Below are 115,343 nucleotides of genomic sequence, written 5' to 3' on the forward strand. Positions count from 1 at the left end.
CGGATCTGCTACGCGCACAAGGTGAATCGCAGTGCGGCGTTCGTCCGGGCGGCCGAATCGGCCGGGCTGGGTATCGACGTGTGCTCGGCACCGGAGCTCGACTCGGCGCTGGCCGCCGGATTCGCGGCCGACCGGATCGAGGCTACCGGCCCCAAAGGTGAAGGCCTGCTGCGCACGCTCACCGCTGCCGGAGCAACCGTCAATGTCGACAATCTGTGGGAGCTCACCACGGTGTCCGGATACGCCACCCACCGACACCCGGTGCCGGTGTTGCTGCGGGTCTCCGGTTTCGCGGGCTCGGCGCCCAGCCGTTTCGGCATCGATCCGGCCGACATCGAATCCGCAATGCGCATCGTTGCCGCGGCTCGGGACCGGCTTCGGTTCCTCGGCTTCGCCTTCCACCTGGACACCGCCGACTCCGCCGAACGGCTTCGGGCGGCCGCGAGCTGCCTGGAACTGATCGAGCGAGGGGCCGGGCATGATCTGTACCCCACCGTGCTCGATATCGGCGGCGGACTGCGACAGGTATTCCTCGCCGATCCGGAGGCCTACGACCGGTATCTCGGGGAGGTCCGGGCCGGTCTGGCCGGTATCGGGCCGGCGCGTACCTGGGCCGGGCAGACCCTCGGGCTGCACGCCGACGGAACGACGGTGCACGGCATTCCCGTGGTGCACCGATACGCCAACCCGGTCACCGCCCCCGGTCTGCTCGCCGAGCTCCTCGATGCGGCGTTGCCGGGGCACGGCGGGCATTCCATGGCCCGGGTACTCACCGACAATCTCCTGGAGCTGTGGCTGGAGCCCGGCAAGGCGCTGGTGGATCGAGCCGGGATCACCTTGGCCCAGGTCGAGTTCGTGAAGCCGCATCGCGACGGTGTACCGCTGGTCCACCTGAATCTGAGCCGCGATCAGGTCACACCCGCCGATCAGGAAACGCTGGTGGATCCGGTGCTCGTCCCGGCACATTCCGACGACGGCGGGCCGGTCGGCGTGTTCTTCGCCGGCCGGCTGTGCCTGGAGCGGGATCTGATCACCACCCGGCAGGTCCGGCTGCCCCGTCTCCCCGGCCCGGGGGACATCGTGGCGTTCACCAACACCGCCGCGTACCACATGGACCTCTCGGCGGCCGGGGCCGCACTGCATCCGGTGCCGGCGAAAGTCGCTGCGGTTCGGCACGGCACCACGTTCACCCTGTGTTCCGACGCCGACTTCCGGCCCGGGGCGCCCGGACCGGAGGGATCGTGTTGACCTACCACCACATCACCGAACTGATCGGCAACACACCGCTGCTGCGTCTGGATCCGGCCGTGCACGGCCTCGCGGGGGTGCAGTTGTACGCGAAACTGGAGTCGCACAACCCGTTCGGTTCGGTGAAGGACCGGGTCGCCTGGGCACTCATCCGCGACGAGCTACCCGAATTACGCCGCCGGGGCCGTTCTCTGATCGAGGCATCCAGCGGCAACACCGCCAAGGCACTGCGGATCCTCGGGGCTGTCCACGGTGTCGGCCTGCGGGCGGTCACCAACCGGATCCGGGTCCAGGAGGTGCGGGAGCTGCTGCAACTGCTCGGAACCGACATCGTGGAACTGCCGGGTCTGTCCGAGTGCCCCGACCCCACGGCGCCCAACGATGTGGCAGCGGTGATCGAGCAGACCCTCGCCGCCGATCCGGACCGATACTTCCATCCGTCCCAGTACACCAACGAGAAGAATCCCGAGGTGCATCACCACGGCACCGGCCGGGAGATCCACGAGGACCTGGCGGCCGACGGGATCGACCGGATCGACTATCTCGTCGGTGGTCTCGGCACCACCGGATCGACCCGCGGCGCGGCCGGGTACCTGCGCAAACAGCATCCCGAACTGCGCACGGTGGCCGTGGTGTCCGGCCGGGACGACTTCATCCCGGGAATCCGGTCCGAACACGAGATGTGGGAGGTGGGTCTGTTCCGGCCACAGCTCTACGACCATATCGTCACCGTCGATTCCGCCCGCGCGATCGAGGCGACGCTGGCCCTGGTGACCGGCTTCGGCGTGCTCGCGGGACCCACCAGCGGCGCCGGTTATGCAGCCGCACTGGATCTGCTCGCCGCGGCGCCCCGCCCGAACGGCCGGCCACTGGTCGCCGTGCTGATCGTCTGTGACCGGCTGGAACCGTACCTGTCCTATCTGCGCAAGCGGCGGCCCGAGCTGTTCGGCCGGCCGGCCGAGCCGGCGGCCCCGGTCGGTACCGCACCGGCCCTCGCGCCGGCGGAGCTGGCCGAACTCGACCGGCGGGCTCGGCCCACCGTGGTGGACATCCGTGGTGCGATGGCCTATCGGATGGGGCACGTCCCGGGGTCGTCCAACCTGCGCGACGACGTTCTCGACGAGCTGTTCGAGCACGGCATCCCGTTTCCGCGGTCCCGCCCGCTGGTGTTCGTCTGCCCGGTGGGCGAGGCGTCGGTGCGCTTCGCCGACCGTGCGGCGGACGCGGGCTACGACGCGTACAGCTTGTCGGGCGGAATCGTCGCCTGGCGCGATGCGGGGTTGCCGCTGGAACGGGACCGCTGAGCCGGCCGCAGCACCCCCGGCGTCGCACGCTCGGTCAACAGGGCCACCGGGCCTCGGTAGCCACCGGCCAGCAACCGCACCACCGCATCGAACCCGGCGACGAATTCCTCGGCGGTGCCGCGCTCGAAGCGCGCCACCGGGTACCGGAAGGTACCGCTGATCCCGGCGGGCAGCCCGGCGCTGTCGTAGTGTTCGGTGAGTCCGAACTCGAGGTCGTGTTTGGCCACGACCACCCCGGTCGGCAGGCCCGTGATCTCGGCTGCGGGCCCGGCGACGGACGGAGCCGCGGCGGCATCGGCTCGCTGCAGGATCAGGGTCGCCTGGAACAGCGGCAGCCGGGGATCCTCCAGCAGACAGCGTTTCAGCCGGGGATTCGGGGTGTCGGGATGTGTGAACGCCGCCAGCGCCGTCCGGCGCACCTGATCGAACAGTTCCGGCACATCCGCCGCACGGTCCAGCCGCACCCGCAGCAGCACATCGTCGGCGAAGTTGCCGACCAGGTCGGCCAGCTCGGGCCGATCACGCCCGGAGACCGCGGTGGCCACGGTCACATCGGAACTGCCGCCGAACGCGCCCACGCACACCGCGAAGGCCGCCTGCAGGATCATGAACAGGCTCGCACCCGCGTGCCCCGCCCGGGTGGCCAGGCCCGCGTGCACGGCGGACCCGAAACGGATCTCGACGGTGTCACCGGCCACCGGATCGAGTACCGCCACCGTGCCGGCGGGCCGGACCGGGAATCCCAGGGCCGCGGGCCGCCCGGCAAGCGCATCGGCCCAGTAGCGCAGCTGCTGCGTGGCCCGGCTCCACTCGTCGCGGTAGTCGCCCAGCTGGGCATGCTTCCAGGTGGTGTAGTCGAGGTAGTCGACGGGCAGCGGGGTCCACGCCGGTGCCCGGCCGGCGCAGCGGGCCGCGTACGCCGCACCCAGGTCCCGCCGCAACGGCGCCATCGACTGCCCGTCCACGCAGATGTGGTGCATCCCCAGCACCAGGACGACATCGCCGGCGCCGAGTACGAAGATTCGGGCCAGCAGTGCCGGTGCGGCGGCCAGGTCGAACCGGTGCCGTGCCACCTCGGCCACAGCAGCCGGCAGCCGATCCGGCTCGATCGTGAAGGTCCGGATGTCCGGCGCCGCTGCTTCGGCCGGGATCACGACCTGCGCGGGGCCTCGGTCCGTGTCCGGGAACCGGGTCCGCAACGGCGCATGCCGGGCGACGACATCACCGACGGCCGCAGCCAGCGCCTCGGCGTGCACGACCGGACCCCGGACCCGTACCGCCTCGGTGACATTCCAGTCCGCGGACCGGCCCCGCGCCGCGGCATGCCAAATCCGTTCCTGGGCGGGCGCCAACGGCACGAAGTCCGGGCGGCGGCACCGGGTGAGCGGTACCCGCGGCGGCGCCGGTAGCCGGAACGGCACCCGGCCCGCCCTCGGCTCGGCACTGCCCGCCGGCACGGCGGCACGTCCCCCCGACAACATCCCCGCCTCGGGGTAGAACACTCGCCCTGGACCTCCATCCGCACCGTTTGTGGCGCGAAACGTACCCAGGTCGAGTTAACGGACAGTTTCCGGGCAATGACGACCGGTCGTCGCACTGCGCACGCCCCAGCCACCCCACCCCGGCGCCGATCACCGACTTCCAGCAAATCGAACGGGCACAAACGAATTGGGGTATACGCCACAAATCCGTGACTTCCCTACGCGGTGCCGAGTCACCGGGTTACAGTGAGCGCGGCAACACAGCGGCGAGGAGCGGTCAGGTGTCCATCGGGAAATTGGTGTCCTTCGACAGCTCACGCGGCTTCGGATTCATCCGGCCCGAGGACGGCGGACCCGATGTGTTCGTCCACGTCAACGATATCGGGCTCGACGAGGAACAGCTGCGGCAGGGCCGGGTGTTCGAATTCGATATCGCCGACGGGGAACGCGGCCCCAAAGCCATCAATCTGACCCTGTCGGCCCACCGCAACGGCCGGGAGAACGCCGCCCTGACCGTCGCCGAGCACCGCCGGTTGATCACCGAACTCCTCCTCGATGCCGGCCCCTCCCTGACCGCGGGCGAGATCGTCGCGCTGCGCGATCGGCTCACCGTTTTCGCCGACGAACAGGGCTGGCTGGACGTCCCCTGAGCGGCACCGGCGAGCGGCGCGGTGCCGCCCCCGCGGCCCGGTGAGCGCCTACGATGGCGGGCGCAGACGATGAATTCACCGCGCCCGCGCCGTCGGCACAGGTGTCGTGAAGCCAACCCAGGGAGGGTCCGTGGATCTGCCGGTATCTCCGCCCGTCCGTCCGATGCTCGCCAAGACCGCAGCATCGGTTCCCCGCGATCAGGGACTCAGCTACGAACCGAAATGGGACGGATTCCGTTGCATCGTGTTCCGCGACGGCGACCGGATCGAACTCGGCTCCCGCAACGACCGCCCGCTGACCCGGTACTTCCCGGAACTGGCGGAACTGCTGTTGCAGGCGCTGCCGCCGCGCTGTGTGGTGGACGGCGAGATCGTCGTGGTGACCGAGCACGGCCTGAATTTCGACGCCCTGCAGAACCGGCTGCACCCGGCGGCGTCCCGGGTGCGGCTGCTCGCCGAGCAGACACCGGCCGGCTTCGTCGCCTTCGATCTGCTGGCACTGGGCGATCGCGATCTCACCGGCGAGCCGTTCGCCGAACGCCGGCGGCACTTGGAATCGATCCTGGACGCCGCACCGGGCCGGGTGCACCTGACGCCGATCAGCCACGACCCCGATGTCGCCGAGGACTGGTTCACCCGCTTCGAGGGCGCCGGTTTCGACGGTGTCATGGTCAAGGCCGACGATCAGCCCTATCAGCAGGACAAGCGGGTGATGCTCAAGGTCAAGCACGCCCGGACCGCCGACTGTGTCGTCGCCGGATTCCGCTGGCACAAGGACGGCGCCGGGGTCGGCTCCCTGCTGCTGGGACTGTACGACGAGGACGGCACGCTGCATCACGTCGGCGTGGCCAGCAGCTTCACCGCCGCCCGGCGCCGCGAACTGGTCGACGAGCTGGCCCCGCTGCGCACCGACGCGCTCACCGGGCATCCGTGGCGCGAGTGGGCCGACGCCGCCGCGCAGGAGAGCGCCGGTGGCCGGATGCCGGGCGGGGTGAGTCGCTGGACCGGCGGTAAGGACCTGTCCTGGGAACCGCTGCGCATCGAGACGGTTGCCGAGGTCCGCTACGAACATGTGCAGGCCGGCCGGTTCCGGCACGGCGGCCAGCTGGTCCGGTTCCGGCCCGACCGGACGCCGGAATCGTGCACCTATGCCCAGCTCGACGAGATCGCTCCGGCCGAGCTCACCGAGATCTTCGGGGTGACCCGATGAGCGCGGGCGTGGCGATCGAGGCCGCCGGGCGCACCGTCACCATCACCAACCCGGACAAGATCTACTTCAGCCGGCGCGGCGAGACCAAACTCGACCTGGTGCACTACTACCAGGCCGTCGCCGGGCCGTTGCTCGAGGTGATCGGTGACCGGCCGGTGCTGCTGGAACGCTATCCGGACGGCGCCTCCGGCAAGTCGTGGTTCCAGAAGCGGGTGCCGAAATCGGCGCCGGACTGGTTGCACACCGTGGAGGTCGCCACCCCGAACGGGACCACCAGCCAGGCCTTGGTCGCACACGACCTGGCCCATGTGCTGTGGGCGGTGAATCAGGGATGCCTGGGCTTCCATGTCTGGCCCAACCGAGTCCCCGATCTGACCATCGCCGACGAGCTGCGCATCGATCTGGATCCCTCACCCGGGATCGGGTTCGACGATCTGCGGGCCGCCGCACGATTCACCCGTGACCTGTGCACGGAGTTGGGCATCGAAACCCGGATCAAGACCTCCGGCTCCCGCGGGCTGCATATATACGCGGCCCTGGAACCGCGCTGGGACGGCTACCGGGTCCGGGCCGCCGCGGTCGCGCTGGCCCGCGAGCTGGAACGCCGCCATCCGGACCGGATCACGGCCCAGTGGTGGAAGGAGGAACGTGGCCGGCGGGTCTTCGTCGACTACAACCAGAACGCGCCGCACAAGACGGTGTTCGGGGCCTGGTGTGTGCGGCCGAAGGTCGGAGCCCAGGTCTCCACGCCGATCGACTGGGACGAGCTCGACGAGGTGGTCCCGGACGACCTCACCCTCGCCACCGTGCCGCTGCGGGTCGCCGAGCTGGGTGATCCGTGGGCGGACCGCGCCCCGCAGTCCATCGAACCGCTGCTGCAGATGTCGGAACGCGATCTGGCGAGCGGGATGATGGATGCCCCGTGGCCGCCGCAGTACCCGAAGATGCCCGGCGAACCGCCCCGGGTCCAACCCAGCCGTGCCCGGGCCGGTGGTGCGGCGGACGCCGGGTAGCGGCTACTCGGTCCAGTACACCCAGCTGCTGGTGCCGCCCGACGTCTCGCAGACCAGAGCTCGATTGTCGCCGGTGCGGGCGGTCCGCTCCGCCGACGGATCGCATTCCCCGCCCGCGCTCCGGGCCGTCTCCGCCACGTCGTATGGGCCGGACCAGCGTTGTTCCCCGGTTCCGGTGTTGAGGCACAGCACCGTGCCGTCCGTACCGGTACCGATCGCACCTACCCCCGCCGAAGTGCAGTCCGTGCCGTTTTGCACCGACTGCCATTCTGGTGCGGGTCGTTCCGACACGGCCGGGGCCGGGGCGGCCGATTCACCGGCCGGCGCCACCGGCGCACCGGCGGGAGCCGTCGGCGTGGCCGGAACCGTCACCGTTGTCGTCGCATCCGCCTGGGGCAGCACATCGCGCAACTCGCCGCGTGCCGTATACACCGCGGCCACCAGCAGAGCCACCTCGCCGAGCCCCAGCAGCAGCGCCAGCAACCCCATCACCCGGCCGCGCGGGTGCCCGAACGACAGCAGGGCGAACACGATCGCCACCGGAAACAGCAACAGCAGACCGGCAGCCAGTGCCACCATGGCGTAGGGATTCACGATCGGGGTCCGGTACCGTTCCGCCAACGGCTGGGCATGCGGCCAGAGCTCGCCGTCCCAGTCCCGTTCGCCGGCGCCCGCCGGGGCCTCGTCCCAATCCTCGTACCGTGCCATCCGCGGCCCCTCTGTCGATCCTCCCCGCAGCACCGGCACAGCGGCCGCCCGGGTCAACCGAAGACAATAGGGACCGGCTGCACCCCTCCGCAGCGCAATGCCCGATATGGTCACGATTCGATCACAGCACGGTCGGCCGGTAACGAACCGGCAACCACCCCTGTCGCCCGCGCCGCCGGCGGTTCATGCTGGTCATCACCAGGCGTCACCCGCATCCGGCCACGGCGCAAGGAGGATTCATGACCGACAGCAGCACATCAGCAGACCGGACCGACCGTCCCTGGCACGCACAGGCCGGCGACCTGCTCGCCGACGACTACAACGTTCCGGGCATCGTCCTGTGTGCGCTCGGCGTGATCGCGCTGGCCTGCACGCTCACCGCCGCCGGATCCGACTATGCGGGCTGGGCGGCGCTCGGTGCCGCCGCCACCGCGCTGCTGCTCACCGTCGGTGTCGGTGCCCTGCTGTTCGAACATCGCCGCGAAGAGGTCATCGAACGCCGTTACGGACGGCACGGCCACGCGCCGGGACATCTGGGTTCGGTGCGCTACAGCGCGGAACTCGCACACCGCCCGGTCGGCCGCCTGCCCGGCTGACCGGCTACGGAATCCGCCCCTCGGCCACCGCGGGAATCGTCTCGGTGAGCAAGGTCAGCAGGGTGTCGGCGAGCAGCCGGTGCACCTGCGCGCGGGTCAGCGTCCCGCGGGTCAGCCATTCCCGGCCGGCGACCTTGACCAGCCCCGCATAGGCGAGTATCAGCGCGCGCAATTGCGCATTCTCTGCCAGATCGGCACGGCTCAGCATCAGCAGCATCCGCTCCGCCGCCGCGTTGTCGGCCTGATCGAGGATCTGCTGTACCTCGGGGTCGTCGCCGACACCCTCGTGGCTGGTCACCTTCACCCAGGTGGTGCCGTGTTCGGCGATCGTGTCGAGCAGCCAGCCGACGATCGCGTCCACCCGTTCCCGGGGGGCGCCGGTGGGCACCGACATACTGTCCATCCGGGGCAGCGTCACCATCCGCCGGACCACGGCCAGATACAGATCACGCTTGTTGCCGAAATAGTGGTTGATCAGACCGCGCGCCACCCCGGCCCGCTGCGCCAGTTCCGCGGTGGATACGGCCGCATACGGCCGTTCCCCGAACATATCGATGGCGCATGCCAGGATCTGCGCGCGGCGTTCGTCGGGCTCGAGCCGGCGGCGGCGCGGCGCCTCGGCTGCCTCGGTTTCGAGCTGCGAAATCGTCGGACTCCGTCGGTGTACCAGGACCACCACGGTGTGCGGCGGCGGTCCATCACCATACCCAGCGGGTGGGCCGGCAGGCGAATGCGACAATGGAACGCGTCACCCGCCCCCGCACGAAGGACCACCCCGCTTTCCGATGGCCGAGAACACGATCGATCCGGATGAGCTCGCCACCTGCCTCCGGGTGCTCGACCACGCGGGGCAACTCGACAAGGACCATCCCGACTCGATCGCGGTGCAGCGGGCGGTCGGACACATGTTCAAGAAGCTCAAGCAGCGTCGTCGCACCGAAGCGCGCCGGCGGGTCGCCGACGCCGATCGTGCGGTGATCGCGGCGACCGCGACCGGTTCCCCGCAGCGGATCGACGACGAGACCGCCGGGATCCCGATCAGTTCCGGTACCACCGGCTCCTCGGCCGGCACCCTGATCCGTCCGCGGCCCTGCTATATCTGCAAACAGGACTACACCCGCGTCGACGCCTTCTACCACCAGCTGTGCCCGGACTGCGCCGCGGCGAGCCATGCCAAACGCGACGCCCGCACCGATCTGACCGGCCGGCGCGCCCTACTCACCGGCGGCCGGGCCAAGATCGGCATGTACATCGCATTGCGGCTGCTGCGCGACGGGGCCCACACGACGATCACCACCCGCTTCCCGAACGACGCGATCCGCCGGTTCGCCGCCATGCCGGACAGCGCCGACTGGCTGCACCGGCTCCGCATCGTCGGCATCGACCTCCGCGATCCCGCTCAGGTGATCGCCCTCGCCGACGACGTCGCCGCACAGGGCCCGCTGGACATCCTGATCAACAATGCCGCGCAGACGGTGCGCCGCTCCCCGGGTGCCTACAGTGCCCTCGTCGACGCGGAGTCCGCACCGTTGCCGGCCGGGGCCCTGCCCGAATCGGTCACCTTCGGCAAGACGATGCAGGCCCATCCCACGGCCCTCACCGCCTCGCTGGCCCCGGCGCTGTCCGCCGACGAGGTCGCCGAACTGGCGCTGGTGGCCGGATCCGCCACCCCGGACCGGATCTCGCGCGGAGTGGCCATCGATGCCGGCGGCCTGGTCCCGGATCTCGCGCACACCAACAGCTGGGTGCAGACGGTGGCCGAGGTCGACGCCGGCGAACTGCTCGAGGTGCAGCTGTGCAACTCGGTGGCGCCGTTCATCCTGGTGTCCCGGCTACGTCCGGCCATGGCGGCCGCCGCGGCGCGGCGCAAGTACATCGTCAACGTCTCCGCCATGGAGGGGCAGTTCTCCCGCGGCTACAAGGGGCCGGGGCATCCGCATACGAACATGGCCAAGGCCGCGCTGAACATGCTCACCCGCACCAGTGCCCGCGAACTGTACGAGGCCGATTCGATTCTGATGACCGCCGTCGACACCGGCTGGATCACCGACGAGCGCCCGCACTACACCAAGATCCGGCTCGCCGACGAGGGCTTCCATGCACCCCTGGACCTGGTCGACGGTGCGGCCCGGGTGTACGACCCGATCGTGCAGGGTGAGAACGGTGTCGACCTGTTCGGCTGCTTCCTCAAGGACTACCGGCCTTCCGCCTGGTGACTGCAGCTCGGTGACGGCAGCCGGATGGCGACAGCCCGGTCACCGGTCGGTGTCGGCCGGACCGCGCGGCCGGGTTGCCGACCTATCCTGAACAGGTGCTGTTCCGGGTGCTCGCCGACGTGGTCGCCGTCACGCACTTCGCATTCATCGCGTACGTGGTGCTCGGCGGTTTCCTGGCGTGGCGGTGGCCCCGGACCGTCACGCTGCACCTGGCGGCCGTCGCCTGGGGATTCGGCACCGTACTGGTCGGGTTCGACTGTCCGCTGACCCACCTGGAGAACTGGGCCCGCGACCGGGCGGGCGCCGCCGCGCTGCCCCCGAGCGGATTCATCGACCATTATCTGACCGGGGTGATCTACCCGGACAACGCCCTCGGCCTGGTACGGACGCTGGCCGGTGTGGTCGTGGTGTTCTCCTGGGCCGGTTTCGTCCTGCTGCGGCACCGCCCCGCGCAGCCGACCCGAAGCCGGACACCGTAATTCGGTGCGGACCACCATCCACCGCACCGGCCGCCCGGGTCTACCCTCGGGCGTGTGAACCCGCGCGCAGATCTCCTCCACGACTACGAAACCGGCCTCGGTCTCGATCCGCAGCCGCCTGCCGAACTCCCCGATCCCGGCCTGGCCCTGGCCGCGACGCTGCCGGTGTGGCAGCTGGCCGCGGGGTCGGTACAGGCCGTGGCCGCGGCGGCGAACCGCCTCAGGGCCGGGCAGGGACTGGATTCGGTCGACGCACACATCGACCCGACCCGGATCGTTGCGGCGTTCACGAGTGAGCGGCTGCATTCGGTGGCCGGTGCCGCCCCCGAAGTGTTCGCCGAACTGTCCGGGTTCTTCCCCACCTTCGACGGCTGGGTGCGCACCCACGCCAACTATCCGCACCATCGCGCGCGCCTGCTCACCGCCCTCGGCCTACCGGTGGACGCCTCGGCCGACCACGCCTTCGCGCAACTGGCCATGCTGCCCGCCGCCGAGGTGGAACGCCGGGCGGCGGCGGCCGGTGCCGTCGCGGTGCGCGTACGTGGCGAACCCGAATGGGCCGACAGCGCAGCCGGCCGGGCCGCTGCCGACGGGCCCCTGGTCGCCGTCGAGCGAGACGAGACCGCCGCTACCGCGGCCCGGCAGCCGGTGGGTACCGTCGAGGAGCCCCTACGCGGCCTGCGGGTGCTCGATCTGACCCGGGTGCTGGCCGGACCCGTCGCCACCCGTACCCTGGCCCTGCTGGGCGCCGACGTCCTGCGGATCGATCCGCCGCAGCTGCCCGAGATCGACTGGCAGTTCCGGGATACCGGCCAGGGCAAACGTTCGGCCCTGCTGGATCTGCGCGCCGATCCGGACCGGTTCGCCGCCCTGCTCGACGATGCCGACGTACTGGTCACCGGTTATCGTCCGGGTGCGCTCGAAGCCATCGGCTGCACCGCCGACCGGCCCGGCCTGATCCACGCCCGGATCAGCGCCTGGGGAGAATCGGGGCCGTGGGCGCAGCGCCGTGGGTTCGACAGCATCGTCCAGGCCGCCACCGGGATCGCACTCGCCGAGGGCACCCCGGGGATGCCCGGCGCACTGCCCGCCCAGGCGCTGGATCATGCCTCCGGCTATCTGCTCGCCGCCGGGATCATCGATGCGCTCGCCGCCCGCGCCGCCGACGGTCACGGCCGGACCGTCCGGGCCGCGCTGGCCCGGACCGCCACCTGGCTGCTCGCCGCCGGGCCCCGCACTCCCGACCATCTGACCGCCGCCACCCCGGACCCACGCGCCACGGTCACCCACGGACAGGTGACCACCGCCGCACCGGCCCTGGCCGAATATCCGGACTACCCGGCACCCGCCCCGGTCTACGGCACCGGCACCTCCACCTGGGCGGTCCCCGCGCTGTGATCCACCGGCCCGGCGATCGCCTCCGGCCCGGCGCCGTATGCCCGGCCACAGCCCGCCGCCGGCCGCCGGGCGGCGGGAACTAGGCTCGGATCCGTGGGCCAGAAGATCATCGCCGACGTCGACACCGGGATCGACGACTCGCTGGCGCTGCTGTACCTGCTCGCCGAACCCGCCGCCGAGATCGTCGGGATCGCATCGACCGCGGGGAACGTACCGGCCGAACAGGTTGCGGCCAACAATCTGGCACTGCTCGACCTGTGCCGGGCACCGGCCGTGGAGGTGGCCCTCGGCGCGGAACAGCCGCTGGCCGTTCCCCTGCGCACCACCGAGGACACGCACGGACCGCAGGGGATCGGGTACGCCGAACTTCCGGCGTCCGGGCGCAGTCGGTCGCCCCGGTCCGCGGCCCGGATGTGGGTGGAGCAGGTGCAGGCGGCGCCCGGCGAGATCATCGGCCTGTGCACCGGACCGCTGACCAACCTCGCGCTCGCACTGCGGATGGAACCGGAACTCCCGCAGCTGCTGCAGCGGCTGGTGATCATGGGCGGAGCCTTCCAGCATCCCGGCAACACCACACCGACCAGCGAATGGAACATCCACGTCGACCCGGAAGCCGCCGCCGAGGTCTTCGCCGGTTTCTCGGCCGCTCCGCCGGATCGGCGGCCGGTGGTGTGTGCACTCGACATCACCGAAACCATCGAGATGTTCCCACACCATCTCACCCGCCTCGCCGAACGGGCCGGGTGCCCGCCGCTGCCGCCGGTCTCGCCCGCCGACCCGCCTTCCGCCCGGTGCACGGCGCCGAACCCGGTCATCCGCTTCCTCACCGACGCGATCCGCTTCTACTTCGACTTCCACCACGGCTACGACCTCGGCTATCTCGCGCATATGCACGACCCGTTCGCTGCCGCGGTGGCCCTGGACCCCGCCCTCGCCCGCACGCACCCCGCCACCGTCGACGTCGAACTGACCGGCACCCTGACCCGGGCCACCACGGTTGCCGACCGGACCGGGATGTGGGGCCGCAAACCGAACGCCGACATCGTGATCGGGACCGATCCGGCGGTCTTCTTCGACCGCCTGATCGCCCGCGTCGGCGATTTCGCCCGCACCGTCCACCACTCGGAGCAGCCATGAGCCACGACGACACCGCAGTCCACCTCGCCCGGTTACGCGACCGTCTCGGGCTGTCCGGAATCGTCGATGTGCATACCCATTTCATGCCCGAACCGGTGATGCGCAAGGTGTGGGCGTACTTCGACCAGGCGGGCCCGCTCACCGGCCGCACCTGGCCGATCACGTACCGGGAGGACGAGCAGGTACGCCTGAAGACACTGCGCGACTTCGGGGTCCGCGCGTTCACTTCGCTCGTGTACCCGCACAAGCCGGCGATGGCGGACTGGCTCAACGGCTGGGCCGCAGAATTCGCCGACCGCACCCCGGACTGCCTGTCCACCGCTACGTTCTTCCCGGAGCCGGAGGCCGTCCGATACGTGCGTGCCGCACTGGACCGGGGTGCCCGGGTCTTCAAGGTACATATCCAGGTCGGCGCGTTCTCACCGCTGGACCCGCTCCTGGACGGAGTGTGGCAGCTGCTCGCCGAGACCGGCACTCCGGTGATCATCCACTGCGGCTCCGGCCCGGCGCCCGGCGAGTTCACCGGCCCCGCACCGATCGCGGAAATGCTGCGCCGCCACCCTGAGCTGCGGCTGATCATCGCGCATATGGGCACGCCCGAGTACACCGAATTCCTCGATCTCGCCGAAGAGTTCGCCGGTGTGTATTTCGACACGACGATGATCTGGACGGATTTCAGCGAAGCCGGGGCGCCGTTCCCGGCCGACTCCTACGACCGCCTCGACGACTTCGGCGACCGGATCCTGTTCGGCAGCGACTTCCCCAACATTCCCTACGACTACGCGCACGCCGTCGCGGCGCTGGAGCGGCCGGGCCGGGGTGACGCCTGGTTGCGGGCGGTCCTGCACGACAACGCCGCCCGGTTGTTCGCGCTCGATCGGCCGAACTGAACCGGTCTGCACGGCCGTCCCCCGCTGGTCTGCACACAGCCGTCCCCGGCCATCTGCTCAGCCGTCCCCGGCGAGGCCGCGCCGACAGGCGTACACGGCCAGCCGCACCCGGTTGTCACAGCCGGTCTTGTCCATCAGGTTGGCGACGTGGGTCTTCACCGTCGTCACCCCGAGATGCAGACGCGCAGCGATGTCCTGATTCGTGAGTCCCGCCCCGACCCCGGCCAGCACATCCAGTTCGCGGGCCGACAGGTCGACGCGGGGCATCGGGGCATCGGCCCGGCGCCCGGCCAGGGCCTGCTCGACGAGCCGCCGCAGTACGGCCGGGGAGAACGGGGTATCGCCGGCGACGGTCCGGCGCACCGCGTGCAGCAGTTCCGCCGGTTCGGTGTCCTTGACCAGGTAGCCGTCCGCCCCGGCGGCCAGGGCCGGGTACAGGTGTTCGTCGTCGTCGAAGGTGGTGAGTACCAGCACCTTGGCACCGGATCCGGAGGCGCGGATCCGCTCGGTGGCCGCCACCCCGTCCATACCCGGCATCCGCAGATCCATCAGGATCAGTTCCGGAGCCAGTTCGGCGTGCAGCCGTAATGCCGCGGCACCGTCGGCCGCCTCACCGACCACGGTCAGATCGTCGGCGGCATCGATGAGCATGCGCAACCCGGCCCGGACCAGCCGCTGGTCGTCCACGATCAGCACCCTGGTCATCGGACCGGCTCCGCTTCCCCCGCACCGGCCGGCCAGGGCAGCCAGGCGGATACGGTCCACCGCGGTCCCTCCGTGTCGACCGTGAGGCGGCCGCCCGCGAGTTCGATCCGTTCCCGCATACCGACCAGTCCGTGCCCGTCGGAGGGTGGCCGCCCGGATCCGCCGCCGCTGACGACTTCCACGGTGCAGCCACCCGCCGTGCGCCGCACGGTCAGGTGCACCGGGGTGTCCCGATCGGCGTGTTTCATCACGTTCGTCAGCGATTCCTGTATCGAGCGCAGCAGGGTGAGGCGGCCGACGGCGTCCAGGCGGTCCAGCCCCGGTGCGATATCGGCATGCACCCGGAACCCGCCGGCGCGGACCCGCTCGACCGCCGCCGTCAGTTCGCTCTGCACCGCTGCCGATTCCACCAGCACCGTTTCGCCGAGGGCCGGGTCGCGCAGCGCGGCCAGCAACCGCCGGATATCCGACAAGGCATCCGCGGCGATCCCGTGCACATCGTCGAGGACGGCCCGGACCCGAGAATCCGTATCCGGCAGGACATGCCGGGCAGCCCCGATCCGCAGCACGATCGACGACATATGGTGGGCGACCAGATCGTGCAGTTCCCGGGCCAGCGCGGCACGTTCGGTCATCCGGGTGCGCAACTGGGCCTCGGCCCGCCGGAGCTCGGCATCGGCGGCCCGGGCCCGCAGCGTGGCGGCCAGCTCCCGCTGACCGCGCAGGTACAGGCCGAGCAGCAACGGCAACCCCACGTAGGCACCGATCTCCACCACGGTCGCCGCACGCCAGATCGATCCGTCGTGCCTGTCGATCCGGCCCGCCACGACGGCGGCCGCCCAGCACACGGTCACGGCCACGATCGGCGGCCGGCGATTGCTGCGCATCACTGCATCCACCAGGGCGACCGCGCCCAGCAACGGCACCAGGTCCGATACGCCCCAGGCCGGGGTGCGGAACAGCGGGACCGCCAGTGCCGACAGTGCGACCGAGACCGGTACCGGCCATCGACGGCCCAGGACGAACAGGCCACCGGCAGCCAGGGCCGGCACCCAGTAACTCCAGGGCACCCGGTACTCCCCCGGATAGGTGCTCGCCGCCAGCAACAGCGGAATCAGCAGCAACGGCAACCACCGCAGGAGCCGCTGCCGGCCGGGTCCGGTGCGGATTTCGGACATCGCACCACCGTATGCCACCTGCCGGGACGCGGAGTAGCCGGACCGGCCGAGCCCGCCCTAACAGATCGGACCGGTTTCGACAAGGCCTGGGAGGCCGGTTCCGGACCGGCCGGATCCGGCCGGACGGACGAGTTCGGCAACCGGGCGGCAATCCAGAATCGACCTCGATCCGCCGACGAACGAGGAGTATTCGTGATCCCGAGACGAACGGTGCTGGCCGGGCTCGCCGGCCTGCCGGCCGTGCTGGCGGCCGGCTGTGCCACCCGCGGCACCACCACCCCCGGCTTCGCCGCCGCCGGAGTGACCGGCGCCCGGCCGCTGCCGATCCCGCCGATCGCCCCGTCGTCGGTCGATGCCGCCGGGGTCCGCCGGTTCGATCTCGAGGTACGAACCGGCGCCACCGAGATCCTGCCCGGCCGACGCACCCCCACCTGGGGGTACAGCGGGACGATTCTCGGGCCGACGGTGCGGGCCCGGCGTGGTGAGCGAGTCGCCTTCACGGTGACCAACCGGCTCCCGGAGCCCACCACCGTGCACTGGCACGGTATGCATCTACCGGCCCGTTTCGACGGTGGACCGCATCAGACCATCGCCCCGGGCGGCATCTGGACCCCGAGCTGGACCGTCGATCAACCGGCGGCGACGCTCTGGTACCACCCGCATCCGCACGGGGCCACCGAGAAGCATGTGTACCGGGGACTGGCCGGGCTGTTCCTCGTCGACGACGACATCGCGACGGCACTGCCGCTCCCCCACGACTACGGCGTGGACGATTTCCCGCTCGTCGTCCAGGATCGCCGGTTCACCACCGCCGGGACGCTGGACGAAACAGATGCCACCGATATCGGGCTGCTGGGCGACACCATCGTCACCAATGGGCTGGCCGGTGCCTATCTGCCCGTTCGGACCGAACGAATCCGGTTGCGGATCCTCAACGGATCCGCGGGCCGACTGTACAACTTCGGGTTCGCCGACGATCGGGTGTTCCAGGTGGTCGGGAGCGACGGCGGGCTGCTGCCCGAACCGGTCCCGCGTACCCGGCTCCAGTTGAGCCCGGGCGAACGCGCCGAGATCGTGGTGCCGATATCCGCCGGGGAGACGACGATGCTGCGTTCCACCCCGATCGCGGGGCATCGTGATGTCGATCGTGCCGCGTTCGGGTTCGACGATTCCTTCGACATCCTGGAGATACGGGCGTCCGGCAGCCTCGACCCGCGCCCTGCCGTTCCGGCAGCCCTCGTCGATATCCCGCCGCTGGTACCGGCCGGGACTCCCGCCGACCGGTCCTTCGACCTGCAGTGGTTCATGATCAACGGGCTGCGGATGGATATGAACCGGATCGACCTGACCGTCCCGGTGGACACCACCGAGGTGTGGGAGGTGCACAACCGGGACAACTGGCCGCACAACTTCCACATCCACGATGTGCAGTTCCGGATTCTCGACCTCGACGGGGCGGCGCCGCCGCCGGAACTGGCCGGCTGGAAGGACACCCTCTACCTCGCTCCGGGTTCCGGTGCCCGGCTGGCGATGCGGTTCACCGATCATACGGACCCGGTGAACCCGTACATGTACCACTGCCACCTGCTGTACCACGAGGATCAGGGCATGATGGGCCAGTTCCTGGTGCTCGGACCGGGTGATACCCCGGTGCCACGGGCACCGGTCCCCGGCCACGGCGGTCACTGACGGGCCCGCGGGGCGCTCACTTCGCCGCGGTCAGCTGTCGAATGCGTCGAGCAGTTCCTGGGCGGCCAGCGCCGGGGTCAGCGCCCCGGTACGAACGTCGCGTTCCACCCGGCCCCGCACCGATTGCACGGCCGGGTTGTCCGCGAGCCGGCGCAGCAGCTGATCGTGCACCATGGTCCAGGTCCAGTCCACCTGCTGGCGGCGGCGCTTCTCGTCGAACTCCCCGGCGTCGGTGAGCACCCGGCGGTGTTCGAGCACCGTGTTCCAGAACGTGTCCAGGCCCAGCCCCTCGAGTCCGCTCATGGTCAGCACCGGTGGCCGCCAGAGCGCATCGTGCGGATGGATCAGCCGCATCGCACCGGTCAGCTCCCGAGCCGCAGCCTTGGCCTCGATCTCGTGTTTACCGTCGGCCTTGTTCACCGCCACCAGATCGGCCAGTTCCAGCACGCCCTTCTTGATGCCCTGCAACTGATCACCGGTGCGGGCCAGGGTGAGGAAGCAGAACACATCGACCATGTTCGCGACCGTCACCTCGGACTGGCCGACGCCCACGGTCTCCACCAGGATCACGTCGTAACCGGACGCCTCCAGCAGCACCATCGTCTCCCGGGTCGCCTTGGCGACACCGCCCAGGGTGCCGGCGGTCGGCGAGGGCCGGATGAAGGCGTCCCGCTCCAGCGACAGCCGGGCCATCCGCGTCTTGTCGCCGAGAATCGAGCCACCGGTCCGGGTCGACGACGGGTCGACCGCGAGCACCGCCACCCGATGCCCCTTGTCCAGCAGATACATGCCGAGCGCATCGATGAAGGTCGACTTGCCCACCCCGGGCACCCCGGTGATACCGACCCGGTTCGATGCCGGGGCAGCAGTGTCGGGGGTCACCCGCAGCAGCAGTTGCTGAGCGAGATCCCGGTGATCGGCGCGGGTCGACTCGACCAGCGTGATCGCGCGGGCCAGCGCCGCCCGATCGCCGGCCCGCACCGCCGACGCGAGCGCCGCGACATCGATCGACCGGCCCCGCCCGGCCGACCGCGTACCGGCGGTCGGGCCGGAGCCCGGCACGACGTCCGCAGGTTCACCGGATCCGTGCACGTTCGTCCTCATATCTCCCTCGGTTCGCCCCGGGTCCGGATCGCCCACCACACCGGGTCACGGATCGCCTCGACACACGGCACTCGTCGTCACACCACCGAGCCGGACAACCGGAGCAGCCGCGCGCCGCGGCCGAGGCCCGGCGACGCCGCCGCGACGGAACCCGGCTCGGCGCGGCTGCGGAGCCCGGGCGGATACCCGCACCGGTGGGGCGGGCACCGTGGGCTCCGCAGCGCTCATTCGGCAGCGGCACCGCCGAGTTCGTGGCCCAGTTCGGCCCCGAGCTTGCGCAGCAGATCGATGGCGGCATCGGCGATCACGGTGCCCGGCGGGAAGATCGCCGCCGCACCCGCCGCATACAGCTCCTCGAAGTCGTCCGGCGGGATGACGCCACCGACGATCACCATGATGTCCGGGCGGCCGACCTCGGCCAAGGCGGCACGCAGCGCGGGCACCAGGGTGAGGTGGCCGGCGGCCAGCGACGACACCCCGACGACGTGCACGTCGTTGTCGGCAGCCTGCTGCGCGACCTCTTCCGGGGTCTGGAACAGCGGGCCCACGTCCACATCGAAGCCGAGGTCGGCGAACGCGGTGGCGATCACCTTCTGGCCGCGGTCGTGGCCGTCCTGGCCCATCTTCGCCACCAGGATGCGAGGGCGGCGGCCCTCCGCCTCGGCGAACTCCTCGACCAGCGCGCCGGCTGCGGAGATGTTGGTGACCTTGCCTGCTTCGTCGCGGTACACACCGGAGAGGGTACGGATCTCGGCCTGGTGCCGGCCGTACACCGCTTCCAGGGCATCCGAGATCTCGCCGACGGTGGCCTTGGCGCGGGCGGCGTCGATGGCCAGCGCGAGCAGATTGTTCGCCATACCGCCTTCGGCCGACCCCGCGGCCCGGGTCAGTTCGGCCAGGGCGCGGTCCACGGCCGCCTGATCGCGGTCGGCGCGCAGCTGCCGCAGCTTCTCCACCTGTTCGGCGCGCACCGACGTGTTGTCGACCTTGAGTACCTCGACCTGCTGGTCCTCTTCGACCTGGTATTTGTTGACCCCGATCAGCGGCTGCTGGCCGGTGTCGATCCGAGCTTGGGTGCGGGCCGCGGCTTCCTCGATACGCAGCTTCGGAATGCCCTCCGAGATGGCCTGCGCCATGCCGCCGTGCGCCTCCACCTCGGCGATATGGGCGCGGGCCCGCTCGGCGAGCTGGTGGGTCAGCCACTCCACGTAGTAGGAGCCACCCCACGGATCGATGGGCCGGGTGGTGCCCGACTCCTGCTGGATCAGCAACTGCGTGTTGCGGGCGATTCGGGCGGAGAAATCGGTCGGCAGCGCGAGCGCCTCGTCGAGCGCGTTGGTATGCAGCGACTGGGTGTGTCCCTGGGTCGCCGCCATCGCCTCGATACAGGTGCGGGCCACGTTGTTGTACGCATCCTGGGCGGTCAGCGACCAGCCCGAGGTTTGCGAATGGGTGCGCAGCGACAGCGATTTCGGGCTCTTCGGGTCGAACTTCGACACCAGCTCGCTCCACAGCAGCCGGCCGGCCCGCAGCTTGGCGACCTCCATGAAGAAGTTCATGCCGATCGCCCAGAAGAACGACAGTCGCGGCGCGAACTTGTCGATGTCCATCCCGGCATCGATTCCGGCCCGGATGTATTCGACACCGTCGGCCAGGGTGTAGGCCAGCTCCAGGTCGGCGGTCGCGCCGGCTTCCTGGATGTGGTAGCCGGAGATCGAGATCGAGTTGAACTTCGGCATCTTCGCGCTGGTGTAGGCGAAGATGTCGGAGATGATCCGCATCGAGGGCTTCGGCGGGTAGATGTAGGTGTTGCGGACCATGAACTCCTTCAGAATATCGTTCTGAATGGTTCCGGCCAGCTGTTCGGGCGCCACGCCCTGTTCTTCGGCGGCGACGACGTAGAGCGCCAGGATCGGCAGCACCGCGCCGTTCATGGTCATCGACACCGACACCTGGTCCAGGGGAATGTGGTCGAACAGCTGGCGCATGTCCAGGATCGAGTCGATGGCGACACCGGCCATCCCGACGTCACCCTGCACCCGCGGATGGTCCGAGTCGTAGCCGCGGTGGGTGGCCAGGTCGAAGGCCACAGACAGGCCCTTCTGCCCGGCCTGCAGGTTGCGCCGGTAGAAGGCGTTCGAATCGGCGGCAGTGGAGAAGCCCGCGTACTGGCGGATCGTCCACGGCTGGTTCACGTACATGGTCGGGTACGGGCCGCGGACGTACGGTGCGATACCCGGCACGCTGTCCAGCGGGTAGCCGGCCGCCACGACCGCGTCCCGGTCGGCGGCCGTGTACACCGGGGCGACGTCGATGCCTTCGGGTGTGGACCAGGTCGGTTCGGTCGGCACGGCCGGTGCGGTACCGCCGTCCACCGGCTCGCCGGGACCGCCGGTCAGCGGAATGTCGGCGAAGCTGCCGATTTCGTCCGTACGGACAGTCCCCGGGGCGGTACTCGCCCGGGTCTCGGATGTCGTCATCAGGCTCCCACCTTCTCCAGCAGCTCCGACAGGACCGCGGCCGCATCGATGCGCGCGGTGAGGAACCCGTCGGGGCGCTCCTGCTCGCTGAGCTCGGCCGCCGATTCTCCGGCGCCCTGCACCGCCTTCGCCGGACCGGCCAGCAGCACTGTGCCCACACCGGCCGTGCGCAGGGCGGCCGCCGCGGCCGGCGCCTCCGTGCCGTAGCGCGCGTCCGAACCGCACAGCACGGCGATCGGGGCACCGGATTCGGTGGCGGCACCGCCGATCTCGTCGAGGGTCAGCGGGCCCGGGTTGGTGGTGTCGATACCGCCGGAGGCCAGCAGGTTCGCCACGAAGATCGTCCGGGCATTGTGCTCGGCCACCGGCCCCAGCGGCACCAGCAGCGCCTGCGGGCGCGCGCCGTGCGCGGCCAGATAGGCATCAGAACGGTTCCGCAGCGCCTCGAATGCGGCGCCGTATCGTCCGTCCGTGCCGAGGGCGCGGGCCTGCTCGGACAGCGGCTTCTCGGTGGCGTCCGGGAACTCGTTCACCCCTGTCACCGCGGTGCGACGGTGCGCCACATCGGCGCCGCGGGCCGCGGCCGTCGCCGCGATCCGCTCGGCCAGCAGGCCGGAGTTCAACGCGGCGCGGTAGCCGCCGGCGGCCTCGATCTCCTGCATGAACTGCCAGGCGACTGCGGCGAGATCGTCGGTGTGCTGCTCCACATACCAGGAACCGGCGGCCGGATCCTGGACGTGCCCGAGGTGGGATTCCTCCAGCAGCAGCAGTTGGGTGTTGCGGGCCATCCGGTCCGCGAAGGACCGTGATACCCCGAGTTCGTCCGGCGGCAGCGCCGAATCGAAGGGGGCCACGGTGACCGAGTCCGCGCCACCGACTCCGGCACCGAAGGCGGCGAGGGTGGTGCGCAGCAGGTTCACCCACGGATCCCGCTGGGTCATCATGGCCGCCGAGGTGTCCGCATGCTGCGGTGCCGCACCGGCTGCCGGGGCGCCGCACACCTGGGCGACCCGCGCCCACAGCTGCCGGGCGGCGCGGAACTTGGCGATGGTGGCGAACTGGTCGTCGGTGGCGGCGAACCGGAACTCGAGCTGCCCCAGGGCGGTGGCGGTGTCCAGACCGGCAGCGGTCAGGGCGCGCAGGTATTCCAGACCGGCGGCGACGGCGGCACCCAGTTCCTGTCCGTCGGCGGCACCGGCGCGGTGGAACACCGTGCCGTCGACGGTGATCGTGCGCACCTTCTCGGCCCGTTCCGCCGCCCGGCAGGCCAGTTCCACCGCAGTGTCCGGATCCACGTCCTCGGTACCCGCGAAAGCTGCCGACAGCGGTGCGGCGCCGAGCCCGATCCGGATCTCGGCACGGTCTCCGGAGGGGTCGTAGTCGTCGAGGAGCCGGAAGATCTCCGCGGCGGCCGCCGGAGTCTGTGCGCCGGCTTCCAGGGTGAGCGGCGCCAGCTCGTACAGCAGGCCCGACAGCACCTCGCCGAGGTCCGGCACCGGCACGGCGCCGGCACCGACCACCAGCCGGACGGCGCTGACCCCGTTGTTCAACCCGTCGAGGAGCTGCCGGTTGAGCTCGGCGGCAGCGGCGGGCGATGCGCCGTAGCGAGCCGCGACACACCAGCCGCGCAGCGCGCCCTGTGCGGTGGCGCCGCGGACGAAGGGGAAGGCACCGGGCAACGGACGTTCCGGCACCTCGTCGCGCCGGGTGTAGAGCGGCGCGACGGTCAGCCCGTCGTAGGTGGTCTGTTCGAGCAGACGCTCGGGCTCGGCAGGCGGATTCTCGGGGTCGACCTTCCTGGTCTTCGCCAGCACCCCTGCCACGCCCTTACGCCATCCCGCGTATTCGGGCACCGGATCCGGCGCGACCGAGGCGCCGGATTCTGAACCATTCGGCATCGCTGCTGTTCTCTCTTCCCCTCGACGACGACACCATCGTGTGCTGCCGTCCTCCGAAAAGTCCGCCACCTCAGGTGCAAGGTCGGCGACAATTTTCGGCGCACGAGTTCTTCTCTTGTCACAACGATGCTAACTGGGACGCCGTGTACAACCTTCGGCCGATCCCCTACTCGCCGGTACACTCGCGCGGTGCACAGTGAGCGGCCCCGCCTCGGCCCTGCAGCGACAGCGGGAGGGAGCGAAGCGACCGACCGGCGGAGTGAAGGCCCGAGGCACCCTGGGGGCCGGTCACGCGCCGCCGGAGGCGGCGCCATCGGACACGGCGACCGGCCCCACTTCGATCCTGCGGCGACACAGCGCGGGAGCGAGGCGACCGAGTGGCGGACCGAAGGGCCCGGGCCCCACACGGACCGGTCACACGACGATGGAGGTAGCGCTATCGGGCACAGCGACCGGGGCCGCCTCGATTCTGCAGCGGCTGAGGGCGGCAGCACAGCGACCGCCGCCACCGAACACAGCAACCCGCCCCGCGTCGCCCCTGCACCTACAGAGTCCCCGGCGGTCCGGGAGGCGTCGGGCCGGGGTGGTTCCGGCGCGCTGGGGCGGATGACGCGGGCGCAGCGGGTTGCCGCGTTGCTGTGTGGTGCGGCGTTGCTGTTTCTGGCGGCGTACCTGGTGCCGTTGCCGACGCCGCGGCAGATCCAGGACTGGGCCGGTTCGCTCGGTCCGATGTTGCCGATCGCCTACTTCGTGTTCTATTCACTCGTTGCGGTAGCGCCGGTCCCCCGCACCGTGTTGACCGTGACCAGCGGGGTGCTTTTCGGCCCCTGGGTGGGTGTGCTCGTCGCACTGTCCGCGACGGCCGTCAGTGCCGGACTCGCGCTGCAGCTGGTCCGCAGCATCGGACGCCACCGGGTCGCCCGGTTCCTCGACCACCCCGCCGTCGCCACCATCGACGCGCGGCTGGCGCGCCGCGGCTGGCTGGCGGTCGGTTCGATCCGGTTGATCCCGGTGGCGCCGTTCTCCGTCGTCAACTACTGCTGTGGCTTGTCCACCGTGCGCTTGTGGCCGTATATCGTCGCCACTGTCGTCGGCTCCGCCCCCGGCACCATCACCACCGTCGTTCTCGCCGACGCTCTGACCGGCGGCACCCATCCCGCCGCCCTCGTCGTCTCCGGCCTCGGTCTGCTCCTCGGAGCAGTGGGCCTCGTGCTCGACGCCCGCCTCCCCATCCCGCCCGTGGACGGCAGCGGCGCCGGCCGGGCGGCTGCACGATCCTGAATGCTCGGCGACCGGCCGCGATCACCCCAGGTACGCAGCCGCGCCGCTACGATGCTGCGATGGCAGCGGGCACCGGGACGTGCGGAACGGCTGCGACCGGGTTCACGCCCCGGAAGGCGAGTCCGATGGCGAAACCGGCCGCTTCCTCCAGTTGTCGAGCGCGGTCGAGGCCGCCCAGCACCGCAGGCTCGGCTCCGGCGTCGCGCACCAGTTTCTCGGTGATGTGCAGTGCTCCGGAATCGTCTCCGCACATCGCAACGACCACCGGTGCGGCTCCGGGGTCGGTCCACTGGGTCGCCGGGAAGAGGTGGAAGGCCTTGACCACGTGTGCGCCGGGAGCAAGCCCGGCCAGCTGTTCGGCACCGGACGTCCCGGCCGGCGTCTGCAGCACACCGATACCGTGTTCCATCGCGTTGGTCGGGTCGATCAGGGTGGCACCCGACAAGGAACCGCTCGGTGCGCCCGCGGCGTCCAATATGTCCGGGATCCCGCTCCAGGTCACTGCCAGCAGGACTGCCTCGGCATCTGCTACCGCCGCTCGCGCCGGGACGGCCCTTCCGCCCAGCTGTGCTGCGAGATCCCGCGCCTTATCCGGTGCGCGCCCGGCGACGGCGATCTCATGCCCGGCGCGCGCCCACCGTCCGCCGAGCGCGGCGGCCAGCATCCCCGTTCCGAGAATCCCGATGTTCATTACGGCTCCTTCTTGTCGTAGCTGCCGATCCAGGGGCTACGGTAGGGAATCCGATACACACCGATCGGTGCGAAACGGGTGGGTGAAGATCGTACGATGAGCGAGGGCCGCGACGAGTGGGTCGCCGACTGCCGGCTGCGGGCGGCGACCGACCTGTTCACCCACACCTGGGATCCGGTGGTGCTCGCCGCCCTGTACGACGGGCCACTGCGCCGCCGTGAGCTGCGCCTGCGAGTCGGTGGCATCAGCGACAAAGCGCTCACCGAGGCCTTGCACCGCCTCCTCCACCGAGGACTGATCGAGCGGCGCCGCTACGCACAGGCGCCGCCCCGGGTGGAGTACGGATTGACCGGTCTGGGCACCAGCCTCGCCGAAGGACCGATGCAAGCGCTCGCCACGTGGGTAGCCGAGCACGGTGACGCCCTGCTGGCCGCGCAGGACGACACCTGATCACCGGCGACCCCGGTCAGCCGAGCGCATTCGGCTGATCGAGGACCCACAGCCAGGTACCGTCCGGCTGGCGGCGGGCCACCTCGGCGGTGGCGCTCGCACCGTCGGGCAGGAGTACCGAGGTGAGGGCGAGTTCGCCGGCGCGCAGGGTCGGGCGCGCGGCGCCGGGGGCGAAGACCGGCCGAACGGCCAGCAGCTCGGCGTATGCGGCACGAATCTGTGCCCGCCCCGCGGCCATCACGCCGTCGGGCAGCGCAAGCACGGCGCCGGGTTCGTAGAGAGCCACCAGTCCGTCGAGATCACCGGTGTTCAGGCGCTCGACGACCAGCCGCCCCAGATCCTCGGGCGTCCGGGCGGGTTCGTGGTGAATACTGTTGCCGGGCATCGCAACCCCCTTGCTCAGGTCGATGCGGTCAACCGTAGCCAGGCGCACCGACAGGTTCGGCGGCGTGGCCCACCTGGTGGTGACCGGGCACGTGGCCCACTGACAGCAGCGCGACGCCCGGCCGGAAGTCCGGCCGGGCGTCGTCTTCGAGTCGGATCCGATAGGTCCTTGCGGCTACGCCACGTCGACCTTCAGCGCCCTGGCGATCGCCTCCAGCATCGTGCCGTGCTGCTCCAGCATCTTGCCCTGGTCGTCCAGCTTCTGATTCACCTCGGTGAACCGCTCATTCACCTCCGCGAACCGCTCATTCACCTCGGCGAACCGCTCATTCACCTCCGCCCGGAAGCTACCGATCTCCTCGATAACCGCGGCATGGTTCCGATCGACCTTCGATTCGACCCGTAAGACCTCGCTGCGCACATCCGCAAGCTCACTCCGACCCGCCTTGGTGACGATCAGGTCCTCGAGGTTGGCCACTCGGGTCTCCAGGTTCATGGCGACCATCCTAACCCTGGCCACCGACCACCAGTACGAGCAAAAGGAATCGAAGCCCTGCCGCCGGACGCCGGCACCCGGGCTGCTCACCCGGCCATGTTGGGCATCGAAAACGTGTACCACCGGCCGTCGTACGGTTCGTAGGCGTACCGGTACGGCGCCGGCGGGCCTTCGGGCACGTGGACGCCTGCGGGAAAGTGGGCCGGCCCGGTGGTACCGAGACCGTTCAGGTGGAACAGGCATGCACCGTCGACGGCGGCCACCGAGCTCACCTGCATCAGCCCGTAGCGGATATCATCCGCGCCGGCCGGACAGTCGCGCGCGGCGGTAGTGAACTACTGTTCGGACAGGGCCCACCCGATGCGCTCTCCGGCGTCGCTCCACAGCACCGCTATGCCCACGACGACGCTCGACGCGGCCGCCGCCACCGGACCGAATGCGCGGTGGCGCGCCAGGCCGATCGGGCCGAGCACCACGACTCCCAGGCCGGCCACGGCCAGCAGCACTACGGCGACCAGCCCTACCGTCAGATCGGCAGCACTGGCTTGGGTCCAGGCGAGCAGCAGCGCGCCGAGAACGCCGGTACACGCCACCGCCCCCATCGACATCGACCAGTTCCGTGGCGCGCGACCAGTCATGCCGGCAATTGTCACACCCGGCAGACGTCCGCCGCGGCCCCGGTCTACCCCGGCAGCGGCGCTACACCCCACCGTGACTCGTCGCCGGCGGGCCCGGTGCACAGCGGCCGGGCACCGGCGATGTCACCCGCAGGACGGCACTGCCCGGATACGGGAAGCCCCCGGCCGGAACGATCCGGCCGGGGGCTCAGTGAGACGTGCGCGGACTACACGCGCGCCAGTGCCTTGGCCTCACGACGGCGGCGGTGCAGGATCGGCTCGGTGTAGCCGTTCGGCTGCTTCGTCCCTTCGAGGACCAGTTCCTTGGCGGCCTGGAAGGCGACGCTGCCGGCGAAGTCGGGCGCCATGGGGCGGTAGGTCGGATCGCCGGCGTTCTGCCGGTCGACGACCGGGGCCATCCGCTCCAGGCTGGCGATCACGTCAGCTTCGGTGACCACGCCGTGCCGCAGCCAGTTGGCCATCAGCTGGCTGGAGATGCGCAGGGTGGCGCGGTCCTCCATCAGCCCGACGTCCAAGATGTCGGGCACCTTGGAGCAGCCGACCCCCTGGTCGATCCAGCGGACCACGTAGCCGAGGATGCCCTGGGAGTTGTTGTCCAGCTCCTGCCGCTTCTCCTCGTCGGTCCAGTCGGTGTTCTGGGCCAGGGGGATCTGCAGGATCTCGTCGACGTTCGCGCGGGCGCCGCCCTTGGCGATCTCGGCCTGCCGCTTGAACACGTCCACCTGGTGGTAGTGGGTGGCATGCAGGGTGGCGGCGGTCGGCGAGGGCACCCAGGCGGTGTTGGCGCCGGCCTTGGGCTGGCCGATCTTCTGCTCCAGCATGCCCTTCATCAGGTCGGGCATGGCCCACATGCCCTTGCCGATCTGCGCCTTGCCGGGCAGGCCCTTGGCCAGGCCGGTGTCGACGTTCCAGTCCTCGTAGGACAGGATCCACTGCTGGGTCTTCATCTCGGCCTTGCGGACCATCGGACCGGCCTCCATGGAGGTGTGGATCTCGTCGCCGGTGCGGTCCAGGAACCCGGTGTTGATGAACACGACCCGGTCGGACGCGGCCTGGATGCAGGCGGCCAGGTTGACCGTGGTGCGGCGCTCCTCGTCCATGATGCCGACCTTGAGGGTGTTACGGGTCAGCCCCAGCACGTCCTCGATCCGGCCGAACAGCTCGTCGGTGAACGCGACCTCGTCGGGGCCGTGCATCTTCGGCTTCACGATGTACACCGAGCCGGTGCGGGTGTTGGCCCGCTCATTGTTGCCGTTGAGCGAGTGGATGGCGATCAGCGAGGTGATCAGACCGTCCATGATGCCTTCGGGCACCTCGTTGCCCTCGGCGTCGAGGATGGCGTCGGAGGTCATCAGGTGCCCGACGTTGCGCACGAACAGCAGCGACCGGCCGTGCAGGGTCAGCTCGGAGCCGTCGAGGGCGGTGTAGGTGCGGTCCGGGTTCATGGTGCGAGTGAAGGTCTTGCCGCCCTTGGTGACCTCCTCGGCGAGGGTGCCGCGCATCAGGCCCAGCCAGTTGCGGTAGCAGGCGGTCTTGTCCTCGGCGTCGACCGCGGCGACCGAATCCTCGAAGTCCATGATCGTGGTGACCGCGGACTCCAGGACCACATCCTTGACACCGGCGGTGTCGGTGGAACCGACCGGCGAGGACGCATCGATCTGGATCTCGATGTGCAGCCCGTTGTGCTTCAGCAGCACAGAGGTCGGGGCTGCCGGATCACCCAGGTATCCGACCAGCTGCGACGGATCGGCCAGACCGATCTCGGTACCGTCCTCCAGGCCGACCTCGAGCTCACCGTCGACGATCTTGTAGGAGGTGGAACCGATGTGCGAGCCGGTGATCAGGGTGACCGCATCGTCGAGGAAGTTGCGCGCCCATTCGATGACCTTGTCACCACGCACCTTGTTGTAGCCGGTGCCCTTCTCGGCGCCGTTCTCCTCGGAGATGGCATCGGTGCCGTACAGCGCGTCGTAGAGCGAGCCCCAGCGGGCATTGGCGGCGTTGATCGCAAATCGCGCGTTGGAGACCGGCACGACCAGCTGCGGGCCGGCGGTGGTGGCGATCTCGGCATCGACGTTCTCGGTGCCGATGGTGAAGTCACCGGGCACCGGGCGCAGGTAGCCGAGCTCGGTCAGGAAGTTCTTGTAGGCGGCCTTGTCGTAGCCGGTGCCGGGGTTCGCGGTGTGCCAGGCGTCGATCTTGCCCTGGATCTCGTCGCGTTCGGCCAGCAGAGCACGGTTACGCGGCGCCAGATCGTTGATGACCTGCTCGGCACCGGCCCAGAACGCGGCGGAGTCCACGCCGGTACCCGGGAGCGCTTCGTTCTCGACGAAGTCGTGGAGAACGCCGGCCACCTGGAGCCCGCCGACCTGAATCCGCTCTGTCATGTACTGCCTCACTTTTCGAGAAAGCCGGTAGGGAAAGACGATGTCATGTTACCGGTGGGTAGTTGCGACATCGTGCGTCGGGTCAACGCTGCGCGGCCGCGGCGCATTCCGCCGCACCCCGCACCACGCCGCGCACCCGATCGGCGCGCTCGGCGCGGCAGGCACACGTCGGACCGCGAGTCGGCGGGGACGGCCGTGCACCCATGCTTGCCGGTGGAGCGGCACCTACTCTACCGACCCGGACCTCTGCTCCGGGCAGGCGCGGTCATGACGTCGGCCACCCGGCCACCGGCGCCGGCATCGACCCCTGCCGGTGTACCGCGAAATAATCGGCCGACAATTCCGCCCGGGTGTGGAACCATTGTTTTTCCACCGGGCGGACATCCCCGGTGGACAGCGACGAGACCGGGGAAAGGAGGTCGGCCGTGCACTGCCGTCACACGATGCCCGGGTATCCGAAACATGCCCCGGCGCAATCGATCACGTTCCGCAACCGGTGCTGCGGCGACCGCCCTGAGCAGTCCGGTCGCGCACTGCGCGCCTGACCGGCTTTCCCTGTTCCATCCACCGGCAATTCCGCCGGTGTTCGATTTCTCATCCGCACAAACGGGGGATTCCCATGACGTTGTCCGCTGCCGTCGAAAATGTTCCACCACCACCGCACGACTGGATGCAGCACCGGGTACTGGTGCTCAACGCAAGCTACGAGGCCCTCGACGAGGTGACCGCCGACCGCGCGATCGTGCTGCTCATCACCGGCGCCGCCGAATCAGTGATCGACCGGACGCCGCGGGTTCCGGTGCGTTCGCAGTGGCTCGAGCTCATGGTGCCCGACACCGTCCGGCTGCGGCGCTACGTGTACCTCGAACATGTCACCCGGATCGGCGACGACAGCCGGGCCACCCTGCCGGCGGTGCTGCGGCGGGACAAGCACCGTTGCGGGTACTGCGCCGGGTGGGCACACACCGTCGACCACATCCGCCCGCGCAGCCGGGGTGGGCCCAACACCTGGGAGAACCTGATCGCCAGTTGTGCCCCGTGCAACCACAGCAAGGCCGACCGCACCCCGGAGGAGGCCGGTATGCGCCTGCTCTGGGAGCCGAAGGCACCCGACCCACTCGCTCGGCGGCAGCGCCGCATCTGGCGACACCTGGCCGCCGGCTGATCGAACGAACCACCCGCAGGAGAGGAGAGCCCCCGATGATGACCACTCTGGCCGAACTGCTCCCGCTCTCGGATTCCCGGGAGTGGCACCGGGCGGCGTGCCGCGGCGATACGAACCACGAGGCGTGGTTCCCGTACCCGTCCGAGGATTTCGACTATGCGCGGCGGATCTGCGCAGGCTGCCCGATCCGGACGGCCTGTGCCGACTTCGCGACCCGGACCGGGCAGTCCGGGGTGTGGGGCGGGCACGAGTTCGATCGCGGGCGCATCATCCGGGACTGACCGATCCGCGGTGCCGCGGATTCCCGGCGGCCGGTCATTCGGCACCACCGACCGGCCGCCGGGTGCCGGGACCGCGCCGCGTCCTTACACTGGCTCGCCGTGGGAAGTCATCGCAGCGGCAGCCGTGCACGTGGAATCAGCAAGGGCCCGGTGATCGCCGTTGCAGCGGTGGCGGTGGCGGCATTGCTCGTGCTGGCCTGGATCCAGCTCGGCAACCGGGCGGACCGCACGGATTCCGCCGCCGCGGCCGCTTGTCTCGAAGGGGAGGCCACCCTGGCGGTGACCGCCGATCCCGCGATCGCGCCCTGGGTGCAGGCGGCGGCCGACCGGTACAACGCCACTGCACCGCGAGTCCGCGACCACTGCGCCTCGGTCGCGGTCACGGTGCAGCCGTCGGCAGCGGTGGTGGCCGGTTTCACCGCGAACCAGGGCTGGGATCCGGCACTCGGACCGCAGCCGGGGCTGTGGATCGCCGATTCCGGCCGCTCCATCGAGGCGATGCGGGTGCCCGGCCTGATTCAGGGCATTCCCGCCTCGGTGGCGACCAGCCCCATCGGGCTCGCAGTCCCCGAGCCGCTGCGTGCCGCCCTCGCGGACGCGGAGACCAGCTGGGATGCGCTGCCCCGGCTGCAGCAGGGCTCGCTCGCCGATCTCGGGCTACCCGAGTGGGGTGCGCTGGGACTCGTCCTGCCGCCCGGTGACGCCACCCTCGCCGTCGCGGCAGCGGTCGGTTCGAGTGTCACCGGGGCGGATCCGCTGACCGAGGCGGCCGCCGCCACCGGCCAGGCGGTCGCGGCGATCTCCGGGGTGGCTGCCGGGGCTCCCGCGGCGGCCGACCTGGGCGCCGTGAGCGCCGACCCGGCCGCACCGGTACATGCCGCGCCCGCGACCGAGCAGCAGGCCCGGGCTGCCGGGCTCACCACCTACGTTCCACTCGGCGCGGCACCGGTGGCGGACTTTCCCGCGGCACTGTTCTCCGGCCCTTGGGTCGACGAGACCGAGAACCTGATCGCCTCCCGGTTCGCCGATTTCCTCCGTACCCCCGAGCAGCTCGACGACCTCGACGGACGCGGTTTCGGTCCCCCCGCAGCGGCCCCGGCCGCCGTCCCCGACCGCGCCACCCTCACCACCGTGCAGCAGACCATCGACAACCCGGTCCTCGGGGTCCAGGCCACCGTCCTCCTGGACGTCTCCGCATCCATGGGCACCGCCGAAGGCAGCGGGACCCGGCTGGGCAACGCCGCGGCCGCCGTGGCGTCGACCCTGACCGTGATGCCACCCGAATTCGGCTTCGGTCTCTGGAGATTCGGCAAGGACCTGGACGGCACCACCCCGTACGAGATCGTGGTGCCCACCGCCGAACTCACCGACGATCACCGGGCCGCCGCCGGCACCGCCGTCACCGCACTCGAACCGGACGACGTGGCCGCCGACCGGGCCTACCCCAGCCTGGTGGCCGCCTACCGTGCGGCCGTCGCGGAGCCCGCGGCCGGACGCACGAACACCGTCCTGCTGATCACCGACGGTCCCGAGGACGACTCCGAGCTCACCGGGGCCGACCTGATCGACGCGATCACGGCCGCGGGCGACGCCGCACAGCCGGTGCGCGTCGACGTCATCGTGCTGGGCGGCGCAGACAGCCCGACCCTGCGCACCGTCGCCGAGCAGACCGGCGGCACCTACCGGCAGTCGGCGACCACCGACGACCTCGCCTTCGGCACCGCCGTGGTCGACGCCCTCACGACACCGTGATCGGGCTGCACACCGATCAGTCGGTGTAGGTGTCCAGAGGCGGGCAGCTGCAGACCAGGTTGCGGTCGCCGAAGGCACCGTCGATCCGGCGGACCGCAGGCCACACCTTGGCGCGGGAACCACCCAGCCCCAGCGGGTACACCGCGGTCTCGCGGCTGTACGGGTGGTCCCACTCGCCGACCAGGCAGGCGGCGGTGTGCGGAGCGCCGCGCAGCGGGTTGTCGGTGACCGGCCAGGTACCGGCGGCGACCTGGTCGATCTCGGCGCGGATCGCGATCATCGCCTCGACGAACGCGTCCAGTTCCTCGAGGTTCTCGCTCTCGGTCGGCTCGACCATGAGCGTGCCGGCGACGGGGAAACTCATGGTCGGCGCGTGGAATCCGTAGTCGGCGAGCCGCTTGGACACGTCGTCCACGGTGACACCGGTGTTCTTGGTGATCGCCCGCAGGTCGAGGATGCACTCGTGGGCCACCATGCCGTTGTCGCCGGTGTAGAGCACCGGGAAGTACGGATCCAGGCGCCGCGCCAGATAGTTGGCCGAGGCGATGGCCGCGAGGGTGGCGCGACGCAGGCCGGGCGCCCCCATCATCCGGATGTAGGCCCAGGTGATCGGCAGGATCGAGGCGGAACCGTAGTTCGCCGCCGATACCGCATGCGAACCGGCTGCCAGGGGATCGCCCGGCAGGTACTCGGTCAGATGCGACCGCACCGCGACCGGCCCCACTCCGGGACCGCCACCGCCGTGCGGGATGCAGAACGTCTTGTGCAGGTTCAGATGGCTGACATCGCCGCCGAACCGACCCGGCCGGGCCAGCCCGACGAGCGCGTTCAGGTTCGCGCCGTCGACGTAGACCTGGCCACCGGCATCGTGCACGAGTGCGCACAGATCGGCGACCTCGTGCTCGTAGACACCGTGGGTGGACGGATAGGTGATCATGATGCAGGCGAGCCGCTCGGCGTGATCGGCGATCTTCGCGCGCAGATCGTCCAGATCGATATCGCCGTTGTCGCGGCATTTGACCACTTCGACGCGCAGGCCGGCCATGGCGGCCGAAGCCGCGTTGGTGCCGTGTGCGCTGGACGGGATCAGGCAGGTGTCGCGATGGTGGTCGCCGCGATCGAGGTGGTAGCGGCGGATCGCGAGCAGGCCCGCGTACTCACCCTGGCTACCGGCATTCGGTTGCAGGCTGACCGCGTCGTATCCGGTGATCTCGGCGAGCCAGCGTTCCAGGTCGCCGATCAGGGTGCGCAGGCCCGTGCTGTCCGCGTCGGGTGCGTAGGGATGCAGCCGGGCGAAACCGGGCCAGGTGATCGCGGCCATCTCGGCGGTGGCATTGAGCTTCATGGTGCACGATCCGAGCGGGATCATGCTGCGGTCCAGGGCGATGTCCTTGTCGGCCAGCGACCGCAGATAGCGCAGCATGGCCGTCTCGGTGCGGTAGCGATGGAACGCCGGATGGGTGAGGTACTCCGAGGTCCGGGTCTCGATGGACCCGGCGGGCGCCGGGCGGGCGGCATCCGGGGTGATCGTGGTGCCGAAGGATTCCAGAACGGCGGCGACATGCTCGTCGGTGGTGGCCTCGTCGCAGGCGATGCCGACATGGTCCGCATCCACCAGGCGCAGATTGATGCCGCGAGCCTTCGCCTTCGCCACCACGGCTTCCGCGCCACCGGGGACATGGGCGAGCACCGTATCGAAGAAGTCGTCGTGTACCACGGCGGCACCCAGCCCGGTCGCGATCGCAGCGGCGTGCGCATGTACCCGGCGGGCGATCGCCCGGAGCCCGTCGGCCCCGTGGTAGCTCGCATACATGCCGGCCAGAATGGCCAGCAGCACCTGAGCCGTACAGATGTTGGAGGTGGCGCGCTCGCGGCGGATGTGCTGTTCCCGGGTCTGCAAGGCCAGGCGGTACGCCGGGGTACCGTCCGCATCGCGGGAGACCCCGACGAGGCGGCCGGGCAGTTGCCGCGCGAAACCGTCCCGGACCGCGAGATATCCGGCGTGCGGGCCGCCGAAGCCCATCGGGACGCCGAACCGCTGGGTGGTGCCGAAGCAGACATCGGCGCCGAGCTCACCGGGCGGAGTGATCAGGGTCAGTGCCAGCAGATCGGCACCGGCCGCGACGAGCGCGCCCCGCTCATGGGCGGCTGCGATCACCGCGGACCAGTCGACGATCCGGCCGGAGGCGCCGGGCAGCTGGACCACCACACCGAAGAACTCGCCCTCGGGCAGGACCCCGCCGGTCAGGTCCGCCTCGACCACCTCGATACCCAGCGGCTCGGCGCGGGTACCGATGATGGTCTTGGTCTGCGGGAACAGGTCGGCATCGACGACCACCCGGGCCGAACCCGACTTGGCGGCCCGGTGCATCAGGGTCACGGCTTCGGCGGCGGCGGTCGCCTCGTCCAGCATCGACGCGTTCGCGACGGCCATGCCGGTCAGATCGCCGACCATCGTCTGGAAGTTCAGCAGCGCTTCCAGCCGGCCCTGGCTGATCTCCGGCTGATACGGCGTGTAGGCGGTGTACCAGGCCGGATTCTCCAAGATGTTGCGAACCAGCACCGGCGGGGTGAGGGTGTCGTAGTACCCCAGCCCGATCATCGAGGTGGCGACGGTGTCGGCAGCGGCGAGTTCGGACAGTTCGCCGAGGGCGGCGTGCTCCCCTACGGGTGCGGGCAATGCCTCGAGTCCGGACTCGTCCAGGATGCTCGCGGGCAGTGCGCGCTCGGCGAGCGCCTCGAGCGAGTCGACGCCGACGGTCGCCAGGATCCGGGCGAGTTCGGCAGCATCGGGTCCGATGTGGCGTTCGGCGAACGAGCGGGTCACGGCAGCTCCAAGGTCGGGCGGGCCGGCCGGGATCGGCCGACGGGGCGTGCCCTCCCCCTCTGTCGTGGCGCCTGAGAGATTCGGGCCGGAAACCGGTCCCTTTCCCCGTGGGCGGGTGGCTCGGCCACCGCTTTCCAGAGGCGTCGAATCCCCGTACGGTCCCTGTTGCCTGAGAGATTGACGGGGAGGTGCTGCTCCTTCGGCGCCCGGGTTCGGCGAACCCGGAACTCTCCCGCACGGCGGCGACGCACCCCCAGTCTAAGCTGCCGGGCGCGCGAGTCGTACTCGCGGGGCGCTACCTAGCCGGTCTTACGGTTCATCCGGGCCTTGCGCCGGTACGCCAGCTCGTCCTCCGGACGGTCGGCGGTCTCGGCGGCCCGCTCGGCCGGGAAATCGGCGATCGCGCCGGTCAACTCCCGCATGGCACCGCTCACCGCGATCCCGAACACGCCCTGCCCGCCCTGCAGTAAATCCACCACTTCCTCGGGCGAGGTGCACTCGTAGACCGAGGTGCCGTCGGAGAACAGCGTGATCCCGGCGAGATCCTCGACTCCCCGGCTGCGGAGGTGATCCACCGCGATCCGGATGTTCTGTAACGAGATGCCAGCATCCAGCAGCCGCTTGACGATCTTCAGGACCAGGATGTCCTTGAACGAATAGAGCCGCTGGCTGCCCGAACCGGCAGCGCTGCGAATCGACGGCACGACCAGGCCGGTACGCGCCCAGTAGTCCAGCTGACGGTACGTGATTCCGGCGACCTGGCATGCGCTCGGCACCCGGTAGCCGACCAGGTCGTCGGGCACCGAGTCGTCCGGGAACAAGCCAGGCTGTACCGCATCCTGCGATTGCTCTGCCACTGACCACTCCTTGCTCTGGCGACTGTCCGGCTTCGTCACTTGTGCGCCGGTTCCCGTAGGGACACCGGCACCGACCGTTCGCGGGGCAGAACGGCGAACAACTTCACGGCCGTCCGGCCCCGCCGGAAGCGGCCCATCGGCGGACCGATCCCCGGTTCATCGAGACTACTCCCGACCATTGTCGCGGGCCGACGCCACAAGAACCAAGCACCACGACCGGCGATTCTCTCGACCTCTACTTCAGGTGTAGGTTCCGGGCGTGGGTCAGCTGTCGGTCGCCTTGAAATCGTCCGGTGAAACAGACTCGAGGAATTCCTTGAACTTCTCGACCTCGTCCTCACGTTCATCGGGAATCACCAGGCCGGCTTCGGCCAGCACGGCCTCGTCGGCGAAGATCGGACAGCCCACCCGCAATGCGATGGCCACCGAATCCGACGGCCGGGCCGAGATCCGCACGTCGCCGTCGAACACCAGATCGGCGTAGAAGGTGCCCTCCTGCAGATCGACGATCCGGACTTCCTTCAAGGTGTGCCCCAGATCCGCGATCAGGATCTTGATGAGGTCGTGGGTCAACGGCCGGGCCGGCGTCACGCCTTCCTGTTCCAGCACGATCGCGGTGGCCTCCGTCTGGCCGATCCAGATCGGCAGATACCGCTCCCCGTCCGCCTCACGCAGCAGCAGCACGGGCTGATTCTGCTGCTCGACCCTGATGCCGATCACGCGCATCTCGCTCATCGCACTGCCTCCCTAACGCCTGCGCGCCGGCAGGACCGCTACCCGGCGCGCCTGTACCCACGAGTCTAGGCGAATTCGCCCACGCGCAACGAGCCCGCAGCGCTCGCAACGCCGTGTCGATCTCCGGTCAGCCGCCGAGCTGGTTGCGAACCGACGTCTTCACCAGTGCAGCATGCAGGTTCAACGACAGTGCCGCGAGTTCGCGGACCGTCTCCTCCGCCCGCGCCCGGGCGTCGACATCGCGGCTCTTGGCGATGGGCGCGGCGATCTGGGCCACCAGGGCCGCCTCCCGGTCGGCCGCCAGCTTGAAGGCCCGCAGATGCCGGGCCTCCAGGCCGAATTCCGCCAGGGCGGCGGCGGTGCGGGCGAGTGTCACCGCATCGTCGTCGAATCGCCCCCCGTGGTCCGGGACGATCAGATTCGCCCGGATCAGATCGTCGAGGAACCGGTCATCGATACCGGCGGCCTCGAGCAGGTCCGCGCGAGTGCGCCGGACCTCGTGGTCGAGCCGGAACTCCGCGGAGGTCACCTCCCCGGGCACCACCCCCAACCGGCGCGGTGCGGCGGATCCGCCGGCCGCGCCGGACGGCGCGGCCTCGACCGCCTCCCGCGGTATGCGGGTACGCTTGCGCGCTTCCCGCACTCCCAGGGTCGCCGCGCCGCTGTCGATCGCCTCGAGTTGTTCCTTGATCACCTTCAACGGCAGATACTGGTCGCGCTGTGCGGTCAGCACGAACCGCAGACGTTCACAGTCGGCCACCGAGAAGCGCCGGTACCCCGACGGCGTCCGTTCCGGACGGATCAACCCTTCGGATTCCAGAAAGCGAATCTTCGAGATCGTCACATCCGGGAAGTCCGGACGCAGCAGGTCGAGCACGGAGCCGATCGACATACCTCCGCGTGCCCACTGCGCCGCCCCGGTCACCGCACCGCGCCCTTCCGCGGAACCGGCACCGATCGGGTCACAGCGAACCCGCGCCCGTCGACGTCTCGTTCACCTGCGAACGCGGTCCGGTGAGGAACACCAGCCGGAACTTGCCGATCTGGACCTCGTCCCCGTTCTGCAGCGCCGACGAATCCACCGGCTCCCGGTTGACATAGGTGCCGTTCAGGCTGCCGACATCCACCACCTGGAACGAGTTGTCGTCCTGCCGGAACTCCGCGTGCCGACGGCTGACGGTGACGTCGTCGAGAAAGATGTCACTGTCGGGGTGACGACCGGCCGAGGTGGTCGGCTGATCGAGCAGGAACCGCGAGCCGGCATTCGGTCCGCGCTTGACCACCAGCAGGGCCGCGCCGACCGGCAGACCCTCGACCCCTTGAACCGGCGGCTCGCCGGTCGGCTCTCCGGAGCGTGACGCGTCGACCTCGTTGAGGAAGTCCGCGCGGAAGACCGACGTCGTCTCGGCCGCGGTCTCCCCGTAACCCGGGTCTTTGTTCTCGCTCACCGTTTCTCTCCTCCTCGAACCTGATTATCCATGCAAGCAGGTGCTGCGTTGCCCGACACGACAGGCGTGATGCGCACCGACCGATCCGGTGCCGAATCCCCGACGTATCCGCTTGGCTTTGACCGTACCCTGCCGGGACGTTCCCGTGCAGGTAGAACCCGGAAGGCCGGGTCAGCCCTCGGTAACTGCCCGATAACCGGCGGCATCCAGCAGATTCCCCAGCACCGAATCGAGATCCGCTCCGGCATCCACAGCGAGGTCGAACAGCCAGCCGGCCTCGTACGGATCGCTGTTCAGCGTTTCCGGCGCCGAAACCAGATCTTCGTTGACCGCAACGATTTTCCCGCCCAGCGGGGCGTAGATATCGGAAACGCTCTTGGTGGACTCCACCTCGGCGATCCCTTCCCCGGCCGTGACCTTCCGATCCACGTCCGGCAACTGCACGAACACAACGTCACCGAGCTGAGACTGAGCGTAGTCGGTGATCCCCACCCGGACCGTCCCCGGGCCGGTCGGGCGCACCCATTCGTGCTCTTCGGTGTATCGCAGATCCTCCGGGGTGCCGGTCACTGGGTGTCCTTTCGTCGTGGCGGTTGCCGCCAAGACTATCGGCTGGCTCTACCGGTGCGGCACAGGCGGTGTCGTTCGAGCCACCGCGACCGCCTTCCCCGTGTACAAGGCCCCGGTCCAGACGTACAACGCGGTTCCCCAGACCAGTAGCGCCGCGCCGAACGCCCGGGCGAACCCGGCCCCGGCCCAGGACAGCTCGCCCGCCAGCAACCACGGTAGCGCCGACATCAGGGCGAACGTGGCCGCCTTGCCCAGGTAGATCACGTCCGGCGGCGGCAGGCCACGGCGTTTGTACACCGTAAGCGTCACGGTGAGCAGCACATCCCGGCCGATCAGCAGGACCGCCACCCACCACGGGAGCAGGTCCCGGGCCGCAAAGGCGAGCAGTGTCGTCACCAGGAAGACCCGGTCGACGAACGGATCCAGCATCGCCCCGAGCCGCGAGGCCTGATCCAGCAACCGGGCGAGCTTCCCATCCAGGAAGTCCGTCACACCGATCAGGATCAGCAACGTGAAGGCCCATCCGTCGGCGTGCTGCACCAGCAGCAGCCACAGGAAGAGCGGGACGCCCGCCAGCCGGATGACGCTGAGCACATTCGGCACGGTCAGGATACGGTCACTGTCGGTTGGCACGACCCGTGCTTACCGCACCGGGCCGCACCGGCGCCATCCGCCCCCGGCCGTCCACCACAGGACACGCCGAACACACTGCGGCGGAGCGGATTCGATGCCGGATCCAGTAGGCTCGGTAGTCGTCGAGTGTCGACGTGAAGGGCGGTCGCCAATGCTCGTACGCGTCCAGAATGCCGCAGGTACCGATGCCGAGCGGGCGCTGGTCGATTGGCTGCGCACCTGGAAGGACCCTGCGAGCCCGCACGGTGTCGCCACCGTCAACTGCTCGCTGTTCCACCGGGATCGGCTGGAGACCTTCGACGCCGTGATCTGGACACCCACCGGAATCGTGGTGATCGAGGCCGAGGCACTGACCCGGCCGCAGAGCGGCGTCCTGGAGATCCCGCTGAACGGACCGTGGACCGTCTCCGGGGAGCCGGCCGCACTCGCCGGCGTGCACAAGCTCAACCCGCTCGAGCGGTCCCGCGAGCACACCTTCGCCCTGCAGGACTGGCTCGCGGAGAACGGCCTGGGCCAGCGGGCCGTGCACGGCCTCGGCGTCGTGGTGCCGCCGCCCGGCAGCGATCTGCGCGTCCACCAGGACTGGCACGATCCGAGCTTCGACGTGGTCATCACGGAGAATCCGGAACGGCTGCGGCAGTACTTCGACGCCCTGGCCGGCCGCGGCGCGCATCTGTGGACCGCCAACGATGTCGCGGTCGCCTTCCGGGCGATGGGAATCCTGCCGTACCTGCCCGCCCCGCAGGATCTGCTCAACGAGGGGTTCCTGGGCCCGATCGAGGTCACCCTGTGGCACGGCGGACCGGCCCAGGCCCAGGCCGAGGCCTACGCCGAGGAGATGGCCCGCCTCGAACAGGAGGCTCGCTCCGGGTCGCCGCTGGTGGCCCCCTGGTACAGCCCGTGGCGGCTGTACCCGCGGGTGTCGGGGGATCTGCACATCGGCCGGGCCCTGCTCCGGCTGACCCTGGCCGCCGGGATTCTCGTCGCGGTCGCCTGGGTGCTGTGGTTCGTGATCACCGCCGTCCTCACCTACGGCCCGGCCTGATCCAGCCCAATACATGCGGCCGAGCCGCGGAGTCGCCGCGGCGCACGACCGGCCCCGGCTGTCGGCCACAGATGGGTATCGTCGGCCGCGTGCTCGCCCCTCCCGTGCCCCATCCGAGGGTCGTCCGCGTCACCACGGTGGGCTGCGCCGCCGCCGTCACTGCCGCTGTGCCGTCGACATTTCCCGCGGACGGCGGGCCGGCCGACGTCGATCGCCTGGTGAGCGATCCGGTCACCGCCGCACTGACTCCGGGGCTCGCGAAGGTTCTGGTCGCACCCAGCAACAGCCCCGTCGTCCTGGCTCTGCTCGGCGCGGCGGTGCTGTGGTTCGCCGCGCAGCGCCGATGGTGGCGGGCCGCGACGATGCTGCTCGCCCCGGAGGCGGCGGTGGCCATCAACACGTGGGTGCTCAAACCGTGGTGGCAGCGCCCGCTGGACGACTATCTCGCCTACCCCAGCGGGCACACCGTGCACCTGGTCGCGGTGACGGTCACCTTCGCCTGCCTGATCGACCGGCGCCGGGCCCGCGCCGCGGTGCTGTGCGCCACGGCGGTGCTGCTCGTCCCGGTGACCGCCGGGATGGCCGAACTCGGCTACCACCACCCGACCGACGTCCTGGGCGGGACAGCAGCGGCGGTCGTCCTCGTCGCGCCGCTGTGCTGGGCCGGGCGGTGGGCCGAGGACGTCAGTCGGCGACGCTCGCGTCGTGCAGCATCGCCGCCCGGAGCATCGATTCCGGGACCCCCATTGCGGCCACCAGCGTCGCGGCGTCCGGACGGAGCCGGTCCACCAGCTCGTTCACCCCGCGACGCACCGCCTTCGCCCGCTCCACCGACATGAACCGGTGCATGATGTACCAGGCCGAATTCTCCTCGAGCGTCGCATAGACGTAGAGGTCGCACACCGTATCGGCCAGCTCCCGCGCGACCGGGTCCTCGATATCGTCGAGGCCCTCGATGAATGCCTCCAGCACCAGCCGGTCGATATGCGCCGAACCGGCGGCGAGGATGTGGTCCTGGGCATTGTTGAACGCCTCGAACGGACCGGTGTCGGCCGCCCGGGCCCGCAACCGGTGTGCCGCGGTGCGCACCAGGTAGTCCTCGCGGTCGGCGAACAGCTGCAGCTGAACGGCCCGCTTGGACAGATCTCCTTCGTCCACGGTCTCGTCGCCGCGGTCCTTCAACGTCTGCACCAGCTGCCGGACGCCGGAGCGCTTGCGCACCACGTCGCCTGCCATCGTGGCGGCGAACCGCACCCAGCCGAGGGCGTCCAGGTCGCGGACCTCGTCGGAATAGGCGGTCAGCAGTTCCTTGGCGACCAACTGGGTCAGCACGACGTTGTCGCCCTCGAAGGTGGTGAAGACATCGGTGTCCGCCTTGAGCGTCACCAGCCGGTTCTCGGTGAGGTAGCCGGCGCCTCCGCAGGCCTCCCGGCATTCCTGGATCGCCCGGGTGGCGTGGCGGGTCTGGGCGACCTTCAGACCGGCGGCGCGCTTCTCCAGGGCGCGCTGGGCGCCGGGGTCGACGTTCTGCCCGGTCTGCACCAGGTGCATCCGCTGCACCAGGTCGTTCTGCGCGAAGGCGAGCGCGAAGCTCTTCGCCACCAGGGGCAGCAACCGGCGCTGGTGGTTGCGGTAGTCCATGAGCAGGGTCTCCGCGCCGGTGTCCGGGTCGGCGAACTGGCGCCGGGCCAGTGCGTACCGGACCGCGATGCTCAATGCCACCCGGGCACCGGCCGCGGCGGCACCACCCACGCTCACCCGGCCCCGGACCAGGGTGCCGAGTGTGGTGAAGAAGCGGCGGCTGGGGTTGTCGATGCTCGAACTGTAGGTGCCGTCGGGGGCGACATCGGCAAACCGGTTCAGCAGGTTCTCCCGCGGGACCCGGACCTGATCGAAGACGATCCGCCCGTTGTCCACCCCGAGCAGCCCGCCCTTGAGCCCGTCGTCGATAGTGGTCACCCCCGGCAGGTCCGCCCCGTTCTCATCCCGGATGGGCACCAGCAGGCAGTGCACACCGTGATTCGTCTCGCCGGTGATCAGCTGGGCGAATACCGCCGCCGTCCGGGCGTGCTCGGCGGCGCCGCCGATGTAGTCCTTGCGTGCCGACGGTGTCGGCGAGTGGATCACGAATTCCTCGGTGGCCGCGTCGTAGGTCGCGGTGGTCTCCAGGTTGGCCACATCGCTGCCGTGCCCGGACTCCGTCATGGCGAAGCAGCCGAGCACATCCAGGGACAGCAGCCCCTTGATGACGTCACGATGCCGCTCGGTACCCAGGTTCTCGACGGCGCCGCCGAACAGGCCCCACTGCACACCGGACTTCACCCACAGCGACAGATCGGCGTACGCCAGCATCTCCAGCCCCGTCACGGCACCGCCCGGGTCACCGGTGCCGCCGTTCTCCGGCCGGAATCCCCGTTCGGCGTAGCCCATCCCGGCGAGCACCCGCATCTGGTCGAGGACCCGGGTCCGGGCGGCCCGGTAGTCGAGATAGGGGTCCGCCGTGAACCGGTCGCCGGCGAGTTCGGTCCGGGCCGCGGCGCGAATCTCCCGCCACGGGCCGTCCAGGGCTGCGCGCAGGTGGTCTGCTGTCGTCGAGCTGTCGGTCGCCATGACAGCGACCCTAGCTCGCGATTCGGCCCGGAGCCGGGTACGAAACCCGGATGTGACGGACCGGACTACCGGCGCCGAACCGCCGCCGACAATTTCTGAAACCGCGAGTAACTGAAATTAGTTGTAGCACCAACTTTTTCGGAACTGACCTCGGTGACAATTCCCACACCCGATCCGGATGCTCCGAACTTGCCCGAATTAGCCGAAACCGGTTACGGTTTCGGCCGAGTCAGGACGAAGGTGTTCTCACTTTCGGCCCGACCACCGTTGTTCCCGGGCCGATATCGCCGGTCCGCATTCGCCGTTCTCCCGTGATTGCGATCGGCCGCGCGCAGAATTCGAGCGAAGTCCAGGAGGGGCAATGGTTTCCTATATCGTGACCGGCGGTACCGGTTTTCTCGGCCGGCGAATCGTCCGAGGCCTGCTCGATGCCGATCCGGAAGCCGTTGTCCACGTCCTGGTGCGCGCCGGATCGCTGGACAGGTTCCGCGCGCTGGCCGCGGACTGCACCGAACCGCATCGGCTCTGCCCGCTGATCGGCGATCTCACCGCCGACGATCTCGGCATCGACGGTCCGCCACCGCAGGCCGAGCACATCATCCACCTGGGCGCGGTCTACGATATGACGGCCGACGAGGAGACCTCCTACGCCGCCAATGTGGCGGGCACCGCGGCCGTGATCGCGCTGGCCCGGCGGCTCGACGCCGTCCTGCACCACGTCTCCTCGGTCGCGGTCGCGGGTGACCATCGCGGCAAGTTCTTCGAAGAGGATTTCGACCTCGGACAGCAACTCACCTCGCCCTACCATCGCACCAAGTTCGCCGCCGAAAAGCTCGTCCGCGAAGCCGACGGGATTCGGTTCCGCGTCTACCGGCCGGCGATAGTCGTCGGTGATTCCCGGACCGGCGAAATGGACAAGATCGACGGACCGTACTACTTCTTCCCGGCAATCGCGGGACTGGCCGGACTGCGCCCGAACCTCCCGTTGCCGCTGCCCGATCTGGGCGCGACCAATATCGTTCCGGTCGACTACGTCGCGGCCGCCATGATCACGCTGGTCCGCAAACCCGGACTGGAGGGCCGCACCTTCCATCTGGTCAATCCGGACCCGCAGCCCTTCACCGACATCTACCGTGCGCTCGCCACGGCCGCCGGCGGGCGTGGCGGTGTCGGCCCGGTGCCCGGCTCGGCCCGTGCTCTCACCGGTCTCGGCGAACTGCCCGGAGTTCCGGCGCTGCGCGATCTGCTCTTCGAACGGCTCGGTATCCCGGCCGCGGTCGCACCGCACGTGAGCTTCGCGGCCGAATTCGTCGACGATTCCACTCGGGCCCAGCTCGGCGAGCTCACGGTGCCCGAGTTCGACACCTACGCACCGCGGCTGTGGCAGTACTGGCTCGAACACCTGGCGCCCGGCCGTGGCCGAGCCGACCACACCGGCGACCCGCTGGCCGGCCGCACCGTCCTGATCACCGGCGCCTCCTCCGGTATCGGCCTGGCCACCGCACACGCCGTCGCCCGGCGCGGCGCCACCGTCCTGATGGTCGCGCGGCGCGCCGGCGAACTCGAAACCGCGGCGGCCGCCGTGCGGTCCGACGGCGGCACCGCGTTCGCCTATTCGTGCGATATCACCGATGCCGATGCGGTCGCCCGGCTGGTGCGGACCGTGCTGGACGAACACGATCATGTCGACTACCTGGTCAACAATGCCGGACGGTCGATCCGCCGGTCGGTGCTCAACTCGACCGACCGGATGCACGATTTCGAGCGGACGATGGCGGTGAACTACTTCGGGGCGGTCCGGCTGATCCTGGCCTTGCTGCCGGCCATGCGGGCCCGCCGTTTCGGCCACGTCGTCAACATCTCCTCGATCGCCGTCCAGACCAAGGTGCCGCGGTTCGCCGCCTACGTCGCCAGCAAGTCGGCACTCGACCAGTTCAGCGAGATCGCCGCGGTGGAGAACCGGGATGCCGGAGTCACCTTCACCTCGGTCCGGATGCCTCTGGTCCGGACCCCGATGATCGCCCCGACCGACCTGTACCGCGCCCTCCCGGTTCCCGACCCCGACCGGGCGGCCGCCATCGTGGTTCGCGCACTGGAGGAACGGCCCGACCGCATCGATACCCCGGTCGGGACCTTCGCCCAGGCCGTCGAGTTCCTGCTGCCCTCGGTGAAGCGCACCATCATGCATCAGGGGTACCGGATCTTCGGCGAATCCCGCGCCGCGAAAGGCGCTGCCGCCCCCACCGAATCCCCGGCCCCGGCGCCTGTCGCGGCATCGACCGGCGCCGCACCGTCCCGAGGCCCGCTGCACCGGGTAGCTCCCGCCCTGCTCCCCCTGATGGCCGTCCCCGGCCCCGCCGCCCGCCTCTCCCGCATCCTCCCCGGCGTGCACTGGTAGCCGCGCCGCCCTCATCGCACCGAGTACGCCCGCGGCCCGGAACTTCGATTCCGGGCACCAGTCACCGACTCCGCGTGGTGGATTGCACGCTCAGATCCGGGACAGGACGTGGGTGATGGCAGCGCCGAAGGCCCAGCCGTAGGCGCTGTGCCGGTCCGGGCTGCCGCCGCCGGTGCAGACCGGGTCGCCTGCGGTGCAGAAATTGCCGGTGCGGTGCAGGTACTGCGGTGGCACCACGCCGCCGACCAGCCGCAGCGGATCGCCGAACAGGAGGACGGCGACGATCCGGGAGCCCAACGACGGCGGCAGCACTCGGATCCCCGGCAGGACCGTCGCGGCCGGGGATCCGAGCACCCCGTGCGTGACGACCGCGCCCTGCGAATAGCCGACCAGCACATAGCGCTGGTGCGGGCAGTGCGCCGCCCGATGTATGAGGTGGGCCGTCATGGCCTCGGTACCGATGCTCACCGATCCCGGAACCAGCAGGTCGGCCGGATACTCCACCCGGTGGGCCGTGCTGGGCACCGGAAGCCGGTGCCGCAACTGGGCATACAGCGGATCACCGACGGCCGCTCCCAGGTGGCCGGGTTCCAGTGTGCCGCGGGCGACGACCACCTCGATCGGGGCGCAGGGTCCGGCGGCCGTGGCGGCCGGCGCGCCCGCAGTCGACCACGCGACGACCGCCGACAGGAGCAGCACGACAACGTGTCCCGCGCGATATCCGGTACCGCCGGTATTCGATCGGCAGGCCATGGTTCTCACCCCACCTTGCTCACGCCGTTGTGAGAGTTGTGCGGGCCGTGCGGCATACGGCGCCGATCGGCCCGTTCATCGGTGGGTACCCGCGGAATGCGCACGGCCCGGCCGTATTCGCGCGTCCGTTGCGCGACGTTTCGGTGTCGAATCGGCACCCGGTCGCGGTGGTGGAGCTCTGCCGGTCCGCCGCCCGGCGGCAGCGCACCGGGCGACGGCGAACCGTGCGCGGCCGGTCAGGCCGGGGCCACCGTCACCGGGACACCGTTGAACACGGCGTTTCCGGAGGGCGCATCCACCACCGAATCATCGGTCAGGGCATTGGCATTCACGCCCGCGTGATCCGAATCGGCAGCCGGCGCACCGCGCGTGTGTCCCCAGCCGTGCGGGAGACTCACCACCCCCGGCATGATCGTGTCGGTGGGTTCCACCTCGACGATGAGCGATCCGGTGGCCGACTTCACCACCGCCCGGTCGCCGAGACCGAACCGGGACACGTCGTCGGGATGGATCTGCAGGGTGCAGCGATTCGTTCCGCCGACCAGCCGCGGCACATTGTGCATCCAGCTGTTGTTGGAACGCAGATGCCGCCGCCCGATCAGCACCAGTTCCGGGGTGGGCCCGGCCTCGGTGCGGCGCATCCGGTCGAGATCGGCCAGCAATTGCGGCGGCGCCAGTTCGACCCGGCGGGACGCGGTGCGCAATATCTCGGGCAGCCGTGGCTGCAGCGGCCCGAGGTCGACGCCGTGCGGATTGTCCAGCAGCGTAGTGAGGTTCAGCGTCCCGCCGTTCCACTCGCCGTACGGTCCCAGCCGCAGCATCAGGTCGATTCGGGCCTCGGTGCTGTTCGCCCCCGCCAGCTCCGACCGCGCCGACTCGCGGCCCGCACGCCGGAGTGTATCGGCGATGACCAGCTCGTCGAACGTGGTGAGCGGGTCGTAGTCGTCGGTGGTCCGGTGCGGCTGTCCGGCCACGGCCGCCGCCAGCCGGACCAGGATCGCGGACTCCGACGGCCGGTCGCCGAGCGGTACCAGCGGCCGGGAGTATCGCGCGTAGTTCCGGACGGCGAAGTGCAGCAGCGCGAAATCGTAGTGCGGTGACTGCACCGGGCGCGGTGGCGGGAGGATGACGTCGGCGTGGCGGGTGGTCTCGTTCACATAGCAGTCGACGCTGACCATGAAGTCCAGGCCGGCGAATGCCGCATCCAGCCGCGGCCCGTTCGGGGCCGACAGCACCGGATTGCCGGCGACCGTGACCAGCGCCCGCACCCGGCCGTCCCCCGGCGTGCTGATCTCGTCGGCCAGCGTGGCGACCGGGAACTCCCCCATAGCCTCGGCGTACCCGTGCACCCGGCTGCGCCACCGGCCGGTGCGGAACGGTTTGGACCGTACGATGCCGAGCGCCGCCGGTGTGGCGAACATCGCACCGCCCGGGGCGTCCAGGTTTCCGGTGAGCACATTGACGACGTCCACCAGCCATTGTGTGAGCGTGCCGAATTCCGTGGTGCAGGTGCCGATCCTGGCGTAGACGGCGGCCGTCGGCGCGGCCGCCAGTTCCCGGGCCAGGCGCTGCACCGTCGTCGCCGGGACACCGGTGCACCGCTCGACCAGCTCCGGGGTGAAACCCTGGGCTGCCGACCGGAGTTCGGCCAGGCCCGCCACCGCCACCCGGATCCGGGTGAGCTCCTCGGCGAACAGGGTGGCGACGATGCCGAACAGCAGCTGGGCGTCGGTACCCGGCCGGATGAACACATGCTCGTCGGCCAGTCCGGCGGTGCGGGTGCGGCGTGGATCGACCACCACCAGCCGGCCACCGCGGGCCCGCAGCGCCTTCAGCCGCCCGGGGAATCCCGGCGCGGTGCACAGCGAGCCGTTGGATTCGACCGGGTTGGCACCGAGCATCAGAAGGTAGTCGGTCCGGTCCAGGTCCGGAACCGGTATCGCCATCGGATCGCCGAACAGCAGCCCGCAGGCGACCTGTTTGGGCATCTGGTCGGCGGTGCTCGCCGAATAGCGGTTCCGGGTGCCGAGCGCCCGGAACAGTGCGGGCAGATAGAGCCCACCGGCCACACTGTGCGCGGACGGATTGCCGAGGTACAGCGCAGTGGCCTGGGCACCGTGCGCGCCGATCAGTGCCGGCATCCGGTCGGCGATGAGGTCGAAGGCTTCGTCCCATCCGGCCGGGCGCCGGGTCCCGGTGGCCCGATCCCGGATCAACGGGGTGGTCACCCGATCGGGATTCTGATCGACGTGGCCGAAACTGGCCCCCTTCGGGCACAGGTAGCCGGCACTGAAGGGGTCGTCCCGGTCACCGCGTACGGCCGTGACCCGGTCGTCGGCGTCCAGGGTGAGTTCGAGTCCGCACACCGCCTCGCACAGCGGGCAGGTGCGGAGCAGATTGCGGGCGGCAGGAACGGTCGCGGCCATGCCCCATCTTCACCCGACGAGGGCGCCGGTGAGAAGGATTCGCCAATATTCTCTCACCCCGGCCGTCACCTCGCGATAGCCGACAACTATAAGTGATACGGAAAGTATCACCAACTATTGTGCGGTACTGCCGGTACCACTAATATGGCGGTAGCGAACCATCCGAGGAGACACCGATGACGTTGTCTACTGACACCGCCCGCGCCGCGACCGACGCCGCCTACCGGGACACACTGCAGACCTTGTCGGAGGCGTCGGTGCACCGGCACTTCGACCCGTACGCCGATATCGACTGGGATTCGCCCGACTTCGCGGTCGACCCGGTGGATACCCGCTGGATCATGCCCGAGGTGGATCCGCTCGGACGGCATCCCTGGTATCGCGCCCAGCCCGTCGAACGGCAGATCGCGATGGGCATGTGGCGTCAGGCCGGTATCGCCAAGGTGGGGATCGACTTCGAACAGCTGCTCATCCGTGGTCTCATGCAGTACCTCACCTCGGTTCCCAACGGTGACCCGGAGTTCCGGTACGTCACCCATGAGGCGGCCGAAGAGTGCAATCACACGATGATGTTCCAGGAGATGATCAACCGGATCGGCCGGTTCGATGTGGTCGGGATGGGCAGCATCGATCGCAAGCTGACGATGATCATCTGGCCCGCGGTCAAATTCTTCCCCGAACTGTTCTTCACCATGGTGCTCGGCGGTGAGGAACCGATCGACCATCTGCAGAAGTCCCTGCTGCGCAGCAACGCCGATCCGCATCCGATGGTGGCGCGGGTGATGCAGATCCACGTCGCCGAGGAGGCCCGGCACATCTCCTTCGCGCACGAGTACCTGCGCCGCAAGGTGCCGCGGATGATTCCGCCGGCGCGGTTCGTGCTGTCCCTGGCCTTCCCGGTGGCGATGCGGATCATGCTCGACATGATCGCCACGCCGCCGCGGGAGTTCGTCGAGAAGTTCGACATCCCGGCGCGGGTGATGCGCGAAGCCTACTGGGAAGACCCGCAATCCCGTGCCCAGATGCGCGGGATCTTCGCCGATGTGCGGACCCTGGCCGTGGACACCGGGCTGATGAATCCGGTGGCCGCGCAGGCTTGGCGACTGCTCGGCATCGACGGCCCCGCCTCCCGATACCGCAGCGAACCGGACCGCCGAGTCGCCTGAATCCGCTGCCCGGCCCGGCCCGTCGTACGGGCCGGGCCGGCCCACGCGCCCACCTTCCGTTTTCTGCCCCAGGAGCCCACGTGCCGTCCGATCGTCCCCTGTCCCCGCCTGCGGCCTGGCCGCACCCGACGCGTGGTGTATTGCCCGCCGACGACGCCTTCTACCGGCCCGCGGCGGGATTCACCGAACAGCCCGCCGGGACGGTGCTGCGGTGGCGGCCGGTGCGGCTCGCGGTGTTCGGGCTGGTGCCGACCCGGATGTCGGCGTGGCAGTTGCTGTATCGCACCGCCGATCTCGACGGCCGGCCCGAGGTCGCGGTGACGACCGTGATCGCCCCGGAGGGCCCTCCGCGGGCGCTGTTGTCGTTCCAGTGCGCGATCGATGCCGTGTCCTCGCGCAGCTTTCCGTCCTACGCCCTGCGGCACGGGTCCCGGGCGCTGGGCAGTTTCACCCAGTTCGAGATGCTGTGCTTCGCCGACGCCCTGTCCCGCGGCTGGGCGATCTCGATCCCCGACCACGAGGGCATGCTCGGCGCCTGGGGCGCACCCCGGGAGCCGGGATACCGGACCCTCGACGGGATCCGGGCGGCACAGCAGTTCGCACCGCTGCGGCTCGAACCTGCGGCACCGGTCGGGCTGTGGGGCTACTCCGGTGGTGGCCTGGCCACCGCGTGGGCAGCGGAGACCGCACCCGAGTACGCCCCGGAGCTCGAGATCGCCGGGGCGGTGCTGGGTTCGCCGGTCGGCGATCTGCTGTCCACCTTCCACCGGCTCAACGGTGGCCCGCACGCGGGACTGCCGATGCTCGTCATCGCCGGCCTGCGCCGGGTGTATCCGGCCCTCGACCGCGTGCTCGACCGCTACGCCACCGACTCCGGGCGGGCGTTGCTCGCGGGCATCACCGAGCGCAGTACCGGCGGCACCGTCGCCCGGCTGGCGGGGTGTGATCTCGACCGACACACCACCGTCCCGCTCACCGAGGTGCTCGCACTGCCGGAGCTGACGGCGGTCTTCGACGACATCCGGCTCGGTCGCCGCGCTCCGTCGACTCCGCTGCTGGTACTGCAGGCGGTCCACGACCAGATCATCGCGGTGTCCGATATCGACACCCTGGTGGCGCGGTACCGGGCCCGTGGAGCGCAGGTGACCTACCTCCGGGATCGGCTCAGTGAACACATCCTGCTGTTGCCGCTGTCCACCCCGCTGACGCTGAACTGGCTGGCCGCGCGATTCGACGGTGATCGGCTCACACCGTCGGACACCCGCACCGTCCGCAGTGTCCTGGGCCTACCGGCGGGCCGGGACGGTGTGTTCGGCCTGGCCCGGTCGGCGCTGCGCACCGTGCTGGGCCGGCCACTGCCGGTCACCGCGCCTGCGGGCTACCCGGACAGCACCGAGCAGGTCCGGCAGGTCGCCTGAGCCACGGCGGCGCGGAGGAGGCAGCGGAGCGTAACCACGTAGCGCCTCGAGGATCAGGCCATCGAACACCGCCTGAGCCACGGCGGCGCGGAGGAGGGCAACCGACTCCGCACCCCGGGTTGGAAATGCTACGTTTCGCCTGTCGAATTCGTCCCGGCCCGGAGGTTAGGTAATGGCTGCGCGCACCGATACGGAATTCACGCCGGATGCGGTGGTGGTGGGAGCCGGACTGGCCGGCCTGGTCGCCACCTACGAGCTCACCCGGGCCGGGCGAAGGGTACTGGTCCTGGACCAGGAGAACCGCAACAACTTGGGCGGGCAGGCACATTGGTCGCTGGGCGGGTTGTTCCTGGTCGATTCACCGGAACAACGCCGGTTGGGTATCCACGACTCCTACGAGCTGGCCTGGCAGGACTGGTCGGGTTCGGCCGGATTCGATCGTGACCGCGAGGACCGGTGGGCCCGGCAGTGGGCGCAGGCTTACGTCCGGTTCGCCGCCGGTGAGAAGCGGGAGTACCTGCACAGTCTCGGCCTGCGTTTCACCCCCGTGGTGGGCTGGGCCGAACGCGGCGGCGCCGCCGCCGACGGGCACGGCAACTCGGTGCCCCGGTTCCACCTGACCTGGGGTACCGGGCCGGAGGTGGTGCGGATCTTCGCCGAACCGGTTCTCGCGGCCGAACGCCGCGGCCTGGTGCGGTTCGGCTACCGGCACCGCGTCGACGAACTGATCGTCGACGACGAGACCGTGACCGGTGTCCGGGGGACCGTGCTCGAACCGCAGGACCTGGATCGCGGTGTCGCCTCGAACCGGACCGCGGTGGGCGAGTTCGAGTTCCACGCACCCGCCGTGATCGTGTGTTCCGGTGGGATCGGCCACAACCACGAACTGATCCGCCGCAACTGGCCGTCCGAACGGCTCGGTCCGTGCCCGGAGACGCTCATCTCCGGTGTACCCGCCTATGTCGACGGCCGGATGCTCGGGATCACCGAGGAGGCGGGCGGCGCGATCGTCAACCGCGATCGGATGTGGCACTACACCGAGGGCATCCACAACTGGGACCCGGTCTGGCCCGATCATGCCATCCGGATCATCCCCGGGCCGTCCTCGCTGTGGTTCGATGCCTGCGGAAAGCGTCTGCCCGCACCGTGTTTCCCGGGGTTCGACACCAACGCCACGATGCGGCAGATCCTGTCCACCGGCTACGACTATTCGTGGTTCGTCCTCGATCAGAGCATCATCGAGAAGGAGTTCGCTCTGTCGGGGTCGGAACAGAATCCCGATATCACCGGCAAGGATCTGCTGCTCACCGTGCGCAGCCGGCTGGCCAAGGGGGCACCGGGCCCGGTGGAGGCGTTCAAACAGCACGGGGTGGATTTCGTCGTCGCCGACGATCTCGCCGACCTGGTCGTCGGGATGAATGCCATCGCCCGCGGACCGAAACTGGACGCGGCCGAACTGGAGGCGCAGATCGTCGCGCGAGATCGCCAGGTGGCCAACAAGTTCGGCAAGGATGCCCAGGTGGCGGCGATCGTGAACGCCCGGCAGTACTTCGGCGACAAGGCCGGCCGGGTGGTGCCGCCGCACCGTATCCTCGACCCCGCCCACGGCCCGCTCATCGCCGTGCGGTTGAACATCCTGACTCGCAAGACCCTCGGCGGCCTGCAGACCGACCTGGAGTCCCGGGTACTGCGCACGGACGGAACACCGCTGCCCGGGCTGTACGCCGCGGGCGAGGTGGCCGGCTTCGGCGGCGGTGGCGTACACGGCTACAACGCGCTGGAGGGAACCTTCCTCGGCGGTTGCATCTTCTCCGGCCGCTCGGCCGGTCGAGCCGTCGCCGAGGCGGCGCGCTGACCCCCGCTGCCCGTGGCACAATCGCACCCGGCGCCGGGTGGGATTCAGCGCGCCCGGGGGTGCCGGGGCGTCAGGGTACGGCCGGCTTCCTGGGCGACCTCGGCGAGCGCCCGGGCCAGCCGGGCGGTGTCGAGCGCACTGCGTTCGGCATCGATGCCACCGGCCAGTGACAACGCGGCCACGGCCGCGCTGCGCCCCCGGATCGGCACGGCGACGCAACCCACCCCGGGCATCGCCTCCTCGTTGTCGACGGCGACCCCCTGCCGGTTGCGGATCCGGGTGAGCTCGCGGTGCAGCTCGGACCGGTCGTGAATGCTGTGCGGGGTCAGCGGATTGTCGACGCCGCGCAGCGAACCCTCCGCGATCGCCGGTTCCAGCGTGGCGAGCAGCGCCTTCCCGACGGCGGTGCAGTGTGCGGGCAGCCGCCCGCCGACCCGCGTCGGAATCGGCACTCTGCTGCGGCCCCCGACCCGGTCCAGGAACAGAACTTCCCGGCCGTCCAGGACGGCCAGGTGTCCGATGAGGCCGGTGCGCTGGCTGAGGTCGTGCAGCAGCGGGCTCACCACCTCACGGATCTCGTTGTGCTGCGCCGCCATGCCACCGAGCTCCAGCACCCGGATCCCGAGCCGGTAACCGCCCGGGGTGTGGGCCAGCCAGCGTAGCCGGATCATCTGATCCAGGATCCGGTGCACCGTGGAACGCGGCAGCCCGGTGCGCTCGGCGAGGCCGAGCAGCGTCAGGGTCGGGGTTGCCGGATCGAAGGCGTCCAGGATCAGCGTCATCCGCTCGATCATCGACGCCGGCGGCGTCGCGGTCGCCCGCGCCGATCCGACCCGCAACTGCTCCGGTTCCGGTTCGGCCACGAAATCGACCGTCATCTACTACCAACCTCCGTGTGTGCTGCGGCTACAGACTAGAGCGGCGTACGCCGCCGCGGTGAACTTTCGCCGCACCCGCCGGCGGACCGTGCCTGTTCCAGTTGCCGGGCCCGGTCCACCAGCAGCTCGGCGACGCCGGTGGGCGGCGCACCGCGGCGCCAGATCACCCGGAATTTCCGGGTGAACCGGGCACGATCGGTACCCGGCACCACTACCAGGTCGCCGGACCGCAGCAGCGGGTCCGCGATGAGCCTGCTCAGTACCGCGGGGGCCATCCCGGTACGGGCGGCGGCGACGATCGCCGCCGCCGAGCCCAGTTCGGCCGCCGGCTCGGCCGGTGGTCCGGCGGCCGCCAGCAGGTCCCAGACGGTCTCCCGGGTGCCGGATCCGGGTTCGCGCCACAGCAATGCGGTCGCGGTGAGCTCGGGCAGATCCACCGGCCGCCGGCGCGTGGCCCACGGATGCGTCCGGCCCACCACCAGCACCAGGTCGTCCACCCCCAGGACCGTGCTGGCCAGATCGGCGGGCGGATGCGGCCCCTCGACGAAGCCCAGGTCGGCGCCACCCGCCCGCACCGACTGCGCGACCTGGCTGGAGTTGCCCACCTCGAGCGCGACGACCACCTCCGGACGGTCCGTGCGCAACGCCGCCAGCCAGTGCGGGATCCGGTGGTCGGCGATGGTCTTCGAGGCGGCGATCCGCAGCCGGGGCGCCCGGTCGGCGCGCCACTGCCCGGCTTCGGTGACCAGGTCCTGTGCGGCGGTCAGGACCACGCGGGCCCGAGCGATCACCCTCGCCCCCGCTGCGGTCGGCACGGAACCGGTCGGGCCCCGTTCCAGCAGGGTGACCCCGAGCCGTCGTTCCAGGGCCCGGATCCGCATGCTGGCGGCCGGTTGCGAAATGCCGTGCCGCCGGGCTGCGGCGCCGAGACTACCCGAGTCGGCCACCGAGACCAGCAGGTCCAGGACCTCGAGATCGGGCGTTCCGGGCGGCAACGGCATAAGTGCAGTTTATGACGTCCTGTCCACGCACTGGCTACCGGGCGAGTCCGGGGCACAGCAGTCTGATGGCTGTGACCCGACTCCGTGTCCTACTGCCCGGCCTGGCGCTCGCCGCCGGGATCGCCACCGCCGCGCTGCCGGCCGGGCGCGCGTTCCCGACGGTCGGCACACCACTGGTCGCGCTCACCGCCGGTGCGCTCACCGCCGCCCTGCTGCGCCGCTCCCCTTTCGGTACCGACCGTTTCGATCCGGGTCTGGACCTCACCCGGCGCACGCTGCTCGGCGCGGCGATCGTGCTGCTCGGACTCGGTCTGCCGGTCGGGTCGGTGCTGACCGTGGGCCGCGAGACCGCGGCCGTGCTGCTCGGCAGCCTGGCAGCGGGTGCGCTCGCGGCCTTCGTCATCGGGCGCATGCTGGCGGTCGACCGGGAGTCGACCACGCTGATCGCCGCGGGTACCACCATCTGCGGCGCGTCCGCGATCGCGGCGGTCACCGCCGTATTGCGCCCGGACCGCAATCGGGTGGCCTATGCCCTCGCCACCATCTTCGTCTTCAATGTCGCTGCGGTACTGATCTACCCGGCCCTCGGTCACCTCCTGGCCCTACCGGAGCAGACCTTCGGCCTGTGGGCCGGCACCGCCATCAACGACACGTCCTCGGTACTGGCCGCCGGTGTCGCCTACGGCCCGGTCGCGGCCCAGTTCGCGGTGGTCGTCAAACTCGTACGCAGCCTCGCCATCGTGCCGCTCTGCTTCGGTCTGCACTGGGGCCGACGCCATATCGTCGACGATCCGGCCGCCGCGCCGGGATCGCTACGCGGCGCCTTTCCCTGGTTCGTGGTGTTGTTCGTGGCGGCCTCGCTGGTCGCCGCCACCGGACTGTTGCCGGCCGCGGCGATCACCTGGACCGGCGAACTGAGCAACTGGCTGATCGCTGCGGTGCTGGCCGCCATCGGCTGTGCTCTGAGTCCGGCCCGGATCCGCACGGCCGGTGCCCGGCCGCTGGCCCTCGGCGGGCTGCTGGGCCTGGTGCTCGGCGGGTCCAGCCTGGCGCTGATCTATCTGACCTGATCGGTACCGGGGTGGTCGGCGCCCGGTTCCGCGGCGACATCGGCGAGCAGCGCATCGGCCCGCGACAACGCCGCATCGAACACGTCGGTCATCGCATCGAGTTGCGGCAGTCCGTCGAGCAGGCCGGTCATCTCGTCCCGCAGCGCGTCGATATCGGTGAGATCGGGTGCCGGCGGCGCCCACGCGACCGCATCACACCACCAGGTGCCCCGTTCGATCCAGGACCACAGGACGTCGCGCACCATTCGCCGGTCCGAGGTGTAGAGCTGCCCACCGGTGCCCTCGGTGCAATGCTCCAATTCGAACATGCCGTCGGCCAGGTAGCGCGCCCGGACGTAGTCACGGGCACCGCGGTTCACCAGCACATACGGGCGGTCGGGCGCCGGCTCCCCCGGCTTTCGGCCCGCACTCGCGAAGTCTGCGCTCATCGCGTCAGTGTGCCGCACCGGCGGCCGGTCGGCCACCGGCACCGGTCACGCCGGATCCGCGCGGACACCGTCGAGACCCCGGGCCGCCCGGTGCAGTTCGGCGCACACCGCCGCGAAAGCCGGGCGGGACCGGCTACCGGCCCGATAGGCGATCCGGGTACGCCGGGCGATCGGCAGCGGCGCCAGCACCACCCCGGCCGGAATGTCCGTCGCCGCCAACTGCGGCACGAGGGCGACCCCCGCGCCGGCGGCGACCAGCCGCAGGACGGCACCGAAATCGTCCACCCGATGCGCGATGCCCGGCTCGAACCCCTGGGATCGGCAGGTTCGCACGGCCATGGTGTGGCACAGCGTGCCGGGGTTACCGACGATCCACCGGCTTCCGGCATGCCCGCGGATGGCAGCCATCCCCGAGACCGCGGGAACTTCGGTGGCGGCCAGGTACACGACCTCGTCGAGCAACGGCTCCGTTCCGATGCCGGAGCCGACGGTGGTGGGTACGTTGTCGTATTCGTGCACCAATGCCAGGTCCAACCGGCCGTCCCGCAGCAGATCCGGCACCGCGGCCGGGTCGACCTCGGTCACCGACAGCTCCAGTCCCGGTTCGGACCGCGCGATCTCGCGCAGCGCGGGCGGCACCAGGACGGGAAGCGCGGTCGGGAAGGCGCCCAAGCGGACCGGGCCGGACAACTGCGCCTCGGTGGCGGCGAGCGCGCTTTCTGCGCGTTCCAGATCGGCCAGCACGATCTCGGTGTGTTCGACGAGCAGCACCGCGGCGGGTGTGAGGGTGACCCGGCGGCCGGTGCGCTGCAACAGCGTCCGGCCCACCTCCCGCTCCAACGCGGTGAGCTGCTGCGATACCGCCGACGGTGTGTACGAGAGCGCTTCGGCCACCGCGGCGATGGTGCCGCGCTGCGCGAGTTCCCGGAGCAGGCGCAGCCTGCGAATGTCGAGCATCAGTTCAGCTTACGGTCGGCGTCTCGAAACATAACTGGATCTTCGCTGTTCGGGCAGGCGAGAATCGGATATGACCTTCGCACCCGCCGGGATCTTCGTCCCGCTCATCACCCCGTTCACCGACCGCGGCGACATCGCGGCCGCCGATCTCGAACAGCTCGCACACCAGGCGATCCGCGCCGGCGCCGCAGGCCTGGTGGCCCTCGGCACCACCGCCGAGACTGCCACGCTGACGGCTCGGGAACGACGTGAAATACTGCGGATCTGCGGCCGGGTCTGCCGGGAGCACGGGGTGCCGCTGGTGGCCGGTGCCGGCAGCAATGACACCGCTGCCACCGCTGCGGCACTCGAAGCGGCGGACGGCGCAACAGATATCGCCGCCGCCTTGGTGGTGGTCCCCTACTACACCCGGCCCTCGGAAGCCGGGGTGGTGGCACACTTCGAATTCGTCGCCGAGCGCAGCCCCGTTCCGCTGATTCTCTACAACGTGCCCTATCGGACCGGGCGCGAACTGGGCCATCGCGCCTTGCTGCACCTGGCCCGGCACCCCCGGATCGTCGGGGTCAAACAGGCCGTGGGTGCGGTCGATACCGACACCGCCCAGCTGCTGGCCGGGGCGCCGGACTCGTTCGCGGTCCTGGCCGGCGAGGACACCCTGGTGTCGCCGCTGCTCGCGATGGGCGCGCCGGGCGCCGTCCTGGCGACCGCGAATGTCTGCACGGCCGAGTTCGTCGAGCTGCACCGGCGTTGGCGCACCGGCGATTCCGCTCGCGCCCGGAGCCTGGGCCATCGCCTGGTCGGACCGGCGGCGGCACTGATGTCGGCGCCCAATCCCACGGTGATCAAGGCGGTCCTGCACGCACAGGGCCGGATCGGCTCCCGGCACGTACGACTTCCGCTCTTGCCCGCCGAACCGCCCGGCGCCCTGTTCGACGAACTCCATCGACTGCGGACGGCGATGTCACCACCGGACGCCGCTACCGGTGCCGGCCGCACCGATCCGGCACCGGCCGCCGGGGCCGACGACGCCTGACCGAGCGAAACTCGTTGGGACACAGCGCACGTAACACCAGTTCCGGATCGGATGCGCCGCCCTCGGCGGGTATCGCAGTACGTCTGTCCGGTTTAGGGTGGGCAGCCGTGACTGTTTCCAGACGAACATTGTTCGGCGCCTCGGCCTCGCTGCTGACCGGCTCCGCACTGGCCGCACCCGCCGGTGCGGCGCCGGCCGCCGGGCACCCCACCTTCGCCGCCGCCTATCACGCCGTCACCGCCACCACCGCGGCCCGCTGGCACACGGTGGTGACCGATCTCGGCTCCGGTGCCGCGCAACCGGTCGTCGAAGTGAACCCGGATACGGTGCTCGAAGGCGCCAGCCTGCAGAAACTGGCCATCGCCACGGCGGTCCTGGAGGCGGTCGATCGCGCCGAACTACGGCTGTCGGACACCGTCGAGACCACCGCCGCCCGGGTGGCACCCGGCAGCGGAATCCTGCGCTCACAGACCGTCTTCGGTGATTCACTGACCGTATCGAACCTGCTGGTGGCGATGCTGCAGGTCTCCGACAACACTGCGGTGCGCCTGATCGGCACCCGGCTGCCCGGCACCCGCATCAACGAACTGCTCGCCGAGAAGGGTTTCACCCACACCCGGGTGGAGCCGCTGCCGGAGGATCCGCACCGGTTCTGGCTCGGCGTCACCACCCCGCGGGAAACCACGGACCTTCTGTATCGCCTGTGCACCGGACGGCTGCTGAGCGAGGAATCGACCGCGGCGCTGCTCCGAGTGCTGTCCTGGTCGGCGGTCGGCTATACCGACGGCATCCGGCGCATGATGTCCTCGGACGAGCGCACCCGGTTCGCCTGCAAGCACGGCGCCGACGAGGACCGGCGGCACGAGGCGGGCATCCTGTTCGACACCGGCGGCGCCCCGCTCGCGGTCTTCGGCTTCTTCGCCGACCGAGTGCCCGATATCGGCAATTACGGCGCCACCAATTCCGTCGTCCAAGCCCATGCCGTATTGGGCCGGGCCCTGCTCGAAAGCCATCCGGGGCCGTCCCGGATGCCCACCGTCCTCGGCGGCTCATAGCGTCGCCGAGGTGCACCCGTTGCCGCCCGGCGGGCGCCGGCGGCACCCGGGACTCCCTGTCAGCGGCACCCGAGTCGACAGCCGTCGCACAGCAACCGATAACGTGTTCTATATGAACGAAGCGCAGGTCGACGGCGCGCTGCCGAACGAAGAGCATCACGAGGGCGGCTTCCGGCCGGTGACCGAACTGATCCAGGCGCGGCGGGCCGCCGGTGGCGACGCGACGGCGGGTGGACCACACTACGGTGATCTGATCGAGCAGACCCGGCTGCTGATGGACAAGGTGCGGCTGCTCAGTCCCGACGACGAGCTGGCCAAGCGGGCGCTGGCCACCCTGGAGCAACTCAACGCCGACCTGGCCCCGGCCGTGGTCGACGAGTGGTCGGCACCGACCTGGCTGCGCACCGACCTGCCCTCGCGGGGGAACCTCACGTTGCCGCCGTACACCGTCGAACGCGCCGATCGGGACGGCGTCGAGGCGACGATCACCTTCCGGACCTTCCACCTGGGCGGGAACAACGCCGCACACGGCGGGCAGATCGCCGTCGGTTTCGACGATCTGCTCGGCATGGCGGCCGCGCTGTACACCAAGGCGGTGACCCGGACGGCGTCGCTGACCATCGACTACCGCTCGGTCACCCCGCTCAATCGTCCACTCCGGTTACGGGCCTGGGCCGAGGGCCGGGAGGGGCGCAAGATCTACCTGCGTGCCTCGCTGCACGACGGGGAACGCCTCTGCGCCGAAGCAAACGGATTGTTCATCGTGCTCAACCCCGGGCAGCCCTGACGCCCGGGGTCGGCACAGAGCCGCGGATCAGGCTCCCACCAGGGTGTTCATGATGGTGCCGGCACTGGTGGCGACCACGCCACCGGCCATGGCGCCGGCGATCATCTTGGGCGACTGCAGCCCGCCGCCGCTCCACTTCTCCCACGCGAACCGGCCGCCGCCGTAGGTGATGGCGGTGACACCCGACAGCAGGACCAGCCAGGTGAAGTAGCGGACCATCTGCTGAATCTTGTCCGCCAGTGGCGGCGCTTCCGGCGTGGGGTTACCGACCTGCGCTACCACGGTGTCGTGCAACGCGAGGATCATGCTCACGATCGTGCTCCTTCGTCGGATGGAGAGAACACATGACGCGGTAGAGAACTCGTGACGCGGTGGAACCGACTATCGATTGAACCTCGAGACGGCACGGTGACACAGCCGACACTCCGGAACCGTCATGACCGGTGTCACACTCTCGGCCACGTGATCTGCGACCGTCCCGGTTCTACGATCGAGAGGCAGGAACAGATCGAGTACGCAGCACGTTGTCCATGACGGCGCAACGGAGCGCTGGCCAACCTTCATCGCTAGCACAACCGTACCGCGGGGAGGGCTCATGCATGTCCTGTTTTCGCTCATCATCGCACTGTTCGGGATTTCTGCGGCCGCCGTGATCGCTGCGTACGCCACCGTCTCGGCCACCTATTGGTACGAGTCCCGGCGCAGCGGATCGACACCGCCGCCGGACGCGCGCCCCATCCGCTGACCGCGATCGATACACTGCCGGGTAGGGGCCGGGACCGGCCCCTACACTCGGGAAAGGGGCGGGCATGGCGAAACTCTTCGAGCGGATCGACACCGAACTACGGGAGTTCATCGCCGAGCAACCGATGTTCTTCGTCGGTACCGCCCCGACGGCCGGGGGCCATGTCAACGTCTCCCCGAAGGGCTACCGCGACACCTTCGCCGTGGTCGACGACCGTACGGTCGCCTATCTGGACCTGTACGGCAGCGGCGCGGAAACCATCGCCCACCTCCGGGACAACGGGCGCATCACGGTGATGTTCTGCTCGTTCACCCGCAACTCCCGGATTCTGCGGCTCTTCGGTTCCGGCCGGTCGGTGCGCCCGGATTCCGGTGAATTCGAACAATTGCGCGAACTGTTCGGGCTCCAGCACGCCGGTATCCGGTCCATCGTGGTGGTCGAGGTGGAGCGGATCGCCGATTCCTGCGGGTTCGCCGTCCCGTATCTGGAGTTCGCCGGGGAACGTCCGGTGCTGGACACCGTGCAGGCGCGCCGCACCGACGACGACTACGCCCGCCGGATCACCGGCGACAACGCGGCCAGCATCGACGGGTTGCCTGCGCTGGATCCGGACCATCCGGTCCCCTCCACCATTCCGCGCTGACACCCCGGCCGTACGCTCGACTCGGCAGGCCGGGCGGGCTGTAATGGACCGGTGGGAGCGCAGAGCTGGCGGGAACTGCCGCCTGCAGCAGGTTCGTTCGTCATGGCCACCGGCATCCTCTCGGTCGGATTGCAGCTCGCCGGACGGGACCTGCTGTCCTGGCTCATGTTCGGAGTCGCCGCCGTCGTATGGGTGCTGCTGGCGGTCGATTTCACCGAACGGCTCGATCGGCTGCCCACCCGCTGGCGCAGCGAGTCCGCCACACCGGCGGCGCTCACCGCCGTCGCCGCCACCACCGTGCTCGGCAGTCGCGCGGTCGCCGCCGGTTGGACCCGGGTCGGTGCCGGCGCCCTGGTCCTGGCGGCCCTCGTCTGGGGGATCCTGTTGCTCTCGGTGCTGCGGCACCGGCAGCACCGGATGCCCGGCGCCATCTTCCTCATCTGCGTGGCCACCCAGGGGCTCGCGGTCCTGGCCGCAACCCTCGCGGCCACCGGCGTCCGGACCGGGGTACCGGCCCTGGCCTGGTTCGTCCTGGGCCTGCTCCTCTATCCGGTGGCCTTCCGGCACTTCGACCTGAGCCAGATCCGCACCGGGCCGGGTGATCAGTGGGTTTCCACCGGCGCCCTGGCGATCTCCACCCTCGCCGCCGCGAAACTCCTGGTCCTGGACGGCTACGCGACGGTCGTCGGCACCGCGCTGACCGTACTCACCCCGATACTGCTGGCCCTCGCGCTGACCGGTTACGCGATCCTGCTCGTCACCGAGCTGATCTGGCCTCGGCGGCGCTACGACATTCGGCGCTGGGCGACGGTCTTTCCGCTCGGCATGACCGCCGCGGCAGCCCTGACCACCGCTGCCGCGCTCGATATTCCGGCCTTCCACCTGCTCGGCAGCCTGCTGCTGATCGTCGCGTGCGGCGCCTGGCTGATCACGACGGCCGCCTTCCTGCGGGCCCGGATCCGCCCGGATCCCGCCGAACCCACGGGTACACCGGACGGTACCGCAGCCGGCCGGTAGGGTTCGGCGGTGGACAGCACCGTAGTCACCGAGTTCGTCGAAACCCTCACCGCAACAGCCGCTCCGCCACCGACCTGGGTGGTCCCGGTGACCGCGGCGGTCGCGCTGGCGGCGGTGCTGTTCCGGCCGGTGTGGGCGGTCCTGCGCACTGTCGTCACCGTCGTCCACGAGGGTGGCCACGCCGTCGCAGCCCTGCTCACCGGCCGCCGGCTCCGCGGCATCCGGCTGCATTCGGACACCTCCGGGCTCACCCTGTCCAGCGGGCGGCCGCGGGGTTTCGGCATGATCGTCACCGCCGCGGCCGGGTATCCGGCGCCGGCCCTGCTGGGCCTCGGCTTCGCGGCACTGCTGGCGGACGGCCGGGTCACCTTGCTGCTGTGGACCGCACTCGCCCTGCTCACCGGGGTGCTGGTGGCCGTCCGCAATGCGTACGGCCTGCTCATCGTGCTGATCGTCGGCGGCCTGGTCTTCGCCGTCACCTGGTACGGCGACGGTGCGGTCCGGAGCGTGTTCGCCTACCTCGCGGTGTGGTTCCTGCTGCTGGCCGCGGTCCGCCCGGTCGTCGAATTGCAGCGCACCCGGCGGCTGACCCGGCGCCGCGGCGGAGCAGCCGATTCCGACGCCGACCAGCTGGCGGCGCTGACCGGCATTCCCGCGGTGCTGTGGGTGGGGGTCTTCGGGCTGGTCTGCCTGGGTGCCGCGGTCACCGGCGGTGTGCTGGTCCTCGACGAAGCCTTCGACCTGCCCTGGTGACCGAGCACCGGACCGGCCGGCTCACGCCGGGTGGGCCCGCCGCCAGGCCGCGATCGATGCCGCGACCAGCTGCTCGACCGGCTCGGCGGCATCGAGGTCCACCCCGGCCTCGTCGGGCTGCAGCGGTTCCAGCGCCTCGAGCTGCGAATCCAGCAGTGCCGGTGGCATGAAGTGGTCCCGGCGGCGGTGCAGGCGCCGCTGCAGCACCGCCCGGTCGGCGGTCAGGGTCACGAAGAACGCCGCTGCCGCGCCGGCCCGGATCCGGTCCCGGTAGCGCCGTTTCAACGCCGAGCAGGACGCCACGGCTCCCTCGGTCCGGTGCGCGCCGAGCCAGTCGGCGACCCGATCCAGCCACGGTTCCCGATCGGCATCGGTCAGTGGCATCCCGGCCGCCATCTTCTCGATGTTCGCCGCCGGGTGGCAGTCGTCCGCGTCCCCGAACGCCACCCCGAGCCGGTCTGCCAGGGCAGTCCCCACTGTGGACTTGCCGGATCCCGACACGCCCGCCACCACGATCAACGGACCGTCCATCGCCGTCCTCCCTGTCCACCCGCGCCCGGTCGTGTCCACCCGGGCTGCCCCGACCACCGTAGCGACGCCGGGACACCGGACCGGCGCCCGCTCAGGGAATCGGCACGTCGGTGGGCAGGTTCACGAAGCTCGGTGCGTCCGGATCGACCCGGAGATGCTGGGGCTTCCACTCGGTGTTGTTCAGTAGCGGCCGGAATGCCAGCGCCTTGGGTGAGTTGCCCGCGAACACGTCGAGCCGGAGGCGGTGTCCGGGCTTCAGCAACGCTTGGGTGGGATTCACGGCGATATCGAGTTCGACCGGCGCTCCCTCCGGCACCGGCAGCAGGCTGTCGAGGGTGATCGGATTGAACGGCGCGGTCAGATCACCACTCACCGAACGGGCGCTGCGCCGCTCATCGATCGCCCGCATGGAGGCGGTGAGCTGGCCGGTGCTCAGTACCGTGGATGTCCCGTCCGGTGCGACATCGTTGACGGTGACGTTCCAATAGCCGTCCGCGGCATCGTGCACCACGTTGAGGTGGACGTTGATCGGGCCGGACAGCACCGTCGGCACGGTCACCGGCGCACTGGTGAAGGTGAGTGCGTTCCGCTCCGCGATCCGGGCGTCCTTGGCGCACGCATCGATCACGGCGGGCATCCCGGCCGCGCCCTGCGCCGCATCGCGCGAGCAGACGGTGGTCAGTCCGGGCGCCACCGTCAGATCGGACGTGCCGGCCGGTGCACCCGGCCCGAGCGAACCGTCGTGCAGGCTGTCGGCTGCGGTACCACTCGGATCGGCGGACAGATACACCCGGCGATGCTGCACACCGGGCTGGGGGAAATCGTCCAGGGTGATCCACCCGCCGCCCTGTTGCCACACCGTCACCGGGCCGAACTCGTCGATCCCCCGGTCGATGCCCTTGAGCCAGTGGTCGAACCACACCCGCTGCAGCACGTCGAGCCGCGGCGGCGCACCCGGCGCACCGGTACCGGCACCCGGGTTCGCGTGGTAGGTGTTGCCCACCACCAGCTGTTTGCGTCCGGCGGGCAGCGGGATCGCCTGATAGAGCTTGGTCGCGGAGTTCGCGAAGATGTCGTGCCAGCCGCCGTAGACGAAGGTCGGCACCGAGACCCGGTCCGGATGCCCCATGATCGCCTTCCGGAAGGCGCTGTCGTCGTCGAGGGCGGCGTCCAGCGCCGGCGGGACCTCGTCCAGCGACGGCGTCAGCAGCGCCTGGGCAAGCAGGTCGAAGTTGGTGGCCGGATCGGCCAGCCGGTCCCGGGCCCAGGTCCAGTCGAAGGTGCCGTTCAACATCGAACCGACGTCCGGGATCCATTTCAGCTGGTTCACCGTGTTCAGCCACATCGGCAGGAAGGTGGTGCCGACGCCGCCACCGGGCGCGACGACGTCGCGCATCAGATCGCTGCCGGGCTCGACCGGGAAGATCGCCCGCAACGCCGCCGGCGCATCCTCGGCGGCCCGCAGCTGATTGATGCCCGAATACGATCCGCCGCTCATCCCCACGTCGCCGGTGGACCAGGGCTGTTCGGCAGCCCATTCGATCACCTCACGGGTGTCGAGCTGTTCCCGGGCGCCGAGCGTGTCCCATCGGCCCTGGGACAGTCCGGTGCCGCGCACGTCGGCCACCACCAGGGTGTAACCGCTGCGGATCAGCGACCGGTCCACGCCCAGCATGGTCTGGATCATCCCGCCGTCCAGCGCCTGCATCAGGTCACCGAAACCACTGATCGGGGTCCGGGAGAGGTTGAGCCGGCGCACGATGTCCACGGCCAGCGGCTGGAGTCCCGGGCTCGACGCGGCGGACTCGATCAGGTGGGTCATCAGCTTCGAGTACGGAGTGAGGCTGACGATGGTGGGCAACGGTTCCGCGACCACCGCACCGGCGGCGTCCATCGGCCGATAGACGTTGGCCCGCAGTTCCACCCCGTCGCTCATCGGAATCGTCACGCCCCAGTCGATATGCACATCGGCGTACGGTGCGGGGTCGTCGTGCACGACGGTCCACTGCGCACTCGGTTCGGCCGGGCCGGGTTCGCCCGCGGCCGTGGCAGCCGCACCGGCCATCCCGGCCAGCGCCGTGATCACCGCCAGCATCAGCCGGGCGGTACGTCCGATCGCGCCGCCGGTGGCGGCCCGTGTTCGGATCCCGGCGGACCTCGGCGCCATGACCATGAACTCTCCCCTCGATACCGCCACCGTCCGGCCCACCGCCGGGCGGGCCCGGCGGATCAGCGCGGAACGTTAGCAGCGCAGCGCGCCGCGACGCCGCAGCCCCGGCCACGTCGGACTGTCGCTGTGAACCATCCTTCTTCCACTGTCCGTCCGATCCGGCGCCGCGTGTCCGCTGGGCACCGCGGGCCGCACGGTGTCGAATAGCGGTACGGAGGTGGCGGAGATGTCCCCTGTGATGCGTTCGGCGTTACTGGCAGCCGCCCGGTCGCCGCGGCTGGCCCGGGCGGTCACCCGGATGCCGGTGACCCGTGCCGTGGTCGAGCGGTTCGTCGCCGGTACGACGGTCGAGGAGGCCGTGGCCGCGGCCCGCACGATCCTCGATTCGGGCCGGATGGTCAGTATCGACTACCTCGGCGAGGACATCACCGATGCCGGGCGGGCCGCAGCCACCGTCGACCGCTACCGCGAACTGCTCGCCGCCCTGGCCCGGTTGCCGCAGGCCGCGGCCACCGGTCCGGTCCGGCCGATCGAGGTCTCGGTCAAGCTGTCCGCGCTGGGCCGGGCCCTGCCGCACAACGGCCGCGAGGTCGCCCTGGCACACGCGCACGATATCTGCGTGGCGGCCCACGCGGCCGGGATATGGGTGACCGTCGACGCCGAGGATCATTCGACCACCGACGCGACCCTCGCCGTCGTGACGGCGCTCCGGGACGAGTTCCCCTGGCTCGGTACGGTGTTGCAGGCCTACCTGTACCGCACCGAGGCGGATTGCCGGCGCCTGTCCGGGCCCGGCAGCCGAATCCGGTTGTGCAAGGGCGCCTACGACGAACCGGCGACAGTGGCCTTCCGGGAACGAGGCGCCGTGACCGCCGCCTACCTCCGCTGTCTGGACGTCCTGGTCGCCGGCGCCGGATACCCGATGATCGCCTCGCACGATCCGGCGATTCTCACCGCCGCCGACCGGGCCCTGAGCGCGGCCTGCCGCCGCAGCCCGGAGTTCGAATACCAGATGTTGTACGGGATCCGTGCCGATGAACAGCGCCGCCTGGCCGCCGCCGGCCACCAGGTCCGGGTCTACCTGCCCTACGGCGACCAGTGGTACGGCTACTTCATGCGCCGCCTGGCCGAACGTCCCGCGAACCTCGCATTCTTCCTGCGGGCCCTCGCCGGTGGCTGATCAGTGCCTCATCCGGTCCGGCCCTCCGGGCTGGTCAGCATCCGTTTGAGCACCTTGCCGGTTTCACCGCGGGGCAACGAGTTGATGAAGGTGACGTCGCGCGGTACCGAGAATCGGCTCAACCGGTTGCGTACATAGGTGCGCACCATCTCCGGATCCAGTCCGGCGCCGTCGCTCTTGACCAGGAAGGCGGCCAGCCGCTGGCCGAATTCGTGATCGGGTACACCCACCACCGCGACATCGGCGACCTGCGGCAGGAAGGCGAGGGCCTCCTCCACCGGCCGGGGGAAGACGTTCTCCCCGCCGGAGATGATCATCTCGTCGTCCCGGCCGGCCACGAACAGCCGCCCCTCGGCATCGAGGTAGCCGAGATCGCCCGTGTCGAGCATCCCGTCGGTCTCGTCGGGTGGGGCGTCGCTGACATAGCCGTCGAACAGCATGTGGTTGGCGACGTAGATGTGTCCGACCGCGCCGACCGGGACCGGCCGATGGTCGGGACCGAGCACCGCCACCCGGGTACCCAGCGGCGGCCGCCCCGCCGTGGTGGGTGCAGCCAGCAGGTCCGCCGGACCGGCCACGCTCGCCCACGACACCTCGGTCGATCCGTACACGTTGTAGAGGATGTCCCCGTAGCCCTCCAGGAACCGCAGCACCGTCGCAGCGGCCAGTGGCGCACCGCAACTGATCACGTGCTGCAGGCTGCTCAGATCGTAGCCGCGGCGCACTTCCTCGGGCAGGTCGACCAGACGCTGCACCATGGTCGGCACCGCGATCAGCGTCTGCACCCGGTGCTCGGCGATCCGGCTCAGGCAGTCCGCGGCGTCGAAGCCCTGGGAGAGCACGACGGTCGCCCGGACCGCGGTGCTCAGCTGCAACCCGGACAGGCCCCAGGTGTGGAACAACGGAGCCGGGATCATCATCGTCGAACCCACCCGGACCGGAATCTGCGACAACAGGGCGGCGATGGTGTCGAACCCCTTCGCATGCGGCCGGCGGGCGCCCTTCGGGCTGCCGCTGGTCCCGGAGGTGAGCACGATCTGCCGTCCCGGGGTGCCGGGGGCCGGAAAGGTGGTCCGGCCCATCGCGATCAGGTCCTCGACGGTGGTCCGGGCCGGGTCCGCCGGTAGATCGTCGGTGGCGAACCGGGGCAGATCCCGGTGCAGGTACCGGACCAGGTGCTCCAGGTCGCTGTCGACGAACAAGGCCGACAGCCGGTGCCGCTGGACGATCTCCTCGATCCGGCGGCCGGACAGACCGGAATTGAGCAACGCGACATCCACGCCCAGTTTGCCCGCCGCCACCATCGTCTCGACCATGCCGCAGTGGTTCGCGGCCAGCAGGCCGATTCCGTCCCCGGCGCGCAGCCCCACCTCGTACATCGCACCGGCCAGGGCCGTGGTCCGCCGATCGGTCTCGGCGAACGTCGCGGTGCTGACATCGTCGATCAGGGCGATCTGATCGGGACTGTGTGCCGCACCCGCGGCATATCCGCCGGCCAGGTTGAACCCCCAGCGGTACAGGGAGCGCAACTGCCGCAGCGCGGTCATCGGCGCGGCCACCAGCCCCGCGGACACCATCCAGCGGGCCAGCTCCGATTTGCGCCGCACCGGCGAGCGCTCGGCATTGGCGACCACCGAGGTGCCGACACCGCGGACCACGTCCGCAGCCCGGCGCAGACCGTCCCGGACCCAGCCGGCGATCGCCGCATTGCCGGCGCCGTCCAGGGCCGGGTGCAGGCGGGTCGCAGCGAAGACCGTCACGGTCAGGCGGGTGCGCTGCTCGTCCCCGCTGAGCCGGACCATCGCGAAACTGCCGAGTTCCGGGCTGTGCAGTTCGAAGCTCTCGTACCACCGGCCGATGTTCAGCACGAGGCGGCAGTTCGAGATCCCCGCGGAACGGCTGCCGAACCGGAATTTCCAGCTGGTCGGCCCGTCCGGCTCGTCCAGCCGCTCACACCCGCCGATTCCGGTGAACATCCGCGGATAGGTCTGCGGGTCCAGCAGGACATCCCACATCGCCCGCCGCGCAACGGTGAACTCCACTGTCACATCAACGACATCACTGACCACTGTTCCACACGCACTTCCATCGGCCCGGCGACACTGTCGGGCATTCCCTCGGGCCCCATGGCCCGATCACCTCGATCGGTGACCGGCCCGCGGCACCCCACCAGGATTCAGGATCGACGATTCCGAGCGTCCGAAATCAGAAAAACGCCGGAATTTGGCGTACCGAACCAACGCGACACGAACCGGATGTGATCGCCCCCAACCCTTGCCCATCGCAGTGCTTTGCCGAAGTATTGCCACAGGTAGGTGATCGCACTGCACACGCACCGCCGCGAGCGGCGCCGACGAGCGAAGAGGTGTGGACATGACAGCGAGCTGGCCCGGTTCGATGAGTTCCTTCGACGACATCTTCCAGCGATTCTTCGGCCCGGGGATGGCCTCCCACCCGCCGGTCCAGCGCATCGACCTCGGCAGACTGATGACCGAGAACGCCAAACTGCTCATCGGGACGGCCCGGGAGGCCGCGGAGTCCTGGGGCAACCCGGAGATCACCCCGGAGCATCTGCTCTACGCCGCCACCGAAGCCGAGCCCGGCCGCAGCATTCTCGCCGAACTCGGCCTCGAACCGGACAAGGTTGCCGAGCAGATGCAGACGGCCCTCGACACCGGCGAACCGAGCACGCCCGAGGACGCCCCGGTCACCCTCAGTCCGGCCACCAAACTCGCGCTGCGGGCCGCCCAGCGCAGCGCCGCCGAAGCCGGCAGCAGCTACATCGGCCCGGAACACATCCTGCTCGGTATCGCGTCGCTGCCGGACAGCCCGGCCGCCCAGTCGATGATGTCCGGGGTGCGGCAGAGCCAGGGTGGCGCCGCGGCACCGCAGCCCGGCAAGGCCACCGACACCCCCACCCTGGACGAGTACGGGCGTGACCTCACCGAGGAGGCCCGCTCCGGACTGATCGACCCGGTGGTCGGCCGGACCGAGGAGATCGAGCAGACCGTGGAGATCCTGTCCCGGCGCCGGAAGAACAATCCGGTGCTGATCGGTGATCCCGGCGTCGGCAAGACCGCGATCGTGGAGGGTCTGGCCCAGCGCATCGTCAACGGCGACGTTCCGTCGACCCTCACCGATCGCCGGGTGGTCGCCCTCGATATCGGTTCCCTGGTCGCGGGCAGCAAATACCGCGGCGAGTTCGAGGAACGCCTGACCAAGGTCCTCGACGAGGTGCGCGCACACAAGGACGGACTGGTCGTCTTCATCGACGAGCTGCACACCATCGTCGGCGCGGGCGGTGGCGGTGAGGGATCGATGGACGCCGGTAACCTGCTCAAGCCCGCGCTCGCCCGCGGTGACCTGCATGTGGTCGGCGCCACCACGATCGACGAATATCGCAAGCACATCGAGAAGGACGCCGCCCTGGAACGCCGGTTCCAGCCGGTGCTGGTCGCCGAACCGTCGGTGGCCGACACCATCGAGATCCTGCGTGGCCTCTCCGACGTCTACGAGGAACATCATCAGGTCCGGTACGCCGACGATGCCCTGATCGCCGCCGCCGAACTCTCCGACCGCTACATCACCGACCGGTTCATGCCCGACAAGGCGATCGATCTGGTCGATCAGGCCGGCGCCCGGGTCCGGTTGCGCAACCGGACCGCCGACCCCGACGTCAAGGAGAAGGAGGAGACCCTCGCCGCCCTGAACCGCGAGAAGGACGCCGCGGTCGCCAACGAGGACTACGAGTTGGCCAAGGACCTCAAGGGCCGCATCGCGACGGCCGAGCAGGACCTCGCCGAGTCCGGGGGGCCCGCCGAGGAGCCCGAGGTCACCGTCGTCGACATCGCCGAGGTGGTGTCGAAGCAGACCGGCATCCCGGTGGCCGACCTGACCGCCGAGGAGAAGCAGCGGCTGCTGAAGCTCGAAGAGGTCCTGCACAGCCGGGTCGTCGGCCAGGACGAGGCCGTGGTCGCCGTCGCGGAGGCGGTGCGCCGGGCCCGCGCCGGGCTCCAGGACCCGAACCGGCCGATCGGGTCGTTCCTGTTCCTCGGCCCGACCGGGGTCGGCAAGACCGAGCTCGCCAAGGCGCTCGCCGAAGCGGTGTTCGGCGACGAGGACCGGCTGATCCGCTTCGATATGAGCGAGTTCCAGGAGAAGCACACGGTGTCGCGGCTGGTCGGCGCCCCGCCCGGATACGTCGGCTACGACGACGCCGCCCAGCTCACCGACAAGGTGCGCCGGCAACCGTATTCGGTGATCCTGTTCGACGAGGTCGAGAAGGCGCATCCCGATGTGTTCAACGTACTGCTGCAGCTGCTCGACGACGGCCGGGTCACCGACTCCAAGGGGCGCACCGTCGATTTCAAGAACACCATCGTGATCATGACCAGCAACATCGGGTCCGATATCATTCTGAAGGCGCCCGACGGCGACCTCGATTCGATCACCGAGCAGCTCGAGCCGCTGCTGCGCAGCCACTTCCGGCCGGAATTCCTCAACCGCATCGACGAGCAGATCGTCTTCCACCGGCTCGACAAGAAGCAGATCCGCAATATCGTCGAACTCGTGCTGGACCGACCACGCCGGATGCTGGCCGCCCAGGACATCGAGCTCGATGTCACCGACGCCGCCATGGACTGGCTCGGCGACCACGGCTACGAACCCGAATTCGGCGCCCGCCCGCTGCGCCGTACCGTGCAGCGGGAACTGGACAACCGTATCTCCCGGATGCTGTTGAGCGGGGAGCTCACCGCGGGTGCCACGGTTCAGGTCGACGCGGCCGCCGACGACCTGGTGATCACCACCGTCGAAGGCCCGGGAGAATCCGCCCAGCCGGAGAAATCCGCCAAGGACGGCAAGAAGTCGAAGCCGAAGAAGAACAGCAAGGGCTGAACGGACGGTGGCCCCGGTCGCGGCGACCGGGGCCACCCTTTTCGCTACCGCCTCCGGCCCGCCGGTTCAGCCGCCGGTGACCACACAGCTGTATCCGAACCGGAACCCACGTCCCACACTGACCTGGACGGACGTTCCGGACCAGTCCGGGCCCTGCAGTGCGGTGATGGTGTGCGGGCCCCGAGCGGATGGCGTCCAGGGCAACATGGCCAGCCCGTCCTGTGGTGGCACCACCGCCAGCAGCGCGCCGTTGTCGTAGAAGGCCACCGGCTGCCCGCCGATGCTCAGGCGGGCGACCAGCAGGTAGTCGCAGCCGGTGCCGTAGAGGGTCGACGACCCGACGTTGGTGCCCGGATCGATGGTCAGCTCCGAGACCGTCGCTCCCGCGGTCGGGCTTGCCATCGACAGGGCCGCCGCCGCACACCCGGTGGCGACGGCGGCACGGATGCCGTGGGCCCGGCGGAAAATTCTGTCGCTCATATCTCACGTCCTTGTGCCATGGGCCGGAGGGAGACCGGCAAATATCGATCTCCATCCTCACCCCACAACCAGACGATGTGGTGCAGAACACACCGATCCGCTCGGTGCCGGCATCCGTCACACGCTGCCGGTGAACAACCGCAACCGCTCGATACCGGTCCCGTGATCGGCGAATTCGGCCAGCAGAATCCCCGGCACAGCACCGGCCCGGACACCGGCGGTCACGGTCCGGCCGGCGGCGATGATCTTGTCTCCGGCGACGATTCCGCTGCCGGCGAACTCTTCGACGGTCACCGTGGTCCCGGCCGGCGATTCGATCACGGCGCCCGGACCGAGCAACCGGCGTACCTCGTCGGCATCGCCGGCCGCGGCGGCCGCGAGCACCGCAGCGATCCGGCGTTTGCCCGCCCGGCCGACACCGCGCAGCCCACGCAGCAGGCCGACGGCCCCGGCCGGTCCCTGATTCCGCACCAGCTGCGGACCCAGCGACACCCCGGCGGCGATACCGGGCAGTCCGGTCCGCAGCAGCAGTCCGATCATCGCGGCGAGTTCCCAATGCGCGTCGAGGCGGGCGATCCGCCAGACACCCTGTTCCGGCACCAGGTCGTAGCGCAGATGCATCGGCACCCGCACCGTCGCGCCGGAACCCATCGTGGTCTGCACGGTCAGGTCCCGGAACACCGTGCGACCGGTCACGATGTCGTTGTCGACGTCGAAGACGATCGTGTTGGGGGCGATGAACGTGTCGTAGAAGCGTTCGATCGCAGCCCGGCCGATGTGCGGCCGCGAACCGACCGGATCGTTCACCCGGCCGTCCGCGGCGAACAAGGCCAGCCAGGCATCGCGGTCGTGGGCCGCGACCGCCTCCGGCGAGGCGGCCACTGCGGCCAGCAGGTCGGCAGCGGGTGCATCCGGCGACATCGATCCTCCTCAGCGCATCGGCAACAACGGCGACGGCGGAAATTCCACCGGCAGCGCCGTCAGCGACCGGTGGAACGGTCCCGGTCGCCAGACCAGTTCCCCGGCCGGTACCGCCAGCCGCAGTTCCGGGATGGCATCCAGGAGTTGATCGATCGCATCCTGCACGATCAGATAGGCGACCGGGCGGGCGGGGCAGCCGTGCGGGCCCGCACTCCAGGAGAGATGGGCCCGATTGTCGATCACCTCGCCGGCCCCGATCGCCGGATCGTTGTTGCAGCCGGACATACTGATCACGACCGGCTGGTTGGCCGGCAGCCAGCGATCGTCGACCAGGATCGGCTGCCGCGGGTAGGTCATACAGAAGTTGGCCAGCGGTGGATCGGTGTAGAGCACCTCGTCGAGCGCATCGCGCGTCGAGAGGCTGCCGCCGAGCACGCTACCGGCGAACCGGTCGTCGGTGAGCATCAGCCGCAGGGTGTTGATGATCAGATTCTGCATCGGCTCGATACCCGCCCCGTAGAGGACGACGAGCTGATGCATCATCTCCTCGTCGTCGAGGCGCGCGGAATGCCGGAGCAGGCGGGTGGTGACATCGTCGCCCGGGGTCCGGCGTTTCAACGCGACCAGGTCGCGCAGCGCACCGTGCAGCAGTTCGTTGCCCGCTTCCGCCTCGTCGCCCTCGAAGATCTGCGCCATCCCGGTGGCCACCCGACGGCCGATCTCGGCGGTGCACCCGAGCATCGAGTTCAGTGCGGCGAAGGTGAGCGGAAAGGCGTACTCGCTCACCAGGTCGGCCTGCCCGGCGCCGCAGAACGCGTTGATCAGCGGAACCGCGATCCGTTCGATGGTGGCATGCATCGCATACAGATCCACCGCGGCCAGGCCCGCCACGTTCGCCTCGCGGTAGCGGGTGTGCTCGGCGCCGGTGGTACGCAATGCGGTCGGCCGGAACTGCAGCATCGGCAGCACCGGGCAGTCCGGTGCGATGCCGCGCTGCCACGTCCTCGGATCGGCCGGGAAGTGTTCCGGATCGTTCAGGATCCGGACCGCGGTGTGATAGCCGATCACCAGGGTGGCGGGCACTCCGGGTGCGAGATCGACCGGCACCAGCGATCCGTACCGGCGGCGCATCTCCCGGTAGGCGGTCTGCGGATCGGCGGCGAACTCCGCCGAATACATCGCCACCCGTGGTTCGTCCACGGCCGGTGCGGCGTGTTCGATCGGACCGGCTCCCGTGGTCACCGGAGGCTCTCCTGCCGCCGGAACAGGAACTCCACCAGCGTGATCAGCGACCGCAGCGCAGCACCGCGGTCACGGGCGTCGACGGCGACGAGTGGGGTCTGCGGGGCGAGATCGAGCGCCTCGCGCACCTCGGACAGCGGATATCGCTCCGCGCCTTCGAACTCGTTCACCGCCACCGCGTACGGGACACCACGCTCCTCGAGCACCGACAGCACTTCGTCGGATCGATCCAGCCGCCGCGTATCCACCAGCACCAGGGCGCCCAGCGCGCCACGGGCCAGCTCCTCCCACAGCGGGACGAACCGCTGCTGTCCCGGCGTACCGAACAGGTACAGCGCCAGCTGCGGATTCAGCGTGATCCGGCCGAAGTCCATCGCCACGGTGGTCTCGGTCTTGCCGGTGAGCCCGGCCATATCGTCGACGCCGACGCTGGCCTCGGTGATGGTCTCCTCGGTGCGCAGCGGCCGAATCTCCGAGACGGCGCCCACGAAGGTGGTCTTCCCGACGCCGAAGTTCCCGGCGACCAGCACCTTCACCGACCGGGTGACGGTCTCGGCCACATAGTCGACGTCAACCGGCGAGAGTGCGGAGCCCATCGAGCACCTCCTCGAGCAAGGCGAGTTCCGGCTTCACTTCGGCCGGGGTCGGGCTGAACAGGTGGCCGCTGTCGAGCAGATCGGCGGCCACGATCTTCACCACCGAGGCGGGCAGATCGAGGTAGGCGGACAGTTCCGCGATGGACAGCGCGCCCCGACGGCTGCACAACAGCAGGACCCGCCGGGCGTCGGCGCTCAGGCCCGGCTGCGGTTCCGCGCTCGCCCGGACCAGCGTCACCAGATCGAGTTCGCGGCTGGCCCGCACCCGCCCACCGGTGCGGACATAGGCCCGCACCAAGTCCGGGTCCCGCCGCCCGCGGGTCATGCCGGTCCGCCTCGTGGCGCGGCGCCGAGTTCGCGGCCCACCCGGCCGGCGAGCTCGTTCATCCGGTGCGCCACGAGCTCCAGGTCGACATCGGCGGTGGTCGCCACGCCGAGCAGCGCGCCGAATCCCGCCGCGGTGATCAAGATCATGCCCTGGTCGTATTCGGTCATGTTCTGCCGGACGGCATTGCCCGGCCCACCACAGAATTCGCCGAGCGCCTTCCCGAGTGAACGCAGCCCGGACGCGGCGGCAGCGAACCGTTCGGCTTCGTCCTTGACGACCCCCCGCGAGTGGGCGATCCGCAGGCCGTCCTCGGACAGCAGTACCGCGAACCGGACACCGGTGATCTCGAGATCCTCGAGCAGCCATGCCAGCCGGTTCGTGCTGTCGGCCACTGGTGTGCTCATTTTGCTGACCTACCCTTTCGTCGTACCCTCGGCCGCCGCCGCACGGCCACTACGCGAACCGCTGTACCAGGCAGCGGCGAGGTCGGGGCGAGCGGGCGCCGAGTCGGCCGGCGCGTCCTGCGGTGCGGCGGCGACCGCGCGGCGCCGGCGCTTCGGCAGCCCCCCACTGGTGATCTCGTGTACCTCGGCGACTCCCGAATCCGCCTCGGCCGACGGCTGCGGCACCGGTTCCGCGGCGGGCGCCGGGGCAGGTGGGGCCGGTTCCACGGCCGGGGCCGGGTCGGGCGCCGGGGCCGGCGGGACCCGTTCCTCCCCGGGTGCGACCATCAGTACCTCCGGAACGTAGACCATCGCACGCATACCGCCGAAGATGTTCGGCCCGTCGATGTGCACGGCGAAGCCGTACCGGCGGGCGAGTGCCGCGACACCGGGGAAGCCCACCTTCGGTGCGGGCCCGAGGTCGTGGATGTCGACGGCCTTCTCCCCGGCCAGCACGGCCCGGGCCTCGTCGAGCTGCTCCGGGCTCATCCGGACACCGGCATCGTCGATGATCACCGTGATGCCGTGATGGCCGTGCTGGAAGCCGACATCGACGAAGGAGGTCGGTGGCGAGTACCGCAGCGCATTGTCCAGCAGCGTGGCCAGGGTGTGCACCAGCGGCTCCACAGCACGGCTGATCACCACCCGGTCGCATTCGGCGGCCCGGACCCGCAGGAAGTCCCGGACGCGGCCGGTGGCACCGCCGACGACATCGGTCAGCGACTGCTGTGGCCAGCGGCGGCCCGGCAGCCCGCCGGAGACGATCACATAGGACTGCGCCTGCCGGATCATCTGCTGCACCGTGTGATCGATCCGGGTCAGCGTCTCGTAGACGGCATCGTCGCGGTGCTCGCGGAGCGCCGAGCTGACCACCTGCCCGACGTCGGCGCCGAGGCTCACGACCGAGGTCCCGAACGATCGGACCGCGGCGCTGGTGGCCACTCGCGCGGAGTCCGCGACCTCGGCCCGGACCCGCTCCTCGACCTGTTCGGCGCGGGCCTCCGCGGCGCGGACCTGCTCCTGCGCCGAGCGGATCCGGTCGTCGGCCTCGTCCATCGCCGCCCGGGCCCGTTGTTCGGCGTACCGTTCCACGGCGGTCGCGGTCTCGGCCTGCACCATGCGCAGGTCCTCCCCGTGCCGGGTGGCCAGACCTTGGACGAGTCCGGCGAATCGCGACTCGGCGAGCCCCGCCGGGACTTCCACGGTGACCTCCGGCGCGGCACGGTGCCGCACCGCCTCGGTGATCGCCGGCAGCGTCGTCTCGTGCAGACGTGCCAGCGCGTCCTCGCAGGCGACCCGGTCCCGCTCCAGCGCATCCACCCGGATCCGCAGCCGGCGCTCGTTCCGCATCGCGAAGATCGCCACGGCTACGGCCACGATCAACAGGGGCGCCCCGATGCTGATCAGCAGCACGGCGATATCTGAGTTCATCGGTTCTTTCGTCGTCGACGCCGGCCATGCCTCACCCGGACCGGTGGGCCTTCCCGGACCGCCCGGGAAGCATTCGCCGATGATCCGCGCAGGCAAGATCATCGACGACTCGCCCACACTAGCAGCTGTCCGATCGGCCATGCTCGAATCCACCGACAGGACTTCATCATCGGCAGAAATCCGGTCACCGGCCCGCCCGCCGCATACGGGACCGCCGGTACCGGATACCATCCCCCGCGTGGCGAAATTGAAGGTGTCCGTCGATGTGCCCCTCTCCCCCGACGAGGCCTGGAAGCATGCCTCCGACCTGCCCGAACTGGGTACCTGGCTGAGCATGCACGAGGGCTGGCGCGGTGAGGTGCCCGCCGACCTGTCCCCCGGCACCGTGCTGGTGGGCGTCGCCCGGGTGAAGGGTTTCCGCAATCGGGTGACCTGGACCGTGCGCACCAGCGAACCACCGCACCGGCTCGTCCTGGCCGGTTCCGGCATCGGCGGGACCAAGTTCGGCCTGGGGCTGCGCGTGGAACCCCGCGACGCCGGTTCCCGGGTGCTGGTCGACCTCGAACTCGGCGGGGCCCCGCTGTTCGGGCCGGTCGGCTCCGCGGTCGCGAAGGCGATCAAGGGCGACGTCCAGGCCTCCCTGGACGCCTTCGTCGCCCGCTACGCCTGAGCGCGCCCGGGCGGCCGGATCCCAACTGCACCCGGAAAAGTTTGGGACACAATCACATCTGCAGCCGTTCCGGTCCCGGCTCCGGCCACCTAGGCTGAGGCTGCCGTGTACCCACGACGAGGCGCCCCACCATGTCCCGGATTCTGCAGACCCAGTCGCACATCACGATCGGTGCCGGGGCGGCCGTGACCCATGCCGCCCTGCGGCAACCGACCGTGTGGCAGCTGCATCCGCTGTGCCGACGGGTGTTCGACGACAGCACACCGAGCGGCCCGGTCACCACCGAACTCGACCTCGGTGGCTACCGCGCGACACTGGCCTGGTCGATCTACAGCGATCACCGCCCGCACCGTTGGGCGGTCACCGCCCGCACCCTGGTGACCACGGAACTCGGCGCGGTCCCGCTGACGGCCACCGTGTTCTATGCCCTCGAATCGGACACCCCGGACCGGTGCCGGGTCCGTCGTTCGATGCTCACGGCGCTCACCGACGACCGTCCCCTTCCCCACGTCTTGTGCGACGCCGCCCGGGACCCCACCCCGCACGACCGGTTCCTCATCGCGCTGCAACACCGGCTGGAGCAGCAGCCGCCCGCGCCGCCCGCCAATCACCGAATTCGCTGATATCGCGCCCGGCTACCGCCGCCGTCCCGTCGCAGCCGAAGCCCGTGACCCAGGTCCCGTCGTCGAGTTCCACCGCACCCAACTGCATCGGCGGCGGTAGCCGCGCGAGAAGCCTGCCCAGGGCGGCGGGTGCCAGCAGCCAGCGTTCACCGGCGATCGAGACACCACTGTTCCCGTCCGGCGCACGGAAGACAGCCGGCTTCGGCGGTTCGGTGGGCAGCTCGGTCATCCGATAGCGCGGCGCTGTCCGGACCGATCCGCCCCATCGCGCACCCAGGTCGACGAGCTGATGGGCCAGTGGCTGCCCCCGCAGGTGCGCACCGAATACCACAAGTTCCGTGACCGGTGCGGCACCGGCCGGCCAGGGTCGCTCCGGCGCCCGGCAGCCGGTCACCAGGGCAGCGATATCCAGGGCGACGGCGTCGTGGAAGGCCCGGCCGAACACGGTCACGCCGAACCGGGCGGCGCCGTCACGGCCGGCGGGAACGGTGACGGCGCACAGATCCAGCAGGTTGCAGAAGTTGGTGTAGGTCCCCAGCCTCGAGTTCACCCCGATCGGATCGGCCGCCACCGCGGCTATGGTGGGCTGGTCCGGCACGGTGGGCGCCAGCAGCACATCCGCTTCGGCCATGCCGCGCATCGCCACCACCCGCAACTCGGCGAGCCGGGCCAGGTCACGGACCATCCGGTACGCGGGCAGCTCACCCGCCGGGCCGATGATCGCGCGGACCGCAGGATCCACCGCGTCGGGGTGTGCGTCGACGAATTCGCCGACCGCAGCGTAGCGCTCCGCCACCAGAGCGCCGTCGTAGAGCAGCCGGGCGGCAGCCAGGAACGGTGCCGGATCCACGGTCACGATGCGGGCACCACGGTCACGCAGCCGCCGGACCACCGCGTCGTAGGCGTGCCGTTCCGGCTCGCCGAGGTCCGGCAGGTCGGCGAAGACGGCGATCACCGGCTCGGGAGGTGCGCCGTACGGGAGATCCGCAGGCCATGGGCGGTCCGGGGCGCCGGCGGCCAGCACCGCCATCGCCCGGTCGGCGAGGGTGAGATCCGCGGCGAAGATCGAGACACAGTCGAACGACCGGCAGGCAGGCACCACTCCGGCGGTGTCGACGACGCCGACGGTCGGTTTGATCCCGACGACGCCCTGTAGTGCCGCCGGCACCCGCCCGGACCCCGCGGTATCGGTTCCGATCGCGATGTCGGCGGCGCCGGTGGCGACCGCCACCGCGGATCCGGAACTCGAGCCGCCCGCGATGTACTGCGGCCGGCGCGCATCACGCACCACACCGTACGGCGACCGGGTGCCGACCAGACCGGTGGCGAACTGGTCCAGGTTCGTCTTGCCGACGACCGTGGCGCCCGCGTCACGCAGAGCCGCGACTGCTGCGGCATCGCGGTCCGGGGTGTAGGCGAATTCGCGACATCCCGCGGTGGTCGGGATCCCCGCCACGTCGACATTGTCCTTCACCGCCAAGCGCAGCCCGGCCAGCGGCCCGGTCGAGTTCGCCAGGTCGGACCGGACATCGGGCTCCGGCCGCCGCGAGATCCAGATCGTCATCGCTGCTCCTCCTCGTTGTGATGTTCGGCCAGTTCACCGGTGCTGCGCCAGGATTCGCGTTCGGCGGCGAAGGCCGCGGACTGGCGGCGCCGGAACCGGGCTATGGAGCCGGCGTTCTCGGCCAGGAACCGGCGGTGGTCTGCGAGCCGGAATTCCCCTTCCTCGGTGGCGAGTTCGCTGCGCCCGGCGGCCAGATCGGCGCGCAGCCCGAGCAATTCCTCGGCCTCGACCGGATACCAGCGGATGCGGTCGAAGAAGCGCAGCAGCCAGGGGGTGCGCCGGTGCCGGTCCCGGCTCCAGACCTGGGTGGTGCGGCCGACGAATTGGTAGCCGCCCGGCCCTTCCATGCCGTAGATGCACAGATAGGCGCCGCCGATCCCGACCGCGTTCTCCGGTGTCCAGGTACGTGCCGGGTTGTACTTGGTGGTGACCAGCCGGTGCCGCGGGTCGGTCGGGGTGGCCAGTGGTGCCCCCAGGTAGACATCGCCCAGCCCGAGCACCAGATACTCGGCCGCGAACACCGTGTCGAAGACATCTGCCACGGTGCCGAGCCCGTTCATCCGGCGGATGAACTCGATGTTCCAGGGGCACCACGGCGCATCGGCACGCACACCGTGCATGTAGCGCGTGATCGCCTCCCGCGTGGCGGGGTCGTCCCAGGACAGCGGCAGGTGGACGGTGCGGCTGGGTACCACGAGGTCGTCGGCCGGAGGCAGCGCCTGTTCGGCCTCGGTGAGCAGATCCAGTGCGGCGCCGACGGCCCGGCGGTCCGGGTCGACCCGGATCTGCAGGGATCGCACACCGGGAGTGAGCTCGACGATCCCGGGGTCGGCGTGGGCCCGCAGGTGCCGGTGCAGGGCGTGTACCCGGGCGCGCAGCGTCAGATCCAGGGTCATCTCGCCGTATTCGACCAGGATTCCGTCGTCACCGGCTCGCCGGTAGGTGATGTCGGTGCCGTCGGTCGTGGCGTGCCGGCGCAGCACTCCGTCGTCTCGGTCCCCACCGGTGGACAGCACATTTGCCCAGCTCCCCCGCCGGTCGGGGCCGAGTGAACGCAACGGGGCAGCCCGGTTCGCACGCACCGCGACGAACCGGACGGTGTCCCCGGGACAGAGCTGACCGAGCTTCCACAAGTCGGCGGCGACCACCGTTACCGGGCAGACGAATCCGCCGAGGCTGGGACCGTCCGGACCGAGCAGGATCGGCGTATCGCCGGTGAAGTCGAGCGCGCCGACGCTGTAGGGCGTGTCGTGGATGTTCGAGGGGTGCAGTCCGGCCTCACCACCGTCGGTGCGCGCCCACTGCGGACGGGGGCCGATCAGCCGGACACCGGTGCGGTCGGAGTTGAAATGCACTTCGTATGCCGTACCCAGGATCGTGTCGACATCGGCGCGGGTGAAGAATTCCGGCGCACCGTGCGGGCCCTCGGTGACGGCCAGCTCCCAGGTGCGGGTGAGCACCGGTTGATCGCTGCCGCAGACGCGCCTGGACGGGCGGCTGCCACCGGGTCCGACCGGCAGCCGGTCACCGTCGACCAGCGCCCGCCCGGTGCCGCCGCCGAAGCCGCCCAGGGTGAAAGTGGAAGCACTGCCCAGATACTCGGAGACCGCCAGGCCACCGGAGACGAGCAGGTAGCATCGCATGCCCGGTCCGGTGATCACCCCCAGATCCAGCGTCGCCCCCGCGGGAACCCGGATCGGCCGCCACATCGGTGCAGGCCGGCCGTCGACCGTGACCGGCACCGGCGCACCGGTCACGCACACCCAGGTCTCGTGCGGGAACTGCAGCGCGGGACCGGACATCGTGCATTCGAGTCCCGGCGCTCCTTCGACGTTGCCGAGGGCGCGATTGCCCAGCCGGAAGGACAGATCGTCCATCGGCCCCGAGGGTGGCACCCCGACATGCCAGTAACCGGTGCGCCCCGGCCAGTCCTGCACCGTGGTGAGCATCCCGGCCCGGAGCACGGCCGCCTCCCGGGGTGCCGCTGCGACGGCCGGTGCCGGATGCACTGCGGCGGCGGTCATCGGGTCACCACCATCCGCACCGGAGTCGGATCGAAACCGTTGCACGGGTTGTTGATCTGCGGGCAATTGGACACGAGCACCAGAGTGTCCATCTCGGCCCGCAGCGACACCGTCTTACCCGGTGCGGATCGGCCGTCCACGATGCCCAGCGAACCGTCGGCGTCGACCGGTACATTCATGAACCAGTTGATGTTCGACACCAGATCCCGTTTCGCCAGTCCCCGGCGGGCGCCCTCGGCCAGAAAGTTCTCCACGCACGCGTGCTGGTGCCGGGTGTGCGGACCGTACCGGAGGATGTTCGATTCCCGCGAGCACGCACCGGCGATGGTGTCGTGGTTGCCGACTTCGTCGGCGACAACGGTCATCAGCGGCGCACCCGAGTCGGTGCGCAGGATGCTGCCGGTACCGAGGAAGATATTGCGCTGCGCGGTCACGGTGGCCTGCGCGCTGTAGCGCTGCCCGGGATCGGTGGCCGAGTACAGCAGGCAGTCGACGGCCTGATTGCCGTGCAGGTCGACGATGTCCAGCCGATCCCCGGCCGCCACGATCGCCGACCAGGCGGCACAGGCGGGCACGGTGTCGTCGCGGATCACGGTGGCATCTGCGGTTGTCATGTCCACTCCTCTCGGTTCTGTGCGGCGGCCCACACCTGCTCGGTGACGGCCAGCGCACGAAGGTATTCCGGGTCGCTGCCGGAGTCGGACCCGGCTGGATCGCCGGGCCGGGCAACGATGTCCAGATCGGTGACCGGGCGTGGGTCCAGCGGGTGCACCGAGTTCGCGATCAGCACGATCAGCGGGAGCTGGAGCAGCAGCTCCAGATGCGCCCCGGCCGACGCCGATCCGATGGCGTCCACGGTGCCGTCGGCGGCGACTCGGACGCCCCGGAAGAACGACACCGACGGGCCGATATCGCGCGCGGTGCGCCCGTACTTGGCGGCGGCCAGGCAGAGCAGGTCCCGGCCGGCCGAGCTCGGCCCGCACAGCGCGTCGTGGTGGCCCGACGTATCCGCCACGACGGTCGCCAGCAACCGCCCCTGGTCGGACAGCAGCGGGTGACCGACGCCGGGGTAGGCCTGCCACGGCACCTTGACGGTGTCCGCGACGTTGAAACGCTCCCAGGGCGCATCGGCCCGCATCAGGAACACGTGTGCACAGGCGGCTCCGTCCGGGTCGGTCAGGCGGAGCCGGGTGCCGCGCGCCAGGATCGCGGTCGTGTAGCTCTCGGCGGGAACTCGGTCCAGCCAGGTGGCCTGCTCGGCAGGGACACCGTCGGGCAGCGCCGGTAGCTGTGGGGACGCGGTGGCGGCCTGGGCCCGGGCGTGTTCCCGGGCGCCCCGGGTCGATCCGGTCGCCGAAGTGGTCGGGGTGGTCATCGTTGCTCCTGTCGGTCGGTGGTCAGAGTCGTTGCGGAGCCGGTTCGGACGTTGCCTCCGGTGCCGTGGTGACGGTTGCGGCGGGCGGGGCGGGCGGAGCCGGGCGCAGCAGCACGACGAGGGTGAATACGGTCAGGGAGGCGAGCAGTCCCAGGAACGTCGGCCAGCCGTCGAACTCCGGCCCGATCAGGTCGTTCTCGACGTACAGCACCGTGTTGGGCACGCCGTACACGGTGGGAGTGAGCACGAACAGCATCAGCCGGACACCGAGGCCGGCGATGAGCCCGGCCGCTGCCGCTGCCGTGGTCACCCGCGCCGAGATGTGGGCGGCCACGAACGGCACGATCAGTCCGGCCAGCATCAGGTCGAAGGCGAGGGTGAGCAGAATGCCGGTCTGGGGCACGCGAATTGCGAAGAACACGGCAACCGCGGCAACCGGGATCATCGTAATGCGCACGTCCCGCAGCAGTGTGGTCTCCGCGGCCGGCCCGGTGCGGCCGGCGACGTTGCGCGCGGCCACCGCCGCGGTGCCGAGGATGGCGCCGTTCGCCGTCGAGCAGGATGCCGCCACGACCGCGGAGAGCACCAGGATCGCCAGACCGGCCGGGGCGTATTCGTCCAGCAGCGTGAGCAGCATCGGGCCGGACCCGAGATCGACCAGCCCGGCGGTCGAGATCGCCACCAGCGCATAGGGGATGCCGACCGACGCGGTGCCGGCGGCTGCCAGGAAACAGGCCCGCCGGGCCACCGCAGGCGAACGGGCCGAGAAGATCCGCTGCATGAAATCGATGGCGACGATGTCACCGATTCCGAGGGCGACCAGGGTCGCCCAGTTGATCGGTGCGCCCTGCGCCGGATCGGTGAGCTGTCCCAGATCGAACGGCCCCATCCCCTCGGGCATGCTGATCCCGTAGGTGGTGGCGACCCAGATCAGCAGGGCCGTCGACCCGGCCAGCGTGATCACCATCTGCGCGGCCGCCGTGTAGGCGTCGCTGATCATGCCTCCGGTGACCGTGTAGGTGAGCACGATGGCGACGATCAACAGCACCCCGGCCTCGTAGGGGACACCGAGGAAATGCTCGAACAGATAGCCGCCCGCGACGAGGTTGCCGGCCAACAGAATGCAGAAGCTGAAGATCATCAGCAGCGATGCGGTGAGTTCGATCCCGCGCCCGTATTTGATCCGATAGAAGTCGGGCAGGGTCAGCAGTCCCATACGGTTCATCGGCGCGGCGAAGAACAGGCCGGTCAGCAACAGGCACAGGCCGAGTCCGAGCGGTAACGCCGCGCCCGCCCAGAACCCCAGCGAGGCGGACAGATCCGTGTTGCCGAGGGTGGCGTTCGAATCCACCGCCTGACCCATCAGGCCTGCCGCGACCAGCGGCAGGGCCAGTGCGCGGCCCGCGACCAGGAAGTTGACACTGTCGCCGTGCACCTTGCGTGACACCAGCAAGCCGATGCCGATGACCGCGATCACACCGACCGCGATTCCGAGAATGATCATGGCTTCGGGTCTTTCGTCAGAAGTGAATACCTATCGGCCGAAAGTTTTCTCGGAATCGGGCACCCGGTGGTGACACCCAGGTATCCACCTCCCCGGGGGAGGTAAACAGGTCGTTGCCGATGTTTCTGTCGAGTGACAGTTATTCCGGGTGGCCCGCACCGGACCCGACACCGGGATGGGCGACAATGGAGCCGTGACACAACTCGGTCCGGGCCGCCCGCGCCTCGAACCCCGCCGACGGCAGGGCACGACGCCACGTGCCGAAATCCTCGACGCTGCTGCCGAACTGTTCACCACCCAGGGCTACGGCAACACCTCGACCCGCGCGATCGCCGATGCCGTCGGGATCCGGCAGGCGTCGCTGTACCACCACTTCGCCGCCAAGGACGACATCCTCGACGCGTTGCTGACCGACACCATCACCACCGCGCTGGACTTCGCCGCCGACCTGACGCAGCGCTCCGAGCCGGCGCATGTGCGGCTCTACGCCCTCGCCGTCTGCGATATCGGCCAGCTCTGCGCCGGTCGCTGGAATCTCGGCGCGCTGTACTTCCTGCCCGAACTGCACAGTGAACGCTTCGCCGACTTCCGCGCCCAGCGGGACCGGCTGCGGGAGCACTACGAGAATCTGGCAGCCGCGGTCGTCGCGGCAGCCGGTCCCGCCGGGGTACCCGGCGCACAGGCGCTGCCCTTCCGACTCGTCGAGTCCGTGGTCGGCCTGCGCTCCGACGGCGATCCGGTCCCGGACTCGACCCGGCGGGCGATCGCCGACGCCGTACTCCGGGTCCTCGGCTGGAGCGGCGATCTCGTTGCGGTCCGCGCAGCGGCCGCGGGCCTCGACGGGCTGCTGACCGCCGCGCCATAGAATCGGCTCGCCGACCGATTCCGCCGACGGAAGCGAGCAAGCCGATGACCGAGCTCACCGAATCCGATCGCACGCATCTGCAGCACGCCGTCGAGCTGGCGCGCACGGCCGCCACAACCGGGAACGCACCGTTCGGGGCAGTACTCGTCGACGCCGCCGGTGAGGTGCTGGCGGAGGGCCGCAACACCGTCGCGGACACCGGCGATGTGACCCGACATGCCGAAACGGTGGTGCTGACGGCGGCGGCCGGCCGCGACCTGCGTGGTGCCACCATGTACGCCAGCGGTGAGCCGTGTCCGATGTGCTCGGCCGCGATGGTGTGGGCACAACTCGACCGGATCGTCTTCGCGGCCGCGGCCCGCGATTTCGCCCCGCTGCTGCCGCCGGGACAACCGGCGTTCAGCCTGACCTGCGCAGAGGTGGTCGGCGCCGGAAACCACCCGATCGAGATCAGCGGTCCGCATCTGGGTGCCGCCGCGCTCGCGGTGTTCGACGCCCACTGAGCCGAGACCGGGCCCCGTCGTCCAGCGTTGAGCCGGCCTCCATTCGACGAGCCGGTGTCCTCGGGCCGCCCGGGTCAGCGCTGCGGAACCGATTCGAGCGCGTGCTGCTCGGCGACCGCTTCGGGGGTCCCCGGCACATGGGTTCCCCGTAGCGACTGCCCCTTCGTCTCCACCAGGAAGTAGGCCGCGACGATGCCGACCACGCAGGCGCCGCTCATATAGTAGGCGGGCACCAGCACGTTCCCGGTGGCTTCGATGACCGCCTGGTTGATCGCCGGTGCGGTCCCGCCGAACAACGAGGTCGCCACGTTGTACCCGATCGCCACCCCGGCGAACCGGACGATGGTCGGGAACATCGCGGGGAAGGTCGCCGAAATCGTCGCCAGCTGCGGCGCATAGAGCAGGCCCAGAATGGCGAACCCGACGATCGCCCCGGTGAGTGAGGTGCCGATCAGGTGATACACGGGGATCACCAGTACCGCCAGGGCCGCGCAGGAGAACAGCCACATCGGCCGCCGCCCGACCCGGTCGGACAACGCACCGAGGAACGGCAGCGTGACCAGCATCGCCAGCTGACCGAACAGCGGCACCAGCAGGGCGTCCGATTCGGCCATGCCCAGCGTGTCGCCGAGGTAGGTGGGTGTGTAGCTGAGCAGTGAGTAGTTCACCACATTCAGGGCGATCACCAGGCCGAACATCGTGACCAGGGGCCGCCGGTAGCGGGTGAACAGATCCTTGTACACGCCGGTGACAGCGGGCTCGGTCTCGTGCTTGTTCTCCACTTCCCGGAAGACCGGCGTGTCCTCGACCCGGCTGCGCAGATACATGCCGATCAGGCCGAGCGGGCCGGCCAGCAGGAACGGCAGGCGCCAGCCCCAGGACTGCATCGCCGCCTCGCCGAGCACATCCACCAGCAGCAGGGCCAGCGCATTGCCGAGCGTGAATCCGGCCAGGGTGCCCACTTCGAGGAAGCTGCCGTAGAAACCGCGCCGCCGGTCCGGTGCGTATTCGGCCATGAAGGTGGCGGCGCCGCCGTATTCTCCGCCCGCGGCCAGCCCCTGCACCATCCGCAGCAGATACAGCAGGATCGGCGCCGCGATGCCGATCGTCGCGTAGCTCGGGATCAGCCCCACGCACAGGGTGGCGGCGGCCATCAGAATGATCGTGGTCGCCAGGACCCGCTGCCGGCCGATCCGGTCCCCCAGCGGACCCCACACCATGCTGCCGATGGGCCGGATCAGGAAGGAGATGGCGAAGCCGAGCAGCGTGTACAGCACCCCCGAATCACCGTCGCCGGGAAACAGCGACACCGCGATGTGGGTGGCCAGGTAGGCGTAGACGCCGTAGTCGAACCATTCGACCGCATTGCCGATCGCGGAGGCCGCGATGGCACGGTGCAGGACCTTCGGCGCTACCTCGGTGTCGGCGGAACCGGACTCCTCACTCATGCGGCAGCCTCTCGTCGGGTTCGGGAGCTGTCTGGACGGCAGCTGCCCACCCTACGGGGCGCCGGACCCGGTGGCCGGGATCCGCCCGGCCACCGTGTCGGACGCGGAGTCCGGTGCCGGGTCAGGGCTTGCGGGCGACCGCCCCGTAGGCGGAGATGGCGCGCGGCGCACCGACCTGCGATTCGGCGGGCCGCCACTGGGTGATCGAGACGAATCCCGGCTCCTCCATCTCCAGCCCGTCGAATGCCGCCTCGATATCGGCCTGCGGGCGCGGGATGTACGGGTCACCGCCGGTGCCGGTGTAGTTCTCACAGAGGGTGACGTAGGCCTGGCTGTCGTCGGTGCCGTCCCAGAGGATCAGATAGCTTCCCGAGGGGACCTCCCCCACCACGGTCCGCACGATCCGGAGCATGTCCTCGTAGGACTTCGCGTGCCCGAGCACGCCCATGAACATCACGGCGATCGGTTCGTTGAAGTTGAGCACGTTCCGTGCGTCGGCGACGATCTGTTCCGGATCGTGGTAGTCGGAGTCGATGTAGGTGGTGACGCCTTCCGGCGTGGTGCTGGTCAGCAGCGCCCGGGCGTGGGTGAGCACGAGTGGATCGTTGTCGACGTAGACCACGCGGGCATCCGGGACGATGCCCTGCGCCACCTCGTGGGTGTTCTGCATGGTGGGCAGGCCGGTGCCGATGTCGAGGAACTGCCGGATCCCCTTCTCCCGGGCCAGGTAGCCGACCGCCCGGATCAGGAACTGCCGGGACTGCACCGCCATGGTGCCGATATCGGGGTCGACTTCCAGCCCGGCGTCACCGGCGACCTTGTCGATCTCGTAGTGGTCCTTACCACCCATCCAGTAGTTCCAGATCCGCGCGGAATGCGGGATATCGGTCCGGATCACCGGAGTGTTCTGCTCGGCCATGGGGCTGACTCCTCAGCGATATTTGCGGCGGTCCGGGCACACTTCCGGCAAAACCGCCGTGGGGCAACTGCTTCCGATCTGCACTGGGCACACTACAAGTTCCCCGCGCGGACGGCAGCGGGATCCGCGGACCCGGGACCGGTGTGGCGGCGTGCTGCGCTTGTGACCGGCGTTCGTATTCTCCGGCGAACTCGGTGACCGGCACCAGACTTCTCCCGGTGGCACCGGGACCGAACTAGCCTCGGCAGTGCTGGAGCGAGCGGGGTGAAGGAGCGCAGCGGAGTTGTCGAATCTGCGGGCAATGGTGGGGGCGATCGCCCTCGGTGGTTCCCTGGTGGCCGGGCAGGTGCCGGCGTTCGCGGCGCCGGAGGATTCCGGGGGCGCGGCGCCGTCGGAGCTGCAGCAGTGGGTGGACGACGTGATACCGGCGCCGGAGGTGCCGCCGGCGGCGCCGGTCCCCGGCAAGGAGCTGGCCCCCGAACTCGCGGCACTGTGGCAGTCGGTGACCGCCTCACCCACCGGGGATCCGATGTTCGATGCCTGGCCGGCGGATCTCGCGGCACGCGTTCCGGGAGAGATCATCGAATGGCGTGATGTCACCGCGACGGCGGCACCGTTGGTCGTCGTGCCGATCCGGCAGGCGCTGCTACTGAAATTCCGGAGCACCGATTCTTCCGGCGAGCCGTCCTACGGCACCGCGACGCTGATCGTTCCGGCCGCCGAATGGACCGGCGCGGGGGAACGCCCGGTGGTGGTGAATGCCCTGCCGATCAATTCGCTCGGCCGCAGCTGCACCCCCAGCTATGCGATGGCGCACGGCCTGCACGAGAAGTTCAGCACCGGCGACCTGTTCCCGCCGACCACCGCATGGGCCGTGAATCGTGGGTACGCGGTCCTCGTTCCCGATCACGAGGGCCCGTGGATGGCCTACGGGGAGCCCGTGGTCGCCGGGCATGCGGTGCTGGATGCGGTCCGGGCGGTCCGCAACCGGCTGCCCGCGGAGTTCGGCGACAGCCCGTTCGCGATCGCCGGCTATTCCGGCGGCGCCATCGCCTCCTACGGCGCCGCCATGCTGCTCGGCGAATACGCCCCGGAGCTGGCCGATGTCGTGGTCGGCACGTCGATGGGCGGCCTGATCACCGACTTCCGTGCGATCGCGCACCGGTTCAACGGCGGTCCCGCGTCCGGCATCCTGATGGCCGCCGGACTGGCCATCGCCCGCGAGCACCCGGAGCTGCTGGATCATCTCAACCACCTGGCACAGTGGGTGGCGACCTCGCCGATCAAGAATTTCTGCGGTGACAGCAACGGGCCGCTCGGCCTGCTGGGCCTGCCCGTCGATGTCGGCGTCGACATGGCGGATCCGCTGCGTTCCGAGGTCATCGGCCGGTACTTCGACCACGCCGATCTGACCGACCGGACCGCCGTCGCACCGATGTACATCTACCACGGGTTCCTCGATTTCGGTGTGCCGATCGAGCAGAGTCGGGAGCTGTTCCGGCAGCAGTGTGAGCGCGGCGTGACCGCCGCCTACAACGCCCTGCCCGGCGAGCACATCATCGGCCTGTTCGGCGGCTGGCCCGGATCGATGCAGTGGCTCGACGAGCGGCTGTCCGGGCTGCCCGCACCGGAGAACTGCGACAGCGCACCACCGTCCGGATCCGCGAACTGACCTCACACCGGGCAAACACGCCGCTTGGTGGACTGGTGCCGGGTCGCTAACCTGCGGCCCGCAACCGAGGAAAGGTCTGCCGACCATGACACTGTCGCGAACAATCACCCGCCCCGCCCTGATCGCGGGGGTGGTCGCCCTGGCTGCCGTGGGTACGACCGGCGCCGCCGTCGCCGCACCGGGTGTTGCCGTACCCGCCGAACATCCGCTGCCGGACACTGCGTGTTCGATCGAACTCTTCGAGGGCGTTGCCGACGGGCCGATCCCGGCCCTGGCCCTGGGCGACGGCACCGCCGGACACCCGATGCAGCAGGCACACCCCGCTCTCCCGCTCCCCGAGGCACCGGAGCGGCAGCGCATCATCCTCGAACATCGGACCGATGATCCCCGGCACCGCGAACTCGGTCTCGAACCGGGTGGCGAGCATGCGCAGACGCGGATAGTCGTCGTCGAGAACTGCGGCGATCGCTGACCCGGTTTCCGCCTGCCGGGTGTTCCGGCCGCGTCGAGCCGTTCGGTTGCGCGGCCGGAACGCGGGTGTGGTTCCGGCCGGCCCGGTATCCGACCGGGCCGACTGCCCGACCGGCATCAATCCCCGATGTCCCGGTTCCCGGGCAGGACCACGGTGACCGACAGCCCACCGGTGGGTAGTGCCCGGGCGTGCACGCTCCCTCCGTGCGCATGCGCCACCGATCGCACGATGGACAGGCCGAGCCCGGCGCCGCGCCGGGCGGCGGGTCCGTCAGCGCGGCGGGTCGTGCCGTTCAGCCGCCGGAAGGGTTCGAACAGGCCGTCGATTTCGAATGCCGGGATCACCGGGCCGGTATTGCGAACGGTCAGTTCGGTGCGGCCGTCGGCGGTGCTGCACTGGATCGAGACGCCGCCGTCCGGCACGTTGTACCGCACCGCATTGTCGACGAGGTTGTCCACCAGGCGTTCCAGCAGCACCGGATCACCGAGCACGGGTGCGGGCGACAGGTCGCACTCCATGGTCACCCCGGCTGCCGCCGCCTCGTCGGCGACGGTTGCGGCCACGTGCCGGGCGATTTCGGCGAGGTCGGTGGCGCGGTGTTCGGTGAGCTGCTGTTCGCTCGACGCGAGCAGCAGCAGACCCTCGATCAGCCGTTCGTGGCGGCCGTTCACCTCCAGCAGGGTCGCGCCGAGCTGCCGCAGGGATTCGGATGTGTCCGGCCGGTCCAGGGCCACCTCGAGCAGGGTGCGGTTGATCGCCAGGGGCGTGCGCAGCTCGTGCGAGGCGTTCGCGACGAACCGGCGTTGCCCGTCGAATGCCCGGTCCAGGCGTTCCAGCATCGCGTCGAAGGTGTCGGCGAGGTGCTTGATCTCGTCGGGCGGACCGGCCAGGCCGATACGTTCGTGCAGGCTGCGGTCGGCGACCCGGCGGGCGGTGGCGGTCACCCGTTGCAGGGGCTGCAACACCCGGCCCGCCAGCAGCCAGCCGAGTCCGGCGGCGACCACCCCGACCACCACGAGGGCCAGCAGGGACCAGCCCAGCAAGGCTTGCAGGGTTTCGTCGCGGTCCTGTTCGACCCGGATGGTGATCGCCTCGGCGAGCCCTTCCGGGGGCAGCATGGGGCCGGTCGGCGCCGGGATACCGCGGGTCACGGCCATGGCCGGTCGCCCCGCCAGCCACTGTTCCAGCGCGACGTACATCAGGACGATCAGTACCGCACCGGCCGCGAAGAACGACCCCGCGTACAGCAGGGTCAGCCGCAGCCGGATCGTCGGGCGGGGCCAGGTCATCGGATCCGGTAGCCGGCGCCCGGCTCGGTCTCGATCAGGCCGGGTTCCCCCAGTTTCCGGCGCAGCATCATGATCGTGTAGCGCACCACCCCGGTGAACGGATCGATGTTCTCGTCCCAGGCTTTTTCCAGCAGATGTTCGGCCGACACCACTCCCCCGTCCGCCCACAGCAGTTCCCACAGAACGGCGAATTCCTTGCGGGACAGCGCTATCGGGCGTTCGTCGCGGGTCACCACACACCGGTGCGCATCCAGCCGCACCCCGCGGCGTTCCAGCACCGGCGGCGGCGCCGGCCGCGCCCGCCGGCCCAGCGCCTGCACCCGCGCGACCAGTTCGGCGAAGGCGAACGGCTTGGTCAGGTAGTCGTCGGCACCCAGACCCAGACCCGATACCCGTTCCGGTACGCCGCTCGCCGCGGTCAGCATCAGGACGCGGGCCGCACAGCCGTGCCCGGTCATCCATCGGCACACATCATCCCCGTCGGTGCCCGGAATGTCCCGGTCGAGCACCACCACGTCGTAGTCGTGCACGGGTACCCGCTCCAGGGCCGCATCGCCGTCATAGACCACATCGACCGCCATCGCATGCCGCCGCAGCCCGGCACCGACCGCATCGGCCAGCACCATCTCGTCCTCGACCACCAAGACTCGCACCGGCACATCGTGCCGCCGGCCCCTGTTGGTTTCCTGTGAGGATCCCACGCCGACGCTGTGATCATCGGCCCCTCCTGCGGGCCGTTGCCGATCCATCCGCCACCGGGAGCCGTCGTGACCGGCGGCCGAGGCCGGTGGCGACCGGTTGTCGATGTCGACCGGCTGATCACGTCGCCGGGCTGGTGGCTGTGGTCGGTGCCCAGGCGAGCGACCGCCCGGCCGTGGAACCCGGTGGCCCGAGTGCGTGGCGCGGCCACCGCCGCCGAGGTCGTCGCTGAGATGCGAGGTCGATCCGGCCGTGGCGGCAGCCGTCACCCGCCGACCACATGGCCCGACACGCGCGGACGACATTCCGCCGGACGTCATCTGCCTCAAACACCCCGGATGTCGCGGCGATCGAAGACGGGTGCCGCGGCGAGCAGCACCACGACGCCCGCGACGGGCAGCCACAGATAGGCCGCCGGTAGTCCGGCGCCCAGGGGTCCACCTTCCAGTGCCTGGTAGAACGGTGACAACGGCCCCCACCGGTGTACCGCGTCGACCAGTTTGCTCGCCACGTACAGCACGTAGGTGCCGACCGCGACCACCGAGGCGACGGCCAGGGCGAGCACTCGGCGGCCGGTGGCCGCGCCGACGGCCAACGCGAGCCAGCCGAACTCGATTCCCAGCAGCACCATGGCCAACGCCCCGGTCCCGGCGGCGCTCACCGCAACGCCGACCCCGAACACCGCCGAGAACACCACCACCGCCCCGAACAGGACGGCGCCGAGACAGGAGACGACCGTGGCGAGCACCGCGGCATGGGACACGATCAGCCGCACCGGCGTCACCCTGGTCACCAACAGCACTTCGAGGTTGCCGTTCTCCTCGTCACCGGCGATCGCCCGGGCACCGCGGCCGATCGCGAAGACCAGGAACAGGATCGGCAGCAGCATGCTGAACAGTTCGGCGTTGAGGAATCCGGTACCGGTGCCGAACTCGTCGAGCTCGAACAGTTTGCGCAGCGGTTCCGGGTAGCTTTCCAGGAATTCCCGCAGGCCGGACATGTTCGATATCGACGGCCACAGTGCGCATTCCAGCAGTACCAGCGCGACCAGGCCCACGCTCCAGCCGATCAGTGCCCGGCGCTGGTCCCGCAGCGACTTCGTATACACGGTGCGCAGCATCATCCCGGTGGTTCCTGTCCGTAGTAGCCGAGGAAGATCTCCTCGAGATCCGGTTCCCGGCTGACGATGTCGACCACGTCATAGGGCGCCAGCGCCTTCAGCAGTCCGGCCGTCGATCCGGCGATTTCGACCTGCACCCGGTGTTCGTTGCACAGCACCTGCCGCACCCCCGGCAGCCGCCGGAGTTCGCCCGGATCCGGTGGTGTGGCCGCGAATTGCAGATCGATGCGCCGCACGGCCCGGCGGGTGAGCTCGGCGATCGGCCGGACCTCGATCAGCCGGCCGTTGCGCAGCATCCCGACGGTGTCGGCGACCGCCTCCACCTCCGAGAGCACATGCGAGGACAGGAAGACTGTGCGGCCGCCGGCCCGGACTTCGCGGACCATGGTGAGGAACTCCCGCTGCACCAGCGGATCGAGACCGGTGGTGGGCTCGTCGAGCACCAGGACGTCGGGCTCGCCCATGAACGCCTGCACGAGGCCGACCTTCTGCCGGTTGCCGTGCGACAACGCGCCGATTCGTGCGGTCGGGTCCAGTTCCAGCCGCTCGATCAGGGTTCGCTGCACCGCCGGATCCACCCGGCCCCGCAATGCCGCCAGGTAGTCGAGGTACTGCTGTCCGGTCAGGTCCGGGTAGGCGACGAACTGCCCCGGCAGATACCCGACCCGACATTGGGCGTCTTCGCGCTGCTGTACGGTGTCGGCCCCGCCGACCCGCGCCGCACCCCGCGTCGGACGCATCAGCCCCACCAGGATGCGGATGGTGGTGGTCTTACCCGCCCCGTTCGGCCCGACGTACCCGAACACGACTCCCCCCGGCACCTCGAGGGAGACGTCGGTGAGCGCCGCCGTGGTTCCGTAGCTCTTGGTCAGCCTGTCCAACGCGATCATCGGCGTCCTCCGAGGGTTCGGCGCCGCCGGCCGGGCGGCGGCGCCCGCGGAAAGGTCCGCGCCGACGGCAGGACCACCCGGGATCGTGCCGTCGGCGTCCTCGATGATTCCTGCGGACAGCCGGCCACTCCCAGGGCACATCAGCCCCCACTGCACGGGCATAGGTCCTCGATGACAGCCCCGTCCGGACCGCTCGCTCCGAGGCGGATCGCGCACCCCGGCTGTGCCGTTTCGCCGCGATGCACAGTGATCTGTGGACCCGGTTCCCGGATGCGGGGTGAACGGTCCGGTATGGGCCACACCGTGGACCGGCGGTGATCGCACCGGCCTGCAGTGCCGGCCCCGCCGGGCGAACGGCCGCCGCCACGTACTCGACGGCGGACGATCGTGCCCTTCGGTCAGCGGCCGACTGGTTCGCGCTGCGTAGCACCTGCTCCGGTCGGGGTGTGGTCCGGCCGCGGCCGGTCGGCTCGTTGCGTCGGCACGCCGACCGCACGGCCCACCCGGTCAGAGTCGTGGCAGGGCGAATTCGGCCGCGGCAGCGGCATCCTTCTGGTAATTCGTATGCACGTTCCAATTACTGCCGTCCGGATCGCAGACCGGGTCGTTGTCATGGCAGACGTCGAACGTCCGGTCGGCGTACGGGCCGGTCACGCTCTTGCCGAGTTCTCGGATCGGGTTGCCGAACAGCAGGATGGCATTGATGCGCGGTTCGAGTTCGTCCGGCAGGGTGGCGACGATCGGACCGCCGACCTTCGCACCCTCGCTGCTGATGCCGATCGAGTTGTCGACGACGTTGGCGCCCTGCGAGTAGCCCACCAGGACGATGCTCTGCTCCGGGCATTCGGCGGCCTGGGCGATCACGTGCTCGACCATGTCCTGGTTGCCCTTCTTGATCGACCTGGGCTGGTTCGTGCTCGCCGGATACTGCACCCGGTATGCATCGACACTGCCGGAGTAGCCGTCCCGGATCGCCCGGTACACCGGATTGCCCACCACGATGCCGAGCTTGTATTTGCTGAACCAGCCGCCCGGTTCGTTGGTGCCGCGTGCCGCGACGATATGGACGTCGGCGCAACCGGCCGCGTCCGCGACGCCGGCGCCCACGGTCACCGCGACACCGGTCGGCGCCACCACCGCCAGTGCGGCGAACAGCACCGTCGCGGCCCGTGCCCGTACTCCTCGAATCCCAGCCACCTGTGTACTCCTCTCGGATCTCGGCATCCCGATCGGGAAACCCGGGCGAACTGTAGAAGCCGCCCGGTGGCGCCGAGCGGTCCCGCAGGCCGGTCTTGGGACAATTCACGCAGGTCGGAGCGGTCTCCCCGCGCAGTTCACATCCGATCCGGCACCGCCGAAGCCCGCCGGGCAGTCGCCGCGGGCCCCGGTCAGGAGACCAGTTCGATGGCCGCGCGGGGTGCGGACAGTGACAATGCGGTGGGGAAGGTCATCCGGACCAGCCGGTGCGGGGCGGCCGTCTCGAAGTGGGCGAGGAACGGCGGCAGCAGGCCGCCGATCACCTTGTCCAGCAACGAGTTGACCTGGCTGAAGCTGGGCCGCATCCGGACCTGCCGGCAGTCGTACACCCCGGCCGGCGCCTCGACGGCCACCCGCTGCTCGACCCGCACCGACAGCGGCCAGTGCACCGAGAACGCCAGCCACGCGTCCACTTGGGCGGTCTGCCCCTCGGCGAAGTCCAGGCCGCGCAGCAGGGTGAGACCGGCGGCGATCGGCATCATCGCGCTCGGGAACGGGGCCGGTCCGAGACCCGGCTGCAGGTGCACGGTCCCGGCGAAGTTCGCTTCCTCCCGGGAGACCACCTGACTCCCCGATCGGGTTTCGGCCCGATACCTTTCGGCCACCAGGCAGCCGCCGCCGCGGCCGAACTGCTGGTCGATCGTCATGGTCAGCTCCGGGGTGCCCGGCCGTCCGGGACGCAGCCGGGCGTCGGTGAAGGTGCGATAGGCACCGTGTTCCCGGGCCACCAGATGGGTCAGTTCGACGCCGTCGGCCCGATCGACCGAGCCCACCCGATACATCGACTTCTCCCCGTCCGGGATGCCGGGGTCACGAAACGGAGTGAGCATCGACTCTCCTGGGGCCGGAGGGTGTTTCGGCCGATAGTCCGGCGATGGCATGCAGCTGCGACCGGATCGCGGTCAGATACCGGTCGATGGATTCGTGCGCGACGGCGGTACCGGGGTAGATCGCGCTCATCCGGGTGCCCGACGGCAGCCGGTTGACCCACATGAGGCATTCCTCCGAGGCTGCCCGATTGGCGTAGACACCGGCGGTGATGCGGTCGAAGAATTCGTGTCCGGCGAAGTCGCGGGCGTCGACGAAGGAGATCATCGGGGTCACCCAGCCCGGTCCGGCATGGATCGGCGAATCGGGCGGCAGCAGTTCCAGCACCCGGTGCAGCGAGGTGGGCGCCAGCATCAGCCCGGCTTCGTAGGCGCGCTGGGCCATCGCGATCGCGCGCCGGGCGGGCGTCGTCGGGCCGAGCGGGAACGCGACCGGGACCAGCGTGACGTACCAGCCGACCGAGGCGTTCTGTGCGGCGTTCATCCTGGTGCTGACCGGGGTCATGCCGAAGTAGTAGTCCGATCCGGTGAGATCGCGTTCGGCCAGCGCGGCGGCCGCGAATACGCCGCCGACGAAATCGGCACCGGCCGCCCGGCAGGCCCGTTCGAACGCTTCGCCTTCGGCAGCGTCGAGCAGTTCGATGTCCCGGTGGGCGCTGCGGTGATAGCCGTCGGCGGGCGCCCCCAGGTCCAGAGGGAAGGTGGGCAGCCGGTCGTCGTTGCCGGCGATCAGCGCCAGCCAGCGCTTCACGCCAGGGGCGGCGAGGGTAAGCGAGTCCGCGTGCGCGCGTTCGGCGGCGCAGTAGTCCAGATAGCTGGCGGCGGGCTCCAGCGGCGGGGTGTCCGCCCACATCTCACCGGCGTACAGCTGGGCGAAATCGGCGGCCGCGAGGTACTGCCCGAGGCCGTCGCAGTGCAGATGGTCCACGGCGAGGTAGACGGTGGTGGACTCGCCGTGCTCGATGGCGCCGAAGGTGAAGCAGTCCCACTCGAACGGGCCCGGCGTGGTCTTCTCCACGTGGTTCCGGATGGCCGGGGCGTCCAGCTCCCCGTGTTCGGTGGCCACGAATTCGACGTCCTCGGCGGGCACCAGGTGCCGGCGCACCACCCCGTCGTCGATGTCGAACCAGGTGCGGAAGGTGTCGTGCCGCAGCAGGAAGGCGTTCACGATCCGGTTCATCACCGCCCGATCCAGCTCCGGCGCCGGGATCTCGGCCGTCACCAGCAGCAGCCCCGAGAAGCGGAAGTCCGCACCCGCATGCCGGTGCGCCTGCTGCAGATACTTCTCCTGCTGCAACGACGGCCGCACCGGATGTACCGGCGCCCGCGCCGCGCGCGCAACGGACTCGGGGGACGCGGTCCAGGTCACCAGGCGGCCCGGAGCGGGCGCCCAGTCGTCGATCAGTCCGAAATCCACCACGGTGGTTACTCCGTTCCCCGGGCGCCCACTGTGACACCTTCAGTTGCCCGGTCGTCGGTGTGTCCGGCATCGGACGCCGCGGCGGGTGGAGTCGCGGTGGCCCCGCCGCCGTTCGGGTCGTGTGCCAGGATCAGCTCGGCTACCTTCGGCCCGGCCTGCTCCAGGCTGAACGACCGCCCCATCTGCAGCGACATCAGATCGATACCCAGGGTCTTGGTGACCCGGGCACCGAGCTCCACCGCCATCAGCGAATCGAGGCCCAGTTCCGGCACCGGGATGGTCATGTCGATCGACTCCACCGGCACGCCCATCACCACCGCGAGTTCCTCGGCCATCCGCCGGGCGATGTAGGTACCGCGTTTCGATTCGTCCATCGCGACGAGTTCGTCCCGCAGCCGGGCGAGTTCGGAGGTGTCCTTCGCCGAGGCCCGGGCCAGTTCCATGGTCCGGCCGGTCCGGGTCAGCTGGGGGAAGGTGCCGGTGAGCTTGGCCCAGTCGGTCGGGATGATGGCCGCCCGGGCGACATCGAGTCGCAGCGTCTGTTCCAGATAGGCGGTGGCGTCGGCCATGTCGATCGCCCCGAATCCGACGAGATCCAGGTACTTCTCCGCGGTTTCGTCGGCGGCCATCCCGCCGGTGACTCCGGACAGGTGCCCCCAGCCGATGCACAGGGCCCGTTCCCCGGCCCGCGACCACTGCTCGGCCAGTGCCTCCACCGCGATGTTCGCGGCGCAGTAGTTGTACTGGCCGTAGATGCCGTACATCGATCCGCCCGAGGAGCAGAGTACGAACATGTCCAAGGTGATTCCGGCGGCGGCGACGGCATCGTGCACCACCTGTGCACCGTGCACCTTCGGCCGGTACACCCGGTCGAGTTGTTCGTATTCCATTTCGGCGATGCGGTTGTCGGCCACCGCACCGGCGGTATGGAACACCCCGCGCAGCGGGTGTTCCGGGGTGTGGTTGCGCTCGACCACTCCGGCGACGGCGGCGGCATCGGTGACATCGGCCAGTTCCTGCACGACCTCGACTCCCAGCGCAGCCCAGGCCTCGAGCTGGCGTCGGGCCGCATCGGTGGTTGCTCCGCTGCGGCCGAGCAAGACCAGCCGGCGGGCACCACGCAGCGTCAGCCAGCGCCCCACGGCCAGCCCGAAACCGCCGAAGCCACCGGTGATCAGATAGGTGCCCTCCGTTTCGATCGCCACGTTCGGCAGGGTCGGCCGCACCGCCGGTGCCGGTGCGTCGAGCCGCAGCGCGATTCGGGCGGCCCGCGAGGAGCGCAGGGTCTCCTCGAAGGCGTCGGCGACCTGGTCGGTTTCGAAGGTGTGGTAGGCCAGCGGCGTATAGGTGCCGCTGGTGACCTTGTCGTAGACGCGCCGGGTGAGGTCCGCCAGCCGGTCCGGGTCGACGGCGACGAGGCGGTCCAGATCCATCGAGTAGTAGGCCAGGTTCTTGTCGAAATTGCTCAGCTCCAGCAGGCCACCGGTGTAGATATCGGCCTTGCCGACCTCGACGATGCGGCCGAATTCCGCGGCCGCATGGAAGTTCTGGCGCAGGATCTCACCCGGCGCACTGGAGACGATGACGTCGACGCCCTTACCGCCGGTGAACTCGAGGACGTCGTCGACGAAATCGAGCGAGCGCGAGTGCACCGCGAGATCGGCGCCCAGCGCACGCACGAGGTCGCGGCGTTCCGGGGTGCTCGCAGTGCCGATGATCCGCGCGCCGCGGGCCTTCGCCACCTGAATGGCGGCGGACCCCACCCCGCCCGCGGCGCCGTGGATCAGCACGGTCTCGCCCGGTTCCAGCCGGGCCAGGTCCAGCAATGCGTACTCGGCGGTGCCGAAGGCGATCGTGGAGGTACAGTGGCCGGGATCGGTATCGGGCGGCACGACGACCACCAGGCTCCGGTCGACCAGCGCGAACCGCCGCATCATTCCCTTGGCCGCCACCGCGACCAGATCACCCGGCCGCACATCGGTGACCTCGGGCCCGACCCGGACCACGGTGCCGACGCCTTCCATGCCGGGCGTCGTGCCGAAGTAGGTGGGCGCCAGTTCCCGTTCGGTGAGCAGGCCGATGATCTTCAGCGGATCCTTGTAGTTGAGCCCGATCACCTGCATCCGCACCTCGACCTGCCCCGGCCCGGGTTCGGGCCGTTCGCATTCGCGCCAGCCCAGCTGGGACACCACTCGGGTGCGTGGCACATCCAGGGCGAAGTTGGTTTCCGGATCGCGCAGCGGCTCGGCGATATCGAGCCGCTCGAGGCGTTCGGGCAGCGGTTTGGTGATTGCCGGCGCCCACCGCTTTCCGTCGCGCAGCACCACCTCGTCGCAGTTGTCGCCGGTGAAAGCGCCCGGAACGGCGAGTTCGGCCACGATCTGCTCGATCGGGGTGGCGGGCACGGTGTCGACGAGCCGCCACCGCAGCGGCGTCTGCTCGTTGAGCAGTACCCGGCGGGCTCCGGCCAGGGCCGCCTGCCGGGGATCGGCGGCGTTGCCGGTTCCGGGCAGCGTGCAGGCCTGTTCGGTGAGGATCGTGCCGTACACCGAACCGTCGCCGAAGACCGACTGCGGCGATTCCCCCTCGACCGGCGGGTTCGCGAATTCGGCCACGGTCACGGCGATCCGTTTCAGGGTCCACAGGAACGCCATATCGTCGGTGACCTCACCGATCACCACGCACACGTGCAGCCGTGCCCCCTCGACGGGTGCCATGGCCTGCAGCCGCTGGGTCAGCGTCCGTTCCAGATCGGGGTCGGCCGGTGCGGCGATGTAGACCTGTGCCGCCGGGAGCACCGCGGACAGGGCGATCGGCCGGGCGGTGTCGCCGAGCTGGATCAGCAACGTCGACACCGCGTCCGCCGGGTGGGCCGCCGGGTCGACCGGATCACGCTCGGTCATGGTTTCGGTGTAGTAGAAGTCGGCCATCCGGTGCAGCGGGTCGTCGCCCGGCCGGAGGGCGCCGATCTGCAGGCCGCCGAGCCGGACGACGAGGTTTCCGTCGGAATCGAGGAAATCCACATCCGCACGCAACCGCGATTCGGGGGCGCGGCGGGCGACCACGGTGATCTCGGCGGGCAGTTCGCCGACGATGCGCATCGCATCCACCCCGACCGGAACCATGACGCCTTCATTGATCCGCTCGTCGGCGAACAGCATCGCCGCGCACTGCATACCGGCGTCCACCACGGCCGGATGCGCCAGATGCCCGGATTCGGCCGCGATACTGCCGTCGACGGTGGCGACCACGACATCGCGGCCGACCCGCACCGAGGTCACGCGCTGGAAGGTGGGGCCGTACTGCAGGCCGGCCGCGGTCAGGCCGGAGTAGAACATCGCCGGGTCGATGTCCACCCCCACATCGATGGCGGGGACCGGCACGGCGGTCGGCCGATGACTGCCGGTGAGTGTGCGGCCGGTAGCGTGCACCGTCCATGCCGTGCCCGTGGCGCTGCGGGACCGGATGGTGAACCGGCCGCTCGCTTCCTCGATGTTCATCGCGACCAGCGGCACATCCGGCGCACCCATGATCAGCGGTGCCACGAACCGTACCTGTTCCAGGGCGACCTGGCGGACACCGATCCGGTCGGCGGTCGCCGAGAGCGCGGCATCCAGGTAGGCGGCGCCGGGCATGATCTTGATGCCGTTGACCACATGGTCGGCCAGCCAGGGCAGCAGTTCCGTACCGACCTGCAGCAGCCACTGCTGCCGCCCTTCCAGATCCGGGTCACCCAGCATCGGCGACGTTCCCGGGGTGCCGAGGCGTGCCTGCTCGAACAGTGGCAGCGGTGCGTGCAGCCGGGTGCGCTGCCAGGGGTAGCGCGGCAACGGCAGATGCGGGGTCGCCGGGCGATCTCCCGGGAAGAGCGACTCGAGGTCGAGCACACCGGCGGCGTGCAGGCCGATGAGCGTATGCCGCAGGCTGTCGGCGTCCGCCTGGTCACGGTTCAGGGTGGGCACCGTGGTGCCGTTGACTTCGGTGTCCACGAGGGCCTCCCGGATATTGCCGGAGAGCACCGGATGCGGCCCCACCTCGAGGAAGACCCGGTGCCCGGCGCCGAGCAGCGCCGTGACCGCGGTATGGAACTGCACCGGCTGCCGCACATTCGACCACCAGTAGCCGGCGTCCCAGTCCCCGTCGGTGACCGGTGCGCCGGTGACGGTGGAATACAGCGGGACAGCGGGCGGCCGGGGCGCCAGTTCGGCGAGCGCGGCACGCAGCTCGGCTTCGATGGGCGCCATCAACCTGCTGTGGTACGGCACCTCGACGCGCAGGCGGCGCGCGAAAACCCCTTGTTCGGTGAGCTCTTCGGCGATTTCGTCGAGCCGCTCGATGTCCCCCGCGAGGGTCAGGGAGGTGGCGCTGTTGATCGCTGCGATATCGACCCGGGTATCGTCGCCGATCAGTTCGCTCGCGGCCGCGCGGCTCAGGCTCGCGGCGAGCATGCCACCGGTGCCCGCGGTGGTGGCCTGCAGCCGGGAGCGGTGGTAGGCGACCCGGACCGCCTCGCGCAGGGTCAGCATGCCGCTGGCGTAGGCCGCGGTCACCTCACCGACGCTGTGACCGACGATCGCCGCCGGGATGATGCCCTGCTCGGCCAGTTCCGCCACCAGCGCGGCCTGTACCAGGAAGTTCGCCGGCTGGGCGACCTCGGTACGGGTCACCCGGGTGTCGGCCTCCGGCCGATGCAGTTCCTCGATGATCGACCAGCCGGCGATCTCGGCGAATTCGGCGTCGATCTCGGCTGCCGAGGCCGCGAACGCACCGTCGGCGTCCAGCAGCTCGCGGCCCATCCGCCAGTGCTGCGGCCCCATTCCGGAGAAGACGAACACCGGTTCGCCGACTGCCGATACCACGGTGCGGGTGGCCTCGCGGCCCTCTCCGGCCGCATACTTGCGCAGCTCGTCGGCCAGTGCGGCCGGGCTGCCGCCGAGCAGGAACCCGGTGCGATGCGAATGCTGGGCGCGCCGGACCCAGGCGGCCTCGGCGAGCCGTTCCGGGTCGGCCCCGGTATCGATGAGATCGGCGTAGCGGCCCGCCAGCGCCCGGACCGCCGCGGTACCCCGGCCGGAGACCGGCAGGATGCCCAGATGCCGGGGCGTTTCGGCGGACGCCGGGACCGGTCCGCGGTATTCGGCCAGGATGGCGTGCGCGTTGGTGCCGCCGTAGCCGAATCCGTTCACCGCCACCGTCATCGGTGGTGCCTCGGCGGGCAACGGTTCGGCGTCGACCTGGACGTGCAGGCCCAGCTCCTCGAACGGGATATCCGGGTTCGGCTTGTCCAGCCAGCCCTGCGGCGGCAGTGTGCGGTTCTTGATGGCCAGCGCAGCCTTGATCACGCTGGCCACGCCGGCGGCGGCCTCGGTGTGGCCGATGGTGGCCTTCACCGAACCCACTCCGACCGAGTCGCTCCGGCCGGTGTTCGCCCCGAACACGTGCCCGAGCGCCCGCAACTCCACCGGGTCGCCGACCAGCGTGCCGGTGCCGTGCGCCTCGAGGTAGGTGATCTGGTCGGCGGCCAGTCCCGACCGGCGGCACACCTCCCGCGCCAGGGATTCCTGCGAGTCGACATTGGGCACGGTGATCGCGGTGGTGCGGCCGTCCTGATTCGCGCCGGTCGCCTTGACCACCGCGTAGATCCGGTCGCCGTCACGGACGGCGTCGTCGAGGCGTTTGAGCACCACCATGCCCGCGCCCTCGCCGCGGCCGTAGCCGTCGGCCGCGGCGTCGAAGGATTTGCACCGGCCGTCGGTGGCCAGGAACCCGCCCTTGCACATCAGCACGAAGGTTTCCGGCTGCAGCATCACATTGACCCCGCCCGCGACGGCCACCTCGCAGTCGCCGTTGTCCAGGGCCTGGCAGGCCAGATGGAACGCCACGAGCGACGACGAGCACGCGGTGTCCACGGTGATCGCCGGGCCCACCAGGTTCAGCGCATACGCGATCCGGTTGGACAGCATCGTGTACGACGCGCTGGCCGGAGTGTGCATATCAGTGTGGAACAGAGCGGGACCGACCACGCCGATCACCGACTGGTCCACCACGAAGCCGCCGACGTAGACGCCGACCTGCCGGCCGGACACCGCCCCCGCGACCCCGGCGTCGTCGAATGCCTCCCAGGTCACCTCGAGAATGAGCCGCTGCTGCGGATCCAGGACCGTGGCTTCCCGGCGGGAGATTCCGAAGAAGTCGGGGTCGAATTCCCACGGGTCACCGGTCATGAACGCACCTCGTTTGGTGTACGCCCGGCCCGGGGTCCGCGGTTCGGGGTCGTAGTAGCGGCGGAAATCCCACCGGTCGCCGGGTATCTCCACCACTCCGTCACGCTTGTCGACGACGAAGTCCCAAAAAGATTCCGGTGAATCGATGCCGCCGGCGAAGCGGCAGCCGATTCCCACAATGGCGATATCCGACACGTATTCCTCCCGCGATGACACCGGGCCATGACAACTGGCCTTCGCCAACCTAGAACTCTCGGGTTCGGCCCGCAGGCCAACGGATCGTCACCCGGAAATGACTGTGTACTCAACGGAACAGCCGGGTGGTTCACTGTGATCGAGATGTATTCCCGGATATCGCCGGAAACGACGGAGAATGGCCCGACCCGATCCGGAATCGGCCGAAACTGACCGATCTCACTGCATTCCGGGTTCCGGGTGGTGGCCGAGCCCAATATTGCCGGCGCTGGGTCCGGGCACCGGGCCACCGGTTGTATCGTCCGACCGATTCGCCTTCCGATCCACCCCGTCCGGTGATTTCTGCTCCCGGATCGGCGCATTCGGCCCGGGCCCGGTCCGACACGGTCCGGCCGTACCGCGGAGGCGCCGGACGGTATTCGTACCCGGGACAGGAGGCAGCGGCATGGGAGCCGATTTCACCCGTTGGGCCGAGGTGGTGGTCACCCGCCGCTGGACGGTCCTCGTCGTCACCGTGACAGCGCTGCTGGCTCTCGGCGGCTACGGTCTCGGCCTCGGCGACCGGCTCGGCTCGGACGGCTGGCACGATCCGGGGTCGGAATCGGCGCAGGCGGCGCAGGTGCGCGATCGGGTGTTCGGCCGCGATCAGAGCTCCGATGTGCTGCTGGTGTTCCACGCACCGGCCGGCGGGACCGTCGACGATCCGGAGTTCGCCGAACCGATCGTTGCGGCACTGAACCGGCTGCCGGAACGTTTCCCGGACCGGATCGAGCGGATCAACGGCACCTACTGGCCGACCGATACCGGTGTCACCATGCCCGATGTCTTCGGCACACCCGATCGCGCGCACGCCTTCGCGTCGCTCGCGCTCCGGGGCGACGACAACACCACCCGGCTGCGCAACTATCACGCCGTGGCCGAACACCTCCGGATCCCGGGCGTCGATATGGAGGTGGCCGGCGCCGTTCCGGTCGGCACCGCGTTGACCGACACCATGGCCGAGGACCAGCTCCGGATGGAGTTGATCGCGATCCCCCTGGTCGCGGTGCTGCTGGTGATCTTCTTCGGTGGGATCGTGGCGGCCGGGCTGCCGCTGATCGTCGGGGGGCTCACCGTGGGTGCCGCATGGGGGGTGCTGCGCCTGCTCACCCTGGTCATGGACGTGAACTCGTTCACCTCACCGGTGGTGTCGATGGTCGGACTGGGCCTGGCCATCGATTACGGGCTGTTCGTGCTCAGCCGGTTCCGCGACGAGCTCGCGGACGGGCACGACCCCGCCGCCGCGGCGCGGCGCACCGTCGGCACCGCCGGGCGGACGGTGCTGTTCTCGGCCGTCGTCGTGGTGGTCGCCGCCGCCGGAATTCTCGTCTTCCCGCAGGGCTTCCTGCGTTCGTTCGCCCTGGGTGCGATCATCACCGTCACGATTGCCGCACTCACCTCGATCACGCTGCTGCCGGCCATGCTCGCGGTGCTCGGCCGCCGGGTGGATCTGCTCGCGGTGCCCTGGTTCCGGCGCCCGGCCCGCGACGACGACCGCAACGTCTGGGGCCGGATCGCAGGTGCCGTCATGCGGCGGCCCCGCACCGTCACGATCGCGGTGAGCCTGGGCCTGCTGCTGCTGATCGCGCCGCTGCAACATCTGGCGTTCGGATCCATCAACGAGAAGTTCCTGCCGGCGGAACATCCGGCGCGGCTGGCCCAGCAGCACTTCGACGAGCTGTTTCCGCTGCGCCGCATCGACCCGATCGACCTGGTGGTGATCACCTTCGACACCCGCAGCGCCGAAGCGCAGGTCGTCGAAACCGCCAACCGGGCACCGGGACTGGCCGCCCCCTTCCCCGATCTGCTGCACTGGCCGGGTCGCAGCGATGTCCTCACCACCCAGACCGTGCTCGCCGGCGACGCCGACCCCGAGGCCACCATCGACTATCTCCGGTCCATGCCGTTGCCGCCCGGTACGACGCTGCTGGTCGGCGGGCAGCCCGCCGTGGAGTCGGACAGCATCGACGCCCTGGTGCAGCGGCTCCCGCTGATGATCGGGTTCGTCTTCCTGTCCACCACCGTCCTGCTGGCCGTCACGTTCCGATCACTGGTGCTGCCGTTGCAGGCCGCGGCGCTCAACCTGCTCGGGCTCGGCGCCACCCTGGGCATCCTGACCTGGATCTTCATCGACGGTCACGGCGCCGAATTCCTCGGCTTCACGCCGCAACCCATCATGTCGCTGGTCCTGGTGGTGATCGTGGCGGTGATCTACGGCCTGTCCACCGACTACGAGGTGTTCCTGCTGTCCCGCATCGTCGAAGCCCGATCCCGGGGCGCCACGACCGAGGCGGCCGTCCGCACCGGGGTCGCGCAGACCGGCCGCATCATCACCACCGCCGCCCTGATCCTGTTACTGGTGGCCGGTTCCTTCGCCGCCTCCCAGCTGCTGATGATGAAATACATTGCGGTAGGCCTGGTCACGGCGCTGCTGATCGATGTCACCGTACTGCGTGCGCTGCTGGTCCCGGCCACCATCAGGATGCTCGGCGACCGGTCCTGGTGGTGGTTCCCGGCCCGGGATGCGCGCGGCGGCACCGGCGCAGCCACCGCCGGTCCGATGGCTCCGGAGCACCCCGCGGCCGACCGCGTCTGAGGCATCGGGGCCCGCCGCCGCGTGGCGCGGCATCGGCGTGCTCGTCCACGGCGCTTCCGCATCGCAGTCGCCTCCAGATGCCGGTGCCGTACCCGGCGTCGAGGCGGCACACGCAGCCCGCTGCGGCGGCGCGTTCGCGCCGAATCCGACATTCACCGCCGGTCCGGCAGCCGGTCACTGCTGCGTGGCAGCCGCACTTCGAAACGGCAGCCGGTGGCGCGGTTCTGCACGACGATATCGCCGTGGTGGGCCGCGACCAGGCCGGCCGCAATGGCCAGGCCCATACCGCTGCCCGCGGGCAGGCCGTCGCCGGCGATCGGCGAGCGGACCGAGGTGCCCCGGTAGGCGACATCGAAGATGTGCGGCAGGTCGGATTCGGCGATTCCGGGACCGGTGTCGTCCACCCGCACCCGGACCCGATCGGATTCCGCACCCGCGGAGATGGTGACCCGGCCGCCGGGCGGCGTGTGCGTGATCGCATTGCTCACCAGGTTGGTCAGGACCCGGCGGAGTTCCCGGTCGGCGCCGGCCACCACCACCGGGTCCGGCGGCTGTTCGGCCTGCAACTGCACCGCGGCGCGGGCCGCGGTAGCTTGCTGCGCGGCCAGCACCTCGTCGATCAGTTCGCGCAGATCGAGTGGTTCCGGTGCCAGCCGCAGTGCCCCGGCGGAGATCTTCGACATCTCGAACAGGTCGTCGACCATGGCGGCGAGGCGGCGGGTCTCACCGCCGATCTGCTCGGCGTACCGGGTGACATCGGCGGTGTCGGTGACCACCCCGTCGGCCAGCGCCTCCGACATGGCCCGGATCCCGGCCAGGGGTGTGCGCAGATCGTGACTGACCCAGGCGACCAGCTCCCGGCGGGACCGTTCGGCCGCCCGTTCCTGGTCGCGGATCTGTTTCTCCCACACGGTGCGTCGCGCCTGTTCCCGGCCGAGCAGCAGGGCGGCGGGCACCGTCACCGCGGCGACGACGGCCAGCACCACGGCGGTGCGCTGCAGTTCATCGGTGAACATCAGTCCGCTGACGCCGATGATCCCCGCGAGGGCGGAGATCGTCGGAATGAGTACCAGCACCGCCATGCTCACGGTCAGTGACCGGTTGCCCAGCGCCCACAGCAGCAGCGCGCCGAGCAGCACGACCGGTACCGAGCACGCCAGGGTGTAGCCGACGAGTTCGACGGTGTCCTCAGGCATCGGCGCCGCCCGCGGTCCGGCCCCAGGCATAGCCGCGGCCCCAGACCGTATCGATCCGATGGTGTGCGCCCAGCTTCGCGCGCAGCCGTTTCACATGAACCGTCACCGTCGACAGATCGCCGAAGTCCCACCCCCAGACCCGGGCCAGCAACTGCTGCCTGCTGAACACCTGGTCGGGGTGCCGCAGCAGGAAGACCAGCAGATCGTATTCGCGGGCGGTGAGGTCCACCGGCCGCCCGGCCACCGCCACCAGCTGGGCGGCGGTGTCGACCCGGACGGCGGCGTCGGTGAGCACCGCCGGGACACCTACCGGCCCCGGCCGGGCCCGGCGCAGTACCGAGGACACCCGCAGCGCCAGTTCGCGCGGACTGAACGGTTTCGTCACGTAGTCGTCGGCGCCGGCTTCGAGGCCGAGCACCCGATCGTCCTCCTCCCCCAGCGCGGTCAGCAGAATGATCGGCGTATCGGGTCGCGGCCCCGACCGGATGGCCCGGCACAACGCGATCCCGTCCGGCGGCGGCATCATCACATCGAGCACCGCCAGCTGTACCGTGCCGTCGGCAAGCGCATCGCGCGCCGCCGCCCCGTCGGCCGCCTCCAGCACCGTGCGACCGTCGCGTTCCAGATAGCGGCGGACCACATCGCGCACCACCGGACTGTCGTCGGCGATCAGGACGGTCGCGGCGGCCGAGCCGGTTGTCGGAGCGTTCATCGCCTCACCAGGTTCGTCGGGATCGGATGGCCGGCACCGATCGGATACGGTGGACCGAGCTCATCCGACCGAAAGTGTCGGACCCCCGAGTGATACTCGGATCATGGGTTATGCAGCCATACGGCAACATTCTCACAGGGGGCGGTCACCGGGCGCCCTTCCACCACGGCGCGGCCGTAGCAGCCGGTCCCTGTACGTCCACGGCTACCGCAGCGCATCACCGATACCGATCGTAGGATCCTTCGGGGCGTTGCTGGTGGGCATCCCGGTCGTCGTGCTGGCCGGCCTGGCCATCATAAGCATGGCCGCCCCCGAAGAACCGCCTGCTCCCGTCGTGGAGAATTCGACCGTCGCACCGGCACGACCTGCTGCTCCGCCACCGCCGTGCTACCCGTTCCAAGGCCCCTGCTGAACCCGCCACGGCGGGAACGGCCTCGACCAGCGGTCGTCCGACGAACCCGGAAGGGCACTCCAGCCCGCCGGACGACCACCGGCACAGCGCGTCTCCGCGCGCCGCCGAGCGGCGGCACGAGTTACGCTAGGCACCCGCCCGGCCGGAGGCCACAGTGAGCTGTCGAGTCTATGCTCACGCACAGTGGGTGATCGACTCGGCTGAGGTGAGTCCCCGCCCGACGAACCCGGCAGGTCCGTCCGTGGTCACCCCGGCCGTCTACGCTCCGTTGCGCCCGGAGCCGCCAGTACGATCGAGGTGTGACCGTCAGCTGGAGCAGCCCGCAGTCCGCGCCCATCTCCTGGGAAGAGTTCCTGGGCCTCGACGAGGAACTTCGTCGTGACATGGAGCTCGTCGACGGCTATCTGGTGCCCCGGGAGCAGCGCAGCCGTGGTCATCAGAAGATCGGGACCCGGCTGGCGAATGCGCTCGAACGCGCCGCGGTGGCGGAGATGCAGCAGGACGGCGGCGGTGCTTGCTACGAGACGAACACCGAGATCGATGTCCTGCTGTGGGAGGTTCCTCCCACAGCGCGCAAACCCGATGCGGTGCTGCACCGGTGCCTACCGGAATACCAGCAGCTGACGGCTGCGGATTGCCTGATCGTGGCGGAAGTGCTGTCGACCTGGTCGGCTCGCCGGGACCGGGTGCACAAAATGAGCGACTACGCAGACGCCGGGATCCCGCATTACTGGCTGGTGAATTTCGACAAGATCGGAGCCTTGACCGTCGAGCGGTATGCGCTCTCCGCCGCTACCGGGCCATATACCCACATCGGCACCCTCCACCGAGACATGGGGCCGGTGGCTGTTGACATATCGGACCCCTTCCCGATCGAATTGATGTGGCAGGAACTCGAGATCGCTCCACCGAGCTGATCATTCGATCGGGTCCTGCCGTTGAGGCGTGGGGTGTACGGAGTGATCCGCTGAAGGTGCGGAGACACGCGAGAGCGCCGTCTCCGCAGCGACATCCGTGATCGGCCGGGTGTGGCAGTGCTGGACCGGACGGCGAGACCTTCAATCGACATCGTGCGTCGGCGTGCGTCATGCCGGGGTGCCCGTTGTGTCGGCCCCACTCGGGACTTTCGGCTTCGGGCGGGCCATCCGCGGTGTCGCGGCGGTTGCGAGGCCCACCGCGCAGACCGCCGCGGCGACCAAGAATGGCACGACGGCGTGGTCATGGCTCCGGGTCAAGACGGCGCCGGCGACGGCAGCGGCGATAGTGGCACCGACCTGCCTGGTGGCGTTGAGGACGCCACCGACCGCGCCAGTGGTCTCGGGGTCGGCGTGTTCGACCGCGAAGGCGACCAGCGCGGGCAGGGTCCAGGAAACCCCGAGACCGGCGAGCAGCAGCCCGCAAGCGAGGACGACCGGCAGGTGATGGTCGACGATCGCAACCGCGACCAGGCACAGTCCGACGGGGAAGGCGATGAAACCCATGCGGATCGGTCGCAGTGGCCCGTGCGCAGCGACGATGCGCCCGGTGAGCAGGGGGTTCACGGCGACCAGCAACGTCATCGGCAGCAGCGTCACTCCGGCCCCTACTGCTGTGGTGTCGAGCAGCAGCGGCACGGAGAAGATCACGGTCGTCAGGGCGTAGTTGACCGCGGCACCCCAGCCGAACGCGGTCCACACCGCGCGATTACGACGCAGCGCAGGTGGAACCAACGGTGCCGGTGAGCTGCGATCCACCGTTGTGGTGCCGACGGCGAGGCCGACAGCGAGCAATCCGAAGACAGCCGCCAGGAGCCAGGAACGTTGACCGGCCTGCGTGATGGCAAGTGTTGCGGTGGCCAGCGTTGCCGCCAGCCCGATGTGCGGAAGCCCGGAGATCTCCCGCGCGTACCGCCTGGTGATGATCGGCGTGCGGCACAGCACCAGGACGACAACGGCCATGGGGGCGTTGATCAGGAAGACCGACCGCCAACCATCGGCCACGATGAGCCAGCCACCCAGCACAGGTCCGGCGGCCATCGCGACACCGCTGATCGCTGCCCATGCGCTGATCGCGCTACCCCGGCGCGCCGAGTCGGGATACAGGCCGGCGATCAGGCTCAGGGAGCTCGGGATGATGGTCGCAGCGAACAGCCCCAGCAGCGCCCGAAAGACCAGCAGCGCTGCGAGCGTGGGCGCGAGCGCGCAGCCCAGAGAGGCAGCGGCGAAGCCGATGACGCCGAGGATGAAGACCCGGTAGGCCCCGCAACGATCGGCCACGCTGCCGCCGAAGACCACAGCGGCCCCCAGCACCATCGTGTAGATGCTTGTCGCCCACCCCACCCCGGTGACATCGGTGTGGAGGGAAGACATGATGCTGGGCTCGGCAACAGCCAGCACGGTTGTGTCCAGCAGCACCATGAAGTAAGCCAGCGATATGCCCACGAGTTGAGGTGCTGGTCGACGCTCGGGAAGCTCGACCGAACGGGGTGAGAGGCCAGGCATGGATCTCCTCGATCATGAAACGGTTTCGTCGAGACCCGACACTCGGCTTTCCGCGGCCTCGATTCGACCGGTGAAACCGAATCGGCATTCGGAATATCCGAACACCCGCCTAGAGTGGTTCCGTGGACCTTGATCAGCTACGGACCGCGATCGCCCTGGTCCAGCATCGAACCGTCAACCGGACCGCAGCCGCGTTGAACCTGGCACCGTCGTCGGTTTCCGATCGAATTCGCCGACTCGAGGGCGACCTCGGGACTTCGTTGTTCACCCGCGATCGAAGCGGGATGCATCCCACCGCGGCCGCATGCACCTACCTGGCGTCTGCGGGCGAGGCGCTCGAGATCCTCGACACCGCGGCGGAGCGACTCCACGCTGCGCCCGGACTCACCGTGGGGGCACAAGCCTCGATCGCCGGTGAACTCCTTCCTGCGGTCTTGGATGACCTCCGACGAGCGCAGCCAGACCTCAACGTGCTGCTACGCTCCGATCCCGACCGAATCCGGCTCCTCGCCGCGCTCGACCACGGTGAGATCGACGTCGCTGTGCTCCTCGATGTCGGCCAACACGTCGGCGACCTCGGATTCGCCCGCCCCGCTGCAGCGATCGAGTACCTCGATGTGCGCGAGGTCCCTATGTCCGTCGTCGTGTCGCCGGACCATCCGTTGCTCGGCCACGCAGTCACGATGCAGGAGATCCAGCGAACAGGCCGCCTCATCGGCCGGGAATCACGCTGCTCCTTCTGGATGGCCACGAAGCGCTGGCTCGGACCCGACACAGACCTCACAGCCGTCGGCGGATTGGCCCAGATCCGCGAATGGGTCGCCACCGGCCGCGGAATCGCCCTGCTGCCCACGTTCACGATTCATGCCGACCTCTGCTCACGACGCCTCGCCCAGCTCGACGTGCGCCCGCCCCCACTGCAGCTGAGACTCATCTGGCGCGAGGACCACGAGGACGCGAATGCGCTGCGCCACCTGCTCTACGCCCTCACGCAGGCATGAATCCGGGGTCCGCGAGGCGGATAAGCACACCAAAGGCTCACGGGTGAACCTTCGAGGCCGTTGTCTGCTGCTGTCCGGTCCACACCGGCCAGTGTCTTCTTCAGATCGCATACTGCATCGACGCTCTGCACCGTGACTTCCCGAACAGCACCGAGCGCGGCCGCTTCGTCGGTCAGCCGGTCTCTTGCGGCAGCGCCGCAAGCCCGAACAGCACTGCCGATCATCGACGCGGATACCGAAGAGCAGCGGGCCGGCTGGAAAGCGCTTGCGACAACTGCCCTCGACAGTTTCACTGCCTGGCTGTCGGGGAGCCGGTCGGCACTGCAAACGGAACTTGCACAATTGTCCGAAGGATTGAACAGTGCCGCAGACGGACTGGAATCACAGGATTCGTATTCGGCGATAGCTACTTCCGGAATCCGGAATCACCGGGCAGATCGCGAACCTCGACCTGCCCGGCCTGCAGAAACACGACGTGCCCGCGGCCCGGCAGGCCGGCCTACCAGGATGCGGTTTCGCGTTCCGCGTCACGAAGCCGGGTGGTGGCCCGGTGGATCCACTGCTCGAACAGCTTCTGCAGGTCGGCTTCACCGGCCGGGCGTACCCGGACGTGTTCCCGGTTGGTTTCCATCAGGTAGCGGCCGTCGCCGTCGATGTCGAACAGTTGCGCCGCATACCACGGGTCCCGGCGCTCCTCGAGGGTTCCGGTACGCAGCCCGGCGACGGCACCGCCCGTGTGCCGCCGCTGCAGCAGTTTGTCGAAGCGGTGACGCGGTGGTTCGCCCCAGCCGAAGTTCGCGGCCGGGGCACGGAGGTCGGCCACGTGGAAGGTCTGTGACTGCTCGCCACCCGCCGGGGTCGGGGGCAGCATCCAGGCCAGCTTTCCGGGCAGGGCGTCGTCGCGGAACATCCGGCAGCGGATCCGTTCCTCCACACCGTCGGTCACGGTCTGGGAGAACATCACCGACCGGTGCGTTCCGTGTGCACCGAGCAGCCGGTACTCCCGATTCCGGCCGCCGCCCAACTGGGTGGATTCGCCCAGCACCTCGATGCGCACCTGGGCGTCGGTCAGCGTACGGAAGGCGAGTTCGATCGCATCGAGTTCGTCGTCA

General features: G+C 69.9%; 99 protein-coding genes, 2 pseudogenes and 1 riboswitch (2 of these 102 running past the window's edge). Of the genes and pseudogenes, 43 read left to right on the top strand and 58 right to left on the bottom strand.

Annotated elements, in window-relative coordinates:
* Both AC1HFH_RS15705 and AC1HFH_RS15710 read left to right on the top strand, forming a co-directional pair.
* Nucleotides 1-1,248, top strand: partial view of a type III PLP-dependent enzyme domain-containing protein gene (locus tag AC1HFH_RS15705; protein ID WP_480243523.1) — the 3' portion only. 186 nt of this gene lie to the left of the window's left edge; 1,248 of the gene's 1,434 nt are visible here — the last part of the coding sequence; its start codon lies beyond the left edge, outside the window; it ends in the stop codon at nt 1,246-1,248.
* Nucleotides 1,242-2,552 carry a pyridoxal-phosphate dependent enzyme gene (locus AC1HFH_RS15710; protein WP_480243524.1) on the top strand — a complete coding sequence of 437 codons (1,311 nt, stop codon included), beginning with the start codon at nt 1,242-1,244 and terminating at the stop codon, nt 2,550-2,552. Before AC1HFH_RS15705 ends, AC1HFH_RS15710 begins: the two co-directional genes overlap by 7 nt.
* Here the strand turns inward: AC1HFH_RS15710 and AC1HFH_RS15715 are convergent.
* Entirely contained in the window at nt 2,477-4,054 is a 1,578-nt protein-coding gene (locus AC1HFH_RS15715) for a condensation domain-containing protein (protein ID WP_480243525.1), read from the bottom strand. The genes AC1HFH_RS15710 and AC1HFH_RS15715 overlap by 76 nt on opposite strands.
* Before the next feature lie 260 nt (nt 4,055-4,314).
* Between AC1HFH_RS15715 and AC1HFH_RS15720 the strand changes: the two genes are divergently transcribed.
* The 3 genes from AC1HFH_RS15720 to ligD all read left to right on the top strand — a co-directional run bounded on the left by AC1HFH_RS15720 (nt 4,315) and on the right by ligD (nt 6,906).
* On the top strand, nt 4,315-4,683 hold the full coding sequence (locus AC1HFH_RS15720; RefSeq protein WP_480243526.1) for a cold-shock protein: 369 nt from the start codon (nt 4,315-4,317) through the stop codon (nt 4,681-4,683).
* A gap of 130 nt (nt 4,684-4,813) precedes the next feature.
* Complete coding sequence (locus AC1HFH_RS15725; RefSeq protein WP_480243527.1) at nt 4,814-5,893, top strand: ATP-dependent DNA ligase; 1,080 nt, start codon at nt 4,814-4,816, stop codon at nt 5,891-5,893.
* Nucleotides 5,890-6,906 carry a non-homologous end-joining DNA ligase gene (ligD, locus tag AC1HFH_RS15730; RefSeq protein ID WP_480243528.1) on the top strand — a complete coding sequence of 339 codons (1,017 nt, stop codon included), beginning with the start codon at nt 5,890-5,892 and terminating at the stop codon, nt 6,904-6,906. Before AC1HFH_RS15725 ends, ligD begins: the two co-directional genes overlap by 4 nt.
* A gap of 3 nt (nt 6,907-6,909) precedes the next feature.
* Here ligD and AC1HFH_RS15735 read toward each other — a convergent pair whose 3' ends face one another.
* Nucleotides 6,910-7,614 (bottom strand): hypothetical protein, encoded by a 705-nt coding sequence (locus AC1HFH_RS15735; protein ID WP_480243529.1) that lies wholly within the window; start codon nt 7,612-7,614, stop codon nt 6,910-6,912.
* Between the two features lie 239 nt (nt 7,615-7,853).
* Between AC1HFH_RS15735 and AC1HFH_RS15740 the strand changes: the two genes are divergently transcribed.
* Nucleotides 7,854-8,210, top strand: coding sequence for a hypothetical protein (locus AC1HFH_RS15740; RefSeq protein WP_480243530.1), 357 nt, complete (start codon nt 7,854-7,856; stop codon nt 8,208-8,210).
* A 4-nt stretch (nt 8,211-8,214) separates the two neighbouring features.
* Here AC1HFH_RS15740 and AC1HFH_RS15745 read toward each other — a convergent pair whose 3' ends face one another.
* Nucleotides 8,215-8,880: a TetR/AcrR family transcriptional regulator gene (locus tag AC1HFH_RS15745; RefSeq protein ID WP_480247865.1), complete on the bottom strand. Its 666-nt coding sequence runs from the start codon at nt 8,878-8,880 to the stop codon at nt 8,215-8,217.
* Nucleotides 8,881-8,995: 115 nt separating this feature from the next.
* On the opposite strand from AC1HFH_RS15745, the gene AC1HFH_RS15750 reads away from it, so the two are divergent.
* From AC1HFH_RS15750 to AC1HFH_RS15770, 5 genes are all read left to right on the top strand, one after another.
* The gene (locus tag AC1HFH_RS15750; protein WP_480243531.1) at nt 8,996-10,426 is read left to right on the top strand and encodes an SDR family NAD(P)-dependent oxidoreductase; all 1,431 of its coding nucleotides are present in this window, start codon (nt 8,996-8,998) and stop codon (nt 10,424-10,426) included.
* Nucleotides 10,427-10,521: 95 nt separating this feature from the next.
* The gene (locus AC1HFH_RS15755) at nt 10,522-10,905 is read left to right on the top strand and encodes a DUF2784 domain-containing protein (protein WP_480243532.1); all 384 of its coding nucleotides are present in this window, start codon (nt 10,522-10,524) and stop codon (nt 10,903-10,905) included.
* 54 nt (nt 10,906-10,959) lie between these two features.
* On the top strand, nt 10,960-12,303 hold the full coding sequence (locus AC1HFH_RS15760) for a CoA transferase (RefSeq protein ID WP_480243533.1): 1,344 nt from the start codon (nt 10,960-10,962) through the stop codon (nt 12,301-12,303).
* A gap of 93 nt (nt 12,304-12,396) precedes the next feature.
* On the top strand, nt 12,397-13,440 hold the full coding sequence (locus AC1HFH_RS15765; RefSeq protein ID WP_480243534.1) for a nucleoside hydrolase: 1,044 nt from the start codon (nt 12,397-12,399) through the stop codon (nt 13,438-13,440).
* Complete coding sequence (locus AC1HFH_RS15770) at nt 13,437-14,330, top strand: amidohydrolase family protein (protein WP_480243535.1); 894 nt, start codon at nt 13,437-13,439, stop codon at nt 14,328-14,330. The genes AC1HFH_RS15765 and AC1HFH_RS15770 overlap by 4 nt, the downstream gene beginning before the upstream one ends.
* 57 nt (nt 14,331-14,387) lie before the next feature.
* On the opposite strand, the gene AC1HFH_RS15775 is transcribed toward AC1HFH_RS15770, so the two are convergent.
* Nucleotides 14,388-15,035 (bottom strand): response regulator, encoded by a 648-nt coding sequence (locus tag AC1HFH_RS15775; protein WP_480243536.1) that lies wholly within the window; start codon nt 15,033-15,035, stop codon nt 14,388-14,390.
* Complete coding sequence (locus tag AC1HFH_RS15780; RefSeq protein WP_480243537.1) at nt 15,032-16,213, bottom strand: sensor histidine kinase; 1,182 nt, start codon at nt 16,211-16,213, stop codon at nt 15,032-15,034. The genes AC1HFH_RS15775 and AC1HFH_RS15780 overlap by 4 nt, the downstream gene beginning before the upstream one ends.
* A gap of 192 nt (nt 16,214-16,405) precedes the next feature.
* Between AC1HFH_RS15780 and AC1HFH_RS15785 the strand changes: the two genes are divergently transcribed.
* A complete protein-coding gene (locus AC1HFH_RS15785; protein WP_480243538.1) occupies nt 16,406-17,902 on the top strand; it encodes a multicopper oxidase family protein in 1,497 nt (498 codons plus the stop codon).
* Nucleotides 17,903-17,932: 30 nt separating this feature from the next.
* On the opposite strand, the gene meaB is transcribed toward AC1HFH_RS15785, so the two are convergent.
* The 3 genes from meaB to AC1HFH_RS15800 form a co-directional block, all read right to left on the bottom strand.
* Nucleotides 17,933-19,006, bottom strand: coding sequence for a methylmalonyl Co-A mutase-associated GTPase MeaB (gene meaB / locus AC1HFH_RS15790; RefSeq protein ID WP_480243539.1), 1,074 nt, complete (start codon nt 19,004-19,006; stop codon nt 17,933-17,935).
* A 224-nt stretch (nt 19,007-19,230) separates the two neighbouring features.
* On the bottom strand, nt 19,231-21,486 hold the full coding sequence (gene scpA / locus AC1HFH_RS15795; RefSeq protein WP_480243540.1) for a methylmalonyl-CoA mutase: 2,256 nt from the start codon (nt 21,484-21,486) through the stop codon (nt 19,231-19,233).
* Nucleotides 21,486-23,384 (bottom strand): methylmalonyl-CoA mutase family protein, encoded by a 1,899-nt coding sequence (locus tag AC1HFH_RS15800; RefSeq protein ID WP_480243541.1) that lies wholly within the window; start codon nt 23,382-23,384, stop codon nt 21,486-21,488. The genes scpA and AC1HFH_RS15800 overlap by 1 nt, the downstream gene beginning before the upstream one ends.
* A gap of 597 nt (nt 23,385-23,981) precedes the next feature.
* Here AC1HFH_RS15800 and AC1HFH_RS15805 point away from each other — a divergent pair.
* Nucleotides 23,982-24,665 (top strand): TVP38/TMEM64 family protein, encoded by a 684-nt coding sequence (locus AC1HFH_RS15805; RefSeq protein ID WP_480247866.1) that lies wholly within the window; start codon nt 23,982-23,984, stop codon nt 24,663-24,665.
* 46 nt (nt 24,666-24,711) lie between these two features.
* Here AC1HFH_RS15805 and AC1HFH_RS15810 read toward each other — a convergent pair whose 3' ends face one another.
* On the bottom strand, nt 24,712-25,356 hold the full coding sequence (locus AC1HFH_RS15810) for an NADPH-dependent F420 reductase (RefSeq protein ID WP_480243542.1): 645 nt from the start codon (nt 25,354-25,356) through the stop codon (nt 24,712-24,714).
* 96 nt (nt 25,357-25,452) lie between these two features.
* Here AC1HFH_RS15810 and AC1HFH_RS15815 point away from each other — a divergent pair, with 96 nt between their 5' ends.
* Nucleotides 25,453-25,806 carry a winged helix-turn-helix transcriptional regulator gene (locus AC1HFH_RS15815; protein WP_480243543.1) on the top strand — a complete coding sequence of 118 codons (354 nt, stop codon included), beginning with the start codon at nt 25,453-25,455 and terminating at the stop codon, nt 25,804-25,806.
* Nucleotides 25,807-25,822: 16 nt separating this feature from the next.
* On the opposite strand, the gene AC1HFH_RS15820 is transcribed toward AC1HFH_RS15815, so the two are convergent.
* The 5 genes from AC1HFH_RS15820 to AC1HFH_RS15840 form a co-directional block, all read right to left on the bottom strand.
* Nucleotides 25,823-26,191, bottom strand: a complete 369-nt coding sequence (locus AC1HFH_RS15820; protein WP_480243544.1) for a YybH family protein — start codon at nt 26,189-26,191, stop codon at nt 25,823-25,825.
* A gap of 174 nt (nt 26,192-26,365) precedes the next feature.
* On the bottom strand, nt 26,366-26,686 hold the full coding sequence (locus tag AC1HFH_RS15825; protein ID WP_480243545.1) for a hypothetical protein: 321 nt from the start codon (nt 26,684-26,686) through the stop codon (nt 26,366-26,368).
* Nucleotides 26,687-26,772: 86 nt separating this feature from the next.
* The gene (locus AC1HFH_RS15830) at nt 26,773-26,964 is read right to left on the bottom strand and encodes a hypothetical protein (RefSeq protein WP_480243546.1); all 192 of its coding nucleotides are present in this window, start codon (nt 26,962-26,964) and stop codon (nt 26,773-26,775) included.
* Between the two features lie 57 nt (nt 26,965-27,021).
* On the bottom strand, nt 27,022-27,324 hold the full coding sequence (locus tag AC1HFH_RS15835; protein WP_480243547.1) for a hypothetical protein: 303 nt from the start codon (nt 27,322-27,324) through the stop codon (nt 27,022-27,024).
* Between the two features lie 206 nt (nt 27,325-27,530).
* Complete coding sequence (locus tag AC1HFH_RS15840) at nt 27,531-29,711, bottom strand: malate synthase G (protein WP_480243548.1); 2,181 nt, start codon at nt 29,709-29,711, stop codon at nt 27,531-27,533.
* Nucleotides 29,712-30,330: 619 nt separating this feature from the next.
* On the opposite strand from AC1HFH_RS15840, the gene AC1HFH_RS15845 reads away from it, so the two are divergent.
* The 3 genes from AC1HFH_RS15845 (at nt 30,331) to AC1HFH_RS15855 (ending at nt 32,909) form a co-directional block, all read left to right on the top strand.
* Nucleotides 30,331-30,876 carry an HNH endonuclease gene (locus AC1HFH_RS15845; protein ID WP_480243549.1) on the top strand — a complete coding sequence of 182 codons (546 nt, stop codon included), beginning with the start codon at nt 30,331-30,333 and terminating at the stop codon, nt 30,874-30,876.
* Between the two features lie 38 nt (nt 30,877-30,914).
* On the top strand, nt 30,915-31,157 hold the full coding sequence (locus AC1HFH_RS15850; protein ID WP_480247867.1) for a WhiB family transcriptional regulator: 243 nt from the start codon (nt 30,915-30,917) through the stop codon (nt 31,155-31,157).
* Nucleotides 31,158-31,256: 99 nt separating this feature from the next.
* A complete protein-coding gene (locus AC1HFH_RS15855) occupies nt 31,257-32,909 on the top strand; it encodes a vWA domain-containing protein (RefSeq protein ID WP_480243550.1) in 1,653 nt (550 codons plus the stop codon).
* A gap of 16 nt (nt 32,910-32,925) precedes the next feature.
* Here AC1HFH_RS15855 and gcvP read toward each other — a convergent pair whose 3' ends face one another.
* The 7 genes from gcvP to AC1HFH_RS15890 all read right to left on the bottom strand — a co-directional run bounded on the left by gcvP (nt 32,926) and on the right by AC1HFH_RS15890 (nt 39,979).
* A complete protein-coding gene (gene gcvP, locus AC1HFH_RS15860; protein WP_480243551.1) occupies nt 32,926-35,736 on the bottom strand; it encodes an aminomethyl-transferring glycine dehydrogenase in 2,811 nt (936 codons plus the stop codon).
* Nucleotides 35,737-35,882: 146 nt separating this feature from the next.
* A riboswitch (glycine riboswitch) is annotated at nt 35,883-35,981 on the bottom strand.
* 54 nt (nt 35,982-36,035) lie between these two features.
* Nucleotides 36,036-36,593 carry a MerR family transcriptional regulator gene (locus tag AC1HFH_RS15865; protein ID WP_480243552.1) on the bottom strand — a complete coding sequence of 186 codons (558 nt, stop codon included), beginning with the start codon at nt 36,591-36,593 and terminating at the stop codon, nt 36,036-36,038.
* Between the two features lie 264 nt (nt 36,594-36,857).
* Nucleotides 36,858-37,328: a bifunctional nuclease family protein gene (locus AC1HFH_RS15870; protein ID WP_480243553.1), complete on the bottom strand. Its 471-nt coding sequence runs from the start codon at nt 37,326-37,328 to the stop codon at nt 36,858-36,860.
* 127 nt (nt 37,329-37,455) lie between these two features.
* Nucleotides 37,456-38,220: a transcriptional regulator FtsR gene (gene ftsR, locus AC1HFH_RS15875; RefSeq protein ID WP_480243554.1), complete on the bottom strand. Its 765-nt coding sequence runs from the start codon at nt 38,218-38,220 to the stop codon at nt 37,456-37,458.
* Between the two features lie 70 nt (nt 38,221-38,290).
* On the bottom strand, nt 38,291-38,776 hold the full coding sequence (gene odhI, locus AC1HFH_RS15880) for an oxoglutarate dehydrogenase inhibitor Odhl (protein ID WP_480243555.1): 486 nt from the start codon (nt 38,774-38,776) through the stop codon (nt 38,291-38,293).
* 171 nt (nt 38,777-38,947) lie between these two features.
* A complete protein-coding gene (gcvH, locus tag AC1HFH_RS15885) occupies nt 38,948-39,346 on the bottom strand; it encodes a glycine cleavage system protein GcvH (protein ID WP_480243556.1) in 399 nt (132 codons plus the stop codon).
* A gap of 48 nt (nt 39,347-39,394) precedes the next feature.
* The gene (locus tag AC1HFH_RS15890) at nt 39,395-39,979 is read right to left on the bottom strand and encodes a CDP-alcohol phosphatidyltransferase family protein (protein ID WP_480243557.1); all 585 of its coding nucleotides are present in this window, start codon (nt 39,977-39,979) and stop codon (nt 39,395-39,397) included.
* A gap of 151 nt (nt 39,980-40,130) precedes the next feature.
* Between AC1HFH_RS15890 and AC1HFH_RS15895 the strand changes: the two genes are divergently transcribed.
* Nucleotides 40,131-41,024, top strand: coding sequence for a nuclease-related domain-containing protein (locus AC1HFH_RS15895; protein ID WP_480243558.1), 894 nt, complete (start codon nt 40,131-40,133; stop codon nt 41,022-41,024).
* Between the two features lie 362 nt (nt 41,025-41,386).
* Nucleotides 41,387-41,617 (top strand): annotated as a pseudogene (locus AC1HFH_RS15900) (phosphatase PAP2 family protein); the annotation flags it as partial.
* Between the two features lie 91 nt (nt 41,618-41,708).
* Here AC1HFH_RS15900 and AC1HFH_RS15905 read toward each other — a convergent pair.
* Complete coding sequence (locus AC1HFH_RS15905) at nt 41,709-43,634, bottom strand: acyl-CoA dehydrogenase family protein (protein ID WP_480243559.1); 1,926 nt, start codon at nt 43,632-43,634, stop codon at nt 41,709-41,711.
* A gap of 361 nt (nt 43,635-43,995) precedes the next feature.
* Here AC1HFH_RS15905 and AC1HFH_RS15910 point away from each other — a divergent pair, with 361 nt between their 5' ends.
* Nucleotides 43,996-46,032, top strand: coding sequence for an SDR family oxidoreductase (locus AC1HFH_RS15910; RefSeq protein WP_480243560.1), 2,037 nt, complete (start codon nt 43,996-43,998; stop codon nt 46,030-46,032).
* A gap of 90 nt (nt 46,033-46,122) precedes the next feature.
* Here AC1HFH_RS15910 and AC1HFH_RS15915 read toward each other — a convergent pair whose 3' ends face one another.
* Both AC1HFH_RS15915 and AC1HFH_RS15920 read right to left on the bottom strand, forming a co-directional pair.
* Nucleotides 46,123-46,785, bottom strand: a complete 663-nt coding sequence (locus tag AC1HFH_RS15915; RefSeq protein ID WP_480243561.1) for a cutinase family protein — start codon at nt 46,783-46,785, stop codon at nt 46,123-46,125.
* Between the two features lie 236 nt (nt 46,786-47,021).
* Nucleotides 47,022-49,211, bottom strand: a complete 2,190-nt coding sequence (locus tag AC1HFH_RS15920) for a molybdopterin oxidoreductase family protein (RefSeq protein WP_480243562.1) — start codon at nt 49,209-49,211, stop codon at nt 47,022-47,024.
* Between the two features lie 176 nt (nt 49,212-49,387).
* On the opposite strand from AC1HFH_RS15920, the gene AC1HFH_RS15925 reads away from it, so the two are divergent.
* The 3 genes from AC1HFH_RS15925 to AC1HFH_RS15935 all read left to right on the top strand — a co-directional run bounded on the left by AC1HFH_RS15925 (nt 49,388) and on the right by AC1HFH_RS15935 (nt 53,650).
* Complete coding sequence (locus AC1HFH_RS15925; protein ID WP_480243563.1) at nt 49,388-50,377, top strand: AurF N-oxygenase family protein; 990 nt, start codon at nt 49,388-49,390, stop codon at nt 50,375-50,377.
* Nucleotides 50,378-50,457: 80 nt separating this feature from the next.
* Nucleotides 50,458-51,795, top strand: a complete 1,338-nt coding sequence (locus AC1HFH_RS15930; protein WP_480243564.1) for a lipase family protein — start codon at nt 50,458-50,460, stop codon at nt 51,793-51,795.
* A gap of 172 nt (nt 51,796-51,967) precedes the next feature.
* Nucleotides 51,968-53,650, top strand: coding sequence for an FAD-binding dehydrogenase (locus tag AC1HFH_RS15935; protein WP_480243565.1), 1,683 nt, complete (start codon nt 51,968-51,970; stop codon nt 53,648-53,650).
* A 44-nt stretch (nt 53,651-53,694) separates the two neighbouring features.
* On the opposite strand, the gene AC1HFH_RS15940 is transcribed toward AC1HFH_RS15935, so the two are convergent.
* Both AC1HFH_RS15940 and AC1HFH_RS15945 read right to left on the bottom strand, forming a co-directional pair.
* A complete protein-coding gene (locus tag AC1HFH_RS15940) occupies nt 53,695-54,528 on the bottom strand; it encodes an IclR family transcriptional regulator (protein ID WP_480243566.1) in 834 nt (277 codons plus the stop codon).
* Between the two features lie 35 nt (nt 54,529-54,563).
* Nucleotides 54,564-55,529: a LysR family transcriptional regulator gene (locus tag AC1HFH_RS15945; RefSeq protein WP_480243567.1), complete on the bottom strand. Its 966-nt coding sequence runs from the start codon at nt 55,527-55,529 to the stop codon at nt 54,564-54,566.
* Between the two features lie 71 nt (nt 55,530-55,600).
* On the opposite strand from AC1HFH_RS15945, the gene AC1HFH_RS15950 reads away from it, so the two are divergent.
* Nucleotides 55,601-56,599, top strand: a complete 999-nt coding sequence (locus AC1HFH_RS15950) for a YeiH family protein (RefSeq protein WP_480243568.1) — start codon at nt 55,601-55,603, stop codon at nt 56,597-56,599.
* Here AC1HFH_RS15950 and AC1HFH_RS15955 read toward each other — a convergent pair.
* Together AC1HFH_RS15955 and AC1HFH_RS15960 are read right to left on the bottom strand one after the other, a co-directional pair.
* Nucleotides 56,587-57,027 (bottom strand): hypothetical protein, encoded by a 441-nt coding sequence (locus AC1HFH_RS15955; protein ID WP_480243569.1) that lies wholly within the window; start codon nt 57,025-57,027, stop codon nt 56,587-56,589. The genes AC1HFH_RS15950 and AC1HFH_RS15955 overlap by 13 nt on opposite strands.
* Before the next feature lie 45 nt (nt 57,028-57,072).
* The gene (locus AC1HFH_RS15960; protein WP_480243570.1) at nt 57,073-57,984 is read right to left on the bottom strand and encodes a LysR family transcriptional regulator; all 912 of its coding nucleotides are present in this window, start codon (nt 57,982-57,984) and stop codon (nt 57,073-57,075) included.
* Between the two features lie 70 nt (nt 57,985-58,054).
* Between AC1HFH_RS15960 and dapA the strand changes: the two genes are divergently transcribed.
* From dapA to AC1HFH_RS15975, 3 genes are all read left to right on the top strand, one after another.
* Complete coding sequence (gene dapA, locus AC1HFH_RS15965; protein ID WP_480243571.1) at nt 58,055-59,017, top strand: 4-hydroxy-tetrahydrodipicolinate synthase; 963 nt, start codon at nt 58,055-58,057, stop codon at nt 59,015-59,017.
* Between the two features lie 107 nt (nt 59,018-59,124).
* On the top strand, nt 59,125-60,072 hold the full coding sequence (locus tag AC1HFH_RS15970) for a serine hydrolase (RefSeq protein WP_480243572.1): 948 nt from the start codon (nt 59,125-59,127) through the stop codon (nt 60,070-60,072).
* Between the two features lie 112 nt (nt 60,073-60,184).
* The gene (locus tag AC1HFH_RS15975; protein ID WP_480243573.1) at nt 60,185-60,859 is read left to right on the top strand and encodes a PaaI family thioesterase; all 675 of its coding nucleotides are present in this window, start codon (nt 60,185-60,187) and stop codon (nt 60,857-60,859) included.
* Between the two features lie 27 nt (nt 60,860-60,886).
* On the opposite strand, the gene AC1HFH_RS15980 is transcribed toward AC1HFH_RS15975, so the two are convergent.
* Nucleotides 60,887-61,165, bottom strand: a complete 279-nt coding sequence (locus AC1HFH_RS15980) for a hypothetical protein (RefSeq protein WP_480247868.1) — start codon at nt 61,163-61,165, stop codon at nt 60,887-60,889.
* Nucleotides 61,166-61,454: 289 nt separating this feature from the next.
* On the opposite strand from AC1HFH_RS15980, the gene AC1HFH_RS15985 reads away from it, so the two are divergent.
* From AC1HFH_RS15985 to AC1HFH_RS16000, 4 genes are all read left to right on the top strand, one after another.
* Nucleotides 61,455-61,604, top strand: a complete 150-nt coding sequence (locus tag AC1HFH_RS15985) for a hypothetical protein (protein ID WP_480243574.1) — start codon at nt 61,455-61,457, stop codon at nt 61,602-61,604.
* A 64-nt stretch (nt 61,605-61,668) separates the two neighbouring features.
* Complete coding sequence (locus AC1HFH_RS15990; RefSeq protein WP_480243575.1) at nt 61,669-62,247, top strand: pyridoxamine 5'-phosphate oxidase family protein; 579 nt, start codon at nt 61,669-61,671, stop codon at nt 62,245-62,247.
* A 51-nt stretch (nt 62,248-62,298) separates the two neighbouring features.
* On the top strand, nt 62,299-63,264 hold the full coding sequence (locus tag AC1HFH_RS15995; RefSeq protein ID WP_480243576.1) for a tellurite resistance/C4-dicarboxylate transporter family protein: 966 nt from the start codon (nt 62,299-62,301) through the stop codon (nt 63,262-63,264).
* A gap of 9 nt (nt 63,265-63,273) precedes the next feature.
* Nucleotides 63,274-64,017 carry a M50 family metallopeptidase gene (locus tag AC1HFH_RS16000; RefSeq protein WP_480243577.1) on the top strand — a complete coding sequence of 248 codons (744 nt, stop codon included), beginning with the start codon at nt 63,274-63,276 and terminating at the stop codon, nt 64,015-64,017.
* A 21-nt stretch (nt 64,018-64,038) separates the two neighbouring features.
* Here AC1HFH_RS16000 and AC1HFH_RS16005 read toward each other — a convergent pair whose 3' ends face one another.
* Complete coding sequence (locus AC1HFH_RS16005; RefSeq protein ID WP_480243578.1) at nt 64,039-64,548, bottom strand: gluconokinase; 510 nt, start codon at nt 64,546-64,548, stop codon at nt 64,039-64,041.
* A 91-nt stretch (nt 64,549-64,639) separates the two neighbouring features.
* Nucleotides 64,640-66,643 carry a CocE/NonD family hydrolase gene (locus tag AC1HFH_RS16010; RefSeq protein ID WP_480247869.1) on the bottom strand — a complete coding sequence of 668 codons (2,004 nt, stop codon included), beginning with the start codon at nt 66,641-66,643 and terminating at the stop codon, nt 64,640-64,642.
* 301 nt (nt 66,644-66,944) lie between these two features.
* Between AC1HFH_RS16010 and AC1HFH_RS16015 the strand changes: the two genes are divergently transcribed.
* Nucleotides 66,945-67,898: a proline dehydrogenase family protein gene (locus AC1HFH_RS16015; protein WP_480243579.1), complete on the top strand. Its 954-nt coding sequence runs from the start codon at nt 66,945-66,947 to the stop codon at nt 67,896-67,898.
* Nucleotides 67,899-67,906: 8 nt separating this feature from the next.
* On the opposite strand, the gene AC1HFH_RS16020 is transcribed toward AC1HFH_RS16015, so the two are convergent.
* Nucleotides 67,907-69,913 (bottom strand): AMP-binding protein, encoded by a 2,007-nt coding sequence (locus AC1HFH_RS16020; RefSeq protein ID WP_480247870.1) that lies wholly within the window; start codon nt 69,911-69,913, stop codon nt 67,907-67,909.
* A gap of 358 nt (nt 69,914-70,271) precedes the next feature.
* On the opposite strand from AC1HFH_RS16020, the gene AC1HFH_RS16025 reads away from it, so the two are divergent.
* Nucleotides 70,272-72,794, top strand: a complete 2,523-nt coding sequence (locus AC1HFH_RS16025; RefSeq protein WP_480243580.1) for an ATP-dependent Clp protease ATP-binding subunit — start codon at nt 70,272-70,274, stop codon at nt 72,792-72,794.
* Between the two features lie 66 nt (nt 72,795-72,860).
* Here the strand turns inward: AC1HFH_RS16025 and AC1HFH_RS16030 are convergent, their stop codons facing one another.
* The 7 genes from AC1HFH_RS16030 to AC1HFH_RS16060 form a co-directional block, all read right to left on the bottom strand.
* Nucleotides 72,861-73,274: a hypothetical protein gene (locus tag AC1HFH_RS16030; protein ID WP_480243581.1), complete on the bottom strand. Its 414-nt coding sequence runs from the start codon at nt 73,272-73,274 to the stop codon at nt 72,861-72,863.
* Between the two features lie 117 nt (nt 73,275-73,391).
* Entirely contained in the window at nt 73,392-74,195 is an 804-nt protein-coding gene (locus tag AC1HFH_RS16035; RefSeq protein WP_480243582.1) for a nuclear transport factor 2 family protein, read from the bottom strand.
* Nucleotides 74,196-74,204: 9 nt separating this feature from the next.
* A complete protein-coding gene (locus AC1HFH_RS16040) occupies nt 74,205-75,374 on the bottom strand; it encodes a cytochrome P450 (RefSeq protein ID WP_480247871.1) in 1,170 nt (389 codons plus the stop codon).
* A gap of 59 nt (nt 75,375-75,433) precedes the next feature.
* Nucleotides 75,434-76,033 (bottom strand): GTP-binding protein, encoded by a 600-nt coding sequence (locus AC1HFH_RS16045; protein ID WP_480243583.1) that lies wholly within the window; start codon nt 76,031-76,033, stop codon nt 75,434-75,436.
* Nucleotides 76,008-76,358, bottom strand: coding sequence for a DUF742 domain-containing protein (locus AC1HFH_RS16050; RefSeq protein ID WP_480243584.1), 351 nt, complete (start codon nt 76,356-76,358; stop codon nt 76,008-76,010). The genes AC1HFH_RS16045 and AC1HFH_RS16050 overlap by 26 nt, the downstream gene beginning before the upstream one ends.
* Nucleotides 76,355-76,765, bottom strand: a complete 411-nt coding sequence (locus AC1HFH_RS16055; RefSeq protein WP_480243585.1) for a roadblock/LC7 domain-containing protein — start codon at nt 76,763-76,765, stop codon at nt 76,355-76,357. The genes AC1HFH_RS16050 and AC1HFH_RS16055 overlap by 4 nt, the downstream gene beginning before the upstream one ends.
* Before the next feature lie 9 nt (nt 76,766-76,774).
* Nucleotides 76,775-78,235: an ATP-binding protein gene (locus tag AC1HFH_RS16060; protein WP_480243586.1), complete on the bottom strand. Its 1,461-nt coding sequence runs from the start codon at nt 78,233-78,235 to the stop codon at nt 76,775-76,777.
* A gap of 238 nt (nt 78,236-78,473) precedes the next feature.
* On the opposite strand from AC1HFH_RS16060, the gene AC1HFH_RS16065 reads away from it, so the two are divergent.
* Both AC1HFH_RS16065 and AC1HFH_RS16070 read left to right on the top strand, forming a co-directional pair.
* On the top strand, nt 78,474-78,905 hold the full coding sequence (locus AC1HFH_RS16065; RefSeq protein ID WP_480243587.1) for a type II toxin-antitoxin system Rv0910 family toxin: 432 nt from the start codon (nt 78,474-78,476) through the stop codon (nt 78,903-78,905).
* Between the two features lie 131 nt (nt 78,906-79,036).
* Nucleotides 79,037-79,528 carry a hypothetical protein gene (locus AC1HFH_RS16070; RefSeq protein ID WP_480243588.1) on the top strand — a complete coding sequence of 164 codons (492 nt, stop codon included), beginning with the start codon at nt 79,037-79,039 and terminating at the stop codon, nt 79,526-79,528.
* Here the strand turns inward: AC1HFH_RS16070 and atzF are convergent.
* The 5 genes from atzF to AC1HFH_RS16095 are packed head-to-tail and all read right to left on the bottom strand — an operon-like array spanning nt 79,461 to nt 85,995.
* Nucleotides 79,461-81,092, bottom strand: a complete 1,632-nt coding sequence (gene atzF / locus AC1HFH_RS16075) for an allophanate hydrolase (RefSeq protein WP_480243589.1) — start codon at nt 81,090-81,092, stop codon at nt 79,461-79,463. The two genes, AC1HFH_RS16070 and atzF, sit on opposite strands and share 68 nt — an antisense overlap.
* A complete protein-coding gene (locus AC1HFH_RS16080) occupies nt 81,089-83,116 on the bottom strand; it encodes a 5-oxoprolinase/urea amidolyase family protein (protein ID WP_480243590.1) in 2,028 nt (675 codons plus the stop codon). The genes atzF and AC1HFH_RS16080 overlap by 4 nt, the downstream gene beginning before the upstream one ends.
* Nucleotides 83,113-83,730: an urea amidolyase associated protein UAAP2 gene (locus AC1HFH_RS16085; protein WP_480243591.1), complete on the bottom strand. Its 618-nt coding sequence runs from the start codon at nt 83,728-83,730 to the stop codon at nt 83,113-83,115. The genes AC1HFH_RS16080 and AC1HFH_RS16085 overlap by 4 nt, the downstream gene beginning before the upstream one ends.
* Nucleotides 83,727-84,491 carry a DUF1989 domain-containing protein gene (locus tag AC1HFH_RS16090; RefSeq protein ID WP_480243592.1) on the bottom strand — a complete coding sequence of 255 codons (765 nt, stop codon included), beginning with the start codon at nt 84,489-84,491 and terminating at the stop codon, nt 83,727-83,729. The genes AC1HFH_RS16085 and AC1HFH_RS16090 overlap by 4 nt, the downstream gene beginning before the upstream one ends.
* A gap of 22 nt (nt 84,492-84,513) precedes the next feature.
* Nucleotides 84,514-85,995 (bottom strand): sodium:solute symporter family transporter, encoded by a 1,482-nt coding sequence (locus tag AC1HFH_RS16095; protein WP_480243593.1) that lies wholly within the window; start codon nt 85,993-85,995, stop codon nt 84,514-84,516.
* A 193-nt stretch (nt 85,996-86,188) separates the two neighbouring features.
* Between AC1HFH_RS16095 and AC1HFH_RS16100 the strand changes: the two genes are divergently transcribed.
* A complete protein-coding gene (locus tag AC1HFH_RS16100; RefSeq protein ID WP_480243594.1) occupies nt 86,189-86,860 on the top strand; it encodes a TetR/AcrR family transcriptional regulator in 672 nt (223 codons plus the stop codon).
* Between the two features lie 44 nt (nt 86,861-86,904).
* Entirely contained in the window at nt 86,905-87,363 is a 459-nt protein-coding gene (locus tag AC1HFH_RS16105; protein WP_480243595.1) for a nucleoside deaminase, read from the top strand.
* A 74-nt stretch (nt 87,364-87,437) separates the two neighbouring features.
* Here the strand turns inward: AC1HFH_RS16105 and AC1HFH_RS16110 are convergent, their stop codons facing one another.
* The gene (locus AC1HFH_RS16110; RefSeq protein WP_480243596.1) at nt 87,438-88,811 is read right to left on the bottom strand and encodes an MFS transporter; all 1,374 of its coding nucleotides are present in this window, start codon (nt 88,809-88,811) and stop codon (nt 87,438-87,440) included.
* A 121-nt stretch (nt 88,812-88,932) separates the two neighbouring features.
* Nucleotides 88,933-89,730 (bottom strand): SAM-dependent methyltransferase, encoded by a 798-nt coding sequence (locus AC1HFH_RS16115; RefSeq protein ID WP_480243597.1) that lies wholly within the window; start codon nt 89,728-89,730, stop codon nt 88,933-88,935.
* Nucleotides 89,731-90,013: 283 nt separating this feature from the next.
* On the opposite strand from AC1HFH_RS16115, the gene AC1HFH_RS16120 reads away from it, so the two are divergent.
* Nucleotides 90,014-91,402 carry a lipase family protein gene (locus tag AC1HFH_RS16120; protein WP_480243598.1) on the top strand — a complete coding sequence of 463 codons (1,389 nt, stop codon included), beginning with the start codon at nt 90,014-90,016 and terminating at the stop codon, nt 91,400-91,402.
* An 85-nt stretch (nt 91,403-91,487) separates the two neighbouring features.
* A complete protein-coding gene (locus AC1HFH_RS16125) occupies nt 91,488-91,874 on the top strand; it encodes a hypothetical protein (RefSeq protein ID WP_480243599.1) in 387 nt (128 codons plus the stop codon).
* A 116-nt stretch (nt 91,875-91,990) separates the two neighbouring features.
* On the opposite strand, the gene AC1HFH_RS16130 is transcribed toward AC1HFH_RS16125, so the two are convergent.
* The 8 genes from AC1HFH_RS16130 to AC1HFH_RS16165 form a co-directional block, all read right to left on the bottom strand.
* Nucleotides 91,991-93,163, bottom strand: coding sequence for a sensor histidine kinase (locus AC1HFH_RS16130; protein WP_480243600.1), 1,173 nt, complete (start codon nt 93,161-93,163; stop codon nt 91,991-91,993).
* Nucleotides 93,160-93,816: a response regulator transcription factor gene (locus AC1HFH_RS16135; RefSeq protein ID WP_480243601.1), complete on the bottom strand. Its 657-nt coding sequence runs from the start codon at nt 93,814-93,816 to the stop codon at nt 93,160-93,162. The genes AC1HFH_RS16130 and AC1HFH_RS16135 overlap by 4 nt, the downstream gene beginning before the upstream one ends.
* A gap of 371 nt (nt 93,817-94,187) precedes the next feature.
* Nucleotides 94,188-94,985, bottom strand: a complete 798-nt coding sequence (locus AC1HFH_RS16140) for an ABC-2 transporter permease (RefSeq protein WP_480243602.1) — start codon at nt 94,983-94,985, stop codon at nt 94,188-94,190.
* Nucleotides 94,982-95,872: an ABC transporter ATP-binding protein gene (locus AC1HFH_RS16145; RefSeq protein ID WP_480243603.1), complete on the bottom strand. Its 891-nt coding sequence runs from the start codon at nt 95,870-95,872 to the stop codon at nt 94,982-94,984. The genes AC1HFH_RS16140 and AC1HFH_RS16145 overlap by 4 nt, the downstream gene beginning before the upstream one ends.
* Nucleotides 95,873-96,379: 507 nt before the next feature.
* Nucleotides 96,380-97,069, bottom strand: coding sequence for a cutinase family protein (locus AC1HFH_RS16150; protein ID WP_480243604.1), 690 nt, complete (start codon nt 97,067-97,069; stop codon nt 96,380-96,382).
* Nucleotides 97,070-97,260: 191 nt separating this feature from the next.
* Nucleotides 97,261-97,959 (bottom strand): hypothetical protein, encoded by a 699-nt coding sequence (locus AC1HFH_RS16155; protein WP_480243605.1) that lies wholly within the window; start codon nt 97,957-97,959, stop codon nt 97,261-97,263.
* Entirely contained in the window at nt 97,940-99,376 is a 1,437-nt protein-coding gene (locus AC1HFH_RS16160) for a condensation domain-containing protein (protein ID WP_480243606.1), read from the bottom strand. Before AC1HFH_RS16160 ends, AC1HFH_RS16155 begins: the two co-directional genes overlap by 20 nt.
* 5 nt (nt 99,377-99,381) lie before the next feature.
* On the bottom strand, nt 99,382-105,795 hold the full coding sequence (locus AC1HFH_RS16165; RefSeq protein ID WP_480247872.1) for a type I polyketide synthase: 6,414 nt from the start codon (nt 105,793-105,795) through the stop codon (nt 99,382-99,384).
* A gap of 445 nt (nt 105,796-106,240) precedes the next feature.
* Between AC1HFH_RS16165 and AC1HFH_RS16170 the strand changes: the two genes are divergently transcribed.
* A complete protein-coding gene (locus tag AC1HFH_RS16170; RefSeq protein WP_480243607.1) occupies nt 106,241-108,430 on the top strand; it encodes an MMPL family transporter in 2,190 nt (729 codons plus the stop codon).
* Nucleotides 108,431-108,582: 152 nt separating this feature from the next.
* Here the strand turns inward: AC1HFH_RS16170 and AC1HFH_RS16175 are convergent, their stop codons facing one another.
* Both AC1HFH_RS16175 and AC1HFH_RS16180 read right to left on the bottom strand, forming a co-directional pair.
* Nucleotides 108,583-109,626: a sensor histidine kinase gene (locus AC1HFH_RS16175; RefSeq protein ID WP_480243608.1), complete on the bottom strand. Its 1,044-nt coding sequence runs from the start codon at nt 109,624-109,626 to the stop codon at nt 108,583-108,585.
* On the bottom strand, nt 109,619-110,338 hold the full coding sequence (locus tag AC1HFH_RS16180) for a response regulator transcription factor (RefSeq protein ID WP_480243609.1): 720 nt from the start codon (nt 110,336-110,338) through the stop codon (nt 109,619-109,621). The genes AC1HFH_RS16175 and AC1HFH_RS16180 overlap by 8 nt, the downstream gene beginning before the upstream one ends.
* Before the next feature lie 711 nt (nt 110,339-111,049).
* Here AC1HFH_RS16180 and AC1HFH_RS16185 point away from each other — a divergent pair.
* Nucleotides 111,050-111,667 carry a Uma2 family endonuclease gene (locus tag AC1HFH_RS16185; protein ID WP_480243610.1) on the top strand — a complete coding sequence of 206 codons (618 nt, stop codon included), beginning with the start codon at nt 111,050-111,052 and terminating at the stop codon, nt 111,665-111,667.
* 168 nt (nt 111,668-111,835) lie between these two features.
* Here the strand turns inward: AC1HFH_RS16185 and AC1HFH_RS16190 are convergent, their stop codons facing one another.
* Entirely contained in the window at nt 111,836-113,170 is a 1,335-nt protein-coding gene (locus AC1HFH_RS16190) for an MFS transporter (RefSeq protein WP_480243611.1), read from the bottom strand.
* 182 nt (nt 113,171-113,352) lie between these two features.
* Here AC1HFH_RS16190 and AC1HFH_RS16195 point away from each other — a divergent pair.
* Both AC1HFH_RS16195 and AC1HFH_RS16200 read left to right on the top strand, forming a co-directional pair.
* A pseudogene (locus tag AC1HFH_RS16195) lies at nt 113,353-113,475 on the top strand (LysR family transcriptional regulator); the annotation flags it as partial.
* Nucleotides 113,476-113,514: 39 nt separating this feature from the next.
* Complete coding sequence (locus AC1HFH_RS16200) at nt 113,515-114,231, top strand: substrate-binding domain-containing protein (protein ID WP_480247873.1); 717 nt, start codon at nt 113,515-113,517, stop codon at nt 114,229-114,231.
* Between the two features lie 499 nt (nt 114,232-114,730).
* On the opposite strand, the gene AC1HFH_RS16205 is transcribed toward AC1HFH_RS16200, so the two are convergent.
* A protein-coding gene (locus AC1HFH_RS16205; RefSeq protein WP_480243612.1) for an ESX secretion-associated protein EspG crosses the window boundary here: on the bottom strand, nt 114,731-115,343 show its 3' portion. 152 nt of this gene lie beyond the right edge of the window; 613 of the gene's 765 nt are visible here — the last part of the coding sequence; the start codon falls outside the window, past its right edge; it ends in the stop codon at nt 114,731-114,733.

The sequence above is a fragment of the Nocardia sp. KT25-26 genome (genome assembly GCF_056627695.1).

What these genes read in the sequence shown, in the direction of transcription:
- ligD (WP_480243528.1), top strand. Translation starts at nt 5,890, where the DNA reads ATGAGCGCGGGCGTGGCGATCGAGGCCGCCGGGCGCACCGTCACCATC.
- AC1HFH_RS15735 (WP_480243529.1), bottom strand. Translation starts at nt 7,614, where the DNA reads ATGGCACGGTACGAGGATTGGGACGAGGCCCCGGCGGGCGCCGGCGAA.
- AC1HFH_RS15740 (WP_480243530.1), top strand. Translation starts at nt 7,854, where the DNA reads ATGACCGACAGCAGCACATCAGCAGACCGGACCGACCGTCCCTGGCAC.
- AC1HFH_RS15750 (WP_480243531.1), top strand. Translation starts at nt 8,996, where the DNA reads ATGGCCGAGAACACGATCGATCCGGATGAGCTCGCCACCTGCCTCCGG.
- AC1HFH_RS15770 (WP_480243535.1), top strand. Translation starts at nt 13,437, where the DNA reads ATGAGCCACGACGACACCGCAGTCCACCTCGCCCGGTTACGCGACCGT.
- AC1HFH_RS15775 (WP_480243536.1), bottom strand. Translation starts at nt 15,035, where the DNA reads ATGACCAGGGTGCTGATCGTGGACGACCAGCGGCTGGTCCGGGCCGGG.
- AC1HFH_RS15780 (WP_480243537.1), bottom strand. Translation starts at nt 16,213, where the DNA reads ATGTCCGAAATCCGCACCGGACCCGGCCGGCAGCGGCTCCTGCGGTGG.
- meaB (WP_480243539.1), bottom strand. Translation starts at nt 19,006, where the DNA reads ATGAGGACGAACGTGCACGGATCCGGTGAACCTGCGGACGTCGTGCCG.
- scpA (WP_480243540.1), bottom strand. Translation starts at nt 21,486, where the DNA reads ATGACGACATCCGAGACCCGGGCGAGTACCGCCCCGGGGACTGTCCGT.
- AC1HFH_RS15800 (WP_480243541.1), bottom strand. Translation starts at nt 23,384, where the DNA reads ATGCCGAATGGTTCAGAATCCGGCGCCTCGGTCGCGCCGGATCCGGTG.
- AC1HFH_RS15810 (WP_480243542.1), bottom strand. Translation starts at nt 25,356, where the DNA reads ATGAACATCGGGATTCTCGGAACGGGGATGCTGGCCGCCGCGCTCGGC.
- AC1HFH_RS15815 (WP_480243543.1), top strand. Translation starts at nt 25,453, where the DNA reads ATGAGCGAGGGCCGCGACGAGTGGGTCGCCGACTGCCGGCTGCGGGCG.
- AC1HFH_RS15820 (WP_480243544.1), bottom strand. Translation starts at nt 26,191, where the DNA reads ATGCCCGGCAACAGTATTCACCACGAACCCGCCCGGACGCCCGAGGAT.
- AC1HFH_RS15825 (WP_480243545.1), bottom strand. Translation starts at nt 26,686, where the DNA reads ATGAACCTGGAGACCCGAGTGGCCAACCTCGAGGACCTGATCGTCACC.
- AC1HFH_RS15830 (WP_480243546.1), bottom strand. Translation starts at nt 26,964, where the DNA reads ATGCAGGTGAGCTCGGTGGCCGCCGTCGACGGTGCATGCCTGTTCCAC.
- AC1HFH_RS15835 (WP_480243547.1), bottom strand. Translation starts at nt 27,324, where the DNA reads ATGACTGGTCGCGCGCCACGGAACTGGTCGATGTCGATGGGGGCGGTG.
- AC1HFH_RS15840 (WP_480243548.1), bottom strand. Translation starts at nt 29,711, where the DNA reads ATGACAGAGCGGATTCAGGTCGGCGGGCTCCAGGTGGCCGGCGTTCTC.
- AC1HFH_RS15845 (WP_480243549.1), top strand. Translation starts at nt 30,331, where the DNA reads ATGACGTTGTCCGCTGCCGTCGAAAATGTTCCACCACCACCGCACGAC.
- AC1HFH_RS15850 (WP_480247867.1), top strand. Translation starts at nt 30,915, where the DNA reads ATGACCACTCTGGCCGAACTGCTCCCGCTCTCGGATTCCCGGGAGTGG.
- AC1HFH_RS15870 (WP_480243553.1), bottom strand. Translation starts at nt 37,328, where the DNA reads ATGAGCGAGATGCGCGTGATCGGCATCAGGGTCGAGCAGCAGAATCAG.
- ftsR (WP_480243554.1), bottom strand. Translation starts at nt 38,220, where the DNA reads ATGTCGATCGGCTCCGTGCTCGACCTGCTGCGTCCGGACTTCCCGGAT.
- AC1HFH_RS15895 (WP_480243558.1), top strand. Translation starts at nt 40,131, where the DNA reads ATGCTCGTACGCGTCCAGAATGCCGCAGGTACCGATGCCGAGCGGGCG.
- AC1HFH_RS15905 (WP_480243559.1), bottom strand. Translation starts at nt 43,634, where the DNA reads ATGGCGACCGACAGCTCGACGACAGCAGACCACCTGCGCGCAGCCCTG.
- AC1HFH_RS15910 (WP_480243560.1), top strand. Translation starts at nt 43,996, where the DNA reads ATGGTTTCCTATATCGTGACCGGCGGTACCGGTTTTCTCGGCCGGCGA.
- AC1HFH_RS15915 (WP_480243561.1), bottom strand. Translation starts at nt 46,785, where the DNA reads ATGGCCTGCCGATCGAATACCGGCGGTACCGGATATCGCGCGGGACAC.
- AC1HFH_RS15920 (WP_480243562.1), bottom strand. Translation starts at nt 49,211, where the DNA reads ATGGCCGCGACCGTTCCTGCCGCCCGCAATCTGCTCCGCACCTGCCCG.
- AC1HFH_RS15925 (WP_480243563.1), top strand. Translation starts at nt 49,388, where the DNA reads ATGACGTTGTCTACTGACACCGCCCGCGCCGCGACCGACGCCGCCTAC.
- AC1HFH_RS15935 (WP_480243565.1), top strand. Translation starts at nt 51,968, where the DNA reads ATGGCTGCGCGCACCGATACGGAATTCACGCCGGATGCGGTGGTGGTG.
- AC1HFH_RS15940 (WP_480243566.1), bottom strand. Translation starts at nt 54,528, where the DNA reads ATGACGGTCGATTTCGTGGCCGAACCGGAACCGGAGCAGTTGCGGGTC.
- AC1HFH_RS15945 (WP_480243567.1), bottom strand. Translation starts at nt 55,529, where the DNA reads ATGCCGTTGCCGCCCGGAACGCCCGATCTCGAGGTCCTGGACCTGCTG.
- AC1HFH_RS15955 (WP_480243569.1), bottom strand. Translation starts at nt 57,027, where the DNA reads ATGAGCGCAGACTTCGCGAGTGCGGGCCGAAAGCCGGGGGAGCCGGCG.
- AC1HFH_RS15960 (WP_480243570.1), bottom strand. Translation starts at nt 57,984, where the DNA reads ATGCTCGACATTCGCAGGCTGCGCCTGCTCCGGGAACTCGCGCAGCGC.
- dapA (WP_480243571.1), top strand. Translation starts at nt 58,055, where the DNA reads ATGACCTTCGCACCCGCCGGGATCTTCGTCCCGCTCATCACCCCGTTC.
- AC1HFH_RS15975 (WP_480243573.1), top strand. Translation starts at nt 60,185, where the DNA reads ATGAACGAAGCGCAGGTCGACGGCGCGCTGCCGAACGAAGAGCATCAC.
- AC1HFH_RS15980 (WP_480247868.1), bottom strand. Translation starts at nt 61,165, where the DNA reads ATGATCCTCGCGTTGCACGACACCGTGGTAGCGCAGGTCGGTAACCCC.
- AC1HFH_RS15985 (WP_480243574.1), top strand. Translation starts at nt 61,455, where the DNA reads ATGCATGTCCTGTTTTCGCTCATCATCGCACTGTTCGGGATTTCTGCG.
- AC1HFH_RS15990 (WP_480243575.1), top strand. Translation starts at nt 61,669, where the DNA reads ATGGCGAAACTCTTCGAGCGGATCGACACCGAACTACGGGAGTTCATC.
- AC1HFH_RS16005 (WP_480243578.1), bottom strand. Translation starts at nt 64,548, where the DNA reads ATGGACGGTCCGTTGATCGTGGTGGCGGGCGTGTCGGGATCCGGCAAG.
- AC1HFH_RS16010 (WP_480247869.1), bottom strand. Translation starts at nt 66,643, where the DNA reads ATGCTGGCGGTGATCACGGCGCTGGCCGGGATGGCCGGTGCGGCTGCC.
- AC1HFH_RS16015 (WP_480243579.1), top strand. Translation starts at nt 66,945, where the DNA reads ATGTCCCCTGTGATGCGTTCGGCGTTACTGGCAGCCGCCCGGTCGCCG.
- AC1HFH_RS16020 (WP_480247870.1), bottom strand. Translation starts at nt 69,913, where the DNA reads ATGTGGGATGTCCTGCTGGACCCGCAGACCTATCCGCGGATGTTCACC.
- AC1HFH_RS16025 (WP_480243580.1), top strand. Translation starts at nt 70,272, where the DNA reads ATGACAGCGAGCTGGCCCGGTTCGATGAGTTCCTTCGACGACATCTTC.
- AC1HFH_RS16030 (WP_480243581.1), bottom strand. Translation starts at nt 73,274, where the DNA reads ATGAGCGACAGAATTTTCCGCCGGGCCCACGGCATCCGTGCCGCCGTC.
- AC1HFH_RS16035 (WP_480243582.1), bottom strand. Translation starts at nt 74,195, where the DNA reads ATGTCGCCGGATGCACCCGCTGCCGACCTGCTGGCCGCAGTGGCCGCC.
- AC1HFH_RS16040 (WP_480247871.1), bottom strand. Translation starts at nt 75,374, where the DNA reads ATGTATTCGGCGGAGTTCGCCGCCGATCCGCAGACCGCCTACCGGGAG.
- AC1HFH_RS16045 (WP_480243583.1), bottom strand. Translation starts at nt 76,033, where the DNA reads ATGGGCTCCGCACTCTCGCCGGTTGACGTCGACTATGTGGCCGAGACC.
- AC1HFH_RS16050 (WP_480243584.1), bottom strand. Translation starts at nt 76,358, where the DNA reads ATGACCCGCGGGCGGCGGGACCCGGACTTGGTGCGGGCCTATGTCCGC.
- AC1HFH_RS16055 (WP_480243585.1), bottom strand. Translation starts at nt 76,765, where the DNA reads ATGAGCACACCAGTGGCCGACAGCACGAACCGGCTGGCATGGCTGCTC.
- AC1HFH_RS16060 (WP_480243586.1), bottom strand. Translation starts at nt 78,235, where the DNA reads ATGAACTCAGATATCGCCGTGCTGCTGATCAGCATCGGGGCGCCCCTG.
- AC1HFH_RS16070 (WP_480243588.1), top strand. Translation starts at nt 79,037, where the DNA reads ATGTCCCGGATTCTGCAGACCCAGTCGCACATCACGATCGGTGCCGGG.
- atzF (WP_480243589.1), bottom strand. Translation starts at nt 81,092, where the DNA reads ATGACGATCTGGATCTCGCGGCGGCCGGAGCCCGATGTCCGGTCCGAC.
- AC1HFH_RS16080 (WP_480243590.1), bottom strand. Translation starts at nt 83,116, where the DNA reads ATGACCGCCGCCGCAGTGCATCCGGCACCGGCCGTCGCAGCGGCACCC.
- AC1HFH_RS16085 (WP_480243591.1), bottom strand. Translation starts at nt 83,730, where the DNA reads ATGACAACCGCAGATGCCACCGTGATCCGCGACGACACCGTGCCCGCC.
- AC1HFH_RS16090 (WP_480243592.1), bottom strand. Translation starts at nt 84,491, where the DNA reads ATGACCACCCCGACCACTTCGGCGACCGGATCGACCCGGGGCGCCCGG.
- AC1HFH_RS16095 (WP_480243593.1), bottom strand. Translation starts at nt 85,995, where the DNA reads ATGATCATTCTCGGAATCGCGGTCGGTGTGATCGCGGTCATCGGCATC.
- AC1HFH_RS16105 (WP_480243595.1), top strand. Translation starts at nt 86,905, where the DNA reads ATGACCGAGCTCACCGAATCCGATCGCACGCATCTGCAGCACGCCGTC.
- AC1HFH_RS16110 (WP_480243596.1), bottom strand. Translation starts at nt 88,811, where the DNA reads ATGAGTGAGGAGTCCGGTTCCGCCGACACCGAGGTAGCGCCGAAGGTC.
- AC1HFH_RS16115 (WP_480243597.1), bottom strand. Translation starts at nt 89,730, where the DNA reads ATGGCCGAGCAGAACACTCCGGTGATCCGGACCGATATCCCGCATTCC.
- AC1HFH_RS16125 (WP_480243599.1), top strand. Translation starts at nt 91,488, where the DNA reads ATGACACTGTCGCGAACAATCACCCGCCCCGCCCTGATCGCGGGGGTG.
- AC1HFH_RS16130 (WP_480243600.1), bottom strand. Translation starts at nt 93,163, where the DNA reads ATGACCTGGCCCCGCCCGACGATCCGGCTGCGGCTGACCCTGCTGTAC.
- AC1HFH_RS16140 (WP_480243602.1), bottom strand. Translation starts at nt 94,985, where the DNA reads ATGATGCTGCGCACCGTGTATACGAAGTCGCTGCGGGACCAGCGCCGG.
- AC1HFH_RS16145 (WP_480243603.1), bottom strand. Translation starts at nt 95,872, where the DNA reads ATGATCGCGTTGGACAGGCTGACCAAGAGCTACGGAACCACGGCGGCG.
- AC1HFH_RS16155 (WP_480243605.1), bottom strand. Translation starts at nt 97,959, where the DNA reads ATGCTCACTCCGTTTCGTGACCCCGGCATCCCGGACGGGGAGAAGTCG.
- AC1HFH_RS16170 (WP_480243607.1), top strand. Translation starts at nt 106,241, where the DNA reads ATGGGAGCCGATTTCACCCGTTGGGCCGAGGTGGTGGTCACCCGCCGC.
- AC1HFH_RS16175 (WP_480243608.1), bottom strand. Translation starts at nt 109,626, where the DNA reads ATGCCTGAGGACACCGTCGAACTCGTCGGCTACACCCTGGCGTGCTCG.
- AC1HFH_RS16180 (WP_480243609.1), bottom strand. Translation starts at nt 110,338, where the DNA reads ATGAACGCTCCGACAACCGGCTCGGCCGCCGCGACCGTCCTGATCGCC.
- AC1HFH_RS16200 (WP_480247873.1), top strand. Translation starts at nt 113,515, where the DNA reads ATGCATCCCACCGCGGCCGCATGCACCTACCTGGCGTCTGCGGGCGAG.